This is a genomic window from Streptomyces griseobrunneus (assembly GCF_046713465.1).
GTDB classification, from domain to species: domain Bacteria; phylum Actinomycetota; class Actinomycetes; order Streptomycetales; family Streptomycetaceae; genus Streptomyces; species Streptomyces microflavus.
The window spans coordinates 7,040,329-7,151,521 of the sequence record NZ_CP177080.1; the positions used below are offsets into that span (position 1 = coordinate 7,040,329).

Consider the following 111,193-nt stretch of genomic DNA (forward strand, 5'->3'; position numbering starts at 1 on the left):
CGGCCTGGGCCGTGGCGGCAGCATGGCGTGGCCAGGCGCTGCTGGCGGAAGGAGATGCCGAGGACCTGTTCGTACGTGCCCTGACCGTTCCAGGCGCGGCGCAGCACCCCTTCGCCCACGCACGCACCCGCCTGCTCTACGGCGAATGGCTGCGGCGTGCCCGTAGACGGACCGACGCCCGTGTCCAGCTGGCGGAAGCAGCGGAGGTCTTCCAGCGGCTCGGCGCCGCCCCCCTGCTGGCACGTAGCCTGCACGAACAGGAACTGACGGGCCAGCGCCTGCGCCGAAGCGAACCGGACCGCGACAGCCTGGAACCCCTGCTCACTCCGCAGGAGCTGCGGGTGGCCAAACTCGCCGCCGACGGCCTGACCAACCGTGAGATCGCCGCCCAGCTGCTGATCAGCCCCCGGACGGTGGGCCACCACCTGTCCAACGTCTTCCCCAAGCTCGGCATCGTGGCACGCGCGGAGCTGGCCCGAGTGGACTTCGACAACGGGCTACGGCTGCTGGACCACCACACCGGACCAGCGGCAGGCCGACGACCTGCACAGTGACCGATGCGGTGACCGATTCCGAGCAGGCTGGGACTTCCTAACGTGCTCCTCATGGACAACGAAACGCAGCAGCACGAGACCCGATCCCTGCCCACGCTCGTGGTGGGGGGCGGATCGGCCGGGGCCGTGCTCGCCGCCCGACTCAGCGAGGACCCCGCCCGCCGGGTCCTGCTCCTGGAAGCGGGTCCCGCGTACGATCCGGGCGCCTACCCCGAGGAGGTTGCCAGCAGCAGCCTCCTGGGCGCCTACACCGGCCACGACTGGGGCTACCTCTCGGAGCCGGGCCACATCGGCCGTCGCGTCGCCGCCTACCGGGGCAAGGTCCTGGGCGGCAGCTCGGCGGTCAACGGTTCCGTCGCCGTCCGGGCACTGCCCTCCGACTTCACCCGCTGGTCCCGGCGTGGGCTCAAGGGCTGGTCGTACGAAGATCTGCTGCCCGCGTTCAAGGCGCTGGAGAGCACCGAGGCCGGCCACGACGACCTGCACGGCCGCACCGGTCCGCTCCCGGTCCGCCAGCTCACCCGCGAGGACCTCAGCCCCATGGAACGCGCCTTCGTGGACGCGGCCCTGGCCGACGGCATCCGCCCGGTGGACGACTTCAACGGCACGGACCCGGAGGGCGTGGGCCCCTACCCGATGAACGTCCGCAACGGCGTCCGGGTCAACACCGGCATGGCCTATCTGACCGAGGAGGTGCGGGCCAGGCCCAACCTGACCCTGCGCGCCGACGTCCTCGTCGACCGGGTGACCTTCGACGACGGGCGAGCCACCGGTGTCATCCTCGCGGACGGCACCCGGGTGCCCGCCGGGGAAGTGATCCTCAGCGCGGGCACCTACGGCAGCGCGGCTATCCTGCTGCGCTCCGGCATCGGCCCGGCCGAGGACCTCGACGCTCTCGGCATCCCGGTCGTCGCGGACCTGCCCGTCGGCCTGCGCCTCCAGGACCACCCCTTCTACTACAACGCGTACGCCGCCCACCCCGACCGGATCGGCGACCAGACCCCGGTGATCGGCGCCAAGGTGTGGACCGCCAGCTCCGAGGCCGCCGAAGGCGAACTGGATCTGCACCTCACCGCCACCCACCTCTTCGACCACAGCACCAGCCCCACCGGCGTCGGCTTCGTCATCGCGGTCGCGCTGGTGGACCCCGCATCGCAGGGCACTCTGACCCTGGCCAGCCGGGACCCGCAGGATCCGCCGCGCATCGACCTCAACTTCCTCGCCGAGCCGGGGGACCGCCGACGGCTGACCGAGGGCATCAAGCTCGCCCGCCGGCTCGGCGCCACCCAGCCGCTGGCCTCCCTCGTCGAACGAGAGCTCAACCCGGGTCCGCAGGCGCAGAGCGATGCTGAGATCGAGGCTTCGATGCTCGCCACTCTCGACACCTACCACCACCCCACGTCGACCGCCCCGATGGGACCGGACGACGACCCGACGGCCGTCACCGACCGGCTCGGCGCGGTGCGCGGGGTGCCCGGCCTGCGCGTGGTCGACGCCTCGATCTTCCCGGACGTCCCGTCAGCCGCCACCAACCTGACCGTCATCGCGGCGGCCGAGCACATCGCCCGCCAGATCTGACCCCCCAACCCGCAGCCTTTACTGGCGGGCTCAACTCCGCTTCTCCCAAATCCGGTTAAGGAACATCCGCAATGCAGCACGCCCGCAACTTCATCGACGGCCAGTGGACCGACTCCGCCAAGAAGGCCCAGTCGCTGAACCCGTCCACCGGTAAGGTCCTCGGCACCTTCGCCGACGCCGGAGCCACGGAGGCCGCCGCTGCCATCGCCGCCGCCCGCCGCGCCTTCGACACCACCGACTGGGCGCGCGACCGCAACCTGCGCGCCAGGGCCCTGTTCGAGATGGCCGACCGCCTCGAGGCGCGGCGCGAGGAGTTCGTCACGCTGCTCGCCCGGGAGAACGGCAAGATCCTCAGCGAGGCCGCCTTCGAGATCGACCTCACCGTGCCCAAGCTGCGCTACTACGCCGCACTGGCCCTGAGCGACCACGGCAGTTCGGGCGAGGTCCGCCCGGGCCTCTACTCCATGACGCTCCGCGAGGGCGCCGGCGTCGCCGCCGTCATCGCACCGTGGAACTCACCGGTCGTCCTGGCGGTCCGCTCCTTCGCCCCCGCCCTGGCCGCCGGCTGCACCGTGGCCATGAAGCTGCCGGGGCAGACCGGTCTGGTCAACGGCCTGCTCAGCGAGGTGATCGCGCAGACCGAGAGCCTCCCGGCCGGAGTGATGAACGTCTTCACCGAGTCAGGCAACGACGGCGCGCCCCTGCTCATCACCTCCCCTGACGTCGACGTCATCAGCTACACCGGCTCCACCGTGGTCGGCCGCCTCATCGCGGCGAACGCCGCCCCCACACTCAAGGCGCTCTCCCTGGAACTCGGCGGCAAGAGCCCGATGATCGTCTTCGACGACGCGGACCTCGACCTCGCCGTACCGGTCCTCACCAAGGCCGTCACCACCTTCACCGGCCAGTTCTGCATGACCGGCAGCCGCATCCTGGTGCAGAGCGGCATCGCCGACGAGTTCCGGCGACGGATGACCGCCTCGCTGGCCGCCGTCAAGGTCGGCCCCGGCGACGATCCCACCAGCGAGATGGGTCCGCTGATCGACGAGCGCAACGCCCGTCGCGTCGAGGATGTCGTCGCCGACGCCGCCTCGTACGCGAAACTCCTGGTCCAGGGCCAGCGCGACGGCGCGTTCCTGCACCCGTCGCTGATCGAGGTCGAGGACCTCGCCGCGCCGATCGTGCAGCAGGAGGTCTTTGGCCCCGTCGCCACCTTCGAGGTCTTCGACACTGAGGCCGAGGCTGTCGTACGCGCCAACGCCACCGAGTTCGGCCTGGCTGCGTCCCTGTGGACCCGTGACGTCGACCGCCCGCTGCGCGTCGGACGTGAGATCCAGGCCGGCACGGTGTGGACCAACACGTGGGCCATCGTGCACGACATGTTCGAGGAGGGCGGCTTCAAGCAGTCCGGCATGGGCCGGCTCAACGGCATGCGCGGCCTGGAGGAGTTCCAGGAGACCAAGCACTACGTGCATGCCGCCCCGCGTGCGTGACCGCACCGCACCCGCACCTGTGTCTGACGGTTTCGGCGGTACGGTCCTGGCGGGCCGCGCAGATGTGGCACTTGTTGCCGCGCGTACGGTCGAGCCGGGCCACGAGGACGCCTTCCAGGAGTGGGCACGGGGTGTTCTGGCTGCGGCCTCCACCGCACCCGGCAACCTGGGCGGCGGCCTCTTCCACCCGGCCGAGGACGGTGCTCCGTGGGTCTTCGTACACCGCTTCCGTGACCACGAGGCGCTGCAGCAGTGGATCGATTCCCCGCAGCGCGCCGCGTTTCTCACCCCGTACGAGGGGCACCGCCACACCGAGGTCGCACGACGGGAACTGGGCGGCCTGGAGGGGTGGTTCACCGAACCGGGCCGGGCGGCCGTCGCGCCGCCCCGCTGGAAGACGGCGGTCGCCTCCGCCCTCGGCATCTTCCCGATCTCGCTGCTCGGCAGCGTGTACCTCACGCCTCGTCTGACGGCGTTGCCAGAAGTCGCCCGCACGGCCGTGTTCGTCGCGCTGTTCAGCGTGCTGATGACGTACGTGGCGATGCCCACCGTCACCCGAATCTTGCGCCGGTGGCTCAGCCCCGGCGCCCCACCTCGCAGAAGCAGAAGAAAGAGACTCGCATGACCACCGCAATTATCGGAACTGGCAACATCGGCGGACGGCTCGCGGCCAACCTGGTCGCGGGCGGCGAACAGGTGCTGCTCGCCGCCCGCGACCTCACGAGCGCGCAGAAGCTCGCAGACTCGCTTGGCGATACGGCGACCGCGGTGACAGTCGACCAGGCCGTCGAGCGGGCGGACGTGATCGTTCTCGCCGTGTGGCTCGACGCGGCGAAGGAGCTTCTCGTCCAGTGCGGCGACAGGCTCTCGGGCAAGATCCTTGTCGACCCCTCCAACCCGATCGCCCCGGACGGCAACGGTGGCTTCGTCAAGACGATAGACGCCGAGGAGTCCTCCGGCCTGCTCCTGGCCGGCCTCCTGCCCGCGGGCGCCACCCTCGTCAAGGCATTCGGCACGCTCTCCGCGGACACCCTGGCCACCGCCTCCCGCCGCGTCCCCGAACCCGCGGTCGGCTTCTACGCCGCCGACGACGCCGCGGCGGGCGCGACGGTCGCCCGGCTGATCAGCGCGGCCGGCTTCGACCCCGTCCGCGTCGGCGCCCTCGACCAGTCGATCCGCATCGAGGTCTTCGGGGACCTCCACGAGTTCGGCGCCCTGGGCCAGGCGGTTTCCCGCACGGAGGCGTTCGCCGCACTGCCGCCGCTGACCCCTGCGGACAGGTTCGAGATCTTCGAGCAACTCACCCTCCACCAGCGGCGCATCGACAACGACGCGAGCCGCGCGTCGGTCGACAGCTACGTGGACCTGTACTGGCCGGAGGCCACCTTCACCGTCCACGACCTGCGGACCCAGACCTTCACCGGGCCCGAAGGACTGAAGAGCCTCTACGACTTCGCGCACAGCGTGTTCCCGCTGGAGAAGTGGTTCCACGACGTCGGCTGGTTCGAGATCGACGGCGGGGGCGACACCGCCGCCGTGACATGGCGCTGGCGCGTCAACTGGAAGGAGAGCAACGAGGGAGTGGTGTCGACCGGCACCTACCAAGACCGGTTCGAGCGGCGTGACGGAGTGTGGAAGGTGATCGACCGCATCTCGGATATCGACCCCAACTGGCCCGCCGCCCTGTTCCAGCCGTATTTGGACCGGCAGGACGAACTCTTCGCCTCCTCCTGATCCCGCAGTATCGGGGTACAGACCGGGCCGCTTCCTCCGTTGGCGAGGGAGCGGCCAAGCTCGCCGGCGTACAGCCGTGGGTGGCCTTCCCGTACGGGGTGAGTCGATCCGTGTCGGCTCCGCCCCCCTGCCTCCTTCGTGTCCGCGGACCACGAGACGGTCGTTCGGCCGCCGGGCTCTGGCGCGAGCGCGGTCTGCTGCGGAACCTACGGGCCAACTCAACGTGCGCGCCGACAGTCTCACTCTGGAATCCCGCGGGCCGGCCCGCGCTAACGAAGCCTGTAGGGGGAGAAGGCGACTGCTCCGGGCGGCCTAATACCGCGCACTTCACCGGAGTATCCAAAGGAATGAGGTCCTCGCCGAACTCGGCGAGGACCTCACAGGCAATTGCGCTGATCATGCATACAGCAGATGTACGGCAACAGCACTTGACCTCGTGTCACAGAGGAAGTGCGGTCACAGGCGCAGGCGTTCCGCGATGACGTCCGCCGCCGCCTCGATCACTTCGTCGCCGACCGCGCCGGCCAGGTTGAAGAGGTGCATGGCGCCTTCCAACTGTTGGTGGTGCGCGTCCACACCGGCTGCCCGCAACCGTGCGAGGTACGCCGTCCCTTCGTCGCGGAGCGGATCCAGCTCCGCGGTCACGACCGTTGCCGGTGCGAGGCCGGTGAGGTCGGCGGCGAGCCCGGGATTCAGGAGCGGGTCGCCGTAGTGGGCGGGTGCCGCGTAGTGCTCCAGGAACCAGGAGAGCAAGGCGTCCGTGAGGAGGTATCCGGTGGCGTGCTCGGTGCGGCTGGGCTCGGGAGCGACAGGGGTCAACCAGGGCACCACGAGGATCTGATGGTCCAGGCGGAGGTCCGTGCGGGCCGCGCGCTGGGCTACTCCCGCGGCGAGGTTGGCCCCGGCGCTGTCGCCCGCCACCGCCAGATGAGCGGGGTCGATCCCGAAATCCCGCGCGTGCGCGCCGAGGTGGAGGGTGGCGGCGTGTGCGTCCTCGGCGGCAGCGGGAAAGGGGTGTTCGGGGGCCAGACGGTAGTCGACGGCGACGACGATACGTCCGGTCGCCTCGGCCAGGGCGGCCACCCAGCCGTGATGGCTGTCGAGCCCGCCCACCACGAATCCTCCGCCGTGGAAGTACACGATCCCCGGCAACGGAGGACCGGACTCTCCGGCATCGGACGGACGGTAGACACGGGCGGGCAGCGGGTGCCCCGGGGTGTCCAGGACGTGTTCAGTGATGGTTCCGGTTTCGGGCGCGGCCCCGGCCAGGGCCGCGACGGCCGGGTCCGTGCGGGCCGCTTCGACGCTCGCGGGAACGGCGTCGCTGCCGCCGTGGGCGGCGTACAGGGCCAGGGCGCGGCGAGTGGAGCAGGACCAGTCCGCGGGGCCGGTCGGCTCGTGGGGGCGCTGCCTTTGACGCCCGGGTGCCGTGGTCATGAGCGGTGCGTGAGGACGGCCTTGACGGTGGTGCCCGCCCCGACGTCGGCCATCGCCCGGTCGATGTCCGTCAGCGGGTACGTGGTCACGAGGTGTTCCAGCGGGAAGCGCCCCTGCTGGTGGAGGTCGAGGAGCCGGGGGATGAGGAGGCCGGGGGCCTGGTGGCCCATGACCGATCCGGTGACGGTACGGCCCTTGAGGAGTTCGAAGGCGTTGGCCTGGAGCGTGGCGTCCAGTGCGGCGACCCCGAGGATTGCCGCTGAGCCGAGGGGGGCGAGGACCGCGACGGCAGTGTTCATCACGGGAATGGCGCCGGTCGACTCCACGCTGTGGTCCACCCCGCGCCCGCCGGTCAGGTCCATGACGGCTTCGGCGGTGTTGGCGGTAGTAGCGTCGATCACATCGGTGGCGCCCAACTCCGTTGCCAGAGAAAGCCGTTCGGGGTTTCGGTCGACTGCGATGATGCGGGTCGCGCCGGATGCGGCGGCAGCCATCAGCGCCGCGAGGCCCACAGCTCCGAGGCCGAAGACCACCACCGTGGAGCCGGCCTGTACCCGGAGGGAGTTCAAGACCGCGCCGGCGCCGGTGATGAGGCCGCAGCCCAGCGGGGCGAGCATGCTCAGCGGCAGTCCGGCGGGGACCTTGACCAGGCCGCGGGAGTGGGCGAGGCCGTGTGAGGCGAAGGACGATTGGCCGAAGAAGTGGTCGTGCACGGGGCGGCCGGAAGCATCCCGCAGGCCCACCGAGCCATCCGCGCGGCGGGAGTGGAAGTTGAGCGGGATGTGGTGGTCGCAGTAGGCGGGCTGGCCGGCCAGGCAGTTGCGGCAGGTGCCGCAGGAGTCGAGGCTGAGCACGACGCTGTCGCCGGGCGCGAAGCCGGTCACGGCAGTGCCGACAGCCTCGACTATTCCGGCACCTTCGTGGCCCAGGACCACCGGGTGCGGGGTGGGGAGGTTGCCGGCGGCGGCTTCGAGGTCGGTGTGGCACAGCCCGGCGGCCGTGTAGCGGACCAGGACTTCGTCGGGGCGCGGGTCTTGGAGTAGCAATTCCTCGATCAGGAACTTCTGACCAGCGCCGCGGGAAACAGCGGCGGTAACGGCAGTGGGCATGGTGATCCGGTCGCTTTCTGCAAGGAGGATGGGACCTGGTGGGAGGGGGAGCGGGGTGCCTGGGAAGGGCACCCCGGAGGGCGGTGCCGACCGTGTCGGAACGATGCGCCGCCCTCCGGGCATGCAACCTGCGGGTGGCCGGGGGGAGCCCGGGCCACGAGCGGTGTGTAACGCGTTCTGATCGCGGTGATCGGCGCGGGGCGGTCCGGTGGCCGGCGTACCTGGACGCGCCGGTTGCGGCTGCCCGAGGGCGGCTACCGGGCGGTGCGGCCCAGGACCAGGTCCGCGGCCTTCTCGCCGATCATGATGCTCGGGGCGTTGGTGTTGCCGGTCGTCTCGTGCGGCATGATGGATGCGTCGGCGACCCGCAGGTTCTCGATTCCGTGCACTCGGAGTTCCGGATCGACGACGGACATCGTGTCCAGGCCCATCCTGGCGGTGCCGATCTGGTGGTGGCCGGAGACGACGGTGGCGCGCACGTGGTCGCGCAGTTGCGCCCGGGTCGCTGTGCCCGGCCCGGGTACCGCCTCGCCGGCGTTCCATTCCTTGAGAGCGCCCTGCTCTGCGATGTCGCGGAGCATCTCCAGGTTGTCGACGAGGGTTTCCACGTCGCGCGGGTCGGAGAACACCCGCGGATCGAGAACCGGCGGGGCCGCCGGATCGGCGGACCGCAGCCGCAGTTCGCCGCGGCTGTGCGGGTGCAGCAGCTGACCGACTGCCGAGAAGCCGTGCTCGGGCAGGTCGGCGCCGGGCACCGGGTAAGGGAAGGACAGGAAGAGCGGCTGGATGTCGGGGACCGCCAGGCCCGGGCGAGTGGAGGCGAAGTAGTGGGCTTCGAGGCCCTGCGCCGCCCACACGGGGAGCGGCTGCTGAGACTTCCAGATCAGTGGTGCCGACCAGTGGTCCTGGAGGTTCTGTCCGACGCCCGGCAGGTCCGACCGGACTCGCAGTCCGAACGAGCGCAGGTGGTCGGCCGGTCCGATGCCGGACAGCATCAGGAGCTGCGGGGTGCCGAACACGCCGCCGGAGAGCACCACTTCGTGCGCGGCACGGGCCGTGTACTCCTGCCCGTCGACGAGGTAGGCGATCCCCGTGGCGCGGTTGCCGTCGAGGACGATCCGCGTCACCAGTGCGCCGGTGACCACGGTCAGCAGCGGGTTGTCCTGCACGGCACGCCCGTACGCCACCCAGGTCGACTGGCGGCGCTGGTCCTTGATGGTGTGCTGGGTGTAGCTCACGCCGTGCTGGTCGCCGCTGTTGTAGTCGTCGTTGTACGGCAGACCGTAACTCTGGGCCGCCTCCACCCAGGACCGCACCAGGGCATCGGGGCCGGGATTGCGCTGCACATGCAATGGGCCGCCGGTGCCGCGCCCGCCCTGCGCGCCGCCGTCGAAGTCCTCCATGCGGCGGAAGTACGGTTCCACGTCCTGCCAGCCCCAGCCGGCCGCGCCCTGGTAGGCCCAGGAGTCGAAGTCGGCTGCGGCGCCCCGTACGTAGATCATGCCGTTGAACGCGCTGGAGCCGCCCAGAGTCTTGCCGCGCGGCCAGGGCAGTCGGCGTCCGTCCGCGTGGGTCTGCGGCTCGGTCTGGTAGGCCCAGTCCCATTCGCTGTTCCACAGCTGGACCGACCCCGTCGGGTCGTGGATCGCCTCGGTGTCGTCCACGGGTCCTGCCTCGACGAGGAGGACCTTGCGGCCCGCGTCGACGAGCCGTCGTGCGACGACCGCTCCGGACGACCCGGCGCCCACCACGATGTTGTCGAAGTCCCTGCTGTTCATTGCTTTTCCTTGTCTGCGTTGCTGAGGGTGCGATGCGCAGGGCGTCTCCTTCCTGATGGGGGAGGGGAGGCCCTGCGCACGCGGTCATCACTCTGCTGGGGCCCTCGCGGGACCGCATCGGCCACCGGATCCGTCACTCCGGTATCGCCCTCGGGGCCGGCACACCGGCCCGGTGGGTCAGCGGGTGCCGCGGTCGGCCTGCTGAATGATGCGGGTCACGGCGTCGGGCCGGCTCACCATGACGGCGTGGGAGCCGGCGACCTCGGTGATGTGCGCGCCTGCGCGGCGGGCCATGAACCGCTCCAGACGTGTCCCGATGGCCTGGTCCTGCTGGGCGACCAGAGCCCATGAGGGCAGGGTCTTCCAGGCGGCCTCCTTGCTGGGCTGGCCGAACGCCTCGACGCTGATCGGGCGCTGCGAGGCGGCCATGAGCGCCGCTTCGGACGCCGGGACGTCCGCGGCGAAGGAGGTGCGGAAGCGGGCCGGGTCGATGAACACGTCGGTACCCGCTGTCGCGTCCGGCCGGGTGTACGTGATGTTCTTCAAGGGCAGCGGCTTGACGGCGGGGTCCGTGTGCTTCTCGATGAGGCCGCCGAGCGACTCGCCCTTGTCCGGCACCCATGCCGCGATGTACACGAGCGCCTTGACGTTCGGCACGGAGACAGCGGCGTTGCCGATGACCGCTCCGCCGTAGGAATGCCCGACCAAGATCTTGGGGCCCGCGATGTTCTTGAGGATGCCGGTGAGGTACGCGGTGTCGTAGTCGAGCCCGCGCAGCGGGTTGGCGATGGCCTGTACGGGATAGCCGTCCTTGCGCAGCCGGTCCACCGTGGCGCCCCACCCGGAGGCATCGGCGAATGCGCCGTGCACCAGGACGACGGTCGGCTTGGTGCGGTGGGTCGGGGTGACGTTCTCCTGCGCCTGCTTCTGCTCCGGTACCGCCGAAGCGGTGGTGGCGAGTACGCCCGCTGCCACCACGGTGGCAGCGGCGGTCGCCCCGAGGACGTAGCGGTTACGGGAAGAGGCGGAACGGGAGTGACGTGACTTGTTCATGCGTGATTCCAGGTGAGTGTGAGGAGGCACACCGGCGTTCCGGGACGGTGCCCGGTGACCGGCGGTCAGGGTGAGGGCCGCACGGAGTTCCGGCGGGCACGGCTCGCTCGCCGACCGTCCGAACGGTGTCCCGGGCGGTGCGTCGAGAGGGTGTCGGTCCGTCGCGACGGCAGCCGGACGGACGAGCATGCTCACGAGGCGGCTGAAGGCACTGAAGACGGCCTGTGTCCGCGAACATGTGGTCCATGACCGGCCCGAGACCCCTGTTCCCAGGGGGCGACAGCCGGTCCGTGCGGTGATGACTCTGCCCTGGGCCCCGTACGTGCCGCATCGGTCAGCGGATCCGTCATGACGGCGGGGACCCGCCAACGGGTGCTCCGGCGTGGCCGGGCACGATTCCCCGGCCGCGCCTTCAGGAGGTGACGGTTCCGGGGGCCACGGGGGCAAGCCAGGACTCGGGGAGAGTGCCCCGGTTGTGGGTTTCCGGATCTTCCACGGCAGTGATCCGTCGAAGGAGAAGGGTGGCGTGCAAATTCTCGGCCATCTTCCGCGCCCGGCGCAGCAGCGGCCGGGCGCGCTCGGGTGCGCCCGCTCCGGTCCATGCTTCTGCCAGATCGGTCACCGCTGTGGCGACGTCGATCGGAGATTCCGCCTGTTCCAGAAAGCCAATGGCCTTCTGCAGCAGCGTGATGCGCTCGTGTGCCGGAGAGGTGGCGGCCATCGCCTGCCAGGCCAGACCGATGAAGCGCGGAGCGCCCCAGCGGACAGCCACGTCGAGGGCCTCCTCGGCCAGGTCGCGTGCCTCCTTGTGACGGCCCAGCCGTGCGAGTTCCAGGGCCGCCGAGCATTGCCACGTCTGATGACCCGGGCTGGTCACCCCCCAGAGGGCGATCCGGCGGCCGCTCTCCAGGAAGGACGCCGCTGCGCGCTCCGGGTCCCCCTGGGCGGAGCTGAGCATGCCGCGAACATAGAGGACGACGGTCCAGGACCACGACTCCCGGTCGGCGTAGTGCGAGACACTGTCCAGCCACCACTCTGCCTCGTCGAGCCGACCGAGCCCGAGGAGGGCCCTCGCGTACATGGCCACCAGCTCGATGGGGCGGCGTACGACCTGGTCGAGCGGTACGCCGGCCAGCAGGCGGCACTCGTCCAGCGCCCGCCGGTGGTCACCGCGCCGCAGGGCCATCTCCGTGCGCAGCATCACCCGGTACAGGTCGACGGCCGCGAAGTCCTGATCACTCGGCTGCTCGCACAGCTCCTCGACCAGGGAAATACGGTCACACCACATCGCCATCGATGCCAGCAGGCTGTTGAGCGCCCGGGGCAGCTCCGCACCGTCGACGGTGCGCGCAGTGGGAAACCGGTCGAGCGTCTCCTGCGCGGTGATGCGAAGCCTCGTCGCGTCGTCGCAGACCAGCAGGGCCGTCGCCACCGGGTCGTCGGCGACGCGGTGGGCCGGTGAGGCCCGGATGCCGCGCAGCAGTTCGTGCCAGGTGCCCGGAGTGAGGCAGGCGATCAGCCAACCGGCGCCCCGCAGCGCCAGCGCGGCCCGTGGGTCGATCACGTCGGCCTCGGCCGTGACGGCATTCATCAGTTTGACCGCTGCCTCCGCCTGCCCCTGCGAAACCATCACCCAGGCCAGCGGCACCACGGCGAGGGGCGTCTCCGAGCGGTCGCGCTGAATCTGGAGTGCTTCTTGCAGGTGAAGGCGGGCCGCGTTGGGATTGGTATGCAGTTCGGCCTGGCCCAGCCGCAGGAGAACAGCGGCCCGCTCGGTGGGCGCGGTGATCCGCGCGCCCGCCTCCAGGTAGCGGATGGCCTGAGCACCGGCGCCGTCACGGAGGCAGTCGTTCGCAGCGTCGACGAGCGTGGTCGCCCATGGCGCCCACTGCGTCCCGGAAAGGTCGGCCAGGAGCGCTGCCGTCTCGCGCGCGGGCCGATGCGTCAGCCGACCGTGCCGCGCAGCGGACACATTGATCCTGTCCCGGTCGCCAGGTGTGCAGGAGCGCAGAAGCGCGGCACCGACGAGCGGGTGGCGCAGCCGCGGTGGCTCCGCCGACGCAAGGATGCCCCGGCGGACCATGTCGGCGCAGACCTGGCGGGTGGCGCTGGGAGGCTGTTCACATACGGCCGCCAGTGTCTCCAGGTCCGTTTCGTGCGCGGCGAGGACGGCCAGTGCCTTGAGCAGAAGCGCCTCGGTGGGGTCCTGCCGGTGCAAGAGGTGGCAGAGCGCCCGGGTGAAATGGTTCGCCACGAGATCCGGGGTGATGCCGTCGCGATGACGGACCGGATCGAGATCGGAGAGCAGCGCCACGACCAGGGCGGGAAGCCCCCCAGTGATGTCGTGCACCGACGTGGCCAGCGGAGCCAGGGTTGGTGAAGTGGGCGGAGGTGCGGCTGTGGTGGTGTCCTCCAGACGTGGTGTGTGCAGCCGTCGGAGGGCCAGCGCGGCGATGGCCGCTACGTCGAGCGGTCCGAGGGTGATGACGACGCGGGCGTGCGTCTCCAGCGCTGCGCACCAAGCGGCGCCGGGGTCGTCCAGCGGCACGTCGGACACGGACAGCACCAGCAGGACCGAGCGATGCGACAACCCCCTGGCCATGAGGGCGAGGGCTTCCCGGGACGCCGAGTCGGCCTCCTGAACGTCGTCGGCGAACAGCACCACCGGAGCGCGGGCACCGTCCAGCGTCCGAAGGGCCCAATCGGAAAGTTGGCGGGCGTCGACGCCCACTGGTGGGGAAGGGGCGGACTGCGGGGACAGTTCCAACGCGTCCCGCAGGCCACGGACGAGCGCCGGCTCCGCATCCGCGCCGGACAGCGACATCCACCGCGCGGCGGGCAATCGGCGAACGGCCTCGCCCAGCAGCAGCGACTTTCCCGAACCGGCACCGCCGGAGACGATCACCAGCCCGCCACTGCCGGAAGAGACCCTGGTAGCGAGCGCGGTGATCCTGCCGATCTCGGCCCCTCTCCCCACGCACACAGGAGCGTCGTCCCACCCAGGCATCCCCTCGGGCAGAACTCCCCCCACGGGGGCGGGGCCCCCGAGGGCAGGTACTTCGGGGGCAGGCACCGATACGGCGGCCGACCGCCCCGGCACAACCGCCTGCGTCTGTGTCGGCGAGTACGAGTGTGGATGGGGCAACTCCTTGCCCACCAGGATGCGCGTGTGCAGAGCCCGCAGCTCGCCGCTCGGCTCGACCCCCAATTGCTCCAACAGCATGTGCCTGGTGCGACGGTAGACGTCCAGTGCCTCGGACTGCCTTCCTCCCGCGTAGAGCGCCTGCATCAGCAACCCGTGCAGACGCTCCCGCAGGGGGTGCTCGGAGGCTGCGAGACGAAGCCGGTCGACGACCTGCTCCGCCCGCCCTCCGGTGATCGCGTTCTCCAGGCTGTCCTCAAGGACCACCAGCCGGCGTTCGGTGAGGGAGTCACGCCGACGTTCCGCGTACGGGCCGGGCACGCCCGCCAGGGGTTCACCGCTGAACAAGTCGAGCGCCCGGGCGTAATGATCGTTCGCCTCCTGCCACTGCCGCTGAGCGCGAGCTCGTTCAGCCTCGGCGACGAGTCGTTCGAAGCAGCTCAGGTCGAGCTGCTCGTCCGACACACGGAGCTGGTATCCACCGTGCCCGTACAACAGGACGCCAGGCGGCGTCCTGGCCGGCCGCGGCGGTTCCAGCACCCTGCGCAGCGCCGAGACGTGCGTCTGGATCACCTTGTTCGCGCGGAGCGGGGCGTCCTCGTCGTACAGGGCCTCCAGCAGGCTGTGCACGGAGACCCACTGACGCCGACGCAGGGCCAGAGCGCACAGGAGCGCTCGCCGTTGCGGGGGGCCCAGCGGCACGGCAGACCCGTCGCGCTGGGCCGTCACCCCGTTGAGCAGTGTGAATCTCAGCTTGCCGACCACCTCGTCAGCCGTCATCTGGTGTCCCCGTTCCGACCCGATCATGGGCCGTAAGTTTGTACTTAACATCATATGACCTGTGCGCTTACCGCCTTTTGCGCGATCGTTGACCGTGCCGCCGAGACTTGTGGCCAGAGGGAGCATGAGCTCCTTCCAGGACAGGGGGACGATGTTCTCGTCGCACAAGGCACATGCGAGGACCGCCGCCCGCGGCGCCCGGTCGCGTACGGCCGAAGTCCCGCACTAAAGAAGCGGCACCGCTCCGTAAGGGCTGGACACCATCGGACCGACGACGCCCGGACACCCCTCCTGGGGTGTCGCGCCCCGTGGGCGCCGTCCGCGGTCCCGGCCTGACCGGCGTTCCGGAACTGCCGCGGGTTTGCGCATCACGCCCCGGACAGCGCGCACTCTCCACCCCCGCCCTGCGCCTCAACAGCCCCGACAGTGTGCTCACCGCTGTCAACGAGCACCTCAAGTGCCCGCCGGCACTCTGTCGGCAGCACTCGCAGAACACACAAAGAAGGACCGCACATGACCAGCCTGAAGTTCCTTGCCATTTCCGGAAGCCTGCGCCGCGCATCCCACAACACCGGGCTGCTGCGAATCCTTCCCTCGCTGGCTCCGAGCGGTGTGGCCATTGACCTGTACGAAGGCATCGGGAACCTCCCCCTCTTCAACGAGGACCTGGAGACGCTTCCCGCACCCTCGGCAGTCGCCGAGCTGCGTGCCCGCGTGGCAGCCGCCGACGGGGTGCTGATCGCGACTCCCGAGTACAACTCGTCGATTCCGGGTTCACTGATGAACGCGCTCGACTGGCTCTCCCGACCCGTGGGCGCTTCCGCCCTGCTGGGCAAGCCGGTCGCGGTACTGGGCGCTTCGCCGTCACAGTTCGGCACCGCGCGAGCCCAACTCGTCCTTCGCCAAGTGCTTCACCGCATCCAGGCACAGGTCCTCGACCACCCCGAGGTGACCGTCTTCCGGTCCTACGGGCGCTTCGACTCGGAGGGGGCCTTCCTGCGCGACGCGATGACCGAGCAGCTGCTGGGTGAGCTCCTGACGGGACTGGTGCGCATGAGCCGTACGGATGCCTCTGCTCGGGCCGTCTGAACCATGCCGTGGCCTCCAGTCGGCGGGAGCCAACCGCTGCGCTCGGCGTAGTCGCGAAGCCGGTCTGGATCGACGGCTAATCGTGCCCCGACAGGGATGCGCATGGGTACGTAGCCGCCGTCGGCGCTTGCGGTCACGAGTTCGTCGATCTCGGTGTGCCGTTTCTGCGGGATGCACAGGGGGAACTTCAGATGCCACCTGGCTGTTGCATGCGTTCACTCCTGCCTGCGCAATCCGGAGGCGCAGCCGTGGCCTCCGCCGTTCCGCCGCCCCCGGCCCTCCGGCGACGACGGTGTCCCCACGGCCCAACACCAGCCGACCAGGCGGTCGGGGACGTAGCAAGCAGCACCCCGGCATTACCGCCCCACCGTCGAGAGCGGGCTTCCCTGCGACAGAGCGGCCCGCGCTTGCCGCAGGGTGGCTCCGAGGGCTTCGCCCCCTCCAGACAGACCCAGGATCCGGTGTGTCGGGTCTTCGGACTGCGGCTTCCCCGAGCGGAGCACGTACGTCCCGGGGAAGCCGGGTCGCCAGGCGGTGCGGCAGGCCGCCGCTGGGGGGCCGGTTCAGATTTTCACGGGCGCGCCCGGTCCCATGGGGATGCCGATGAGGTACCAGGCGATGAAGAACAGCAGCCAGCCGATGCCGACGATGAGGGTATAGGGGAGCATCAGCGAGATCACCGTGCCGACGCCTGCCTGTTTCCGGTATTTGTCGCACTGCAGCACGATGAACGGCAGGTAGACCATGAGGGGGGTGATGACGTTGGTGGGGGAGTCGCCCACCCGGTAGGCGGCCAGGACGGTCTGGGGGGCGACGTCGAGGCGGATGAACAGGGGGACGAAGATCGGCGCGAAGATCGCCCACTTGGGGATGATGCCGGGGATGATCAGGTTCAGCAGGTAGGTGACCAGAATGAAGCCGATCAGGAGCCACAGGGCGCTGACGTTCGCGCTCTCCAGCTGGTCGGCCAGTTTCACCGCCGCGACCGTGGCCATGTTGCTGTAATTGAAGTACGCGATGAACTGGGCGATGATCAGCAGGAGGAAGATCAGCCCCCCCAGCCCCGCGAACGTCTTGGTGATGGCCTCCATGGACGCCGCGCTGCCGCGCAAAGTGTTGGCTCCTCTGCCGTAGCACAGGCCCATCACCAAGAACGCGATCATGATGATGACGATGAGGCCGTCCATGAACGGCGCGTCCTCGACCAGGCTCCCGGTGTCGGGATTGCGCAGGGGTGCGGAGGGGATGAACGCCAGCAGCGTCACCGCGACGGCCACCGCGGCCAGCCCCCACCCGGCGAAGCGCAGCCCGCGCGCCTCGGCGGCCTTGTCCAGGCCGTCGTCCTGGGTGCGCGGCTGGTTGGCGGCGGATCCCTGCCAGGGGCCCAGGCGCGGCTCGACGACGCGTTCGGTGATGAAGGTGATGAGCGCGGCCAGGAAGAACGTCGAGGCAATGCCGAAGTAGATGTTCGACGTCAGGTTCAGAGACCTGCCCGGATCGACGAGCTGGATGGAGTTGTTGGTGATCTCGGTGATGATCCCGTCGATCGGGGCGATGATCAGGTTCACCCCGAACGCGGCGCTGACACCCGCGAACGCCGCGGCGATACCGGCCAGCGGATGCCGGCCGACGCTGATGAACGCCACCGCCCCCAGGGGGATCAGCACCAAGTAGCCGGCGTCGGAGGCGATGCTGGAGAGAATGCCCGCGAACACGATGATCGCGGTCAGCGCCCACCGCGGGGCGACGGCGACGAGGTTGCGGATCAGCGCGGCGATCAGGCCCGCCTCCTCCGCGAGACCGACACCGACCATCACCACGAGGATCACGGCGACGACACCGAAGTCGTTGAAGTTGTGCGTGGCGGAGGTGAACAGGAACCGCACCCCGTCGCCGGAGAGCAGGCTCTCGACCTTCGCGGTCTCCGTCACCGTCTCGTAGGTGTGCTCGTACTGCGCCTCGGGCGGCACCTCCATCGAGGGGTACTCGGTGCCGCCCTCGTAGGTCTCGGTGACCGGCACCGGCTCGGGCGCCGCGGTCTCGTAGGTCACCCCCACGTCGAACGCGTTCAGGACCGCGGACAGCACGATCACCACCATGCACAGCAGCAGGAAGATCACTGCCGGGTGCGGGACCTTGTTGCCGATCCTCTCGACCGTGTCGAGCACCTTCTGCGAACGGGTCCTGTCGGCCTTGGTTCCCGCGGCGGGCGACAGGGGTTCCTCAGAGGCATCGTTGCCTCCACGGGGGCTGCTCATGAGGAGGTCACCTCGCTGACGCCGTGATCGGAGGTCGAGGTAGCGTCCTTGGCGGGGGGTTCGAAGTCGAGCGCGAGACGGGTGAGGAGGCGGGCTCCGAAGCCGGTGCAGCCCTTATTCCGCCACGAGGAGGCGGTATCACTCTGGGCGGGGCCAGCGATGTCGATGTGCGCCCAGGGCAGTCCGGCCACGAACTCCTCCAGGAACAGCGAGGCGTGGATCGCCGCGGCGTTCGCCCCGCCCATGTTCGCGATGTCGGCGACGTCGGAGTCCAGATCCGGGCGGTAGCGGCTGGACTGGGGCAGTTGCCACGCCGGCTCGTCGACTTCCCGCGCCGCGTGGAGGACCTGGTCGACCAGCGGCTGGGTGTTGCCGAACACCCCGGCCACCTCCGGACCCAGGGCCCGCAGGCAGGCCCCGGTCAAGGTGGCGATGTCCACGATCGCATCAGGAGTCTCCTCCGCGGCCAGGGCCAGGGCGTCGGCCATGACCAGCCGCCCTTCCGCGTCGGTGTTGAGGACCTCCACTGTCATGCCGCCGCGCATGGTCAGCACATCACCGAGCTTGGTCGCCGAACCGGAGGGCATGTTGTCGGTGCACATCAGGTATCCCGTCACCGCCGTCGGGCAGTCCAAGGCCCGCAGGACGGACATCGCTCCCAGGATGGCGCCCGCACCGGACATGTCGTTCTTCATGGTGGCGTGCACGCTGTCCGAGGGCTTGAGGCTGATGCCGCCGGAGTCGTACATGATGCCCTTGCCCACCAGCGCCAGCCGCGGCGCCGAACCAGCCGCCCTGTCCGGCACGTACGTCAGTTTGATCATGCACGGTTCGTCCGTGCTGCCGGCGTTGACGCCCAGCAGTCCCCCGCACCCCAGCGCCCGCAGCTCCTGCGCCCCGAACACCTCTACGCCCAGGCCGCACTGGGCGCCCAGCAGCCGGGCGGTGATGGCCATAGCCTCGGCATTGAACAGACTCGGGGGACTGCTTGCCAGATCCCTCGCCAGGAGCGTGGCACGCGCCAGCTCCGCACCTTTCACAGCTCCCCTCTCGGCGCCCTCCCGGGCCTCTGGTGGCACCACGACCACCAGAGCCTGAAGCGGTGTCGAGCCCGGTTCCCGGCGCAGGGGGTCGAAGCTGTACCGGGCGAGGAGAACTCCCTCCACGAGAGCCTGTACCACGTCCTCCATCCCCAGCGGCACCTCCGGTGCCACCAGAGCCAGCCGGGCATGACCAGCGGCCGCTGCGGCGAAGGAGGCACCGGCGTGCCGCAGGACGGAACAGTCCACCGCGGACGCCGGGCCGATGCCGTAGACCACGAGGGGAGGCCCGTCCTCCCGAGGGACCGTCAGAGCCTGACGGGCCTTGCCCGTCAGCCCGGCCGCACCCAGAGCGCGCACTGACAGACCGCCTGCCTCTGCCCGCTCGCCCCCTTCGGCGAGAGGCATCCCCAGCACACCGGCCCCGACTCCGGCCCCTTCCGGCTCGCCGACGACGACGCTCACGTCCGGCCGGGAATTCCACGAAGGGATCGGGTCGAACACGGTCCTACGGCTCACAGCTTGACTCCTCCAGCCACTGTCCGCCGTGGAATCCCCAGACGGCCTGTTCTCAGTAGGCGAGATGCCAGGGCCACCCACCACACACGACACGGCTGCTTAGGCTGATCGAGTCGCACTGCGAGAGGAGGGCATCCATGGCTGGCACCGCGCAGGGAGCGGTTGCGCCACGATGTGCGCGCGAACACTGCCGTGAAAGTGAATGACTGGTCCCGTTGCTTTGGGACCTCTGCGGGCGGCGTCCGGGACAGTTCGAGGGCGACGTGGGCGCCGGTGTCCCGTACAAGAAGGGGCCTTGACCTCGAATCCTGAACACGGGTTATGCGGTTGGTGCCAGCGTAGTTGGTGTGAGGTGGAAGGTGTCTTCGAAGGCGATCGGTGATCGTTGTCCGAGGCGGGAGTGTCGGCGCCGGGTGTTGTAGCGGTGGAGCCATCGGAAGGCGTCGAGTCGGGCCTCGCGCTCGGTTGGCCAGCTCTTTCGTCCTTTGCAAGGTCTCGCGTTTGAAGGTTGCGTTGAAGGACTCGGCGAGTGCGTTGTCCGCGCTGGATCCGACCGCGCTCATGCTTCGCCGCGCGCCTGCTGACCTGCAGGCTTCGGCGAATGCTCTGCTCGTGTACTGGGCTCCGTCGTCGGTGTGCATGATCGATCCCGCGAGGCTGCCGCGGGTGCGGAGCGCCCCGGCCAGGGCGTCGGTCACGAGATCCGCGCGCATGTGATCGGCGATCGCCCAGCCGGCCAGACGGCGTGATGCGAGGTCGATGACGGTCGCCAGGTAGCAGAACTTCCCGCCGTCGATGGGCAGGTGGGTGATGTCGCCGACGTACTTCGTGTTCGGCTTGCCCGCGGTGAAGTCTCGGCCGATCAGGTCCGGCGCCTTGGCCGCGGCCGGGTCGGGGACGGTGGTGCGGTGCGCGCGGCGCAACCGGACTCCTTCGGTCCCGGACGCCCGCATGACCCTGGCGACACGCTTGTGGTTGAGCGCCTCTCCGCTCGTCTCGCGGAGCTCGGCGGTGATTCCTGGGGCTCGGCAGGTGCCGTCCGATTCCTGGTGCACCGCCCGTATCCGGGCGGCCAGCCCTCGCGTCGGCCGCCTGCCGGGCGGCCCGGTCCGCGGCTGTCCGGCACCAGTAGTAGAAGCTCGAGCGGCTGACGCCGAGGGATGCTGCAGAGCCGCTTCACGCCGTAGCGGCGCTGATGGTCGGCGACACACTGGAAGCGGTTCACCAGCGCTTCGTGACCCCGGCCCGGTGGCTCGGACACTCCTCGCCGGCAATCACCCTCGGTTACTATGCTCACTTCATGCCGGAAGCTGGCGGCAATGGGGCGCGGCACCATCGACGGTCTGCTTGGGGAGCGGGGAGACCGGCTCGCCGGCCGAAACTCCCCAGATTCTCCCCAGTGCTGTTGACCGGTGATCCCTGCCTCTACGCCTCGGAGAGATCGTCCGTGGATCACAAGGCTGAAGAGATAGGTGGCCTGGGAAAGTGTTGGACGAAGTCGTAGCGACCCGCTATGTCACGCCCCTGCGTGAGGGCGGCTCGCTCCCGGGGATCGTCGAGGCCGACGATCTCGGTACGTATGTCATGAAGTTCACCGGAGCCGGCCAGGGCCGCAAGACGCTCGTCGCGGAGGTCATCTGCGGTGAGCTGGGGCGGCGGCTTGGGCTGCGGGTGCCGGAGCTGGTGACCATCGAGCTCGACCCGGTCATCGGTCTCGCCGAGCCCGACCAGGAGGTGCAGGAGCTGCTCAGGGCGAGCGGCGGACTGAACCTCGGCATGGACTACCTGCCGGGCTCGCTCGGCTTCGACCCGCTCGCCTACGAGGTCGGCGCGGCCGAGGCGGGGCGGGTCGTCTGGTTCGACGCGCTGATCAACAACGTCGACCGCTCGTGGCGCAACCCCAACATGCTGGTCTGGCACGGCGACCTCTGGCTCATCGACCACGGCGCCACCATGATCTGGCACCACAACTGGCCGGGCGCCCAGGCCTCGGCGGCGAAGCCGTACAACGCCTCCGACCATGTGCTGGCCCCCTTCGCCCCGGACATCGCGGCCGCGGCCGCCGAGCTCGCCCCGCTGGTCACCGAGGAGCTGCTCACCGAGGTGGCCGCCGACGTCCCCGACGCCTGGCTGGCCGACGAGCCCGGGTTCTCCTCCACCGACGAGCTGCGCCGGGCCTATGTGGCGCCGCTGCTGGCGCGGGCCGCCACCATCCACGAGCGGATCACCCTGGACGCGCCGGCCGCGAACCGGCCCTCGCAGGCCCCGGGCTGGCTCACCGAACGCCTGCCACCCCGGCCGCAGCCGGCCGGTGAGGACCGTGCCGCGGCAGCCGCCCGTACCGGCCAGGACGGTGGCCGATGACGCGCCGCGACGTCTTCGAGTACGCGCTCCTGCGGGTCGTCCCCCGGGTCGAGCGCGGGGAGTGCTTCAACGCGGGGGTGCTCGTCTACTGCCGGGCCCACTCGTTCGTCGCCGCCCGTACGCACCTGGACGAGGTGAAGCTGAGGGCGCTGGACCCCGACGCCGACGTGGTGGGCGTACGGGCCGCCCTCCGCGCGGTCGAAGGGGTCTGCGGCGGCGGGGAGGGGGCCGGCCAGGCGGCCGGCGACGACGCCGGGCGGCGCTTCCGCTGGCTGATCGCGCCGCGCTCCACAGTCGTCCAGCCCGGCGCCGTGCACAGCGGGCTCACCACCGACCCGGCCGGTGAGGTGGAGCGGCTGTTCGGCCTGCTGGTGCGCTGAGCCCGGTTCGCGGGCGGGGCCGCCGGGTGTGACGTGCGGCCCCCCGGGCCGCGCGCCGTTGACACCGGGTGCCAGGGCTTCTAGCGTCTCGACTGCTGAAGGTACTAAGCGGTTGCTCAGCCATCGGGCCTCTCTGTCAGGGAACGGCCACGACGTCCGCTGGGCCGCTGTCCAAGGGCGAGGAGAACCAAGCATGTCCACCACCGAGCAGCGCGTCGCCATCGTGACGGGAGCGGCGCGGGGCATCGGCGCCGCCACCGCCGTACGCCTGGCGGCCGAGGGCCGCGCCGTCGCCGTACTCGACCTCGACGAGGCGGCCTGCAAGGACACCGTCGAGAAGATCACCGCCGCCGGGGGCACCGCGCTCGCCGTCGGCTGTGACGTGTCGGACAGCGCCCAGGTGGAAGCCGCCGTCGCGCGGGTCGCCGCCGAGCTGGGTGCCCCGACGATCCTCGTGAACAACGCGGGCGTGCTCCGCGACAACCTGCTGTTCAAGATGAGCGAGTCCGACTGGGACATCGTGATGAACGTCCACCTCAAGGGTGCGTTCCTGATGGCGAAGGCCGTCCAGGCGCACATGGTGGAGGCCAAGTTCGGCCGGATCGTCTCGCTGTCCTCCTCCTCGGCCCTCGGCAACCGCGGCCAGGCCAACTACTCCGCCGTCAAGGCGGGGCTCCAGGGCCTCACCAAGACCCTCGCCAAGGAGCTCGGCAAGTTCGGCGTCACCGCCAACGCGGTCGCCCCCGGCTTCATCGTCACCGAGATGACCGCGCAGACCGCCGCCCGCGTCGGCATGGGCTTCGAGGAGTTCCAGGCCGCCGCCGCCACCCAGATCCCGGTCCAGCGCGTCGGCCGCCCCGAGGACGTCGCGAACGCCATCGCCTTCTTCGCCGGTGACGACGCCGGCTTCGTCTCCGGCCAGGTCATCTACGTGGCCGGCGGCCCCCTCAACTGACCCGAAGGGCAGCGAACGACATGACGGTGCAGGACAGCGGAAAAGTCGCCCTCATCACGGGCGCGAGCCGGGGCATCGGCTACGGGATCGCCGAGGCGTTCGTCGCGCGCGGCGACCGGGTGGCCATCACCGGGCGGGGCGAGGACGCCCTCAAGGAGGCCGTGGAGCGGCTCGGCGCCGACCGGGTCATCGCCATCCCGGGCAAGGCCCACGACGAGGCCCACCAGGCGGCAGCGGTCGAGCGGACCATGGAGGCGTTCGGCCGGGTCGACTACCTGGTGAACAACGCGGGGACCAACCCGGTCTTCGGCCCCATGGCCGAGCTCGACCTCAACGTGGCCCGCAAGGTCTACGAGACCAATGTGATCTCGGCGCTCGGCTTCGCCCAGCAGACCTGGAAGGCCTGGCAGAAGGAGAACGGGGGGGCGATCGTCAACATCGCCTCCGTCGCCGGTGTCGCCCCCTCGCCGTTCATCGGTGCGTACGGGATGTCGAAGGCGGCCATGGTCAACCTGACCCTGCAGCTGGCGCACGAGTTCGCGCCGGTCGTCCGGGTCAACGCGATCGCTCCCGCGGTGATCAAGACGAAGTTCGCCGAGGCGCTCTACGAGGGCCGCGAAGCGGAGGCGGCCGCCGCCTATCCGCTCGGCAGGCTCGGTGTGCCCGAGGACATCGGGGGTGCCGCGGCCTTCCTGACCTCGGCACAGTCGGACTGGATCACCGGCCAGACCCTGGTGGTCGACGGAGGAATTTTCCTCAACGCCGGCGTGGGCTGAGAGTGGCCTGAACCGGTTTGGCCCTGATTGACTCAAGTGCCCCGCTGGGCCGACGGATTGTTCCGGCGGGGCGCTGCGGTATGGTCTGCCGACCCATGGCTGATCGAGGAGCGTGCACGTGTTCTACCGGGCCAGTCTGCAGGCCGCTGCAGCCCTAGCATCCCTTTCTCTGCTGGCAGGCTGCGGTCTTCTTTCCGACAGCGGATCGGAAGAGAACCAGAAGATAGCCGTCGGGACGACGAGCTCCCCGTCCACCCTGGACCCCGCGGCGGCCTGGGACGGTTCCTGGGAGCTGATGCGGAACATTTACCAGACCCTGGTGAGCTTCCCCACCGGCAGTACGAGCCCCGAGCCCGACGCGGCCGACACCTGCACGTTCACCGACGCCACGAGCATGGCTTACCGGTGCACGCTCAAGAAGAACCTCAAGTTCTCCAACGGCGAGAAGCTCGACGCCCAGGCCGTGAAGTACTCCATCGACCGGATCGTGGACATCCACTTCAAGGGCGGCCCGGCCGGCATGCTCGGCTCGCTCGACCGGATCGAGACCAAGGGTGACGACACCGTCATCTTCCACCTGAACAAGTCCGACGCCACCTTCCCGTTCATCCTGGCCACGCCCGCCATGTCGCTGGTCGCCCCCGGCGACTACCCCAAGGACAAGATCCGCGACGACGGCAAGGTCACCGGCTCCGGGCCCTACCTCCTGGACTCCTACGAGGCCGGCGTCACCGCCGAGCTGACGAAGAACCCCGACTACAAGGGCTTCGCCAACCGGAAGAACAACGCGGTCACCATCCGGTACTTCGAGAAGTCCAGCGAGGTGGTGAACGCGCTCAAGGCCAAGGAGATCGACGCCATCTACCGCGGTCTGACCGCCGAGGAGGTCGTCGGCCTGGAGGACAAGAAGGAGGGCAACGAGGGCCTCCAGATCATCGAGACCACCGGCGCCGACATCCGCTTCCTCGTCTTCAACCCGAAGGACCCGGCCGCCGCCAAGCCCGCCGTCCGCAAGGCCATCGCCCACATCGTGGACCGGGACGCCCTGGTCGCCAAGGTCTACCGGGGCACCGCCGAACCCCTCTACTCGATGATCCCCAAGGGCATCTCCGGGCACACCACCAGCTTCTTCGACACCTTCGGCGATCCGGACGTGAAGAAGGCGAAGGAGCTCCTCACCGACGCCGGGATCACCGCGCCGGTGAAGATGACCTTCTGGTACACCACCGACCGGTACGGCTCCTCCACGCAGCCCGAGTTCGAAGAGCTGGAGCGGCAGCTGGAGAAGACGGCGCTCTTCGACATCACGCTGGAGAGCGCCCCCTGGAAGACCTTCCAGGAGGGCTTCACCCAGGGCGACTACCCCGTCTTCGGCCGTGGCTGGTTCCCGGACTTCCCGGACCCGGACAACTTCATCGCCCCCTTCGTCGGCGAGGAGAGCGTCACCGGAACCCCGTACCGCAACAAGGAGATCACCCAGCAGCTGATCCCCTCCACGCGGCAGGAGAGCGACCGGGGCGCGGTCAGCAAGCAGTTCGAGCGGGCCCAGCAGATCCTCGTCGAGGACGTCCGGCTGCTGCCGCTCTGGCAGGGCAAGCTGTACGTGGCCTCGGGTGAGGACATCGGCGGCGGCGAGCGCGCACTGGACCCGCAGACCGTGATGCAGATGTGGGAGCTGTACCGCAAGGCCAGCTGGTAGCGGGTGTACGGGCCCGGGGAGTCGGCCTCCCCGGGCCCGTTGTCAGTGGCGGCCGGTAGGTTCTGGGATCAAGAACCTGTTGCTCACCGGAGGTTGTGGACGTGACCGATATCGACCTGCTGCCCGAGTCCTGGCGCGGCGTCCTCGGCGAAGAACTGCAGAAGCCGTACGTCAAGGAGCTGGCGGACTTCGTCGAGGAGGAGCGGACCAAGGGGCCGGTGTATCCGCCCCGCGAGCAGGTCTTCGCCGCCCTGGACGCCACGCCGTACGACAAGGTCAAGGTCCTCGTCCTCGGCCAGGACCCGTATCACGGCGAGGGCCAGGGGCACGGGCTCTGCTTCTCCGTGCGGCCCGGCGTGAAGACGCCGCCCTCCCTGCGCAACATCTACAAGGAGATGCAGCAGGAGCTCGGCCTGCCGATCCCGGACAACGGCTATCTGATGCCCTGGGCCGAACAGGGCGTGCTCCTGCTGAACGCGGTGCTCACCGTGCGCGGCGGCGAGGCCAACTCGCACAAGGGCAAGGGCTGGGAGAAGATCACCGACGCGGTGATCCGCGCCGTCGCCGACCGGCCCGACCCGGCCGTCTTCGTGCTCTGGGGGAACTACGCCCAGAAGAAGCTCCCCCTGATCGACGAGGAGCGCCACATCGTGGTGAAGGGCGCCCACCCCTCCCCGCTCTCCGCGAAGAAGTTCTTCGGCTCCCGGCCCTTCACGCAGATCAACGAGGCCGTCGCGGCCCAGGGCCACCAGCCGATCGACTGGCGCATCCCGGACCTCGGCTGAGGCGGACCGGGCCGCCGCCCGTGCCTGAGCGGTATTGCGGACCACCGGCGCTAGCGTCAAAGGGGACCGTGACCGGGCTGGACGGGCGAAGAGGAGACCGCAGTGGTGGAGCAGCAGGAGGCGTCCGAGGACGCCGTCATGACCAGGATCGGCCAGGCGGTCATGCTGCTCCACGGCGGTGACCGGGAGGAGGCCCGCAACCGCTTCGGCCTCCTCTGGTCGGAGCTCGGCGCCGACGGCGACGCCCTGCACCGCTGCACCCTCGCGCACTACATGGCCGACACCCAGGACGACCCCGGCGACGAGCTCGCCTGGGACCTGCGGGCCCTGACGGCCGCCGAGGGGCTGAGCGACGAGCGGCCCGCCGAGCACCAGGACTCCCTGGCGGTCCGGGCGTTCTACCCCTCGCTGCACCTCAACCTGGCGGCGGACTACCTCAAGCTCCAGCGCCCCGACGCGGCCCGCATCCACCTGCGCCAGGCCCGGGACACGGCGGACGTGCTGGACGACGACGGTTACGGCGGGGGAGTGCGGGCCGCCATCGAGCGGCTGGAGCTGCGGATGCGGGGGCAGTGAGGCGGGGGCGGCGGCCCGGACAGCCTGCCGGCTGTCCAAGGAGGCGCTCAGCGGCCGTACGTCTCCTCGCAGATCCTGGCCTCCTTGCTGCCCGCGTGCCAGCCGCCGTACCCCCGGCCGAGCGCGCACACATCGTGCCCGCCGCCCCGGGTCTGCGGCAGGGACGGCAGGACGCCCGGAGGAATGCGCGGCATCTTCCGGGGCGGTGTCCGTCGCGGTGGTGGCGCGGCCCGCTCGGCCTGCCGGGGCGCCGGGGGAGGTGCGGCTCGCCCCACCTGCGGAGGTGCGGGGGAGGCGGGTCTGCCGGGCGACGGGCTCGGCTCCACGATGGTCTCCAGCGCCTCGCGGCCGGGCGGCTGCACGATCTGCGGGAACACGTCCTGCACCGGTCTGCTGCTCTCGGGAGCCTGCCGGGGGCCCGTCTGAGGCTCGACCGACACGCAACCGGAGACGGCCGTGACGGCTAATCCGACCAGGAGTCTCGTGGTGAATCTGGTTCGCTGCACGCGGCCAACTCTGCGGTGCGGGCAGGCGCCCGGGCAGCCCGAGGACGAGGAATGGCCCGCACGAGTGACCCGGTCAGCACGGCGCCACGGCCCGGCCCCGTGCGGGACCTCCGCGCGAGTGCCCCGCCGGTCCGGTCGGGCCTTCGCCCGTCGAGCAGCGGTCGGCCGTCGAGCAGCGCCCGGCCGGAGCGGTCAGTCGCCGGTCGCGCCGTCGACGCGCTCCCGCACCAGGTCGGCGTGGCCGTTGTGGCGGGCGTACTCCTCGATCATGTGCGTATAGATCCAGCGCAGGTTGAACGGCTTGCCCGCCGAGCCGACGCCCCGGGACAGGTCGTCCAGACCGTACGCGGCGGCGCTCTTCCGGGCCGCCGCTGTCTCCGCCCGCCAGACGGACTCCGTCCCGGCCCAGGTGGCGGACTCCGGCACCTGGAAGTCCCCGTCCGGGTCCTCCTCGGTGGAGTAGAGGTCCGGCAGCTCCTCGCCCGCCAGGATCTCGCGGAACCAGAAGCGCTCCACCTCGGCCAGGTGCTGTACGAGACCGAGCAGGGAGAACGCGGAGGGCGGCACGGACGCCTCGCGCAGCTGGGCGTCCGTGAGGCCCGCGCACTTCATGGCGAGCGTCTCGCGGTGGTAGTCCAGCCAGCCCTCCAGCATGGGGCGTTCGGCGGCGTCGATGGCGGGTTCGGAGCGTTCTGCGGCAGTCATGCCGGTCATCCTGAACCATGATCACGATCCTGGCCAGGCATTTCCTCCCCGGGCGGCCGAGGGCGGGCAGACAGCGGCCCGTATGCTGCCGGGACCGGAACATCAGCACGGCACGGCGATAGGGAGACCCCTGTGAAGGTCGGTTGCATCGGGCTCGGCGACATCGCGCAGAAGGCCTATCTGCCGGTGCTGAGTGCTGTCCCGGGGGTCGAACTGCACCTCCAGACCCGCACGCCCGCCACGCTCGACGCGGTGGGCGACACCCACCGCATCCCGGCCGGCGCCCGCCACACGACCCTGGACTCGCTGCTCGCCGAAGGTCTCGACGCGGCCTTCGTGCACGCCCCGACCGCCGTCCACCCCGAGATCGTGGCACGGCTCGTCGAAGCCGGGGTCGCCACCTATGTCGACAAGCCGATCGCCTACGAGTACGCCGAGTCCGAGCGGCTGGTGAACCTCGCCCAGGAGCGCGGCGTCAGTCTCGCCGTCGGCTTCAACCGCCGCTTCGCCCCCAGTTACGCCCAGTGCGCCGAGCACCCGCGCGAGCTGATCCTGATGCAGAAGAACCGGGTCGGGCTGCCCGAGGACCCCCGCACCCTGGTGCTCGACGACTTCATCCATGTCGTCGACACCCTGCGCTTCCTGGCCCCGGGGCCCGTCGACCACACCACCGTGCGGGCCCGGATCGTGGACGGCCTGATGCACCACGTGGTGCTCCAGCTCTCCGGCGACGGCTTCACCGCGATCGGGATGATGAACCGGCTGAACGGCTCGACCGAGGAGATCCTGGAGGTCTCGGGCCGGGACACCAAGCGCCAGGTCCTCAACCTCGCCGACATCGTCGACCACAAGGGCCAGCCCAGCGTGCGCCGGCGCGGCGACTGGGTGCCGGTGGCCCGGCAGCGCGGGATCGAGGCGTGCGTCCACGCCTTCCTGGACGCGGTCCGCGCGGGCACGGTGCTCAGTGCTCAGGACGCTCTGGCGACCCATGAGCTGTGCGAGCGGATCGTCCGCGAGTCCCTGGAGCAGGCCTCCTCCTGAGCGCCCGCAGCCCTTCGGCGGCGCACAGCGCGGCCAGCGTGGCGAGGGCCCCGTAGACCGCCCAGTCGCCGAAGCGGCCGTAGAGCGTGGTGCCGTGCGCCAGCGGCACGTCGTACACGGCCGCCGTGCTCTCCCCCGTACCGAGCGGCTCACCGACCCGCTCCCCGCGCGGCCCGTACACGGCGCTGATCCCGGTGAGCGTCGCGTGCACCACGGGACGGCCGTTCTCGGCGGCCCGCAGCGCCCCCAGCGACGCGTGCTGGGCCGGCGCCCAGCTCTCCTGGAAGGTGGAGGTGGCGGACTGCGCGACGAGCACCTGGGCGCCGTCCCGGGTCAGCCGCCTGCTCATGTCGGGGAACGCCGACTCGAAGCAGACCAGCGGACCGATCCGCAGCCGTCGGTCGTTCTGCGGCAGGGTCATCACCACCTGCCGGTCGCCGCGCAGCCGGTCCTCGCCCGCCGCCTTGCCCACGGAGGTCGCCCAGCCGAGCAGGGAGCGCGCCGGGATGTACTCACCGAACGGCACCAGGCGCATCTTGTCGTACCGGTCCCCGGTCGGCCCGTCAGGACCCACGAGCACCGCCGACTTGAAGATCCCGCTCCGGCCCGATCCGTCCGTCTGCCGGGCGTCCACATTGACCAGCAGATCCGCCCCGGTCTCCCGGGAGAGCGCCGCGAGCCGCCGCCCGGTCCCCGGGTCCCGCCAGGCGCCCGCCCCGATGCTGCTCTCGCCCCACACCACGAGGTCGACGTCCCGGCCCGCCACCGTACGGGTCAGCTCCTCGCCCCGGGCCAGGCGCCGCTCGACGCTGCCGGGCCCGGCGACGACACCCGGCTGCACGACGGCGATCCTGGCCGTCCCCGTGGTCACCGGCTGCGGCGCCCAGGCCCACACCCCGCCCGCCGCCAGGGCGCACACGACCAGCAGCACCCCGCCGGTCGTCCGGGCAGGGGTGCGCGCGGTCGTCAGCAGGACGAGAGCGGTGTTGACCGCCACCACCAGCAGGCTCACCAGCCACACCCCGCCCACCGACGCCACGCGGAGTGCGGGGGTGACCTCCCACTGGCTCGCACCGAGGAGCCCCCAGGGCCCGCCGAGCCCCTCCCAGGAGCGGACCAGCTCGATCACCAGCCACCCCGAGGGCACCGCCACCAGCGCGGCTGCGGCCCGCAGCGCGGACGGCGTGGCGCCGAGGAGCCGTTGGACCAGCACGCCCCACGGAGCCCACAGCAGACCGACCAGCGCGGCCAGCAGCACGATGAAGACGTGCAGGCTCGGCATCAGCCAGTGGTGCACGGCGACGACGAAGCCGGTGCCGCCGATCCAGCCGTCCAGCGCCGCCCGGCGCGTGGTGCCCGCCGAGCGGATCAGCAGCAGCCAGGGGACGAGCGCGACGTAGCCGAGCCACCAGAGGGAGGGCGCGGGGAACGCGAGCGCGGGCAGTGCCCCGGCGAGGAGCGCCGCGGCCCCCCGGACCCAGCCGGACGCCGGAACCCCTCCGCTCCGCATCCGCATGCCGTGCCCTCCTCGTCCCGCGCCGGGTGGGCAGCCGCGTCACCTGCCGCGTGATCTGCCGGGTCAGCTCTGTGTACCCAGTGTGGGGGAGGTGATCCCCGCCGGACACAGGACGCGGCCGGGGCCCTTGCCGAGGGAGCCTGGTCGCGTGGGATCCCGGCCGCCGGGAACGGTTCAGCCCGTGCCGGGAACGGTTCGGGCCGTGCCGGGGGTGCGGCGCCACTTCTCGTGGACGGTGACGCTCCGGATCCGCCAGCCCGGGTCCGTACGGTGCAGCTCGAAGGTGTACCGCCCGCCGGAGACGAAGTCGGGCGCGGTGTCACCGGCCGGAGAGGCCTCGCCCTCCCGGGCCAGGCGCATCGGGTTGAGGTAGTCGGCCCGCACCTGTGCCCGGTCGCCCGGGTAGCCGCCCAGGTCCTGGAGGTCGATGCGGCGGTTGACGATCAGGTGCTGGCGGATCGGGAAGAGGCGCATCGTCCCGGTGAGCCACCGTGCGATCTCACCCGCCGGGCCCTCCACCCCGCCCGCCTCCGTGTAGTCCGCGCGGCCGTCCGGGGTGAACAGGGCTTCGTACGCGGGCCAGTCGCCGTCGTCCACGGTCACTGCGTATCCGGTGATCACGTCATCGATGGCGAGCCGGTCCATCACGGTCGCGAGTGCCACACGCTGTGTCATCGGTCAAGTCTCGGTCAAGCCGCCCGCCACGCCAAGGGGCCCGCACCGCCGGGAAATCGGCAGGGCGGCCGGTCAGCAGGGCACGACGGCGACCGGACCCAGCGCGTGCGTGACCGTCGTCTGCGCCACGGGGGAGAGGCCCAGACCGAGCGACTCCCCGCCCCTGCGGCGGCCGATCACCGTCAGGGCGGCCGTGGCTGACGCCGTCACCAGGGTGCGCGACGCGGAACCGTTGACCGGCTCCCGTACGACCTCCACCTGCGGGTACCGCTCCTGCCAGCCCGAGGTCAGCTCCGCCAGACCGCGCCGGGCCGAGTCCGCCGCACTGTCCCGGTCGAAGACCGGTCCGCCCGCGAGCATGGAGGAGAACATCGTCCAGCCGTGGACGATCCGCAGCCGAGCCCCGGGCCGGGTGGCCGCGGTGGCGAAGGCGAACTCCAGGACCGCCTCGCTGCTCTCGTCGGCCGCCACCCCCGCCACGACGTCGGAGAATGCCCCGGCGTCCTCGGGCCGGTCGTCCTCGTCCGGGCGGCCGTCCTGCACGATGACGACCGGGCAGCTCGCCATCGATGCGGTGGCCAGGCTGTTGGAGCCGATCATCAGCGACCGGAAGCCGCCGAGCCCCCGCGAGCCGACCACGACCATCGACGCGTCACGGCCGAGCGAGACGAGGGCGGCCGCCGGGAAGTCCAGCGGGGCCAGCGTCGAGGGCCGCATCTCCGGAGCGATCAGTTCGCTCCGGCGTACGGCCTCGGCGAGGAGCTCGTCCGCCTCGCGCAGCCGGGTCTCCTCGTCGACGGTCCGGGTGAGCGGCCTGACGTGGACGATCACCAGCGGCAGGCGGCGCCGCGCGGCCTCCCGCACGGCCCAGTCCAGCGCCTGCCGGCTGTGTGTGGAACCGTCGACGGCGGCGATCACAGGAAGATCATTGGTGGTCATGGACCCGAGCGTACGTCGCCGGGTGCGGCTGCCGGTCAGTCGTGGTTGTGGGTGGAGGAGGTGTCGTCCGGCGGCACGGTCCGCCCGCCGTCACTGCCGCTGACCACCACCACGACCAGCGCCACCATGACCCCCACCACCGCGAGCCGACCGCCCAGGCGCAGCGCCCAGCGCGTCCGGGAGGCGGTGGCACCGGGCGAGAGGGGCAGCTTCTCGGCGCGGCGCGCCGGGCGCAGCAGGCGCAGGAGGAGCAGGGCGGCGATCGGCAGCTGGAGCAGCCAGACGCTGGTGCGGAACCAGCCGTCGTACCAGACGTTCGTTCCGTACAGCAGGGTGTGCCAGACGCTCAGCACGTAGACCACGATCACGAAGCGGTGCAGGACACGCCAGGTCTTCGGGCCGATGCGGTGGCGTACGTAGAAGAGCAGGCCGAGCGGGATCGCGAGGTACAGGGCCGCCTGGCCGACCGGGATGGCGATCTGCCCGGTCCCCGAGTCGTAGCCGCCCGGGACGAACGTCTCGATGAAGGCGGTGCTCAGCGCGGAGTTCCAGGACGCCGTGGAGTGCCGGACCAGCTCGGCGCCGAAGAGCAGCGCGTGGGCCGTGATCAGCGCGATGGTGTTGAGGCTCGTGGTGCGGTGGAGGCGCTCCAGTCGGGAGGCCGAGAGCGGCAGGCGGCCCGGGCGTTGTCCGGAGAGCAGGAGCCCGAGGATGACGGTCCCCCAGGCCCAGAGCAGCGCGGACCAGCCGAACGCCTGGCTGAGGAAGTACATCCAGAAGCCGCCCGCGTCGGCCATGAACGGCATCACGGAGACCGTGGAGGAGGTCTTGTTGCGGATGCGTATGTAGAGCAGGACGAAGACGGCCGCCGTCACCAGGAGTGCCACGAGACCGTCGGGCCAGGAGGCGCGGAGATCGGAGCGGAGGGTGACGCGCCGGTCCGGACGGGGCTGCCGGGGGCCGGGGAGCTGGGTGTCCGCCGATGGGAACTCGCCGGAATCGGTGGGGACTTCGGCGGCCGCTGCCGGTTCGGGTGCGGGGGGCGGGTTCGTCATGCGGCCTCTTCGGGGACGTCGGCTGGCGGGGCGGATGCGTCGGCCCCGGGCCACGAGGCGTGTGCAGGCGCGTTGTTGGAGCAGTCGGCGGGGGAGAGGGGAAAGTTCCACCGAACACTGTGTGACATGAATCACACCTTTGACGCCTGGGGCAAACGGGGTGAACTCCCGTTGTTTCCGCATCTGCTGGTCTTCTCCGCGAGGTGGGTGCGGCTGGCACGATGGCCGCCATGGGAGCCGGAACCGCACTCCGCCTCGCCCGCACCGCGCTGTTCGCGGTCGTGTGCGTCGCCGTGTCCGGGCTCGGCCATGCCCTGATGTCCGACGGGCCCCTGCCCCTGCTGCCCCTGCTCGCGGTCCTCCTGCCGGTCGCCGGCGCCGGCTGGTGGTTCGCCGGACGCGCCGGGAACGCCCCCGTCACCGTCTCGGCCCATGTCCTGGGCCAGTTGGGGCTGCACGCCTACTTCACCGCCTCCGGCACGAGGAGCGCCCGCCACACGCACGGGGCGATGCCCCACGCCGCCCACGCGGGCCCGGCCCGGGACGCCTCGCACTCGACGGAGCTCCCGATGGAGCTTCTGGCGGCCTTCGACGGTTCGGTGTTCACCACCGGCATGGCCGCCGCCCACGCCGTCGCCGGACTGGTCTGCGGCTGGTGGCTGTGGCGCGGCGAGGTGGCCCTCGCCCGGCTGGGCCGCTCCCTGGCCCTCTTCGTACGGGCCCCGCTGCGGACGGCCTGGCGCCTCTGGTCGGCGACCCCGCCCACCGCGGGCCGACCCGTCCGGCGGCGCACCCGCCGCAGGCCTGGCCGCCGCCCCCAGGACCTCCTGGCCCTGCACGCCATCTCCCGGCGCGGTCCACCGCTTCCCGTCCCCTCCCTGTGACCTCCAGCCGCCCACCCGGTTCCGTGTGACCCGGTGGCGGTACGGGTGTGCGCTCGCGCTCACACCCGTAACAGGCATGCCGCTGCCGCCGGACCGCCCCAGGGTGTCCGCGCGGCCGGCCACGCGGAGCCGGGCGACGACCGCATCACGGCTCCGCCAGGACGCGAAGGACTGCTGTGACCCTTACTGCCACCCCCTCACTCTCCGCCCGCCCGCCGGTCACCCCGGTGTCCAGGGGCCAGGTGTACGCCACCCGCCAGAACGACGTACAGATCACCGACTGGGCCCTGGCCGCCGGCGGCGGCGACCGGGAGGCCGCCGACCGCTTCGTCCGCGCGACCTACGAGGACGTCCGCAGGTTCGTCGCCTACCTCAGCGCCGACGTCCCCGGCGCCGACGACCTCGCCCAGGAGACCTACCTGCGGGCGATGAGCGGACTGGCCCGCTTCGCCGGACGCTCCTGCGCCCGCACCTGGCTGCTCTCCATCGCCCGGCGCGTCGTCATCGACCGTCACCGCACGGCCGCCGTACGCCCCCGGACCGCCGACACCGCCGACTGGCAGGGCGCCGCGGAACGGGCCCAGCCCCGCCACCTCCCCGGGTTCGACGAGTCGGTCGCGGTCTTCGACGCCCTGCACCGCCTGGCCCCGGCGCGCCGTCAGGCCTTCGTCCTGACCCAGGTGCTGGGGCTCTCCTACGACGAGGCGGCGGACGCGGCGGGATGCCCCGTCGGTACGGTGCGCTCCCGCGTGGCGCGCGCCCGCCGGGAACTGGCCGGCCAGTGGCTTGCCGAGCCGGGGGGCCGGGTGACGGCGACCGCCGGTTCAGCCACCGCCTAGGCCGGCGGGCGTCTCCGCCCGGGGCTCCGACCGGCCCCGGGCGGTACGCCGGCGCATCAGCAGCACCGGCAGCAACAGGCACTGGAGGCAGACGGCCACCCAGAACGCCCGCGCCGAACCGGCCGACTCCGCCGCCGCGTACAGCTGGCCGCCCACCACTCCACTGGCGAACGCGCCGATACCCGCCGCGAGCCGCTGGCGGCCGAACACGGTGGCCGGAGGCGCGGACGAACGGGCCAGCGCCTCCAGGTCGTTCTTCAGGAAGAGCACGATCTCGCCCAGACAGAGCAGCGCCCCGCCCACCGCGATACCGACGTGCCCGCCCCCGGCGATCGCCGCCATGCCCGCCGCCATGGCCCCGAACCCCCACCGCAGCGCCGCCGGATAGCTCAGGGCGGCGATCCACTCCGCCAGCAGCGGCTGGGCGACGACGAGGAGGGCCGCGTACCCCATCAGGACCACTCCGTAGAAGCCCGCCGATGTCCGGGGGACCGCGTACAGCGCCAGGTAGTGCTGGAAGAACATGAACGCGTAGACGCTCACCACCGTGACGAGGAACGGCGAGAGACCGGACCGTGGTCCATCGGAGCCCGGCGGCCGGTCCGGGACCGTCACCGGGCGAGCTCCGTCACGCGGCATGAACGCGTGCCCCGCCCCGACCAGCGCGAACAGCCCGGCGACACACGTGAAGAGCACGCCGGGGGAGCCCAGTACGAGCGGGGCGGCCGCCGGGGGACCGAGCGCCATCCCGGCGTTGAACGCCGAACTGCTCGCCGACAGCAGCCGCGGCCGGTCCTCGTCGGGCGAACCGGCCATCAGATACGCCTTGTTGGCCGGGAGGTAGAGCGCCGAACCCGCCGACACCAGCAACAGCGCGCCGATCGCCAGTACGGGACTGGTCAGCCCCGGTACGAGCGCGCCGAAGCCGGCCGTCCGCAGTGCCAGCGCCAGCAGCATCGACCGCCGCAGCCCGATCCGCGCGGCGACCGGACCCGCGACCACGCCCCCGGCGAACTGGATCAGCGAGGCCACCGCCAGGACGAAGCCGACCGTGCCGAGTCCGAGGCCGAGCCGCTGGTGGAGCAGGACCGACATGTACGGCAGCACGGCGAAGCTGCCCAGCGTGATCAGGAACGAGCCCGCCAGCAGGAAGCCCTGAGGCCCGGTGAACCGCCGCCGCTTCGAGGTCGGTTCAGCGCTCACCCCGCCCTCACGGCGTGTCCGCGATCACCGGGCGCACCCGGACCGCTGCACTCCACGCCCGGTGCTGGGCCAGCTCCGCCGTCGCCGCCTGGGCCAGCACCATGCCCGTGCACCCCCGCTGGTCGCCCACGTGGGCCAGGGTCTCGCCGGGTTCGCGGACGGGGTACCACTCCACGGACCCGGGGAAGGCGGCGAGTTCGCCGAGGCCGTGCCAGCCCTTCAGGACCCCGGGGCGGTCGGCGTAGACGAGGACGAAGCCGTACGCGGGCCCCTGCCCGTCGTCGAGCGGGGCGTCCAGCAGTCCGGGGCGGCGGCCGAGCGCCTCGTCCATCATCGCCGTGTACACATTGGTGCCCAGTGTCCGGCAGAGCACCTCCCCGACCAGCGCACCCCCGATCCGCCGGTTGATCTCCACCAACTCCGGCCCCTCGGAGGTCAGGATGAACTCCACATGGGCGAACCCCCTGCGGTGCCCGGCCACTTCGAGGACTCGCCCCACCCACGCCTCGATCGCGGCCCGCTCCCCGTCCGGCAGCGCCACCGGGAACGCCGCGACCTCCTCCCGTACCACCGCCGTCCGGGAGGTCTGACGGCTCAGCACCCCCAGCAGCCGGGTGGTCCCCTCCCAGCTCAGCGTCTCCGCGCTGTACAGCGGACCGGCGAGGAAGGACTCCGCGAACAGCGCCCCCTTCAGAGGCTGTCGGGCGGCCTCCGCCAGGGCCTGGTGCAGCGCCTCCTCGTCGTGCACGATCCACACTCCGCGCGAGGAGGTGCCCGCCGAATCCTTCAGTACGGCGGGGAGTCCGACCGTACGCAGTACGGCGTCCGCCCCCTCCGGCCCGGGCGGTACGGCCACGGCTGCCGACCGGCTCAGCCCCTGCGCGTGGAGCGCCTCCCGGACCCGGCGCTTGTCCCGCAGCACCCGGACGGTCGCCGGGTCCGGGCCCGGAAGCCCCAGCTCGGCGGCCAGCTCCGCCGCCGGCACGCTCCAGGTGTCCGTCGTGTTGATCAGCCCGGCCAGTGCAGGGACGGCGGCCAGCGCCCGGCGGACCGCCTCCGGGTCGTCGGTGTCGACATCCACCACGTCCAGCGCACCGGCCGGCAGGGTGGCCAGCTCGTGCCGGTACACCGAGCGGTCACCGGTCAGCAGGCACAGCCGGTGCCCGGTGGACGCAGCGGCCTCGGCCATCCTGCCGAGCCCGAAGGACAGGGACTCCAGGGCGGCGATCGTCATGGCAGCATCTCCACGGTCGGTACGGGGGCGGGGGAGCCCTGCTCGGGCAGGCGGGCGGCCTCGGGGGCTGTGCGCCGCGCCCACTCCATCACCGACCACGGCGGCCGCAGGGCGTCGAGCGAAGCGATCGGCCGGGGCCGCAGCCCTGCCGGGTCCAGCGCCTCCGTGTGGCGGGTGAACACCCGCTCGGCGTAACGGTGTCCGGTGTCGGCGCCGAGCACCAGATGCAGCCGGCCCGGGTCGCGCTCCGCCTCCCAGGAGGCCGCCAGGTGGGCCGCCCCGGTGGAGAGGCCGGCGAACACCGCGTGCCGCCGCAGCAGTCCGACCGCGCCGGCCATCGCATGGCGGAAGTCCAGCCAGTGCACGGTGTCGTACAGCTCGTGGTGGACGTTCCCGAACGGGATCGAGCTGCCGATGCCCGCGATGATGGCCTCCGGGTCGCTGAACTGCTCGCTGCCGAAGGTGACGCTGCCGAAGGGCTGGATCCCCACCAGCCGTACCGCCCGCCCCGACTCCCGCAGCGCGCGGGCCAGTCCACCGGTCGACGCCCCCGTGCCGACCGCGCCCACCACGGTCAGCGGGCCCTCGGGCAGGGACGCGGTGAGCAGATCGGCGAACTCCCGGTACCCCTCGTGGTGGACGGCGTCGTGGTACTGCCGCATCCAGTGGAAGTCCGGCCGCTCCGCGAGGAGCCGGCGCACATGGCGTACCCGCAGCTCCTGGTCCAGGCGCAGGCTCTGCGACGGCGGCATCCTGTCCACGGTCGCGCCGAGGATCTCCAACTGGGCGAGCATCGTGGCGTCGACGGTGGTGGACGCCACGACGTGGCAGCGCAGCCCGTAGCGGTGGCAGGCCATGGCCAGTGCCACCGCGTAGATGCCGCTGGAGCTGTCGACCAGCGTCTGACCGGGCACGACCCGGCCCCGGCGCAGCAGCGAACGGACCGCGCCGAGCGCCGCGTACACCTTCATCGTCTCGAAGCGCGCGAGCACCACGTCACTGTCCAGCCGGATCAGATCCGGGGTCTTCACGGCGTCGGTGATGTGCTCGTGCACGGTCGCGGCGGCGGACTGCCGTGCCCCGGCCCTCACTTGCGCCGCCCGCGGACGATGAGCCGGTCGGAGTGCTGGTCGTAGCCCGATCCGTCGAAGCCGCCGAAGCACTCCACGTCGGCGAAGCCCGCCTGCTCGAAGAGGGCGTGCAGTTCGGCGGCGGAGTAGAGCCAGGAGTGGATCGAGGCCGTACGGGCCGAACTGCCGCGCACCAGAGTCCAGTCGGTGCGCAGCCGCCGCCAGCTGTCGAGGACGGTGTCGCGCTGGACGACGTACGAACCGTCCGGCAGATCCACCGCCTTCGGCCGCCCGATCCACCCCGCGAGCACCTCCTTGCCCATCACGTCCACCAGGAGCTGCCCGCCCGGCGCGAGACTCTCATGGGCGTTGCGGAGCACCTGGAGGTTGTCCTCGGCGTCCTCGAAGTAGCCGAACGAGGTGAAGACGTTCACTACCACGTCGAAGGCGCCGGGCTCCGCGTACGTGAGCATGTCGGCCCGCTCCAGGCGGACATCGGCCCCCGCCGCTTCGCAGACGTTCCGGGCCCGCTCCAGCATCGAGGGCGAGAGGTCGACGCCCGTCACCGTGTACCCGCGCGCCGCGAGCGGCACCACGAACAGGCCCGGTCCGCAGCACAGGTCCAGCACCCGTGAACCCGGTGGGAAGTCCAGCAGGGGAGAGGAGGCGACGAGGGCGGCGGCCGACCCGGCCCGGGCGGGCGGGAACATCGTCGAGGCGAAATCGGACCAGAGCGCGTCGTCCTCGTACCAGTGCATGCCTCTCGGCCTCCTCCCGGCCCTCGTGGGGCCGTCCTGCTGCCGCACCTGTTCGCTGAACTGTCCTCCAGTAGTCGGCGGCCCGGTCCCGGAAGTTCCCGCCACCCGCCGGCGGTGAGCGGTGACCTACGATCGCCGGCGGGGGCGGAGCTGACCGCCCGCGGAGGGAATGGACGACGATGACCTGGACAGAGGTGCCGGTGGACACCGGACCGGCGGCGGGAGCCGTCCTGCTGAGCGGGATCCCGGGCAGCGGCAAGTCCACGGTGGCCGCCGCGCTCGCCGCCCGGTTCGCCGCCTCGGCCCACATCGAGGTGGACGCCCTCCAGGAGCTCATCGTCACCGGCGGTCGGTGGCCCTCCCCGGAGCGGGACGAGGAGGCGGACCGGCAGATCTTCCTGCGGGCCCGCAACGCCTGCCTGCTGGCGGACAGTTTTGTCGCCGCGGGGTTCCTGCCGGTCATCGACGACGTGGTCGTGCGCCGGGCCCACCTCGACTTCTACCGGAGGAGGATCGCCGTCGGACCGCTGCACTGCGTGGTCCTCGCCCCCGGCGCGGCGAAGGCGGGGGAGCGCAATCTCGCCCGGGACAAGACGCTCACGACGGACTGGTCGTTCCTGGACACGGCGATGCGCGCCGAACTGACCGGCGAGGAGATCTGGATCGACAACGGCGAGCTGACGGTGGCGGAGACGGTGGACGCGGTCCTCGCGGCGACCGGACTCCCGGCCCCCTGAGCCGTCGGTGCGGCGGCGTTGTCAGACCCCCGCTCTACGGTGGTGACATCTATCCGCGCTGCTGGCTGCTGCGCTGCTGGATCGCTCCGCCCGGCTGCTCCCGGGCGGAGCGCACATCGGCGTATCAGCCCGCCGACTCACCCGCGTGCGGGCTCACCGCACCGGTCGAGATCAGGATGAAGAGGAGGATGCCGAGGGCGACTCGGTAGATTACGAACGGCATGAAGCTCTTGGTAGTGATGAACTTCATGAACCACGCGATCACGGCATATCCGACGAAGAAGGCCACCAGGGTCGCGAAGATCGTCGGCCCCCAGGAGACATGGCCCTCGTTGACGTCCTTGAGCTCGTAGGCGCCCGAGGCGAGCACGGCGGGGATCGCCAGCAGGAACGAGTAGCGGGCGGCCGACTCACGGGTGTAGCCCATCAGCAGACCACCGCTGATCGTCGCGCCCGAGCGCGAGACACCGGGGATCAGCGCCATCGCCTGGCAGAAGCCGAAGATCAGACCGTCCCGGATGCCGAGGTCCTTGAGGGTCTTGCGTTCCTTCACCGCACGGTGCTTGCCGCCCACCTCGTCGCGCGCTGCCAGCCGGTCGGCGATACCGAGCACGATGCCCATGACGATGAGTGTCGTCGCGATCAGCCGCAGATCGCGGAAGGGACCCTCGATCTGGTCCTTGAGCGTGATACCGAGCACCCCGATGGGGATCGAGCCCACGATGACCAGCCACCCCATCTGGGCGTCGTGGTCGCCACGCATCTGCTTGTCCGTCAGCGAGCGGAACCACGCCGACAGGATCCGCGCGATGTCCTTGCGGAAGTAGATCAGCACCGCCGCTTCCGTGCCGATCTGGCTGATGGCGGTGAAGGCCGCCCCCGGGTCGTGCCAGCCGGCGAACGCGGCGGTCAGCCGCAGGTGGGCGCTGGAGGAGATCGGCAGGAACTCGGTCAGTCCCTGAACGAGTCCCAGGACGAATGATTCGAACCAGCTCATGGGGCTTAAGCCATCCCGGAGGTGATCGTGCATCGGCCAGGGACGACTGGGCCCATCGGCAGAGTGCGGCGTGCGGAGTACGGAGTGCGGTCGCGGACATCAAGGACATCGAGGTCGCGGGCAGCGTATCGCCTGAAGGTGAACGTCAGGATGACCGCAGAGGTCATCCACGTGCCGTCGTCCGCTCAGTTGTCCGGCGTGTCCCCGCCGAGCCGGTGGCGCTTGCGCCAGGCCACCAGCGCGCCGCCGAGACCGGAGACCACGATGAACCCCATCGCCGCCAGGAACAGGGGCGAGGTCGGCGAGGCGGCCTCGCTGCCGGCTATCACGTACGCCGCCGTGTTCGGGATGGAGCCGAGCCCGGTGGCCAGGAGGAAGGGCGGGTAGCCCATCCGGGAGGTCGCCGCACAGTAGTTGGCGGCGGCGAACGGGATCCCGGGGAAGAGCCGCAGCGCCAGCACCGAGCGGAAGCCGTGCCGGCTCAGCACCCCGTCGGCAGCGGTCAGCAGCTTTCCGCGCAGCAGGGTGCGCAGCGCGTCCTGGCCCAGCACCCGGCCCAGCATGAACGAGACGCCCGCGCCGAGCACCGTGCCCGCGAGGGCCGCCGCCAGACCCGTCTGCGCACCGAAGAGCGCCCCCGCGGCGAGGTTGAGGAGCGGGCGCGGCACGAACGCCACGGTCAGCGCCCCGTACGCGAGCCCGAACAGCATCGCCGCACCGCTGCCGGTCAGCTGCTCCGGCCACCCCGACGCCAGCAGCCGCTGCGGTTCGAACAGCAGCATCGTCGACGCGGCGGCCAGCAGCACCGCGACGAGCAGCGAGAACCGGGACCAGGGGGAGAGCAGCGCCTTCGGACCACGAAGGGCCGCAGTCTCGGTGGGCCGGGTGGTGACGGGTGCGGACATTCGGGGAGACTAACCGAAACCGGTGTGTGATCGCCGTAATGTGCGTCGCGTGGACTCCGCAGCAGCCCCTGCCCCCGCCGTCCCGGACAGCCCGCTCGCCGACGCCGTCCTCGCCCGGCTGACCGACCTGTACGCCCCGGCCGCCGACCCCGCCCGGGCCGAGGGCGCCGCCGCGTACATGAAGAACATCGCCCCGTTCCTCGGGATCCCCACCCCGCGCCGCCGCGCCCTCTCCAAAGCCGTGCTGGCGGGCACCGGGCGGCCGGACGAGCGGGACTGCACGGCGATCGCGCTGCGCTGCTGGCGGCTGCCGGAGCGCGAGTACGCGTACTTCGCCGTCGACTACCTCCGCCGGTACGTGTCCTCCTGCTCGTCCGGGTTCCTGCCCGTCCTGCACCACCTCGTCACCACCGTCCCCTGGTGGGACACGGTCGATCTGCTCGCCGCGCATGTCGCGGGGCCGCTCGTCGCCGCCGACCCGGCGCTCGCCCGCGAGATGGACCGGTGGATCGACGACGACCACCTGTGGGTCGCGCGCACCGCCCTGCTGCACCAGCTGCGCTACAAGGGGGCCACCGACGCCGACCGGCTCTTCGGCTACTGCCTGCGCCGCGCGGACCACCCGGACTTCTTCATCCGCAAGGCGATCGGCTGGGTGCTGCGGGAGTACGCCAAGACCGACCCCACCGCCGTACGCGACTTCGTCGACGGCGCCCGGGACCGCCTGTCGCCGCTCTCCGTGCGCGAGGCGCTCAAGAATCTCTGAGGCGCGGGGAAGCCACGGGAAAACCATTCGACTCGGCGGCCCCGCCCGGCCATGATCGGGGCATGTTCCGGTACGCCTTCCTCGCAGCGCGGTCCGCAGTCGCGGACGCGCCGAAGGCTGCCGTGAACGACGCGGTCCTCGCGGCAGCAGCCGCCACCGCCGAAGCAGCGGCGCTCTGCGCGGCAGCGTTCACCGCCGCCGCAGCGCCCACCGGCGGCGCCCGAAGCTGACCCTCCCCCGACAGTCCGGCGGACCCCGCAAGGGGAGGGTCGGCGGGGCCCTGGGGTCTTCTTCTTTCTCAGCTTCGAGTTCTCAAAGGAACGAGCCATGTCCAAGACGGCTTACGTGCGGACCAAGCCGCACCTCAACATCGGCACCATGGGCCACGTCGACCACGGCAAGACCACCCTCACCGCCGCCATCACCAAGGTCCTCAGCGAGCGCGGCGGCAGCAGCACGTCCTATGTGTCGTTCGACCGGATCGACCGGGCCCCCGAGGAGGCCCAGCGCGGCATCACCATCAACATCGCGCACGTCGAGTACGAGACCGACACCCGCCACTACGCCCACGTCGACATGCCCGGCCACGCCGACTACATCAAGAACATGGTCACCGGAGCGGCGCAGCTCGACGGGGCGATCCTCGTCGTCTCCGCGCTCGACGGGATCATGCCGCAGACCGCCGAGCACGTCCTGCTGGCCCGTCAAGTGGGCGTCGACCACATCGTCGTCGCCCTCAACAAGGCCGACGCGGGCGACCCCGAGCTGACCGACCTGGTCGAGCTGGAGGTCCGCGAGCTGCTCTCCGCGCACGGGTACGGCGGTGACACCGTCCCCGTGGTCCGGGTCTCCGGGCTCAGGGCGCTGGAGGGCGACCCGCGGTGGACTGCGGCGATCGATGGGCTGCTGGACGCCGTCGACACGTACGTACCGATCCCGGTGCGCTACACCGACGCGCCGTTCCTGCTCTCCGTCGAGAACGTCCTGACCATCACCGGCCGGGGCACCGTCGTCACCGGCGCGGTCGAGCGCGGCACCGTCCGCGTCGGCGACCGGGTCGCGGTGCTGGGCGCGGACATCGAGACGGTCGTCACCGGCCTGGAGACCTTCGGCAAGCCGATGGAGTCCGCCGAGGCCGGGGACAACGTGGCTCTGCTGCTGCGCGGGGTCGAGCGCGACCGGGTCCGCCGCGGCCATGTCGTGGCCGCGCCCGGCAGCGTGGTGCCCAGCCGCCGCTTCACCGCGCAGGTGTACGTCCTGTCGACGAAGGAGGGCGGCCGGTCCACCCCGGTCGCCACCGGCTACCGCCCGCAGTTCTACATCCGGACGGCGGACGTCGTCGGCGATGTCGACCTCGGTGAGGTGGCGGTCGCGCGCCCCGGCGACACGGTCACGATGACCGTGGAGCTCGGCCGTGACGTCCCGCTGGAGTCCGGCCTCGGCTTCGCGATCCGCGAGGGCGGCCGCACGGTCGGCGCGGGCACGGTCACCGGCCTGCTCTGACGGCCCGCCTGCCCGCCACCCCTTCGGTTCAGGGGCGGCGGGCAGGGAGGCCGCGCGACAATGGAGGGGTGAACGAGCCGATACCCGTCATCCGTGAGGTCGACCACGGCACCGCCCGGCTGCTGCCCGATGTGGACCGCGACCGGGCGTGGCTGCTCACGGTCGATGACGCGCCCCAGTCCTACGTCGACCTCGACGACCCCTCGTACCTGGAGTTCGAGTACGTACGGCGCCTCGCACATGTCGTGGACTGCGCGGCGCCCGAGGACGCCCCGCTGGACGTCCTGCACCTCGGCGGCGGGGCGCTGACCCTGCCCCGGTACGTCGCCGGGACCCGCCCCGGCTCACGGCAGGACGTCGTGGAGGCGGACCGGGCGCTGCTGCGGATGGTCCGGGAACATCTGCCGCTGCCCGACGACTGCGGCATCAGCGTGCACGCCGCCGACGCCCGGGCCCGGCTGGAAGCGGCCCCGCCCGCGTCCGCCGACCTCGTCGTCGCGGACGTCTTCGGCGGCTCCCGGGTCCCGGCCCACCTCACATCGGTGGAGTACGCGCGGGTCGCCGGTCGGGTGCTGCGCCCCGACGGGATCTACGCCGCCAACCTGGCGGACAGCGCGCCGTTCGCGTTCCTCCGGTCCCAACTGGCCAACTTCGCGGCCGTCTTCGCCGAACTGGCGCTGATCGGTGAGCCCGCGGTGCTGCGCGGCAGGCGGTTCGGCAACGTCGTCCTGCTCGCCTCGCACGCCCCGATCGATACGGCGCCGCTCACCCGCCGTTGTGCCGCCGACGCCTTTCCGGCCCGGGTCACCCACGGAGAGGCGCTGGTCCGGTTCATGGGCCGGGCCCGCCCGGTGCCGGACGCGGACGCCGTCGCCTCGCCGGAGCCGCCGGAAGGCGCCTTCAGCATCGGCTGAGGAGGCCACGACGTACGGCCGCCCGCTCTCCGGCCCGGGGGACAGCGTTCCCGGGCCGGAGAGGGGCGACAGCCGTATCAGCCGTCCCTGCCGTGTGAGTCGCGTCGGCCGTGTCAGCCGGTCGGCTTGTCGGCGGAGAGGCGGACCGTGCTCAGGATCTGCTGGATGGTGGTGTCCGGCAGCTCGCCCTCGACGCCCTTGGGGCCGTAGAGGACCCAGGTCGAGAACTCGTCATTGCCGTTCTTGAACGAGAAGGCGATCGACTTGCCGTCGGTGTCGCACTTCTCCTTCTTGGCCAGACCGGTCGCGGTGGCGGTCACGACGCTGCCGGAGAGACCCGACTTCGTGGTGAACGGCTTGGCCGGGGCGACCTTGACCTTGTCCTTCGAGTCGGTCTGGGCGTACGCCGCCCACACCCAGGTTCCGGCCTCGTTGCGCGCCGCCTCGTCGGAGTTCTTCGCCCCGCGTGCGCCCTTCGTGCCGACACCGGCCAGCTCGGTCTCCTCCTCCGTGCCGTCCTTGTCGGAGTCGTCGACGCACCACTTGCTCTTGTAGTAGGCGGGCGCCGAGAAACCGGCGACGGGCGCGCCCGTGGGCTCCTTGGCGTCCTCGAAGCCGGCGAACACACCCGAGCTGGAGACCTCCCAGTCACCGGGGACGTCGAACTGCGTGCCCCACTTCGGGTTGGTGACGACCTTCCAGCCCGGGATGAGGGGCTTGGGGTCGCTGTCGGCGCCGCGCGGGTTCTCCGCCGGCGCGGAGCTCCCACTGTCCGACGCGCTCGGCTTCGTGCTCGGGGAGGCGGACTTCTTGTCGTCGGCGACGGTCGAGCCGCCTTCGTCGTCCTTGTTCATCACGATGACGCCGGTGACGACGGCGGCCACGACGACGGCGGTCGCCGCGACGATGGCGATGACGGTCGTCTTCTTCTTGTCGCCGTCCGGCTTGGGCCCGCCGGGCGGGCCCGGGACCGCGTACTGCGGGACGGTCGGCTGCTGGTACGGGTTGGGCTGCCCGTACCCGGGCTGCTGTCCGTAACCCGGCTGTCCATAGCCCGGCTGACCGGGCTGTCCGGTCTCACCCGGCGGGTATCCGGGCGCCCCGGGCTGCCTCGGCTGCTGCCCCTGCTGCGGATATCCCGGTTGCTGATAGGGATTCGGCTGCTGGTACCCCGGCTGCTGGTACGGGTTCTGATTCGGGTCCTGCGGGTTCTGCTCGCCCCCGGGCGGCTGCTGTCCTGGCCACATGGCTGGTAACCATAGATGGGTGGCGTGTCCACTGCTACGGCCACCCCTGTCCCAAGGCTGTCCCGGTGCTGTCACAGGGGGATGGCCAAACCTGGCTACTAGTGAGTAACCTACGGTCCATGAGCGCTGAACAGATGTCCGTCGGCGAGATGCTCGTCGCGACGGTTCCGATGGCCCGGACCCTCAACCTCGAATTCCTGGAGACGACCGCCGAGCGCGCCGTCGTCCGGCTGCCGGACCAGGCGGAGTACCACAACCACGTCGGCGGACCGCACGCCGGAGCGATGTTCACGCTCGCCGAGTCCGCCAGCGGCGCCATCGTCATCGCCGCCTTCGGCGACCAGATGTCGCGGGCCGTACCGCTCGCAGTCAAGGCCGAGATCGGCTACAAGAAGCTCGCCATGGGCGAGGTCACCGCGACCGCCACGCTCGGCCGCCCGATCGCCGAAGTCGTCGCCCAGCTCGACGCCGGGGAGCGCCCCGAGTTCCCCGTCGCCATCGAGATCCGGCGCGCGGACGGAGCGGTCACCGGCGAGATGACCGTCGTGTGGACCCTGCGCCCCAACAGCTGACGCCCGCGGGCGCGTGTTCCCGGGGCCGCCGCACCCTCCGGTCGGGGAGGGCACGGCGGCTTCGGTATGTCCGGGGCAGGGCAGGGGCCGCCGGGCGCGTCCGGATGGGGCGTGTGGCGTAGGGCGTGCGGGACGGAGTGTCCCGGCGAGTCTCAGCCCTCGTGCGCCGCGCGGTGGGCCTTGGCCAGCTCCACGTAACCGGCCGCGTTGAACCGGATGCCCTCCAGCTCCTCCGCCGTCAGCGGACGCTTCACCTTGGCGGGCACGCCCGCGACCAGCGACCCCGGCGGAACCCGCATCCCCTGCGGTACGAGCGCCTGGGCCGCCACCAGGGACCCGGCGCCGATGTGCGCGCCGTTGAGGACCGTGGCGCCCATCCCCACCAGGACGTCGTCCTCGATGACACAGCCGTGCAGCACCGCGTTGTGGCCGACCGAGACGCGAGCGCCCACCGTGAGCGGGAAGCCGGGGTCGGTGTGGACGCTGCAGTTGTCCTGGATGTTGCTGTCGGGGCCGAGCGTGATCGGGCCGCAGTCGGCGCGCAGGACCGCCTGGTACCAGACGCTGGAACCGGCCGCCAGCGTCACCTCCCCGATCACCACGGAGGTCGGGGCCACGAACGCGTCCGCGTCGATGTCCGGCTCCCTGCCGCCCATGCCCGTGATCAATGCCTGTTCCGCCACGGCCTGCTCCTCGGTGGTCCGGTGTGCTGCTCCTGGGGCCTTCGATCGGGATCGGGCCGACCCACACGGTAGGCGACCGCTCCCCGCGTGCGCCGGGGGTGGGGTGAACATCACAGGTCACGGCACGGATCGCCGCCTGCCGCGCCGACTACCGTGAGCCCGTGCCGAAGAACCGAAACACGTTCTCCTTCCTCGCCCGCCGACGCCGCCGCGCCGCCTCCTGGGTGGTCCACCGCGGCTGGGCGTGGGCGCAGGAGGCGGGTGCCGTCACCGCCGAGCACCCGGGGCGGCTGCGCTTCGGCGCGATCGGGGAGGGCACCCGGCTCGCCTTTCCGCAGGGCACCGTCTTCGGGGAGCCGTGGATCGAGCTCGGCGGGCACTGCGTCATCGGCGAGCAGGTGACCCTGACGGCCGGGATGATGCCCGACCTGGACCTGGGGCCCGAGCCGATCCTGACCCTGGGCGACGGGGTGGTCCTGGGGCGCGGCAGCCATGTCATCGCCGACACGACGGTGAGCATCGGCTCGGACACGTACTGCGGTCCGTACGTCTACATCACCTCGACGAACCACAGCTACGACGACCCGCACGAGCCCGTGGGCAAGCAGTGGCCCCGCATGGAACCGGTCGAGATCGGCCCCGGCTGCTGGATCGGCACCGGCGCGGTGATCCTGCCCGGCGCCCGGCTCGGCCGCAATGTGGTGGTCGCCGCGGGCGCGGTCGTGCGGGGCGAGGTCCCCGACCACGCGGTGGTCGCGGGGGCCCCGGCCCGTGTCGTACGGAGCTGGGACCCGGAGAAGGGCTGGCAGCCGCCCCTGCGCACGCCGGCTCCCGTGCCCATCCCGAAGGGCGTCACGCCCGAGCAGCTGCTTGCTCTGGCCGAGCTGGACCAGGAGCCGGGGGCCCGGTAGGGGACTCTCGCCGGGCCGGGTCCCACCTGCGGTGAGACGGCCAACCGGCCGCCCGCCGAACGCTGTTAGCGTGGCCGTATGCGCGCACCCATCGGCACCTTCGAGGACGCCTCCCCCGCCTCGGAACGGCTCGACCTGCTCCCCGCCCCCGTCGCAGCGGCTCTGGCCGCCGGATGGGGCGACATCACCGCCGACGGGATCATCCACGTCGACACGGACCCGGCCGTGGCCGACACCGCGGTCTTCGTCCAGCACCACGGGGCGGACCTGCTGGACACCTCGGCCAACTGCGTGGTCGTGGCGGGCAAGCGCGGCGGAGAGGTCACCCTCGCTGCCTGCGTGGTGCTCTCCCGCACCCGGGTCGATGTCAACGGTGCGGTGCGCAAGCACCTCGGCGCCCGCAAGGCGTCCTTCTCGGCGATGGACACGGCGGTCGGCGAGACCGGCATGGAGTACGGCGGCATCACCCCGATCGGCCTGCCCGCCCACTGGCCCCTCCTGCTGGACCCCGCCGTCGTGGACGAGGAGTGGGTCCTGATCGGCAGCGGCAGCCGCCGGGGCAAGCTCATCGTGCCCGGCAAGGCGCTCGCCGCCCTCCCGGGCGCGGTGGTCGTGGAGGGCCTGGGGGTCTGACGTCACGCCCGTCACAACAGGGGCGGGTCGGCGCGTCGCGGTGACCGGTCGGCGCCCTCCAGCACGTCGATGACGCGCTCGTGGGTGTCGCCCACCCGGTCCGTGACCCGTAACCGCACATGGACGTCGCGGACCTGAGCCATCGCCGCCTCGGTGAACCAGCCGATCAGCATCATTCCCTGCGCCGGGAGGGGCCTGCCGACCCCTATGAAGTGGAGCGCGAAGTCCGCCCGGTCGACCGCCCCCGCTCCTCGATCACCCGCTGAGCCTCTTCCCGGCGCACCCAGACCGCCTCGTCGTCCGCCGCGTCCTCGTCCCCGGTGAGGACGACCCGGTAGCCGAGCTGTTCGACGACGGCCACGTCCCGGGCGGCGTTGAGGACGCTGCACACCCAGGCGAGCCGGTCGTCGGGGGCCATGCCCTCCTTCACCTGGCCGAAGTAGCCGAGCGCGGGGCGGACCGCCCGCGCGTACTGCGCCCTGGCCGGCGAGGCGCCCAGACTGCCGACCGCCGCCGTGGTGGCGGACTGGACGTCCAGCAGCTGGAGCTTCCAGGGCCAGGAGTCCGTGAGCGTGTCCGGGGCGCTCTCGCGCCACACGCTGTGGGCGAGCAGCAGCAGGGACAGATGGACGAGCCAGGTCAGCAGGCCGGACAGGCCGCTATTTCTCCGCACCACCCGCTGCGATGTGTTCACGCTTCGGACCCCCCCGTCGGCCGCCGTGCGAGCAGCGTCACTCTAGGGACTCCGCAGGACCCGCCACAGAGCGCGTGTTCGAGTGCCCGCTCCTCTCAACTGCCGCTCTGCCGCTCTGCCGGTGGTCCGTGAGCCACTCCGTGGCGAAGTCGACGGCCGCGCGCAGCCGGACGAGCCTGCAGGGTGCGGACCCGATCGGAGCCGTCGTGAAGTCACCGGGCCCGGCGGACTCCTCGAAGGCGGCGCCCAGGGCCGCGAAGTCGCCGTCGTCCAGGGCGACATCCTCGTACTCCCACCACTGCCGTACGCCCCGCGGGGCCACCACACACCGGTAGCGGCGGAACGGGGGGCCGGGCCTGCGGTACTCGCCCAGGTGGAAGGCGGTGCAGGTGTCGAAGCCGGTGCCGAGCAGGAGGATCCCGGCATCGGCCTCGTACAGCCGGGCGAGCGGGGAGTCCTCGCCGAGGTGGCAGTCCGGCCGGTGTCCGGCGAGCAGCTTCGCGGCGCGGGGGCCGAGCGCGGCGAAGGAGGTCTGCGGATGGCCGCTGCGCCGCGCCCCCACCGCCGTCCGCACGGTCTCCGCCAGGGCGCCCATCGAGGGTGCGGGGGTGAGCGCCGGGTCGAACGGTGGCATCGACGAGCGGACCGCCTCACGCGCCCCGGCGTCCAGGCCCCGCACCCGGGCGCGGTAGTGCGGCGAGGTGTCCGAGTTCTCCGGGGTGAACGAGGGGACCACCACCGTCCCCTCCCGCCCCACGGCCCGGCGCAGTGCCGCCAGCACGGCGACGGGCCCGCCGGCGACCGGCCCCACCGACCGCAGGGAGGCATGCACCAGCAGCACATCGCCGTGCCGCACACCGAGCGCGGACAGCGCACCGGCCAGCCGCTCACCGCCCTCGGGGGCGGGCAGGGGCGCGGCCGCACAGTCGCCGTCGGCCCGCGCGGGCAGCCGTGCCCCGGCCAGCCGCTCTCCGTCCAGGGGGTCGCTCACGGCGGGGATCCTTCCCCTCCCCGGGCGCCCCCCACACCCCCGGTCTCAGGCCCGCGGAGGCAGCTTCGGGATCTCGATCGCCGGGCACCGGTCCATCACCATGTCCAGCCCCGCCGCGCGCGTCCGCTCGTACGCCCCCGCATCGATCACGTCGAGCTGGAACCACACCGCCTTCGCCCCCGCGGCCACCGCCTCGTCGGCGACCGGGCCCGCCAGCTCGCTGTTGACGAACACGTCCACCACGTCCACCGGGAACGGGATCTCCGCCAGCGAGGCGTACCCCTGTTCCCCGTGCACCGTCTCGGCCTTCGGATGCACGGGCACCACCCGCTTGCCGAAGCGCTGGAGGACCTGCGCCACCCCGAAGGCGGCACGGGAGCGGTTGTTGGAGAGCCCCACCACCGCCCAGGTGTCGCCCGAGTCCTGAAGAATCCGCCGGATCGTCTCTGTCTCGTTGTCCATGCCGGGACAACCGCTGGTCCCGGCCCCGTCATTCCCGCCGGAACCCGCTGCCGTCGCGGCGCATAGGGTGGACGGATGCAGGAGCAGTACCGGACCGTCGCCCGCGCGGGTGTGCACGAGAGCGAGATCAACCGATCGCGCTTCCTCTGCTCCCTCGCCCCCGCCGCCACCGAACAGGAGGCGCAGGACTTCGTCGCACGCGTCCGCAAGGAGCACCCCACCGCCACCCACAACTGCTTCGCGTACGTGATCGGCGCCGACGCCTCCGTACAGAAGGCCAGTGACGACGGGGAGCCCGGCGGCACCGCCGGCGTACCGATGCTCCAGATGCTGATGCGCCGCGAGGTGCGGTACGTCGCGGCGGTCGTCACCCGCTACTACGGCGGGGTCAAGCTGGGGGCGGGCGGACTGATCCGGGCGTACGGGGGAGTGGTCGGCGAGGCCCTGGACGCACTCGGCACCCTCACCCGGCAGCGCTTCCGGCTGGTCACGATCCGCGTCGACCACCAGCGGGCGGGCAAGCTGGAGAACGACCTGCGGGCCACCGGGCGGGATGTGCGGGAGGTGCGGTACGCCGAGGCCGTGACCATCGAGATCGGGCTGCCGGACGCCGATGTCGCCGCCTTCACCGCCTGGCTGGCCGACGCGACCGCCGGTTCGGCCACGCTGGAGCTGGGCGGCGAGGCGTACGGGGACGTGTGAGCCGACTGCCCCCGGGGGCGCGCGAGGGGCTCGGCGGAGCGGGCGTGAGGGCAATCCCACGCCGGGCAAATCCTTGATCGATGCGGGATCGGCGGCCCGGCGGCGTTAGCGTGGTCGGTGCCGACGGCGGGATCACGGGACGTCCCGGCGCGGCCCAGGGGTGAAGGACGACGTACATGCAGCGCACAACCGGCGGAGCGATCGCGTGAGGATGCTGCACACATCGGACTGGCACCTGGGCCGGTCCTTCCACCGGGTGCCCCTGCACGACGCCCAGGCCGCCTTCCTGGACCACCTGGTGGCCACCGTCCAGGCCCAGGAGGTGGACGTGGTCCTCGTCTCCGGCGACGTCTACGACCGGGCCGTCCCGCCGCTCACCGCCGTCGAGCTCTTCGACCGGGCGCTGCACCGGCTCGCCGCCATCGGCGTCCCCACCGTCATGATCTCCGGGAACCACGACTCGGCCCGCCGGCTAGGCGTCGGCGCCGGGCTCTTCGACCGGGCCGGGATCCACCTGCGGACCGACCCCGAGAGCTGCGCCACCCCCGTCGTGCTCGCCGACGACCACGGCGACGTCGCCCTCTACGGCCTCCCCTACCTGGAACCCGCCCTCGTCAAGGACACCCTCCGCGCCGCCAGGGCCGGACACGAGGCGGTCCTCACCGCCGCGATGGACCGGGTCCGCGCCGACCTCGCCACCCGCCCCGAGGGCACCCGGTCCGTCGTCCTCGCACACGCCTTCGTGGCGGGCGGCGAGCCCAGCGACAGCGAACGCGACATCACCGTCGGCGGGGTCTCCGCCGTCCCGGCCGGAGTCTTCGACGGCGTCGACTACGTCGCCCTCGGTCATCTCCACGGCTCCCAGCGGGTCACGAGCCGCGTCCGCTACTCCGGCTCCCCGCTCGCCTACTCCTTCTCCGAGGCCGACCACCGCAAGACCATGTGGCTGATCGACCTGGACGGCAGCGGGAACATCACCGCCGAGGAACGGATCGACTGCCCCGTCGAGCGCCCCCTCGCCCGGCTCCGGGGCCGACTGGACACCCTCCTGACGGACCCGGCCCTCGACCGCCACGAACACGCCTGGGTCGAGACCACCCTCACCGACCCGGTCCGCCCCGCCGATCCCATGGCCCGCCTCAGCACCCGCTTCCCCCACACCCTCAGCCTCGTCTTCGACCCCGAGCGGCCGCCGGACGACCCGCTCGCCTCCTACGCCCAGCGCCTCAAGGGCCGCGACGACCACCAGATCGCGGAGGACTTCGTGGCCCACGTGCGCGGTGGCAGCGGACCCAGCGACCCCGAACGCAGTGTGCTGCGGGCCGCGTTCGACGACGTACGGGTCGACGAGAGCGTGCGCGAGGTGTCCCGTTGAGACTGCACCGCCTCACCATCACCGCCTTCGGCCCGTTCGGCACCACCCAGGAAGTCGACTTCGACGCGCTCTCCTCGGCCGGCCTCTTCCTGCTCCACGGCCCGACGGGCGCCGGGAAGACGTCCGTCCTGGACGCCGTCTGCTTCGCCCTGTACGGGGCCGTCCCCGGCGCCCGCCAGAGCCCCGGTGCCACCCTCCGCAGCGACCACGCCCCCGCCGGCCTGCCCACCGAGGTCCAGCTGGAGCTGACGGTCGGCGGCCGCCGCCTCGAAGTCACCCGCAGCCCCGCCCAGCCGCGCCCCAAGAAGCGGGGTGACGGTTTCACCCTGGAGAAGGCCCAGAGCCGGCTGCGCGCTTACGACTCCGAGTGCGGCTGGCAGGCCCTGAGCAAGTCGCACCAGGAGATCGGCGAGGAGCTGGCCCAGCTGATCGGCATGAGCCGGGACCAGTTCTGCCAGGTCGTGCTGTTGCCCCAGGGCGACTTCGCCCGCTTCCTGCGCTCCGACGCCGAGGCCCGCGGCAAACTCCTCGGCAAGCTCTTCGACACCCGCCGCTTCGCCGCGGTGGAGGAGCGCCTCGCCGAACTGCGCCGGGGCGCCGAAGCCCGGGTGAAGGCGGGGGACGAGCAGATCCTCGCCCTCGCCCAGCGCATCGCCCAGGCGGGTGGACCCGCGGCGGCCGAGGCGGCGCCGCCCGCCGACCGGCCGGGCGAACCCGGCCTCGCCGAAGCCGTACTGGAGTGGGCCGCGATCGCCCGCTCCACGGCCCGCGAACAGCTCGGCATCGCCCGTTCCGTGCTGTCCGGGGCGGAAGGCCGCCACCTGGCCGCCCGCCACGCACTGGACGCCGAACGCGAACTGGCCCGCCTCCAGCAGCGGTACGAGGAGACCCGGTGGCGCGCCGAGGCGCTGGAGGAGCGGCGCCCCGAACACGACAGCTGCCAGGAGCAGTTGGAGCGTGCCCGCAGGGCGGACCGGGTCGCGCCGGCGCTGGAGTTGCGGGAGGAGGCCGAGCGGGCGTACCGGGCGGCGAGCGACGCTCTCGCCCGGACCCGGGCGCTGCTTTCCCCCGGCCTGGCCGATGCGGGCACCGACCAACTCGCGCAGCTGGAGCGGAGGTTCCAGCAGGAGCTGTACGCACTCGAGGCGGCGCGAGAGGCCGAGGAGCGCAGCGCGCGGATCGACGAGGAGCGCGTCCGGCTGAACCGGGAGGCCCAGGCCGACGACGAGTTGATCCGGGAGGCGGATGCGTGGCTCGCCGACTGGGACACCACCCGTACGGCCCTCAAGGAGCGCATCGACGCCTCGCAGGAGGCCGCCACCCGCGCCGAACAGCTCGCCGGACAACTGGCTCCGGCCCGCCACCGCCTGGACGCGGCGCGCCGCCGTGACGCGCTCGCCACCGACGTACAGCAGGCGGAGGAGCAGCTCACCGTCGCACGTGAACAGGAGCTGGACGCCCGGAGGTTCTGGCTCGACCTGAGGGAGCGCCGACTGCGCGGCATCGCGGCGGAGCTGGCCGCCGGTCTCGTCGCGGGTGAGTCCTGCACGGTCTGCGGCTCGGCCGAACACCCGGACCCCGCCAGCCCCGGCGACGGCCATGTCGACCGGGCCACGGAGGAGAAGGCCCTCGCCGCCCAGCGGTCCGCCGAGGAGGCCCGCGCCCGCGCGGAACAGCAGCTCGGACTCGTACGCGAACGGCACACGACGGCGGAGACGGAGGCCCGGGGCGAGGGAGAGAGTGACGATCCCACTGTCCTCGAACTCCGTTCCCTGGTCGAGCGGTTGACGGACAGGCACGCCGAGGCTCGCGGCCTTGCCGCCAGGATGCACACCGCGCGCGAAGCTCTCGACGCCGCCGAGCGGGAGCACACCCAGCGGATCGGCCGCCGACAGGAGGCTGAACGCAGGGCCGCTGCCCGTAGCTCGCGTCGTGAGGCGCTCGACGAGGAGCAGGCCGTCCTGGCGGGCCAGATCGCCGCCGCCCGCGGCGAGTCGGCGTCCGTCGCCGCGCAGGCGGAGCGGCTGACCCGCCGGGTCGCACGCCTCGCCGACGCCGCCGAGGCCGTACGCGCGGAACAGGACGCGGCCCAGCGGCGCAAGCAGGCCGACGACCGGCTCTCCGACGCGGCCTTCAAAGCCGGGTTCGACACCCCGCAGGCCGCCGCCGCGACGCTCCTCGGCGCCGCCGCACAGCGCGACCTCCAGCACCGCGTCGACGCCTGGCAGGCGGAGGCCGCCGCGGTCGCCGACCGCCGCACCGAACGGGACGCGCGCGAAGCCGCCGAGCTTCCGGCCGCACGGCCCGCAGCGGCCGAAAGTGCCCATGGGACGGCGGAATGGCTGCTGCGCGAGGCCGCCTCGGCACTCGCGGCCGCCCGCGACCGGTGCGCCGAACTCGACCGCCTGTCCGAGCGCACGGCCCAGGAGGTACGGCGGCTGGGACCGGTGCGCCAGGAGTACGAGCGGGTCGCCCGGCTCGCGGGGCTGACCGCGGGGACCTCCGCCGACAACGAACGCAAGATGCGCCTGGAGGCGTACGTCCTCGCCGCCCGCCTCGAACAGGTCGCGGCCGCGGCCACCGCCCGGCTGCAGCGGATGTCCTCCGGCCGCTACACCCTCGTCCACTCCGACGCCCGCACGGGCGGCCGCCGGGCCGGGCTCGGCCTCCATGTCGTGGACGCCTGGACAGGCAGCGAACGGGACACGTCGACCCTCTCCGGCGGCGAGACGTTCTTCGCCTCGCTGGCCCTGGCGCTCGGTCTCGCCGATGTCGTCACCGAGGAGGCGGGGGGCGTACGCCTGGACACCCTCTTCATCGACGAGGGGTTCGGCAGCCTGGACGACCAGACCCTCGACGAGGTGCTCGACGTGCTGGACTCGCTGCGGGAGAGGGACCGCAGCGTCGGCATCGTCAGCCACGTGGCCGATCTGCGCCGCCGTATCCCCGCCCGGCTCGAAGTGGTCAAGGACCGGCACGGATCGACGGTGCACCACCGCATCTGAGGGGACGGTTCAGCGGCCGATCGCGCGCCGGGGGAGCGGCGAGGAGTAGACGACGCTGGTGGTCACCGAACCGAGGGCGCCGATGCGGCCGGTGACCTCCTCCAGGTGCCGCATCGAGCGTGCCGTCACCTTGAGGACGAAGCAGTCGTCACCGGTGACGTGGTGGGCCTCCACGATCTCCGGGGTGGTCTCCAGAAGGTCGTGGAACGGCTTGTAGTTCCCGTTCGGATAGCGCAGCCGTACGAGCGCGAGGACCGGCAGCCCGAGCCGCTCGGCGTCGACCACCGCCGCGTAACCGCTGATCACCCCGGTCTCCTCCAGGCGCCGCACCCGTTCCGTCACGGCGCTCGGGGACATGGCGACGGCGCGGGCGAGCTCGGCGAAAGTGGCGCGGCCGTCGCGCTGGAGGACATCGAGAATGCGCCAGTCGGTGGCGTCCGGGGAATAGTCGGTCACGACCACGAGACAACAGTAATATCACCGGCAGATCAAGAGCAGCGCCGGGGAATTCCACTTCCTGGTCCCGGAAGACGGTCATAGATTCATGGTCATGACCTCCCGGACCACGGCCACCGCCGTCAACTCCGTCCTGCGCGTCCCGCCCGCCTCCCCGGCCGCGGCGGCCGCCCACTTCGGTGCCTCGCTCGCCTTCCACGCCGATGTCTCCGATGTCGCCTCCGCGCTCGCCGCAGACGGCGACCCCGGGTTCGTCGTCGTGGACTCCCGCTCCACCGCCTCCTGGGACCAGGGGCACGTTCCCGGTGCGGTCCACCTGCCGACGGCGCTGATCCCCGAGCAGGCGGCCGCGCTGCTGGACCCGGCCGTCCCCGTGGTCACGTACTGCTGGGGGCCGGGATGCAACGGCGCCACCCGTGCCGCCCTGGCGCTCGCCCAACTCGGCTACCAGGTCAAGGAAATGCTCGGCGGCTTCGAGTACTGGGCGCGCGAGGGGTTCGCCTTCGAGACCTGGGAGGGCGGCGAGCAGCGTGCCGCCGACCCGCTCACCGCGCCGGTCGACGACGCGGACTGCGGCTGCTGAGGGCCACGCCGACACCTTCAGGGCTGCGGCCCGGCGGCGGCCAGCGCGGCGAACAACCCGTCGGCCCCGGCCCCCGCCGGCAGCCCGCTGATCTGGCCGTCCCCGACCTCCACCACCCGCCACACCCCGTCCTCCCGCAACGCCAGATCGGTCGTGACCCAGCGCGGCCCGAGCCGCCGCACCGCCTCACCCACCGGTACACCACGGAAGCAAGATGATCCTGGTCCGTCAGCTCCGGTCCGTCCGGTCACGGCGGGCTGCCTCACTCGGTTGTGTGCGGAACCCGGCCGGTCCCGCTCCGCGAACTGGAGACCGGCCGGGGGCGGAGCGGATCAGAGCCTGGACAGCTCGTCCACCAGATCGTCCAGACCGAGGGACCCCTGGGAGAGCGCCGCCATGTGCCAGGCCTTCAGGTCGAAGGAGTCACCGTGCGCCGCGCGGGCGTTCTCCCGGCCGAGCAGCCAGGCCCGCTCGCCCAGCTTGTAGCCGATGGCCTGGGCCGGCATCGAGAGGTAGCGGGTCAGCTCGCTCTCCACGAAGTCGGCCGGCCGCCCGCTGTGGCTGCCGAAGAACTCCTGCGCCAGATCGGGCGTCCAGCGCTCACCGGGATGGAACGGCGAGTCCGCCGGAATCTCCAGCTCCAGGTGCATGCCGATGTCCACGATCACCCGGCTGGCACGCATCATCTGGGCATCCAGATATCCGAGCCGCCGCTCCGCGTCGGGCAGATAGCCCAGCTCGTCCATCAGCCGCTCCGCGTACAGCGCCCACCCCTCGGCGTTGGCGCTGACCTGCCCCAGCGACGTCTGGTAGCGGGAGAGGCTGTCGGCGACGTGCTTCCACTGCGCGATCTGCAGATGATGGCCGGGAACACCCTCGTGGTACCAGGTCGAGACCAGGTCGTACACCGGGAAGCGGGTCTCGCCCATGGTGGGCAGCCAGGTGCGTCCGGGGCGCGAGAAGTCCTCGGAGGGGCCCGTGTAGTACGGGGCCGCGGCGCCGCCGGGCGGGGCGATGTGGGACTCCACCTTCCGTACCCGCTCGGCCAGGTCGAAGTGGGTGCCGTCCAGTGCCTCGATGGCTTCGTCCATCAGTCCCTGCAGCCACTCGCGGACCTCCTCGACCCCTTCGATGTGCTTGCCGTGCACATCGAGGTGGGCGAGCGCCTCCCAGGGCCCCGCCCCGGGAAGGATCTTCGCGGCCTCGGCCTTCATCTCGGCCAGCAGCCGGTGGTATTCGGACCACCCGTACGCGTACGCCTCGTCGAGATCGAGGTCCGTCCCGTTGAACTGGCGCGACCAGCGGGCGTACCGTTCCCGGCCCACCGTGTCGGGGGCCCCCTCGATCGCCGGCGCGTAGACATCGCGCATCCAGTCCCGCAGGGTGGCGACGGAGCCGGTCGCGAGCCCGGCGGCCTCGGCCAGTTCGGTACGCAGAGCCTCCGGTCCCGCGGCGACGAAGTCCGCGAAGAACGCCGTGCTCCCGCCGCCACCGCTCCACTCCGTGAGCTGCCCGATGAACGTGGCGGTCGCGCGGGGCCCGGCGTACAGCTTGCGCTCAAGACCCAGGGCGAGCGATGCCCGGTACCCCTCGAACGCGGCCGGGACCGCGCGCAGCCGTTCCACGACAGCCGCCCAGTCCTCCTCCGTGTCGGTGGGCGTGACCGTGAAGACCTGGATGATGCTGTGGGCGGGAGAGTGCAGGTTGGAGACGGTCCGCAGCCCCTCCTCCGCCTCGTGCACGGCGAGTTCCGCCGTCAGCCGCTCCCGCAGCAGCCGCCCGCAGCGGCGTTCCTCATCGGTGTCGGCACCTGGCTGCCGCCCCGCCTCGTCCAGCTTCAGCAGCGTGGCGCGGATGAGGTCGGCGGCCGCGTCCTGGCCGGCCGGTGAGAAGTCGGGCAGACGGCGCGAGCTTTCCCGGACACCCAGATAGGTGCCCGTGATGGGGTCGAGTTCGATGACTGCGTCGACGTAGGCGTCGGCGACCTGACGGGGCAGCGCGCTGCTCGAAGTGTCTGACATGCGTACATCCTCCAACGGCGGGCCCCTCCCCGTCACCACCGTCGAACGGGGTCCGTCCGAAAGACGATCACGGGCGTACCGGCTCCGTCGTCAACGGGCGTACCGGGTCTCCTTCGTTCACGGGCGCACCGGCTCGGCGGGCGGCAGCAGGGGGCCGCAGTCCCACTGCTGGAAGATCAGCCGCGTGTCCACCCGGGCCACCTCCCGGCGCGAGGTGAACTCGTCCAGCACCAGCCGCTGGAGATCCGCCGCGTCGGCCACCGCCACCTGGACCAGATAGTCGTCGGGGCCGGTGAGGTGGAAGAGCGCGCGGGACTCCGGCAGGGCCCGGACCCGGTCGACGAACGGGCCGATGAGCTCGCGGCGGTGCGGCCGGACCTGCACCAGGAGCAGCGCCTGAAGCCCCCGGCCGAGCTTCGCCGGATCCAGGCGCAGCTGATCGCCGAGGATGACACCGGAGCGGCGCAGCCGGGTCACCCGGTCCAGACACGTCGACGGAGCCACCCCCACCTCGGCGGCGAGCTCGCGGTACGTGGTCCGCGCATCGTTCTGCAGCAGCCGCAGAATATGCAGATCCACCGGGTCCAGAGCGACAGAATCGACCATGTGGCGAACGTAACACGGTCTTTTGCCGCTACGAACCGGTAACTGTTCAGAGTGCACCCATGGACAACGAAGTCTCGATGACGCCCCCTGCCCCCACCCCGACCAGGGCGCTGGCCACCGAAGCCGTGCATGCCGGACGCGACGATCTCGCCTCCCTCGGCCTGCACGCCCCGCCGCTCGACCTGTCCACCACCTACCCCTCGTACGACTCGCGCGGCGAGGCGGAGCGCATCGACGCCTTCGCCACCACGGGCGCCCGGCCGGACGGCCCGCCCGTCTACGCCCGGCTGGACAACCCGACCACCGCCCGTTTCGAGACGGCGCTCGCCCGGCTGGAGGGGACCGACAGCGCTGTCGCGTTCGCCAGCGGCATGGCGGCTCTCACCGCGGTCCTGCTGGCCCGCGCGAGCATGGGGCTGCGCCATGTCGTCGCGGTCCGGCCCCTCTACGGGTGCAGCGACCATCTGCTGGGCGCCGGACTGCTGGGCACCGAGGTGACCTGGACCGACCCGGCGGGCATAGCCGACGCCATCCGGCCGGACACCGGGCTGGTCATGGTCGAGACCCCGGCCAACCCCACGCTCGCCGAGATCGACATCCGGGCCGTCGCCCACTCCTGCGGATCCGTGCCGCTCCTGGTCGACAACACCTTTGCCACCCCCGTACTCCAGCGTCCCGTCGAACACGGTGCCCGCATCGTCCTGCACAGCGCCACCAAGTACCTCGGCGGGCACGGCGATGTGATGGGCGGAGTCGTGGCCTGCGACGAGGAGTTCGCCGCCCGGCTGCGCCAGGTGCGGTTCGCCACCGGCGGGGTGCTGCACCCGCTGGCCGGCTACCTGCTGCTGCGGGGGCTGTCCACCCTGCCGGTACGCGTACGGGCCGCCTCGGCGAGCGCCGCCGAGCTCTCCCGCAGGCTGACCGCCGATCCGCGGATCGCCCGGGTCCACTACCCGGAGATCGGCGGGGCGATGGTCTCCTTCGAGGTGTACGGGGATCCGCACGACGTGATCGCCGACGTACGGCTCATCACGCCCGCCGTGAGCCTCGGCAGCGTGGACTCGCTGATCCAGCATCCGGCCTCCATCAGCCACCGCATCGTGGATGAGGGAGACCGGCAGGCGTCCGGCGTCGGTGACCGGCTGCTGCGCATGTCGGTCGGTCTTGAGGACGTCGAGGACCTCTGGGCCGACCTGTGTCAGGCGCTCAGCGACGGGCCCGTTCCGCGGGCGCGGGCTCAGCGGTCCTCCCGGACGGCTGAGCGGTCCGCTCCTCCGTCGCACGCGTCAGCCGTGCGGTGATGACCAGGGTGCCTTCCTCGATCTGGTAGTCGAGGGGCAGTTCAAGGGCGCGCATCGCGGCGACCATGCCGGTGTTACGGGACTGGGTGACGGCGTACACGCTGTCGCAGCCCGCCTCCTCGGCGAGCTGCACCAGGCGGCCGAGCAGCTCCGAGCCGATGCCCCGGCGCTGCCAGTCGTCCTCGACGAGGAGGGCCACCTCGGTCTCGTCGCCGTCCCACAGGAGGTGGCCCAGCGCCACCAGCTTGCCGGAGGCGGTCTGGACGGCCAGGGTGCGGCCGAAACGCGGGCTCAGCAGGTGGTCCAGGTAGCGGTCGGCGTCGCCCACGGGACCGTGGTAGCGCAGGCCGAGGGTGCCCGGGGAGCAGCGGTCGTGCATGGCGCGGGCGGCGGCGAGATCGCTGCGGTCCGCGCGGCGCACGGTGATCTCGTTGCCCTCGGGCAGCGTGAGGATGTCCTCGCTGCGGGGCACCCGCGGGCCGAGCCGGGCGTCCAGCTCCACCAGGGCGCGGGCCCGGGCGAACTCGGTCGGGGTGAACGGCAGATAGGGCCGCTCGACGGAGATGACACCGCCGGACGGGTCGCGCAGCCGCATCATCGTTTCCTCCAGCACGCCTTCGACCGGGGCGCTCTCCCCGGTCGGGCGGCCGGTGATGGAGACGGCGGGCAGCGAGTGGATGGTGCACCGGCCGAGCAACTGACGGAGAGCGAGCGGGAGTTCCGCCGCGTCGAGCGCCGTGCGGGTGGCCAGCGAGAGCACCCGGGTCGGGGTGTCGACCAGATCGTGGGCGTCCGCCCGCTCGATCCAGGTGGCGGTGCCGCCCGCCGCCGCGATCTGCCGGGTCAGCTCCTGAGCCGGGAGCGAGGCGGGGGCCCGCAGCAGGAACTCGTCGACCGTCCCCTCCGCCAGCGGGTGGGTCTGCAGTGTCAGGATGTCGATCCGGAACCGGGCGAGCACGAGGCAGAGCGCGGCCAGACTTCCCGGGGCGTCACGCACGGTCGTCCGCATCCGCCACAGAACCGTCTCGCCGCCCCCGGACCCGTCGATCGAGCCGGTCACCTCGTCCGGCGACGGATCGGACCTGCCCGGTTCCTCCGGCGGGGGAGCGTTGCTGTGGCGCCGTGCCCACCAGGTGTGGAACGTCGCCGTGGCCACCAGGGCCACGGCCGACGCCATGAGCAGGTAGGGCCCGTCGGGCTGGTGCCCGATCAGGTTGGCGATCGCGTCGGCCACGGCCACCGCGGTGAACAGCGCGGCCAGCTCGATCAGGTCCCGCCGCCAGTGGTGCGGACGGCGGGCGGTCTTCGAAGACGTCACATCAGTCATATCCTTACTGTGAACGAACGGTGTTGCCTGATCACGAACACCTTGTGACTGATGGGTTAAGTGTGTATCTGATCACCTATCGGCGTTTTTCGGCCGTATTTTTCGACGCCTGATCACCTGATCACCGCGCCTCCTCCGGTACGGGCGGGAACTCCGGTACGGGCGGGAACACGGCCAGCAGGCGGGCGGCCTGCCGGACCGTCTGCGAGGACCCCTTGCGCCCGGCCGTTGCGGCCAGCCCCACGATCGGCTTGATCCCCTCCGTACCGCAGCGCTCGGCGCACTCGGCCGCCACGGCCAGCAGGTCCCCGATCCCGCGGGGCGCCTTCTCGTACGCCAACAGGGTGGGCAGCGCCACGGCCAGCATGCCCAGCACGGTCCGGTACGCCCCGGTGGCGGCCGCCGTCCGGGCGGCGTCGGCCAGCCGGTTGACCTTGACCAGGTCGTGGTCGACAAGGATCCCCAGCTCGCGTCCGAGCAGCACGGTGTCCAGCCTCCCCTGCGCGGCCAGGACGAGCAGCGCGTCCACGGCGGATATCCGGTCCTCGGGATGCCGGGCGCCCAGCCCGTAGGCCAGTGCCAGGTGCAGCGCGACACCGGCCGCGCCGCCGGTCTCCATGAGCGGCGGCAGGAACCAGGCCCCGCCTCTGCGCCCCTCGTCCGCGGTGTGCAGCAGATCCGGCATCAGCCAGGCGGCCAGGGTCTCCCCGTCCTCGGGCAGTGTGGCGGTCCAGTGAGGGCACTGGTCGGCACCCCAGTGGTAGCACTCCCGTGACTGGGGGGCGTGCGGACGCCCCAGCCAGTGGAAGGAACGCGGGAACTCCTGCTGGATCACCAGCCTTTCCCTGGTGGCCAGCAGCACCCGCCGGGCTCCGGCGGCCGACCGCTGCCACCAGTTGCCCGCCGAGGGGAGATCGCTGGTGAGACCGTGCCGCAGCACGGGAGCCACCGGCTCGTCGGCGCGTATCCAGGCGGCCAGCCGGTCCCCCTCCGGCGTGCCGAGGGACGCGGCAGCCTCGGCGGCCGCCGACCCGCCGCTCCGCCGCACCCGCAGCAGGGCCTGGGAGAAGTCGGCCGGACCCGGGTCGGCACCCAGCCGCCGGTACGTCCGCAGCCGCTCGACCAGCTCCGCCGCGTCCAGCGAACCGGTGTGCCAGGTGGGCGTGGCGAGCAGGAAGGGCACCCGGTCGGCCCGCACCGCACCGGCCGCCTCCCACGCACGGGCGAGAAGCACCCCGTTCAGCGCGGCGTGGGCGCAGGTCCCGGTGCCGGTCCAGCGGCTCCTCCCCTCGGCGATGGACCGGTCGGAGAGCCGGCCGAGGAGCGAGCCCACCACCAGCGCGAGCGCGTGGGCCGTGGTCATGTACGCCGGTTCGGGCTCCCGGTCGATTCCGTGCTCGATGAACCACTCCCCGGCCAGGGCCTCCTGCAGTCCCTCCGTCAGCTCGGCCCGGTCGGTGCGGGAGAGACGGACGAGCCCGTCCAGAGTGCGCTCGAAATCGGAGATCCCGGACGCGGCGGCCGAGGCCCCCGGAGTGGAGCCCTGCCAGGAACGGGACTTCACCTGGGCCGCCACCTGCTCGACGAGCTCCGCCACCGTCCCCGGCGCCGGGTCGAGCCGGGACGGCACCGGCACGGGCGGCAGCAGCTCCTCGTACGGGCCGACCGCCGACGCCTCCTCGCCCACCGCCCCGAACAGCGCGGTGACCGCCTCCCGGTGCAGCGGCCCCAACTGCGCGGCGGAGAAGGAGAGATCCTCCCGCAGCAGCGTGTCGTCGGCCGGAAGATGGCGTGCGATCAGCTTGAGCGCCCGCTCCTGGAGGGCGATGTCCTCGTTCCCGAACGCCTCGGCGACCACCGGAAGCAGCTCACCCGCCGCCGTCGCGTCCCGGCTCAGCACCTTCCCCAGCAGGACCAACTGGGCCCGCACCAGCTTCTTCTCCCGGCGGAAGAGCACCGAGCCCGACACTTCGGCCAGGTCCCCGGTGGACAGCTCGCCCCGGGCGTCCAGCCGCGTGAGCACGTCCTGGGCGTGGGAGGCCACCGGGGAGATGCCGTCCGCAGCCATCCCCATCCAGTCGCGGAGATGGTTCTTCTCCTCGTCCTCCGTGACGTTCAGCTGCTGAAGCACCGTGAGGAAGAACCGCTGGTCACCCGTCTTGCCACCGCGCACCAGGCGCGTCACGCACCGTTCGGCCAGGTGCGACCGGTCGAGCACTCCCTCCGCGGCGAGTGCGCAGAGCGCGGCCGGCCACTGGTCGAGCGACTCCGGTGTGTCGTACCAGCCGATCTGGGACGGAAGCTCCGGCATCTCGAAGAGCCGGGGCGCGAGCACGGCGACGTGCGGGTCGGAACGGAGGATGCCGACCAGCGGCACCCGGCCGGACCTGCCGTGCCACCGCGCCGTGCCGATCCGCTCCGACCAGCCCTCGACGAGGCTGTCCGTCGTCGGGATCGGGCACCCGGCCATCCGTACGAGCTCGCTGATGAACGTGTACTCCGCCTCGGAGTTCATCGGGCGTCCCGCCAGCCGGTGGGCGAGATCGCCGAGCCAGGCCGGATCGCGGTCCCCCAGCGCCACGAGGATCAGCGGGTACGGGGACCGCGACCAGCTGCGCAGGTCACGGCCGCCGATCCAGGTGGCGCAGCCCGCCGCCCCGGTGTTGCAGCCGGCCCCGGCCACCAGGAGCGCCTTGCGGATCTTGTCCTGCCGTTGCCACTCCCAGCCCCGGGCCTCCTTGCGCAGCTCCTTCAGCCCGGCCAGCGCCGACCTGCGTCCGGCCCGGTCCAGCCGGAGCACCAGCGCCGGGACATCGCGGTGCTGTCCCGCGCGTACCGCGGTGAGCAGGTCGTTCATCGCACACCTCCGGCGACCGTCGCGCCGCGCCGGACCATCGTCACGGCCAGGGCGTGTTTGCACGGGCCCCGCCTTCCGCGGTAGTCCGCCCACCACTGGCAGGTGCAGGTGAGTGCGCCGTCGCTCTCGCGGACCTGGTAGCGCCGGTCGCCGGAGGACACGGATGCCAGCGTGCCGTCGAGCGTCACCGCCCCCGCACCCGCCAGCTCGCGGGCGGCGACCAGACGCGGGTTGTGACGCTCCACCCGGTCGGCGTCGTAGGGCAGTTCACGGTGGAAATAGGCGGCGTCCGCCAAGTCGTACCCGACCCGGCCCGCCGTGCCGAGGCGGGTGAGCGCGGCCCGTACCCGCTCGGCGCTCAGCCCCGACTGCTCGGCCAGCGAGGCCGGTTCGATCCGGGGCTCCCAGGCCAGCAGGACGGAGACCAGCTCGGCGTCGGCCGCCGCGTCGTCGGTGGCCAGCGCCTCCAGGACGCCGCCCTCGCCCGAGAACCCGCGCGAGGAGTCCGGCGACAGCGTCAGCGTGAGCCGCATCCCCGGCAGCACCACCTCCCAGGCGCTCGCCGCCGCGGCCCCGTCCGCCACCGGAGGCCCGTACACCCGAAGCGCCGTCGCGTGGCGCAGCACCCGCTGCAGGGCCACCAGCCGCTCGGGGCCCGGCAGGCACACCGCGCCCGGCACCGGCCGGGTCGTCGGCCGGAGACCGGAGCCGGACGCCACCACCCATTGCGCGCCCCTCGCCGCGTTGCCCGAGCCGCGCGGCAGGGAGCGCAGGAACGCCACGGCCTGCGCCGCCGTCAGCTCGGCCCGCAGATCGAAACCGGCCGAGGCGACCTGAGCCTCGGCGAACCCCCGCAGCCACCGGTCCGGCAGCGGAACCTTCTTCTCCACCACCGGCCCGTCCAGCGTGGTGACCGCCAACTCATCGGGGCCCACCCGCAGATGCAGCGGATCGTCCGCCGTTATCCGGGACAGGGCGTCCCGCAGCGGATTGTTCACGTCCACGTTGGTCGTACCGTGCCCTGTCCGCTCCCCGCCCAGGCCCTCCTGGAGCACATCGAGGCGTGCGTACACCCCGCAGCAGCCGGAGAACGACTCGAAGCGCAGCCGGTCACCGTTCCCCGTCACCACCGGATCGAGGGAAGCGGGCAGGGCGCGCTGGTAGTAGCGGGCGGCGGCCACATCGGCCACCGCCAGCAGCCCACGGGCGGCGATGCGCGGAGCGGAGAGGAATCCGGCGAAGAACCGCGGATGCGCCTCCGCCCCACGCGGGGTGAGGCCGCCCGCGGTCTCCAGCCCGAGAACGGCTCCCACCTGCGAGGACTCCAGGGCGGACGGGCGTGCGTAGGCCAAGGCCTGAACGGATCGGGTCATGGAAGAAACCGTAGAACCCACCACTGACAACGGGCCCCGGAACAGCCGTACGCCCAGGTCAGCGGCGGTCGTTCACTGACCGGTCCGGCCCGGCCGCAGCACCTTGGTGAACAGCACCGCACCGCCCTCCGCCCGCAGACGTACCGTCAGATCCGCGCTGTCGCCGTCGATCTCGACCTCGCCGAAGAACTGCGGCGACTCCATCGGCGACACATTGGCCCGCTCCGGCGCCCGGACGAAGACACGGTCGGGCCCGAACGTGCCGTCCAGCGCGTTGGCCGGAAATCCCCCTGCGGCCAGCGGGCCCGAGACGAACTCCCAGAACGGTGCGAAATCCTTGAACGCCGCCTGCTCGGGGGCGTAGTGCTGCGCCGAGGTGTAGTGCACGTCGGCCGTCAGCCAGAGGGTGCCGGTGACCTTGCGGTGCTTGATGAACCGCAGCAGCTCGGCGATCTGCAGCTCACGCCCGAGCGGGGCGCCCGGATCGCCCTGGGCCACGGCCTCGAAGTCCGTCGCCCCGTCCGGGACCACCAGGCCGAGCGGCATGTCGGCCGCGATCACCTTCCACACCGCGCGGGATTCGGCGAGGGAGCGTTTGAGCCAACGGAGCTGCTCGGCGCCGAGGATGCCGGTCGTGTCGTCGGCCTGCCGGTTGGGGGAGTTGCGGTTGCGGTGCGACCGCATGTCCAGGACGAAGACGTCCAGCAGCGGCCCGTGGTGGACGACGCGGTACATGCGGGACCGCCGCGCGGAGCCGTGCGGCGTCGACACGGGGAAGTACTCGTGGAAGGCGCGTGCGGAACGGGCCGCGAGAATGTCGACGTTCTTCTCGGTGTAACGCGCGTCGTCGAGTATCTGGCCGGGGTACCAGTTGTTGCGCACCTCGTGGTCGTCCCACTGGACGACGGAAGGGACCTGCGCGTTGAAGCGCCGGAAGTTCCGGTCGAGCAGGTTGTAGCGGAAGTTCCCCCGGTACTCGTCCAGCGTCTCGGCGACCTTGGCCTTCTCCTCGGTCATGACGTTGCGCCAGATCCTGCCGTCGGGCAGGGGCACGCTCGGCTGGAGGGGCCCGTCCGCGTAGACGGTGTCACCGCTGCAGAGGAAGAAGTCCGGGTCGAGGCGGCGCATCTCCTCGTACACCCGGTAGCCGCCGATGTCCGGATTGATGCCCCACCCCTGCCCCGCGATGTCCCCGGACCACAGGAAGCGGACCCCGTCACGACGCCGGGCCGGAGCGGTACGGAACGTTCCGTACACCGGTTTTCCGGTACGGCGCGGATCGCCCGGGTCGGCCAGAGTGACGCGGTAGTGCACCTGCTCACCCGCCGGAAGGCCGTACAGGGGAGTGGTGCCGGTGAAGTCGCTTCCCGGGCCGATCAGCGGCCCGTACCAGCTCCGGGCCCGGCGGAAGGACTCGGTCGCCGAGGTCTCCACCAGCATCCGGGCGGGCCGGTCCGACCGTACCCACACCAGCGCCGAGGAGGCGGTGACGCTCCCCACCTGCACCCCCCACGCCGCCTCCGGCCGCCCCGCCAGGGCCAGGGCAGGAGCCGAAGCGGCAGCCGCGGGAAGGGCCGCCGCAGGGACGAGCAGTGAGCCGCGCAGAACGGTACGACGGCCGGGCGAGGGGATACGCGGACGGTGCGGCATCGAGGCGCCTCCAGGACGGTGGGCGGAACGGGCGGGCGGACACCGGGCCGAGGCGGCCGCAACGCTCCGTCGGGTCGGAGCCGGTCTCCGCCCCCATGCCTAGTGGGCTGTGGAGGCCGGTGCCCCAACACCGGGTGAACAGGGCCGGTCAGGGCGCACTTCCGGCGACGGCCCGTCAGGCGCCGGCGCCGAGACCCTGCGCGGCCGCGAGCAACGCGACACCCCGCGCGATGTCGCCCACCCCCAGATGGGCATAGCCGAGCACGAGCACCACCGAGCCGTCCTCGGGTCCCGCGTCCCCGCAGTCGCTCAGCGGCCGCAGCGCGATTCCGGCCCCGGCCGCGCGGCCCAGGAAGGCGCCCTCGGGGCCGTAACGCCCGGGCAGCCGCGCGATGATGTGGAGCCCTGCGGCGATGCCGCTGACCGCGGTACCGGGGAAGTGCTCGTCGAGTGCGGCCACCATGGCATCCCGGCGCTCCCGGTAGGCGCGCTGACAGCGGCGCAGTTGGCGGTCGTAGGCGCCGTGCGAGACGAAATCGGCCAGAACCGCCTGGTCGATGGACGGATTCCCCAGGTCCATGGTCCGTTTGCGGGCGACGATCCGGCCGGTCAGCGAAGCGGGGGCGATCAGCCACCCCAGCCGCAGGCCCGGAGCCAGCGACTTGCTCACCGATCCGGTGTACACGACACGCTCCGGGTCGAGGCCCTGCAACGCCCCCACCGGAGCCCGGTCGTACCGGAAATCCCCGTCGTAGTCGTCCTCCATGATCACGGCGTCCGCCTCGCGAGCCCAGTCGAGCAGCCGGCGGCGACGCTCCGCGGAGTAGGCGATTCCGGTGGGGAACTGGTGCGCCGGCGTGGTCACCACGGCGCGCACGCCGGAGCGGCGCAGCGGCCCCAGGGCCAGCCCCTCCTCGTCGAGCGGCAGCGGGGTCGCGCCCAGACCCGTCGCCGCGAACAGCGACGCGTGCTCCGGGCTCCCCGGGTCCTCCACCCCGACCGAGGCCAGGCCTTGCTCGCGGAGTACGAAGCCGAGCAGCGTCGTCGCCTGCGCCACCCCCGAGCAGACCACCAGCCGCTCGGGATCGGCCACCACCCCGCGCCGCCGGGCCAGCAGTCCGGCCAGCGCCTCCCGCAGCTCCGGCAGCCCCCGCGGATCGGGATACCCCAGCGAACTGTGCGGCAGCCGGCCGAGCACCGCGCGCTGCGTGGCGGTCCACGCGGCGCGCGGGAAGAGGGAGAGGTCGGGGACGCCGGGCCGGAAGTCCACCCGTGCGCCCGGCGTGCGCGGCGCCAGATCCCGTACGGAACGCGCCGCAGCGCGAACTCCGCCGCTGACCCAGGTTCCCGCGCCCAGCCCGCTGCGCAGATAGCCCTCGGCGGTCAGCTGCTCGTAGGCCTCGGTGACCAGCCCGCGCGACACCCCGAGATCCGCGGCGAGTTCCCGGCTGGACGGCAGCCTCGTGCCGGCGACGAGACGGCCCGAGCGGACGGCCTCCCGCAGGGCGGACTGGAGGGCCCGCCCCCGTCCGCGTACCGGGCCGGCGGCGGGCAGCAGCAACTCCCAGGCCGGAGAAGCGGAATCAAGGCCGCCGCTTTCGCCGCAGCCCTCCCCACCGGTCGAATTGGTCCCCGAAGATGTCATGGAAGTGGACCTTAAACCGGTCCGGTGCCGAACCTAGCGTCACCCTCATGAACGCGAACTCTCTGCGCGGGGCCCTCCTGGCGGCCTTCGCCTGTGTGCTGGTGGGGGCCTCCTTCACCGCCAACAGCGTCCTCGGCGACTACCCGCACGCGGGTGGCCAGGCGCTCCGGTACGGTCTGGCCGCTCTGCTTCTCGCCGCCGTGCTGCGGCGGGGCCCCGGCGCCGTGGCCGCCCCGCTGCGGGCGCTATCCTGGCGCCTGTGGATGCGGCTCGGTCTGCTCGCCGCGGTCGGAATGGTCGGCTTCAACCTGGCGATCCTGGCGGCGGAACGGACCGCGGAACCAGCCGTTCCGGGCGTCTTCGTCGGCTGCGCGCCCATTGTCGTCGGGGTCCTGGTCCCCCTGCTGGCGAGCCACCACCCCTCCCGTGTGACCTTGTACGCGGCCGGGCTCGTCGCCGCCGGAGCGTTCACGGTCCAAGGCTGGGGCCGCACCGACCTGGCAGGCATCTGCTGGTCGGCCGGCGCGCTCGCGGGCGAGGTCGGCTTCGCGGTCCTCGCCGTACCGGTGCTGCGGCCGCTCGGCCCGAAGCTGCTCGCCGCGACGGTCTGCGCCATAGCCGCCGTACAGTCCGCGCTGCTCGGCCTGGTGATGGACGGCGCCGCGTTCCTGCGGGTTCCGACCTCGGCGGAGACGACGGCCCTCCTCTGGCAGGCCGTCGTCGTGACCGTGATCGGCTTCGTCTGCTGGTACATCGGCCTGCAGCGCATCGGGGCCGAACGCGCCACCCTCTTCTCCGGCCTCATCCCGGTCTCCGCCGCGCTGACCGCACCGCTCGTCGGAGCCGGGACGTACGGCATGGCGCAGGGTGCGGGGAGCCTGCTGGTCGGCGTCGGGGTGGCGCTCGGCTCGGGAGTCCTGGGGCGCGGCGGGCCCGCCGAAGCGCGTCCGCGCCCCGCCCTCTCAGCGGCTGGTGTCGAGGATGACGCGCGCCACCAGGGCGGGGTCGTCGTTCATCGGGACGTGCCCGCAACCGGGCAGCCGCACGAGCCTTGCCCCGGGGATCACCTGCTTGGCGCGGATCCCCTGGCGGCGCAACAGGATGCGGTCGCGGGTGCCCCAGGCGACGGTGACGGGGAGGCCCTTCACATCGTCGGTGAAGGAGACGGCCCCGCCGGCGGCGAGCGTCTGGTGGAAGCCGGTCGCGCCCCGCAGGGCCAGGGTCTCGGCGACGACGGCCTCGGGTGAACGCCTGCCCGGCCGGGCGTAGATGGTGCTGGTCAGCGCCGTGCGCCCGGCCGCGCTGCGGGAGAGCCGCTCGATCGCCGGCACCGGGAGGGCCAGCGCGGCGCGGCGCATCGCCCGCAGGGTGGTGAAGGCGTAGCGGCGCTCCGGCTCGCTCCAGAAGCCCGCGGGCGACAGGGCGGTCACCGAGCGGACCAGCTCCCTGCGCCCCAGCTCCAGGGCGAACAGGCCCCCGAGGGAATTGCCGGCCACATGCGGGCGGTCGAGGCCCAGCGCCGCGAAGAAGGCCCCGAGCACCGGAGTGACCGCCTCCAGGGTGTACGGAACTCCGTCCGGCAGAGCGGGAGATGTGCCGAAGCCCGGCAGGTCGACGGCTATCACCTCGCGCTCGGTGGCGAGGATCCGTGTCACCGGGTCCCAGGCCTGGTGGTGGTGGCCGATGCCGTGGAGCAGGACCAGCGGCGCTCCCGCACCGGTCCGTTCGTAGTTCACCGAGACCGGACGGGGGCCGTGCGCCGAATCGACGGTGAAGGAGACCGTGGTGGTCATGGAGCTGCTCCCTGGAGTGGGTAGACATCGCGTCAACAACACTTACCGTTCGGTAGCTTGGAGTTCAAGGGCCCAGCCGATTCCCGCTGGACACCGTCCGGTGGGTCGGCTGGGATGGGCCGGTGACAGCCGATACCGCGACCGCAGTCTTCGAAGAGCACCGGCCCCTCCTCGCCGGCGTCGCCTACCGCATGCTCGGCCGTGTCGCCGACGCCGAGGACGTGGTGCAGGAGGCGTGGCTGAGGTGGTCGTCCGCGACCCGGGAGAGTGTCCGCGAGCCACGGGCCTTTCTGGTGCGGATCACCACACGGCTGGCCATCGACCGGCTGCGCCACCTGCAGTCGCGCCGGGAGTCGTACGTGGGTCCCTGGCTGCCGGAGCCGGTGGTCACCGACTTCGGGCAGGCTGTGCCCGACGCGGCGGAGCGGGCCGTCCTCGCCGACTCGGTCTCCCTCGCCGTACTGGTCGTCCTCGAATCGCTCTCGCCGCTGGAGCGCGCGGTCTTCGTGCTCCGGGAGGCCTTCGGCTTTCCGTACGCCGAGATCGCCACGGCCCTCGACCGCGCCGAGTCGGCCGTCCGGCAGCTCGCCGGGCGTGCCAGGCGGCACGTGGACGAGCGCAAGCCGCGCTACGACGTCGATCCGGCGGAGCGCCGGGACCTCACCGAGCGGTTCCTGGCCGCCGCGTCCGGCGGCTCCATCGAACAGTTGATGGCTCTCCTGGCGCCGGACGTCCGGCTGGTCAGCGACGCCGGCGGCAAGGCGAAGGCGGCGCTGCGGGTCATCGAGACCGCCGACAAGGTCGGCCGGTTCCTCGCCGCGGTGGCTCAGGACGTGGGGCCGGACTGGGACGTGCGCGTCGCGGAGTTCAACGGTGGGCCCGCTGTGGCGTGCTTTGTCGGCGGAAAGCCGGATACCTTCTTCCAGCTTGATGTCCGAGACGGTGTCGTCCAATGCGTCTATATCATTCGTAATCCGGACAAGCTCGCTGGACTGACCACCGTCTAGTCGCCCATCCTTTCCGGCCAAGCGGAATCCCGGTCGGCCCGCTCCGCGGCTGACCGGTCGAAGCCCCAGCACCGGCCCGGTGGTGGGGCTTCATGCAGCGCGCGGCTCACGGCACCACGAACGTCTTGTGAACGCTCTGCGCCAAAGTCCCGTTTCGTTCCGTTACGGAATAAGGATTGGTCTTGACCAAGGGGGTGCGCCGTCCTAGGGTCAACTTAAGACAGGAACCTTTAATAAATAGCGTCGCGGAAAAGCCGCTGGGCGATTGCGGAGGACTTGGTGGGGACCACGCAGCTGGAATCGGTACAGGAGCCGAAGTACTGGCACCTCAAGACCGTGCTCAGTGAGGCACTCGACTCGGACTTTGCGGTGGGTGAGATCCTGCCCAACGAGCGGGACCTCGCGGCACGGTTCGGAGTCGCGCGTGCCACGCTCCGGCAGGCTCTGGAGCAGCTCGAACTCGAAGGCCGACTGCAGCGCCGCCGTGGCGTCGGCACGACCGTCGCCCCGCCCCGCGTGGGCGTGGCCGTCTCCACCGCCCAGCACGAATGGACAGGTGGCGTGGTCGGCGAGGCATGGCAGCCGGTCGACTGTGTCAGCGAAGCGGCCCCGAGCGCCGTGGCCGCCATGCTCGGCACCGGCACGGAGCCCGTGCACGTGGTGCGCCGTATCCGCGACACCCACGGCCAGGCGGTGGCAGCCGAACTTCTCTACGTTCCCGCCTCCTCGGTCCCCGACCTCTCCGCGATCGACGCCCCGTCCGGCACCGTCCGCGGCCGCGCCGTGCTGCGCGAGCTGCACCGGCTGGGCCTGGAGGGGCAGGACCGTTCCGTGGAGCTCGGATCGGCGCGCGCGGACGACGCCAAGGAGCTCGACCGGCTCCCCGGCGCACCCGTGCTCGTCGTCACCACCCGGTACTTCGCCGAGGGCGGCACGGCGGCCGTGTCCATCGCCACCTACCGGGCGGACACCTGCCGGCTCACCTTCGGGGACTCCGGCGCACTGGAGATCAGCGACGACGGGCAGCAGGAGCGCCAGGCGTCCTGACGCCCTCCGCGCAGGCGGCCCGCGAGCCGCCGGTCGGAAGGCCCAGGCCCTCCGCGAGCCTCAGTCCCTCCGCGAACAGCGCCACCTGATGGCGGCCCACCGGGCGACCGGCCGGGCCGCCATTCGCGCGTCACCCGGCCCGTCCGCGCTCAGCGTCGGGCCGTCACCGCACCTTCCACGGCGAACAACTGCTCCTCGACGTGGTCCAGCGCCAGCCGCAGGGCTCCCGTCGCGACCGCCGCCTCGCCGAGCAGTGACAACGTCACCCGTGGCGGGCGCAGACAGTAGCGGGCCAGCTCCTCGCGCAGCGGCTCCAGCACACCGTCCAGACCGGCGGCCCAGCCACCGACCACCACCAGCTCCGGGTCGAGTGCCAGTGCCAGGGCCGCCACGTCGTGCACGAGCCGCTGCAGGAAGCGCTCGACGGCCGCCTGCGCCTCCGCATCGCCCTGCCGGGCCTTGGCGAACACCACGGCCACCGCCTGCTCGTCCAGCGGCTCCAGCGGGGTGCCCGTGGTCGAGAGCAGATGCTCCGGGGTCACGTCCCTGCCCAGCAGGTGCAGAGCGCCGATCTCCCCGGCCGCCCCGCCGAACCCCCGGTGCAGACGCCCGCCGATCAGAGAACCGGCACCCGGGCTCAGCCCCGCCAGGACGAAGACGATGTCGTCGGACTCGGTGGCCGCACCCTTCCAGTGCTCGGCGACCGCGGCGGCGTTGGCGTCGTTCTCCACGAGGACCGGGCAACGGAACGAACGCCGCAACCGCTCCCCGAGCGCGAGCCCCGTCCACCCCGGGAGCGCCGTGCCCAGCCGCACGGTCCCGTCGGCCTCCACGATGCCGGGGCTGCCGACACCGACGGCGCGCAGACTGCTCCGGGCCACCCCTGTGCGGCGCAGCAGGTCCGCGATCACGGCTCTCACCTGGTCGAGCCGCTCGTCCGCATCCGCCGTCTCCGACACCGTGCGGGAACCAGCCCCGGTCACCCGGCCGTCGAGCCCCGACAGCAGTGCCGAAACCCGGTGCGGCCCGATCTCGACGCCCAGCAGATGCCCTGCCTCGGCACGGAAACGGAACCGGCGGGCAGGCCGCCCCTGGCGCCGTGCCTCACTCTCGTCGGGCAGGGCCTCTACCACCAGACCGGCCTCGAACAGCCCCTCGACCACGCCTTCGACCGTCGGCCGGGAGAGACCCGTGATCCGGGTCAGGTCCGTGAGCGTCGGTGAGCCGGCCCCTCGCAGAGCGTGCAGTACCACCGCTGAATTGATCCGCCGCAGCAGCGACGGATCCCCCCCGGTCAGCCGGCTCACGGTGTGTCCTCCCAGCTCGTGCCCATGTCTGCCGGATCGTACTCGCTGCTCGCAGGCCCGGCGAGCGGCTCCGCAAGCCGGTATCGAGCCGCAACCTGCGTCACCTCGGAGCGACGAAACCGGACTCGTACGCCGCGATGACGGCCTGCGTACGGTCCCGTGCCCCCAACTTCGCGAGAATCGAACTGACATGAGACTTCACCGTCTCGACGCCGAGGGTCAGCCCGGCAGCGATCTCCGCGTTCGACAGGCCCCGCGCCATCAACCGGAGCACTTCCGCCTCCCGGTCGGTGAGCGCGGCCCGCTCCAAGGCCGCCCGGGCCGCGTTCGTGCCGTACTCGGCCGCGAGCTGCCGGACCGACGCGGGGAAGAGCAGCGACTCTCCCTCGGCCACCAGACGCACGGCATGCACGATCTCCGCGGGCCTCGCACGCTTGAGCAGGAAGCCGTCGGCCCCGGCCCGCAACGCCTCGTACACGTACTCGTCGTTCTCGAACGTCGTCACCACCAGGATCTTCGGAGGGTCCGGGACCGTCCGCAGGACCAGCCGGGTCGCCTCGATGCCGTCCATCAGCGGCATTCGCACGTCCATGGCCACCACGTCGGGCCGCAGCCGGTTCACGAGAGGGATCACCGCGGCACCGTCGGCCGCCTCACCCACCACCTCTATGTCGGGCTGCGCCTCCAGCACGGCACGCAGGCCCGCCCGGACGAGCGGTTCGTCATCGACCAGAAGAACGGTGAACGGCATCCGACCAGCGTATGCCGTCCAGAGGGAGGCTCACGTGCACCCTCCACTCGTCCTCCCGCGCCTCCATACGCGCCTTCCCGCCCAGCAGCGCGGCCCGCTCGCGTATCCCGCGCAGGCCACTGCCGCTCCTCGGCAGACCCTCCGCCCCCGACAGCGGGTTGCTCACCTCCAGCTCCAGCCGGCCGTCGGCCACCGTGATGGTCACCCGGACGGTGACCGGCCCGGCATGACGGAGCACGTTGGTGAGGCTCTCCTGAAGAATCCGATACCCCTCCCGCGACACCGGCGCCGGGACCAGGGCGAGATCCCCGGACACCCGCGCGTCGACCTTCGCCCCGGAACTCCTCGCGGAGTCGAGCAACCGCCCGGCCTCTCCCAGCGTGGGCCGCCGGCTCACGGGGGTGCCGGATTCGCGCAGCACCCGCAGCACCCGCTCCAGGTCCTCCAGGGCATCGCGCCCGGTCTCCTCGATGGCGGTCAGCGCCCGCTCGGTGAACACGGGATCGTTCGCCGCCCGTGCCGCACCTGCCTGCACCACCGCCACCGTCAGCGCATGGCCGATGGAGTCGTGCAGCTCCCGGGCCATGCGATTGCGCTCCAACAGCTGCTCGGTCAGCTCCTCCAGCACGGTCAGCCGGTCCGTCGGTGACGGCCCCAGCAGCCGACGGGCGGCCGCCGTGCTCAGCCGGCCCCCGAGCACCACCAGAACGAGCAGCGGAACGATCGGCAGCGGTGCCAGCAGCGCGTTCCACCAGTGCGGGCTCAAACCTGCGGCCAGTCCGCCCGGAGGCCTGCCCGCCGTCGACAGGACGAGCTCGATCGAGGCCACGGGGAGCCAGAGCGCCAGGATCGCCGCAGCCGAGACCAGGAGCCGCACCTCCAGCCAGAGCACGGTCCGCCACCGCTCCGCCCAGGTCGACGAGGACGCCACCGCGATGGAGGCGTCGGGTCGCCCTCGCTCGGACGGAGTCAGCAGCAACTGCGCCTGTATGCCTTCCTCCAGCCGCATCGCGGGGATGAGGCCGATCGGTACCGCGAAGAGCAAGGGCATCCAGAAGGCGTCGGAGATGAAGAACCACACGCTGGCCGCGGCAGCCGGGATGAGCATGTGCAGCCAGCGGCTGTACGTGACCGCGCTGGTCAGCGGCGTGAGGATGCGGTGCATGCCCTCATCGTCCCAGCGGCCCGGGCACGGTTGCTCCCCCACGAGAGGGAGACGATTCCCACCGGCGGGGGAAGCAGGGAGCCACGAGCGGCGGCCAGGCTCGAGGACATGACCAGCATCGACGTCCACGAGCTCACCAAGGAGTACGGAACCACCCGCGCGGTGGACCGCCTCAGTTTCCGCGTGCGACCGGGCAGAGTCACCGGCTTCCTCGGCCCGAACGGCGCCGGCAAGTCCACGACCATGCGTCTCGTTCTCGGCCTGGACCGGCCGACCGGCGGCACGGCCACCATCGGCGGGCGGCCCTACACCCAGCTCACCGAACCGCTGCGCACGGTCGGCGCCCTGCTCGACGCCCAGGCCGCCCACGGCTCCCGCACACCGCGCAGCCACCTGTCCATGCTCGCCGCGAGCAACGGGATATCCGTGTCGCGGGTCCAAGTGGTGCTGGAGGAGACCGGGCTCACCGACGTGGGAGGACGGCGGATCAGGACCTTCTCCCTCGGCATGCGCCAGCGCCTCGGCATCGCGGCCGCCCTGCTCGGCGATCCGCACGTAGTGATGCTGGACGAGCCGTCGAACGGGCTGGATCCCGAAGGGATCATCTGGATCCGCGAACTGATGAAAAGGCTCGCGCGCGAGGGACGGACCGTCCTGGTCTCCAGCCACCTCATGAACGAAACCGCCTCCTTCGCCGACCACTTGGTGGTGCTCGGCCGGGGCCGGCTCCTCGCCGACCTGCCGATGCGGGAATTCCTCGACTCCCGCAGCCGCCCCCGCGTACGCCTGCGAACGACCGAACCGGCCAGGCTCCGGTCGGCACTTGCCCCCAAGGGCCTGACCGCGGTGCAGGGAGAGGACGGCCGCTGGTCGATCGACGGCGTCACCGCCGGGGAGATCGGCGCACTCACCGCCGACGCAGGCATTCCCCTGCTCGAACTGGGTGATGAGCGCGCCACGTTGGAACAGGCCTACCTCGCCCTCACGGCGGACGACACCCCCTTCGCCGCAACGACCATCAGCACCCGCCAGGAGGCGCGTCCATGACCCTGACCGCAGTAATCCACTCCGAGTGGATCAAGATCAGATCGGTACGGTCCATCTACGGCTCCCTGACGGCCGTCCTCGCCGTCACCCTTGCTGTCACCGTGCTGGCCCTCGGCACCGTCGGCCGCGAACAGGCGGAGCGGGCCGGGGCCGAACCGGTCTTCGACGCCTTCTACGCCCTGAACTTCGGGCAGATCGCGGCCATCGCGTTCGGTGCGACCGCGATCTCATCGGAGTTCCTCGACGGAGCCCTGCGCATATCGCTCGCCGCGGTGCCCCGCCGCTCCCTCTTCTACGTGGCGAAGATGGCAGCGGTCGGCGGGGCAGCGCTCGTGGTCGGGCTGCTGACCAGCTTCACCGCGTTCCTGGTCGGTCAGCTCTTCCTGGGGGAGTACGCGATCGGCCTGGGGCACCCCGGTGCGCTGCGTGCGGCCTTCGGGGGAGGGATCTACCTCGCACTGATGGCGCTCTTCGCTGCCGGGCTCACCGCACTCCTGCGCAGTGCGGTCGCGGTGCTCAGCCTGCTCATACCGCTCCTCCTGATCGTCCCCTTCGTCTTCGTGGACATCGCTGCCGCGGCGGTGGACTATCTGCCCGACCGTGCCGGGCAGTTGGTGCTCCACCAGAACCCGGAGGGCCCTCTCGGGCCCTGGTCGGGCCTGTCCGTGACGGCGGCCTGGGCGGCTGCCGCGCTCCTCGCGGGCTGGTGGGCGGTGCACAGGCGCGACGCCTGAGGCCGGGGCCAGGGCGCCGGTTGTCAGCGCCGAACGGTTTACTGACGTCATGACGACCGCACACCATCTCCGCCTCATCGACGAGATGCGCACCACGGAATTCCCCGTGGCGTGCATGCCGTCGGTCTCGGGAGTCAGCGGACCCGGCTATCACACGGCATTCCTGCGCACCGACCATGAACCGTGGGGTGATGACGAACCGGCCGGCCCGGAGCACCGGGCCCAGTGCCTGGCGGAGCACGACGCACTGCTGACGCTCCTCACCGCCCGCTGGGGCGAACCGCAGCTGATGAGCCTGTGGAGTGCGCAGGAGCGGATGATGTCGGGCGAAGTGATACCGGCCCCCTGGGCGGATCCGGTGGCCGGATGCGAATTCGTCCGGCTGTGGCGGGTCGAGGGGCGCTGGATCGCGATAGGGCTGGTGCTGGAGGAGGGAGGACCGGGCTGTGAACTGACGGTGCTGGTGACCGTCATCGATCCGCCCTGATCCCGACGGATCCGACGGACAGCGCCGACGGACAGCCCCGACCGATCGACCCGACTGACAGATCCGACCGGAAGATCCTTGCAGTCGGCCCGGGCGTCAGGTCGCGGGGTGTGGCGTCAGGACGGCCTCGCGGAGGCGGGCGTACTCCTCGGCCATCGTCGCGATCGTCCAATGGGCATTGAGGCCACTGGGGTTGGGCAGGGCCCACACCTGGGCACCGCCGATCATGCGTTCCTGCCGGCCGATCCGGGCACGGGGCTCTCCGAAGGCCGTGCGGTAGGCGGTGATGCCGACGACCGCGAGCCACGCCGGAGCGAGCCGCTCGACCCTCGCCGTGAGGGCCGCCCCGCCCTCCCGGAACTCGTCCGCGCCGAGTTCGTCCGCCCGAGCCGTCGCCCGGGCCACCACATTGGTGATGCCGAGGCCGAGGGGCAGCAGCTCGGACTGTTCGGAGGGCAGCAGTTGACGGGGTGTGAAGCCCGAGCGGTGCAGGACCGGCCAGAAGCGGTTGCCGGGGTGGGCGAAGTGGTGGCCCGTGGCCGCGGTCATGAGGCTCGGATTGATACCGCAGAAGAGCACGCGCAGCCCGCCCGCGGCCACATCGGGGACGATGCGGTCGCGGGCGGCGCGGAGCTCCTCGGGGGTCATGCGGTGAGGGCGGTGCCGGTCAGAGGATCGAGCCGGGGGCGTAGGCCGCGGCCTGGGGGTGCTGCTTGGTGATCTCCTCGATCCGGGAGACCAGCGCCGTCACCTGGTCGCCGGCCGCACCCGTGAACGAGAGCTTGTCGGCCATCAGCGCGTCCAGTTCCGCACGGTCCAGCGGGATGCGCTCGTCGGCGGCCAGCTTGTCGAGCAGCTCGTTGCGCTCGGCACCCTGCTCCCGCATCGCCAGTGCGGAGGCGACGGCGTTCTCCTTGATCGCCTCGTGGGCCAGCTCGCGGCCCACCCCGGCCCGCACGGCCCCCATGAGGACCTTGGTGGTCGCGAGGAAGGGAAGGTAGCGGTCCAGCTCGCGAGCCACGACGGCAGGGAAGGCGCCGAACTCGTCGAGCACCGTGAGGAAGGTCTCCAGAAGACCGTCGAACGCGAAGAACGCGTCCGGCAGCGCCACCCGGCGGACCACGGAACAGGACACGTCGCCCTCGTTCCACTGATCACCCGCGAGCTCACCCGTCATCGAGGCGTAGCCCCGCAGGATCACCATCAGGCCGTTGACCCGCTCGCAGGAGCGCGTGTTCATCTTGTGCGGCATCGCGGACGAGCCGACCTGGCCCGGCTTGAAGCCCTCGGTCACCAGCTCGTGGCCGGCCATCAGCCGGATGGTCTTCGCCACCGACGAGGGCGCCGCGGCGAGCTGCACCAGAGCGGTCACCACGTCGTAGTCCAGCGAACGGGGGTAGACCTGACCGACCGAGGTGAACACCTCGGCGAAACCGAGGTGCCCGGCGATGCGCCGTTCCAGGTCGGCGAGCTTGTCCCCGTCGCCGCCCAGCAGGTCCAGCATGTCCTGAGCCGTACCGACCGGTCCCTTGATCCCGCGCAGCGGGTAGCGCGAGAGGAGGTCCTCCAGCCGTCCGTAGGCCACCAACAGCTCGTCGGCCGCCGTCGCGAAGCGCTTGCCGAGCGTCGTCGCCTGCGCGGCGACATTGTGCGAGCGTCCGGCGATCACGAGCTCGCGGTACTCCGCCGCCAGCTTGCCGAGCCGGGCGAGGACGGCCACGGTGCGGTCGCGCATCAGCTCCAGCGACAGCCGGATCTGCAGCTGCTCGACGTTCTCCGTCAGATCCCGGGAGGTCATGCCCTTGTGGACCTGCTCATGACCCGCGAGGGCGTTGAACTCCTCGATCCGGGCCTTCACGTCATGCCGGGTGATCTTCTCGCGCTCGGCGATCGACGCCAGGTCGACCTGGTCGAGCACACGCTCGTAATCGGCCACCGCTCCGTCCGGCACCTCGATCCCGAGGTCCTTCTGAGCGCGCAGCACCGCCAGCCACAGCTGACGCTCCAGCTTCACCTTCTGCTCGGGGGACCAGAGGACGGCCAGCTCCGTGGAGGCGTAGCGGCCGGCCAGGACATTGGGGATGCGAGGCTTCGCAGACACAGCAGTCACGTGGAGGGATTCTACTGTGGGTTTCTGCAGGCCAGCGCCGCGGGCCGGTTTGTGGATTGCTACGAAGGCCGGCTACGAGAGTCGGCTGCGACGGCCCGCCACGGAGGCCGGCTACGAGGACGCCGGCGCCGCGCCCTCCGGGGGAAGGCCGGTGGGCCCGTCCAGCGGTCCCGGCTGGGGGAGGTTCTCCGCCCGGCGCCATCCCGTCACCGGACCGGGGGCCGCGGCGTCGGTGGGCGTGATCCAGAAGGCCGAGGCCGTCCCCGTGTCGAACTGGGCGCCCGACCGGCCGTCGCCGGAGGACCGGCCGGTGAGCCGTCGGCCGATCCAGGGCCCCAGGTGGCGGCGGGCGAAGCGGATGTCGTCGGCCCGCCGGTTCGCCCAGCGCGGGGGCAAGGAGGCGGGGACCGCCGCCTGCCAGTCGAGCTCGGGCGGGAGGCCCAGCGTCTGCCAGACCCCCTCCGCCACCCGACGGTGCCCTTCGGCGGCGAGGTGCAGCCGGTCGAAGTCCCACATGCGGGGGTCGCTGAGCGAGGGTGCGGAGTAGAGGTCGACCACCGAGGCGCCGTGCCGGTCGGCCAGGTCGTCGATCAGGGCGAACAGCGCCTCCATCCGAGGACGGAACCGGTCGAACACCGGACCGTTGCGCCCGGGGCTGCGCATCAGCACCAGCTTCTTGCAGGACGGGGCCAGCAGCTCCACGGCCTCTTCGAGCCGCCCCCTGACCATGCCCATGTCGCACTTCGGGCGCAGCGTGTCATTGAGCCCGCCGACGAGGGTCACCACATCGGCCTGCATCGCGACCGCCGGGCGCACCTGCTCGGTGACGATCTGGCTGATGAGCTTGCCCCGGACGGCGAGGTTGGCGTACCGGAAGCCGGGGGACCGGGCCGCGAGGCGGGAGGCCAGAACGTCGGCCCAACCCCGGTATGTGCCGTCGGGAAGCAGATCCGACATGCCCTCGGTGAACGAGTCGCCGACCGCGACGAGACTGGTGTAGGTGGCATTCAATTCCATGGCCCACTGATGCTACCGCGGCGGCTCCCGTGCCGTCCGGCCGGTACGGGAGCCGCCACGGCAGGCGTTCAGCGGGTCTGGGCCCTGCCGACCAGCTCGCGCAGGACGTCCTCCATCGTGACCATGCCGACCAGCCGGTCACCCTCGTCGAGGACGGCCGCGAGATGGGTCCGGCTGCGCCGCAGCGCGGTCAGCACGTCGTCCAGCGGGGTCGCCGCCCGGACCCGGGCGATCGGCCGCAGAGCGGTCACGGGGAAGGGGGCGTCCCGGGGCGTGGCGTCCAGGGCGTCCTTCACATGGAGGTAGCCCAGGATGCGGCCCTCGCTGTCCATCACCGGGAAGCGGGAGAACCCGGACTCGTGCGAGAGCCGCTCCAGCTCCTCGGGGGTGGTGCCGACCCGGGTGTACAGCACCCGGTCCACCGGCATGACCACATCCCGTACCGGACGGCGGCCCAGCTCCAGGGCGTGCCGCAGCCGCTCCGCCGAGCGGTCGTCGACCAGCCCCGCGTCCCCGGCGTCCTTCACCAGCCGCGCCAGTTCGTCGTCCGAGAACGTGGCGGAGACCTCGTCCTTCGTCTCCACCCGCAGAAGCTTGAGGAGAGCGTTGGCGAAGGCGTTGATCGCGAAGATCACCGGACGCAGCGCACGGGCCACCGCGACCAGCGGAGGGCCGAGGAGGAGTGCGCTGCGGGCCGGTTCGGCCAGCGCGATGTTCTTCGGCACCATCTCGCCCAGCAGCATGTGCAGATAGGTCGCCACACTCAGCGCGATCACGAACGAGATCGGGTGCACCAGCGGGTGCGGCACCCCCACCGCGTCGAAGACCGGCTCCAGCAGATGGGCGATGGCGGGCTCGGCCACGATGCCCAGCACCAGAGTGCAGAGCGTGATGCCGAGCTGCGCGGCGGCCAGCAGCGCCGAGACGTGCTCCAGCCCCCAGATGACACTGCGGGCCCGCCGGTCGCCGGCCTCGGCCTGCGGCTCGATCTGGCTCCGGCGTACGGAGATCAGGGCGAACTCGGCGCCCACGAAGAAGGCGTTGACCACCAGGGTCAGCAGACCGATGAAGAGCTGCAGAACGATCACCGGCCCTCCTCCGCCCGCTCCTCGGCGCCGGGCAGCGGCGCGTGCAGCAGCGCCCTCGCTGCCCGGCGGCCCGTGGCGTCCACCACGTCGATCCGCCAGCCCGCCAGCTCGACGGTGTCGTCCACCGTCGGGATCCGTCCGAGCTCCGCGGCGATCAGACCGGCGAGCGTCTCGTAGGGCCCCTCGGGCACCCGCAGGCCGATCCGGCTCAGCTGGTCGGTGCGGGCCGCGCCGTCGGCCGACCACAGGGTGCGGCCGTCGGCGTCCTCACCGGCGGCCGCCAGGTCGGGCGTCTCGTGCGGATCGTGTTCGTCGCGGACCTCGCCGACGACCTCCTCCACGATGTCCTCCAACGTCACGACGCCCGCCGTACCGCCGTACTCGTCGATCACCACAGCCATGGCGAGCTTCCCCGACAACTGGTCCAGCAGCCGGTCGACGGTGAGCGTCTCCGGTACGAGCAGGGGTTCACGCAGCATCTCCGAGACCCGTTTACGGGGGCGCTGGTCGGCCGGGATCGCCAGCACATCCTTGATGTGCGCCACGCCGACCACCGAGTCCAGGCTCCCGCGGTAGACGGGGAAGCGGGAAAGGCCGGTGGCCCGGGTCGCATTGGCCACGTCCTCCGCCGTCGCCCGCACCTCCAGGGCAGTCACCTGCACCCGGGGTGTCATCACGTTCTCCGCCGTCAGCTGCGCCAGATTCAGGGTGCGTACGAAGAGTTCGGCGGTGTCCGCCTCCAGCGCGCCCTCCTTCGCGGAGTGCCGCGCCAGCGCGACCAGCTCCTGCGGGCTGCGGGCGGAGGCCAGCTCCTCGGTCGGCTCAAGGCCGAAGCGGCGCACGATCCGGTTCGCCGTGTTGTTGAGGTGGCTGATGAAGGGGCGGAACAGGGCGGTGAACACCCGCTGCGGGGTGGCGACAGCCTTGGCCACGGCGAGCGGCGAGGAGATCGCCCAGTTCTTCGGCACCAGCTCGCCGACCACCATCAGGACCACCGTGGACAGGGCCGTACCGATGACGAGGGCCAGCGTGGACGCCGCGGCGGGGGGCAGGCCGGCCGCCTCGACCGGGCCCCGGATGAGCTTGGCGATCGACGGCTCGGAGAGCATGCCGATCACCAGGTTGGTGACGGTGATCCCGAGCTGCGCGCCCGAGAGCTGGAAGGTCAGGCTGCGGACGGCCTTCAGGGCGCTCGCGGAACCCCGCTCACCCCGCTCGACGGCCCGCTCCAGCTCCCCGCGCTCCACCGTGGTCAGGGAGAACTCCGCCGCGACGAAGGCGCCGCACGCGACACAGAGCAGCAGGGCGACGAGCAGCAGAAGCACTTCGATCATCGGTTCACCTCCGTCCCATGATCAGGCAGGGGCGGAAGGATCGCGCGATGTCGGCTACTGGGAGGCTCGCCCATGGGCGGACGCTCACACCTTTCGGCAGATGCGGTGGGTTGGCGGGCAAGGGATTTCATCGTAGAGCGTCTGCCCAGCCGCCCCCGGCCGTACCGAGTCAGTCCGTGAGGGGCTTCACCCAGCGGCTCCACTGCGGTTGCGGCCCGTACCCCGCCGCCCGCCAGGTGTGCTGTGCCGGCTCGTTGCGGTCCAGCACCATGGCGTCGGCGCGGCGCCCGCCGAGGGCGGCGAACCGTTCCTCCGCCGCCGCGAGCAGGGCCCCGCCCACGCCCCGGCGGCGCCGCTCCGGATGGACCGCGAGCCGGTAGAGATGGCAGCGCCAGCCGTCGAAGCCCGCGATCACGGTGCCCACCAGCGTTCCGTCCCGCTCCGCGAGGATCAGGGTGTCCGGGTCCCGTTCCACCAGGCGTGCGACCCCGTCGGCGTCGTCGCTGATGCTGGTGCCTTCCGCGGCCACCTTCCAGAACGCGAGCACCCGGTCCAGGTCGGCCGCGGTCGCGGGCCGTATCGAAAGATCGTTCATGGCGGCCATCCCACCACCCGCCCGCTCCGGAAGTCGATCGCTTTCCCGGCTGCCGGACCCGGGGCCCCCGGCCCTCCTCTTGCCGGTGCTAGCGCGGCCGCGCTAGCGTGGGAGGGTGCCCAAGACTCAGCTGAACGTTCGAGTGGACGAGGCCACCGCCGAGGCCGCGCGGCAGCGCGCGCTCCAGAGGGGGATGAGCGTGAACCGCTACATAGAGGAGCTCGTCAAACAGGACGCCGGCGAGGTGGGACACACCTTCGTCGAGGCCGCCGCCGACTTCATGAAGCAGTACGAGTCGGTCTTCGCCGAAGAGTTCGGCCCGGAGCGCGAAGGCACCCGTTGAACCTGCGGATCGACCTTTCCTGGCTGCTCATGGTCGCCGAGCACAAGACCCCCGGTGACCCCCAGGTCGTCGACTGGGGTGCGCTCGTCGCCGCGGTCGCCCGGCACGAGGCGGAGATCTTCGGGAGCGCCGTCTACAGCGACCCGCACACCCGGGCGGCCGCCCTGTTGCAGCTGCTCCTGCACGTCCCCGCGCTCGAACGCTCCAACGCGATGTTCGCCTCGGCCGTCGCGTACGGCTATCTGGTCGCCTCCGGGCTGAAGGTCATCACCTCGCCCGAGCAGGTGCGCGATCTCGCCCTCCTCGTCAAGCAGGGCAAGGCGGATGTACGGGCCATCGCGGACGAGCTGCGCCGGTGGAGCGTGTGAGGCGCGCCCTCAGCTCGAAGACGGCTCGGTGAACGGCTTGCGGGCCACGCCCAGGACGCAGGGGGATGAGGGGAACTGCATCCCCTTCTCCGGGATCCGCAGCCTGCGGTACGTCCCCATCTCGAAGCCCGCCGCCTCGATCGCGGCCAGCGGGTCCCGGGCCGTGTGACAGCCGCCGAAGAGGAGGGGCCACACCGTCCGGTCCGCCGTGCGCTGTGCGGCGGCCAGGGCCCTACCGGGTGCCAGACCGTGTTCGAAGAACCGCAGTTCGCCGCCCGGCCGCAGGACCCGTCTGATCTCGGAGAGCGCCTTCGGGAGGTCCCGTACCGTGCACAGGACCAGTGAGGCCACCGCGCCGTCGAAGGCCTCGCTCTTGACCGGGAGGGCCTCGGCCGCCCCCGGCACCACGTCCACCGGCACCTCGGCGCGCAGCCCGGAACGGACGGCGAGCTGCCGCAGCGAGCGCTCCGGCTCCAGCGCCACGACCTCCGAGACCGCCCCCGGGTAGTGGGCGAAGTTGAGCCCGTTCCCCGCACCGATCTCGATGACCCGGCCGGAGAGCCCCGCCAGCAGCTCCTCGCGGTACGCGGCGACGCCGCCCTTGAGGTCGGCCGTCACACTCATCCGGGCGTAGAAGCGGGCGAAGACCGGGTGGTGCACGGCGTCCCGCGGGAGCTTCCTGCTGCGCAGTTGCATGACGGACCTCCGGGAGGAGAGGGCGTACGGCTCTCCTCATCGATTCTCCCCCGTAGGGGCCGGTACAGGCATGTCCGTACGGGCCCGATGCGGGCCCCCGCCTCACAGCGAAGGCACGGTCCAGGTACCCCCCAGCTCCGGGGCCAGCCAGCCCGCCGCCCCCGCCGCGAACTCGGCGCCCGGCAGGGCCCCCGCACCGGCCGGGACGGCTCCCAGGAGCGGGGCCCCCGCCGCCACCGGCAGGTCCTCGATGTTGCACCGGGCGGCCAGGTCCGGCCGCCGGGGCATGCTCCCCACCACGACGCCCAGGCACTCAAGACCCCGCGCCCGCAGCGCCTCGGCCGTGAGCGCGGTGGCATTGAGGGTGCCCAGGCCCGCGGGCGCCACGACCAGCACCGGAGCGGACAGCAGTCGGGCGGCGTCCGCGAGCGTGCCGCCCTCGTCGTCGAACCGGACGAGCAGCCCGCCCGCCCCCTCGACCAGCACCAGATCGTGCTCGGTGGCCAGCTTCTCGGCCGCCTCGGCGACCTCGTGCGGCCGCACCGGGGCGAGCCCGGCCCGCCGGGCGGCCGTGGCCGGGGCCAACGGCTCGGGGAACCGGGCCAGTTCGACCGCGGTCACATGGCCGCCCGCCAGCCGCGCCACCTCGGCCGCGTCCCCCGGCTCCCCGGGCGCGAGCCCGGTCTGCGCGGGCTTGAGCACCGCGACCCGGCGGCCCCGCGCGGCGGCCGCCACCGCGGCGGTCACCACCGTCTTGCCGATCTCCGTGCCCGTACCGGACACCACCAGGATCGTCATGTCAGCCCTCCCGCGCCGCGGCACACACGGCCCGGCAGATCCGTTGTACGTCGTCGTCCCCGGTGACGTACGGCGGCATGGTGTACACGAGGTCGCGGAACGGCCGCAGCCACACGCCCTCGCGCACGGCCGCCCGCGTCGCCGCTGCCATGTCCACCTCGTGGTCGAGCTGGACGACGCCGATCGCCCCCAGGACACGTACGTCCGTGACCCCGGGCAGCTCCGACGCGGGTGCCAGACCGGCGCGCAGTCCCGCGCCGATCCGCGCCACCTCGCCCTCCCAGTCCTGCCCGAGCAGCAGGTCCACCGAGGCCGAGGCCACCGAAGCGGCCAGCGGGTTACCCATGAACGTCGGGCCGTGCGCCAGCACCGGTACCTCGCCGCGCGAGATCCCCTCGGCCACCCGCGAGGTGCACAGGGTCGCCGCCATCGTGAGATAGCCGCCGGTCAGCGCCTTGCCGACGCACATGACGTCCGGCGAGACTCCGGCGTGCGCGGCGGCGAACAGCTTTCCCGTACGCCCGAAGCCGGTCGCGATCTCGTCGAACACCAGCAGGACGCCCGACTCGTCGCACGCCTCGCGCAGCACCCGCAGATAGGCGGGGGAGTGGAACCGCATCCCGCCGGCCCCCTGCACCACCGGCTCCACGATCACGGCGGCCAGCTCGTCGGCGTGGTGCGCGATCAGCTCCCGCAGATGCGTGACGTAGGCGGGGTCCGGCTCCGCGTCGAAGCCGTCCGGCGGGGCGTCGGCGAAGACCTGGCGGGGCAGCGACCCCGACCACAGCTCGTGCATCCCGCCCTCCGGGTCGCACACCGACATCGGCTGCCAGGTGTCGCCGTGGTAGCCGCCGCGCCAGGTCAGCAGCCGGCGCTTGTCCGGGCGACCGGCCGAACGCCAGTACTGCAGGCACATCTTGACCGCGACCTCGACGGAGACGGACCCCGAGTCGGCGAGGAAGACGTGCTGGAGCGGCTCCGGGGTGATCTCCACCAGCCGGGTGGCCAGCCGGACGGCGGGCTCATGGGTGAGCCCGCCGAACATCACATGGCTCATCCGGTCCAGCTGGCCGCGCGCGGCCTCGTTGAGGACCGGATGGTTGTAGCCGTGCACCGCCGACCACCAGGACGACATGCCGTCCACCAACTCCCGCTGCCCATCGACGGGTTCGGCGAGCCGGAGCCGTACACCGGAGGCGGACTCCACGATCAGCGGCTCCTGCCGGCCCGGCATCGGGCCGTAGGGGTGCCACACGTGCGCGCGGTCCAGAGCCCGCAGTTCGTCGGGGGAGTACGGCTTCGGCGCGGCGGGTCCGAGGCGCGTGCCGGCCCCGGGGACGTACGGCTCAGGCATTGGGCGCTAGATCCGTCCCCGCACCCCGGCGGCGGACCGTCACCAGATCCGTACGCGCCCCGCCGCCCGCATCCGTACGCGCCGCATCCGCACGCCCGGCCGGGACGCTCTCCCCGGCATCCGCGACGACCGAGGGCTCCGGCTCCGCGTGACCGCCGCACGGCCCGCAGCCACCGCCACCACCGTGCGAACCGCAGCCGGTGGCACCGGCGGCCGCCTCATGCGAGCCGCAGCCGGCCGTCTCCGGGGCGCCCTGCGAACCGCAGCCGCCGCCGTTCAGCGCGTCGGCCCGGTGGCGGGGGAGCGTCGTCGTGCCCGCGCCCTCCACCTCGAAACCGGCATCGGCGATCATGTCCAGGTCGGTCTGCCCCGCCTGGCCCTCGCTGGTCAGGTAGTCACCGAGGAAGATCGAGTTGACCAGGTGCAGCGCCAGCGGCTGCATCGAGCGCAGATGCACCTCGCGGCCGCCCGCGAGCCGGACCTCCACATCGGGGCAGACGAAGCGGACCATCGCCAGAATGCGCAGGCAGCGCTGAGGGGTGAGGTTCCACTCCTTGGCCAGCGGCGTTCCCTCGAACGGGATCAGGAAGTTCACCGGCACCGAGTCCGGGTCCAGGTCCCGCAGCGCGAAGACGACGTCGACCAGGTCCTTGTCGCTCTCACCCATCCCGGCGATCAGCCCGGAACACGCCGAGAGCCCGGCGGCCTGAGCCTGCTGCACGGTCTCCACCCGGTCCGCGTAGGTGTGGGTGGTCGTGATCGCCCCGTACGTCTCCTCGGACGTGTTGAGGTTGTGGTTGTACGCGTCGGCGCCCGCCGAGCGCAGCCGGTCGGCCTGTCCGTCGGAGAGCAGACCGAGGCAGGCGCAGACCTCGACGCCCTCGTTCTGTTCCTTGATCGCCTCGATGGTCTTGGTGACCCGGTCGACGTCCCGGTCCGTCGGCCCGCGCCCGCTCGCCACCAGGCAGACCCGCTTGGCCCCGCCCGCGACCCCGGCGGCGGCGGCCTTGGACGCCTCGTCCGGCTTCAGCCACGTGTACTTGAGGATCCCGGCCTTGGAGCCGAGCCGCTGCGAGCAGTACGAGCAGTCCTCGGGGCAGAGCCCCGATTTGAGGTTGACCAGGTAGTTGAGTTTGACGCGCCGCCCGAACCACTGGCGGCGTACCTTGCCCGCGGCGGCCACCACGTCGAGCAGGTCGTCGTCGGAGGTCGCCAGCACGGCGAGCGCTTCTTCGCGGGTCGGCAGTTCGCGCCGCAGCCCCTTGTCCACCAGCGTGTTCAGCAGGTCCATGAAAGATGATCCTGGCTTACGGCACCGCCTCCAGCCAAGGAGGAACCAGACAGGAGACGTCGCCGAGGGTGTGTGTATTGCCACACCCTGACCTGCTGCGCACCCCGCTAGGGTCTGTGAGCTGCCTACAAAAGGGACCGTCCTATGTCCTTCGCCCCGTTCGACTGGATCGACGACGAGGCCCGCCGCCGGGCCGAGGCCGGACTCGTGCGGGCCCTGCGCCCGAGAAGCGCGGAAGCCGAGCTCCTGGACCTCGCGAGCAACGACTACCTGGGCCTCACCCGGCACCCGGAGGTCATCGCCGCAGCGGCCGGTGCCGCCCACCGCTGGGGTGCGGGCGCGACGGGATCGCGGCTGGTCACCGGATCCACGGCGCTGCACGCCGAACTCGAACGGGAACTCGCCGACTTCTGCGGTTTCGAGGCGGCCCTCGTCCTCTCCTCCGGCTACGCGGCCAATCTCGCGGCGCTGACCGCGCTTTCCGGGCGCGGCTCGCTCATCGTCTCCGACGCCGGTAACCACGCGTCCATCGTGGACGGCTGCCGGCTCTCGCGCGCGGAGACCGCGGTCGTCCCGCACGCCGATCCGGACGCGGTCGCCAAGGCGCTCCAGGCCCACGAAGGGCGGGCGCTCGCCGTCACCGACTCGGTCTTCTCGGTCGACGGGGACGCGGCACCGCTGCCCGCACTGGCCGAGGTCTGCCGCGCCGCGAACGCCGCCCTCCTCGTCGACGACGCCCACGGCCTCGGCGTCCTCGGCGACGGCGGACGCGGCGCACTCGCCGCCGCCGGACTGGCGGGCGGCGCGGGGACCGTCGCCACGCTCACCCTCTCCAAGTCGCTGGGCAGCCAGGGCGGTGCCGTCCTCGGACCGGCCCGGGTCATCGACCACCTGGTCAACACGGCCCGTACGTTCATCTTCGACACCGGCCTCGCCCCGGCCGCGGCGGGCGGCGCACTGGGCGCGCTCCGGCTGCTGCGCCGGGAACCGGAACGGGCGGCCAGGGCTCGGGCGGTCGCCACCGCGCTGTACGTGCGGCTCACCGCCGCAGGGCTGACCGCGGTCCGGCCCGACGCGGCGGTCGTCTCCGTCCGGGCACCCTCCGCGGACGCGGCGGTGCGGTGGGCGGCCGACTGCCGCGCGGCCGGGGTGGCGGTGGGCTGCTTCCGCCCGCCGTCGGTGCCGGACGGCATCTCCCGGCTGCGGCTGACCGCACGGGCGGACCTGACCGAGGAGCAGATCGGAGCCGCGGTGGCCACGGTCGTCTCCACCGCTCCCCGGCAGGCTGTGGCTCCCGTCAGCTGAGCCGGTCCGGCTCCAGCCCGGCCACGAAGGTGGTCCAGGCCGTCGCGGAGAAGCGCAGCGGCGGCCGCTCCACATCCTTGGAGTCGCGTACGGCGAGGAGCGCGCCGCCGGAGCCGGGGCGGCCGAGGAGCGCGGTCTCCACGCAGTTGTTCATTCCGGTGGAGCGGCTGCTGCGGTGCCACAGCGGTGGCCCGGCGGTGGGAGGTGACGGGTGCGGTGCGAGACGGTCGGACATGATGCCCCCCTCGGGCAGAGTCGGACGTCCTGGCGGGTGGTCGGGCTAACGGATGCCGCGGCGGATCGCGGCGACGAGATCCAGCGATCGGTCCGGCGTCAGTGCGTGCGCCTGCAAGGTGCGGAAGGCCGAGCTGTACGCCTCAAGGTCTTCTTTCCGCTCCAGATAGAGGCTACTCGTCAAGTGGTCAAGAACGACCACATCCAGATCAGAAATATTCGGAAAGGAGAAGATAACGAAAGGGCAAGTGAGTCCGACATACCCGCCGACCGAGAACGGCAGCAACTGGAGTTCCACATGCGGGAGTTGGGCCACCTGGGTCAGATGGTACAGCTGGTCCCGCATCACCTCGGGCCCGCCCACCTCCCGGTGCAGCACCGCCTCGTCCAGTACGGCGGTGAACCGCAGCGGCGGATCGGCGCGCAGCACCCTCTGACGGGTCAGCCGCACCTCGACCAGGGAGTCGAGATGGTCCGCCGGTAACCCGTCGAGCGAGGCACGGGTCACCGCCCGCGCGTATCCGGCGGTCTGGAGGAGCCCCGGCACCACCGAGGTCTCCAGGGTCCGCACCGTACCGGCCTGGGACTCCAGACTGATGAAGTCGCGGTACTGGGGCGGGATCAGCCCCCGGTACGCGTGCCACCACCCCGAGCCGCCGCCGCCCGCCGACCCCGCGAGCACTTCGAGCAGGGCGCGCAGCTGAGTGTCGCGGACCGCGTAGATGTCGAGCAGACGCGTCACATCGCCGGGGCTGACGCCGCTGGCGCCGGTCTCGATGCGGCTCACCTTCGACTGGTGCCAGCCGAGCAGGCGCGCCGTGTCCCGGCTGGTCAGTCCGGAGGCGTGCCGCAGACTCCGTAACTCCTCGCCGAGCTTCCGTCGTCGGACGACGGGGCCGTGCAGCATCCAGGTCTCCTCGCGCTGTGCGGAACGGGCTGTGCGGAATGCGCTTTGCGGAACGGGACGGGGCCGACGCACACCGCAAGGTTGGGGCCCGCAGAGGGGCCAGTGTGCCCTTCGTCCCCGTTGTCCGGGACCCGAATTCACCGCTTCGAGCGACAGATATATGCATATCTTGGTCGAACGTCGTTACAGCGAGCTTCAACAGTGGCAGTCTGGCGCGAAGCACAATCCGGGCCGACTGCCGGTCGGCCGGGGCGCGAAAGGGACGGCGTCGCCATGGCAGACCATCAGGAAGCAACCGTCACTCTGCCGAGCGATCCGGTCTCGGTCTCATCGGCCCGCAGATATGTGGCCAGGACCTTGGCCGAATGGGGCCTCTCCGAGGACACGGAACTCGCCGACACCGTCCGGCTGATCATCTCCGAACTCGCCACCAACGCCGTCCAGCACACCTTCGGCCAGTCACCCACCTTCACCGTGGATCTGCGCCTCGAACGGGACGAGGAACTGCGCCTCGGGGTGACGGACAGTCACCCCCGTTGGCCCCAGAAGCTGCCCGCCGCCGTACGGCAGGACAACGGCCGGGGCATGGTGATCATCCGGGCACTGGCCAAGGAGTACGGCGGGCGGCTCACCGTCGTCCCGACGGCCGAGGGTGGCAAGACGGTCTGGATCGCGCTGCCCTGGGCGGTGCCGGTCCAGGGCTGACTTCACGGGGCGGGCCACCACGGGTCAGGCCATGGATCAGGACGCCGCTGCCCGCCCGAACCCGCTCCGCAGCAGGGCGAGCAGCGTCGCCGCCGCGGCGGTCGCCCGGTCTCCGCGGTGCACCACGGAGATCGTCCGGCGGAAGTCCGCGGGCTCCAGCCGCCGCACCGCCAGCGGTGTGGACGACAGCGACGCCACCATCTCCGGCACCACCGCCACCCCGAGCCCCGCGCTGACGAGCGCGCACACCAGCGCGTAGCCGGGCGACTCGCACACCACCGCCGGGGTGGCGCCCGCCTCCGCCAGCGCGCTCTCCACCCCGCGCCGGGGCGGATGCGCCGGAGCACTGCTGATCAGCGGCCGCCCCGCCAGCTCGGCGACCGCCAGCCGTCCGGACCCCTCGGAGAGCCGGTGCCCGACCGAGGTCGCCAGCACCAGCTCCTCGACCAGCAGGGGCTCGACCGTGACGCCCGGGGGTGGCGGGTCCGCCACCGCCGGTTCGTACGTGTGGGTCAGCGCCAGGTCCACCTCGCCCGCGGTGACCGCGGCGATCCCGCCCGGCGGCTCGTACTCGGTGACGGCCAGCTCGACATCCGGATGGGCCCGCCGGAACGCGCTCAGGACCGGCGGCAGCAGATGCACCCCGGCCGTCGTGAACGTCCCCACCCGCAGTCTGCCGCCGGAGAGCCCGGCCAGCCGAGCCAGCTCGTGCCGGGCCTGGTCCAGCTCGTCCAGGACCCGCCGGGCCCGGCCCGCCAGCAGCTCACCGGCGGCCGTCAGCCGCGCCCCGCGGTGGTGGCGCACCAGCAGCGTCGCCCCGGCCTCCCGCTCCAGCTTGGCCAGCTGCTGGGAGAGCGCGGGCGCGGTGTAGCCCAGGTGGGCGGCGGCCCGGGTGATCGATCCGGTCTCGGCGACCGCCACCAGAGCGGCGAGCCGTGTCGGGTCGTACATGAAGCGTTCCTTTAGGCAGACCCAGAAGATTGCAAGTACACGCTAAAGGCTCCGGCGGTCCAGGCTGGACCCCATGGACGCACAACTGATCGCCTTCACCGGGGTCGCCGCCGGGATGGTCGCGCTGCCCGGCGCAGACTTCACCGTCGTCGTACGCAACGCCCTGGCCTCGCGCACCGCCGGCCTGGCCACCGCGCTCGGCGTCGCCGGGGGACTGCTCGTGCACACCGCGCTCGCCGTGGCGGGGCTCGCCGCGGTGCTGGTGACGATGCCCGTGCTCTTCCGCACGGTCCAGCTGCTGGGCGGCGCATACGTGCTCTACCTGGGGATCAGTGCGCTGTACGTGGTCCGGCGCCGGGTCTCCGAGGAGAGCCGGGCACCGGACCACGTACCGCCGGCTCCACCCCAGGAGCTCGGGCGCTCACTGCGGCAGGGGTTCCTGACCAACGCGCTCAACCCGAAGGCGCCGGTCCTCTTCCTCAGCCTGCTGCCGCAGTTCGTCCCCGAAGGTCAGCCGCCGCTGCCCCGGACGCTGCTGCTCGCCGCCCTCGTGGTCGCCCTGGCCCTCATCTGGTTCCCGGCCGTCGCCCTCCTCGTGGACCGGCTGGGCCGCTGGCTGCGCCGGCCGCGTACCGCCCGGGCGATCGAGGGCGGCAGCGGCGTGGCGCTCACCGGACTGGGGCTGGCCCTGGTGGCCGGGCCCCTCCTGCGCTGAGGTGCGCCGGGAGACCTGCGGGCGGCGCCGAGGGGGGCCCGAGCCGCCCGCAGGGGAAGCCCGAGCCGCCCGCAAGGGAAGAGCGTCCGGCCGGTGGGTCAGCGGACCCGTCCGTACCAGACGCCCTTGGACCAGATTTTCGCCTTTCGCACCACATCCCCGGATTTGGGGGAGTGCCAGATCTTCCCGTCCCCGGCGTAGATGCCCACGTGGTAGACACTGCGCCCCGAATGGAAGAAGACGAGGTCGCCGCGTTTGCGCTGCGACTTCGAGATGTGGCGGGTCTTGTTGTACTGCTGCTGTGCCGTGCGGGGCAGCTTCTTCCCGGCCTTCTTGAACGAGTAGACCGTCAGCCCCGAGCAGTCGAAGCGACTGGGACCTGCGGCCCCGTACTTGTAAGGAGCGCCCTTCTTCGACGCGGCGACCTTGAGCGCCTTCGTCGAATGGGTGGCGGCCTCGGCATCGTTGACCAGACCTGGCGCCAGCATCGAGGACGTCACGGCCAGGGTGAGTACGGAAGCCGTACCGACCCGGGCGAACAGAGACGGGACATGAACCTGCGCAGACATGCGCAACCCTTCGTCAGCCGCCTGTGAAGGATGACCTGTCGGGTTCGGGCTGGCGAAGTTGCCCGGCCGCTTGTCACGGCTTCACCCCGAGGGCTTCCCGGTCTCCCGGTCGGCCCGTACTGCTCGGGTCCTCCACTCCTGCCGATCCACTCCTGTCGACCAGTCATCCGGGAAGCGGCAGGACTCGGCGTCCACCCGGACCGCCCCGCCGCGGCGGCGGGGGCTTGTCGTCCCAGGGATCTTGACTCACGAAGTGCCGGATTTCCGAGTCGAAACAGTGATTTGTGAGTCTCCTCACCACTGATCCATTCAGGTGGACAGGGGAGATTCGCCCCCGCCGACGCGCCGGGCGCACACCCTCGTACCAGCGACGAAAGGGGACATTTCGAGTAGGGGCCGCGTGCTGAGCGCAAGTTGAGCCGTCGCTCGCGCGGGTGATCGCCTACGCCGAACGAGCGAGAGGAATTGATCGCCGGGCCGGGCGTGTCGTGCGGCGCGGTGACCGGCCCGCTCCCGTAGTGCGCTCCCGGCGCGCGGGGCGGCTCAGTTCGGCGTCGGCGGACGGACCGGCTCGGTTCGCCGACGGACGGAGCGGCTCAGTTCGCCGGCGGAGGCATGGCGACCCGGCCCGCCCGGCGCTCGCCGTCCAGCACCCGCAGGGCCCGCGCCAGCGTCGCCGCGTGGATCTGCCGCTCGCCGCGCTCATGCATCAGGGCCAGTGCGTCGCGCAGGGCCGCCGCCCGGGAGGCCAGGGCCTGCGCGGCCTTGAGGGCGCTGTAGGTGTCGTTGCCGCGCGCCGGGTTGATACGGCCCACCTGGTCGAGCACCGCCAGGTAACAGTCGATGAACTCGCCCTCGGCGCGGGTCAGTGCGGGCAGCGGCGGGAACTCCGGTGGTTCCATGGGCGGTTCACCTCGCGTCGTGCGGCGGCTGGTAGAGCTTGCGGTTCTCCACGACGTGGTCCACCAGCCCGTAGGCGAGGGCGGCCGGCGCGTCGAGGACGGTGTCGCGCTCGATGTCGGCGGCGACCCGCTCGGCGGTCCGGCCCGTGTGCCGGACCAGCATGGCCGTGAACTGCTCGCGGGTGCGAGCCAGTTCGCGCGCGTGGATCTCCAGGTCGGACGGCTGGCCCCGCAGCGGCTCCTCCAGTGCGGGTTGCTGAATGACTACCCGCGCACCGGGCAGGGCATGTCGGCGTCCCGGGGCGCCGGCCGCCAGCAGGGCCGCCGCGCAGGAGCCGGCCTGCCCCAGGCAGAAGGTCTCCACGTCGCACGTCAGGAACCGCATCGTGTCGTAGACCGCGGCCATCGCCCCGAACGAGCCGCCGGGGCAGTTGATGTAGAGCGACAGCGGCCGGTCCGGGTCGGCGTGCTCCAGGTACATGAACTGCGCGATCAGATCGCCGGCGCCGGTGTCGTCGATGGGGCTCCCGAGGAAGACGATCCGCTCGGACAGGAGCTTGGAGTACGGGTCCTGGGTCCGGGTTCCGGTCGCGGTGCGCTCGGTGAACTCGGGCAGTACGTGACGGGCGGCGGGTCGGGTCATGGCGGAGCCCCTCTCCTCGGTGCGCAACGGAACGCCGGGGCGGCGCAGACCGGTGCTGCTCGTACGCCCCGTCAGAAATGTACAGGACGTACAGAATGAGGGGAGGGGGTTCTGTGCCGGTGGGTGGTGGGGGAGGGGCGGCGGGCGCCCCTACTCGCAGGCGACTCCGTCACCGTCGCGGTCGAGGTGGGAGCCGTAACCGGGGTCGCCCCTTCTGATGGGGGCGGCGCCCGCGGCACGTACGGCGGTGCAGTTCTTGTAGTACGCGGACCCGCCTCCCGAGTCGTCGTCGTAGACCGGGTCGGGCTCCTCGGCGGCGGGCTCCGGATCCGGCTCCGGCGGGGCCGCGGTGACCGTCACCCGCACCTTCTTGATCTTCGTGACGGTCGGAGCCGGCTCCGGAGAGGCCGTCACCGTGACCTTCGCCGTCTCCGTCACGGTGACGGTCACCGTCGGCCCGGGCTCCGCCTTCGCCGCCGCCGTCCGCACGTTCTCCGGCTGCTCGCCGGTGGTGCCGATTCCGACGCCGAGCAGGAACAGCACGCCGGCGGCGGGGAGTACGACACGCTTACGAGCCCACCCGGGGCCGGTGGTCGGGCTCGGCGGCGGGACGTTGACGCCCTGGCCCCAGTCCGCCTGCCGGGACGGGTGCTGCGGGTCGTTCCAATTCATGTGTCCCCCAAGGCGGTTCGTGGAGGCATGACGTTAGTGAGCCGGGTGCACCCACAGGAGCAGGATGTTCCGGTGGTGATGGAGTTGTGACCAAAAGGCGGGGGAGTGGTGGTCCTTCCTTTCTGTGGCCGGCCTCTCGGCGGCTGGGCATGCGAGGTGCCGCAAGGCTCCGTGGCGGTTGCGCGCGCGCCTTAAGCTGGGGCCATGGCTTACGAGATTCCGGTGACGCAAGCACGGGCGGAGCTCGCCGACCTGATCAACCGCGTCGTCTACGGCGGAGAGCGGGTGGTCGTGACGCGGCACGGCAAGCCGCTCGTCGCGCTGGTGTCCGCCGCCGACCTGGAACAGCTCGAAGGGGAGGAGGCCGCGGCCGAGGAGCAGGTGATCAGCTCGGTCTCCTCGATCGGCTCCGCGCCCTCGGCCCACGGCGACCTGCAGCGGTTCGGCATCGCCGCCGTGCACCGCGGCCACGGAGACCCGGACGCCTGACGTCCGGACACCTGACGTCCGGACGTCCGGGCGGGGCGGCCGGAGAGATCCGGCCCGCTCACAACGCCCGCCCGCAACGCCCGCCCCCAGAGGGCAGCCCCCGCGTCCTCAGCCCGTCATCGCCGTCTCCCGCGTAACCGGTGCCGGTCCGGCCGGGGTGGCCGGTCCGGCCGGGGCTGCCGCCACGCGTCGGCCCGCGACCAGCACCGCCGCCAGGCCGAGCGCCGACCAGAGGGCGAGTATCAGGGCGGGGCCGCCCGCCGCGCCGCCGTCGAAGAACGCCACCGAGCGCAGCAGCGATCCGCCCGCGCCCGGCGGCAGCCACTGGCCGATCACGCCGACCGGATCGGGGAGCAGCTGGGGAGCGCTGGTGACCCCTGAGAAGGAGTTGCCCAGCAGGATCATCAGCAGCCCGCCGATGCCGAGCCCGCGTGGGCCCAGCAGGGCCGCGAGCCCCGCCACCGCCGCGCTGATCGCCAGGACGGTCAGGGCGAGCACGCCCGCCTCGGCCCACCAGCCGCCCGTGATCACCCCGAGCCAGCTGTGCGCGACGGCCGTGGCGGCGAGGCCCACCAGGGCGGCCGATCCGGTCAGTGTCAGCGCTGCCCGCGCCCCGCGCAGCCCCAGCATGGTGACGGCGGCTCCGGCTCCCATCCCCGCCAGGGCCAGCGGCAGCACGCTCGCGCCGAGCGCGCTGCCGCGCGGGTCCCCGGAGGGGGCGGCCACCACATCGGTGACCTGGACCCGCGCACCCTCCGGTGAAGCCGCCGTCACCGCCTCGCGCAGCAGCTGGGCGACCACGGGGCTCGCGGCCGAGGCGGTGAGCACGTGCGGGCCTTCCGGTCCGGCGACGACGGCTCCGTATACGACCCGGTCCTCGATCGCCTCCCGTGCCGCCGCCTCGTCGTCGAAGCGGTGCACCTCGAAGGCGCCCTCCCGCTGCTCGAACTGCTGCTGCAGCTGACCGGCCGCCGGTGCCGCACCGGCCACCCCCACCGGGAGGTCGCGGGGCGCGATCCGGGCGGCGGGCCAGGCGAAGGCCCAGAGGGCGAGCGTGACCACCAGCGGGATCAGCAGGACGACCGCCACCGCGCGGCGATCGGGTGGAGTGGACATGGGGGCCTCGATTCGGGCGGCGATCAAAAAGAAGGATCGTTCGTTTTGCGGATACCCCCCACTGTCCGGACGGGGTGCTCCCTTGTCAAGAAGGAACGTTCGTTTTAGGTTGGGCCCATGGCTCGTGTATCCCAGGAACACCTCGACGCCCGGCGCCGCCAGATCCTCGACGGCGCGGCGTGCTGCTTCGCCCGTAGCGGATTCCACGGCACGTCCATGCAGGACGTCCTCAAGGAGGTGGGCCTGTCGGCCGGTGCGGTCTACCGCTACTTCCCCGGCAAGGAGGACATCATCGCGGCCATCACCGAGGAGACCTTCGCCACGATCCGTGGCGCGTTCTCGGAGGCGAGCCGCATGTCTCCGCCGCCCACCCCGGACGTCCTGCTGAGCCGGGTGCTCGGCCGGGTGCTCGCCGGGGAGCTGCACGGGCTGGAGCGCCGGACCTTCGCCGCGCTCGCCGTACAGCTCTGGTCCGAGACACTGCGCGACGAGCGACTCGCCGTACAGCTCGACGAGGGTTACGCCACGATGCGGGCCGCGTGGACGAAACTGGTCGAGGCCTACCGCGACGCCGGGATCCTGAGCGGTGACGTGGCGGCCGATCATGTGGCGCGAACGATGATCGCCACCGCCCAGGGCTTCATCGTGCAGGAGGCCCTGTTCGGGGACGTACGCCCCGAGGTGCTGGCGGACGGCTTGCGCGGGCTGATGTCCATGGGTCCGCAAAAGGCCAGTTAACGCAACGGAAAAACTTCCGCCCTAACGTGCAATACCTGGTCGCGAGGGCCGGGTTCCCCGTTCGACGAACTGTTGAACGGGGATAGGGTCCCGCTGCGCCCGGAGGCCGGTACCGGGCGAAGACGATGAGGTGGAAGCGTGCAACTGACCCCGCACGAGCAGGAACGCCTGCTCATCCATGTGGCCGCCGATGTGGCCGAGAAGCGCCGGGCACGCGGGCTGAAGCTCAATCACCCCGAGACCGTCGCCCTGATCACCGCCCATCTGCTGGAAGGTGCCCGCGACGGCCGCACGGTCGCCGAACTCATGGCGTCCGGCCGCAAGGTGCTCACCCGCGACGAGGTCATGGACGGCATCCCCGAGATGCTCCACGACGTCCAGGTCGAGGCCACCTTCCCGGACGGCACCAAGCTCGTCACCGTCCACGACCCGATCGTCTGACGGGGCCACGCCGATGATTCCCGGAGAGATCCTGTACGGGGACGGGGGCATCGCCCTCAACGAGGGGCGTCCCGTCACCCGCCTCACCGTCCTCAACGCCGCCGACCGCCCCGTCCAGGTCGGCTCCCACTACCACTTCGCCGAGGCCAACCCCGGGCTCCGGTTCGACCGGGCGGCCGCCCGCGGGCTGCGGCTGCACATCGCGGCCGGTACGGCGGTCCGCTTCGAACCCGGCATCCCCGTCGACGTCGAACTCGTCCCCCTCGCCGGCCGCCGCATCGTCCCCGGCCTGCGCGGCGAAACCGGAGGTGCTCTCGATGCCTGACCTCAGCAGGGCCGTGTACGTGGACCTCTTCGGGCCCACCACCGGCGACCGGATCCGGCTCGCCGACACCGACCTCTTCGTCGAGATCGAGGAGGACCGTTCCGGCGGCCCGGGCCACGCGGGCGACGAGGCGGTCTTCGGCGGCGGCAAGGTGATCCGCGAGTCCATGGGCCAGGCCCGCACCACCCGCGCCGAGGGCGCACCCGACACCGTCATCACCGGCGCGGTCGTGATCGACCACTGGGGCATCGTCAAGGCCGACATCGGCATCCGCGACGGCCGGATCACCGGCATCGGCAAGGCAGGGAACCCGGACACCATGGACGGCGTCCACCCCGACCTGGTGATCGGCCCCGAGACCGAGATCATCGCGGGCAACGGCAAGTTCCTGACGGCCGGAGCGGTCGACGCGCACGTCCACTTCATCTCGCCGACCCTCGTCGGCCAGGCGCTCTCCAGCGGCATCACCACCCTCGTCGGCGGCGGCACCGGACCCGCCGAAGGCACCAAGGCCACCACCATCACCCCGGGGCCATGGCACCTTGCCCGGATGTTCGAGGCGCTGGAGACCTTCCCCGTCAACATCGGGCTGCTCGGCAAGGGCAACACCACCTCCCGCGACGCCATGTACTCCCAACTGCGCGGCGGAGCGCTGGGGTTCAAGATCCATGAGGACTGGGGTGCCACCCCGGCCGCCATCGACGCCTGCCTCACCGTCTGCGAGGAGACGGGCGCCCAGCTCGCCATCCACACCGACACGCTCAACGAGGCCGGGTTCGTCGCCGACACCCTCGCCGCCATCGCCGGGCGCTCCATCCACGCGTACCACACCGAGGGCGCGGGCGGCGGGCACGCGCCCGACATCATCACCGTCGTCTCGGAGCCCTACGTCCTGCCGAGCTCGACCAACCCGACCCGGCCGCACACCGTCAACACCATCGAGGAACATCTCGACATGCTGATGGTCTGCCACCACCTCAACCCTGCCGTTCCCGAGGACCTGGCCTTCGCGGAGTCCCGTATCCGACCCTCCACCATCGCCGCCGAGGACATCCTCCACGACCTCGGGGCCATCTCGATCATCTCCTCGGACTCGCAGGCGATGGGCCGTATCGGCGAGGTGATCCTGCGGACCTGGCAGACCGCCCACGTCATGAAGAAGCGGCGCGGCGCGCTCGCCGGGGACGGGGCGGCCGACAACCACCGCGTCCGTCGCTATGTCGCCAAATACACCATCAACCCGGCCGTCGCCCAGGGCCTGGACCGGGAGATCGGCTCGGTGGAGACCGGCAAGCTCGCCGACCTCGTGCTGTGGGACCCGGCCTTCTTCGGCGTGAAGCCGCAGACCGTCATCAAGGGCGGCCAGATCGCCTACGCGCAGATGGGCGACGCCAACGCCTCCATCCCGACGCCCCAACCGATCCTGCCCCGGCCGATGTTCGGCGCACTGGGCCGGGCCGCCGCGCGCGGCTCCTTCAACTTCGTCACCGAAACGGCGATCGAGGACGGACTGCCCGAACGGCTCGGCCTCGAAAAGCAGTTCGTACCGATCACCAGCACCCGGGGGGTCACCAAGGCGGACATGCGGGAGAACGACGCGATGCCGCACGTCCACGTCGACCCCGACAGCTTCGCCGTCACCATCGACGGCGAACCGGTCGAGCCCGCACCGGCGGCGGAACTGCCCATGGCCCAGCGCTACTTCCTCTTCTGAGCCGGGACCGGTCATGTCACGCGCAGCCCTGCTCGTCCTCGCCGACGGCCGCTTCCCCGCCGGTGGCCACGCCCACTCCGGCGGCGCCGAACCGGCCGTCACCCAGGGGCGCATTCGTAACGCCGACGACCTCGCCGCCTTCTGCCGGGGCCGTCTGCACACGGCCGGGCTCACCGCCGCCGCCCTCGCGGCGGCGGCCGCCCACGGCCTCGGCCCGCTCGCGCTGGACGAGGCCGCCGACGCCCGTACGCCCTCGCCCGCCCTGCGGGCCACCGCCCGCAAGCTGGGCCGGCAGATGATGCGGGCCGCCCGCGCCACCTGGCCGAGCCCCGAACTCGACGCGCTCGCCACGGCCCGGCCGCGCGGCGCCCACCAGCCCGTCGTCCTCGGCCTCACCGCCCGGGCGGCGGGGCTCGGGCCCGAGGACGCGGCGCACTGTGTCGCGTACGAGACGGTCAGCGGCCCGGCCACCGCCGTGGTCCGGCTGCTCTCCCTCGACCCCTTCCATGCCACCGCCGTACTCGCCCGGCTCGCCCCCGAGCTCGACGACGTGGCCGCACAGGCTGCCGAGGCCGCCCGGCGGGGCATCGACGCCCTGCCCGCCGCCTCCGCCCCGCTCCTCGACATCGCCGCCGAGACGCACGCCGCCTGGCCGGTCCGCCTCTTCGCCTCCTGACCCTCACCTTCAAAAGAAAGCAGGAGCAGCACCATGCACCTCGGCCACACCCACGACGGCCCCGCCGCAGTCAGCGCCGACGCCACCCGGCCCGACGGGACCCGGCGCGCCCTGCGCATCGGACTCGGCGGCCCCGTCGGCTCCGGCAAGACGGCCACCGTCGCCGCCCTCTGCCGCGAGCTGCGCGACCGGATCTCCATCGCCGTCGTCACCAACGACATCTACACCCAGGAGGACGCCGCCTTCCTGCTGCGCAACGCGGTCCTGCCGCCGGAGCGGATCCAGGCCGTCGAGACCGGCGCCTGCCCGCACACCGCGATCCGCGACGACATCTCCGCCAACCTCGAAGCCGTCGAGGACCTGGAGGACGCGGTGGGCCCGCTCGACCTGATCCTGGTGGAGTCCGGCGGCGACAACCTCACCGCCACCTTCTCCAAGGGGCTCGTCGACGCCCAGGTCTTCGTCATCGACGTGGCGGGCGGCGACGACATCCCGCGCAAGGGCGGCCCCGGCGTCACCACCGCCGACCTCCTCGTCATCAACAAGACCGACCTCGCCCCCTACGTCGGCTCCGACCTCCAGCGGATGGCCCGCGACGCCAAGGAGCAGCGCGGCGAACTCCCCGTACTCTTCACCTCGTTGACCTCCGCCGAGGGCGTCGGGCCGGTCGCCGACTGGGTGCGGGCGCAGCTCGCCGCCTGGACCGCATGAGCGTCCGCGCCACCGCCCGCCTCCGCGCCGAGCCCGACGGCCGGGGTGGCACCGCTCTGCCCGTCCTGGAGAGCGACGGGCCGCTCGCGCTGCGCCGCACCCGCTCTCCGCTCCCCGGATACGCCCGGGTCACCGTCGTCGGCGCCATGAGCGCCCCGCTCAACGGGGACCGGCTCGCCCTGGAGGCCGAGGTCGCCGACGGCGGGCGCCTCACCGTCGGCGCGGCGGCGGCCACCGTCGCGCTGCCGGGCGCGCGGGCGGACGGCGAGCCGTCCACGTACGCCGTGCGCCTGAGGGTGGGGGAGGGGGCCGCCCTGCGCTGGCTGCCCGAACAGCTCGTCTCCGCCCACGGCAGCGACCTGCACCAGACCACCCGCGTCGAACTCGCCCCCACCGCCCGGCTGCTGCTGCGCGAGGAACAGATCCTCGGCCGCCACGGCGAACCCACCGGCGCCCTCACCACCCGGCTCACCGTCCACCGGGGAGGCCGCCCGCTCCTGGACCAGCAACTGGCCTACGGGCCCGGCGCACCCGGCGGCTGGGACGGCCCCGCGGTCCTCGGCGGCCACCGTGCGGTCGGCCAACTCCTCCTGGCCGACCCGTCCTTCGAGGACACCCCGCTGCCCGCCCGCCTCCTCGGCCCCACCGCCGCTCTCACCCCGCTCGCCGGTCCCGCCGTCCTCGTCACGGCGGTGGCCGCCGACGCCCGCCTGCTGCGCGCCGTCCTGGACGACGCCCTGCACGAGCTGCTGGACGGTCTGAAGGCGGATCACTGCCAGGGAGTCCGCTGAGCGGATTCTCTTCACCGGTTATGGGTTCGGTAAAGAAACAGGTGTACGCCCTGGCCCCAGGAACCCCACAGACGAAAGGATCCCCGGAACGCTCCGATGAGACCACGCCGCCACCGGCGGCGCATCGGACGACGATGGGGGAGGTTCCACGTGGGACGCACAGCAGTACTCGGCACGGCCGGGGCGCTGATCGCGGGCACGCTCGTCGCGGGAGCGATAACCGCGCCCGCCGCCAGCGCCGATGGCCGCCACGACCGGGTGGGCTCCGAGGCGCGCGGAGTCAGGATCGCCGCCGAACGGTCGGCCAGGACCGGGATCGACTGGAAGAGCTGCCCGGAGGACTGGGGTCTGACCGCCCCCATCCAGTGCGGCTGGGTGACCGTACCGCTCGACTACGCCAAGCCGAACGGCAAGAAGATCAAGCTCGCCGTCGACCGTCACGTCAGCACCGGCACCAAGGGCGAGCGCCAGGGCGCCCTGATCTACAACCCCGGCGGACCCGGCGGTTCGGGGATGCGCTTCCCCACCCGTGTCACCGCCAAGAACCCGCTCTGGACGAAGACCGCGAAGGCGTACGACTTCGTCGGCTTCGACCCGCGCGGGGTGGGCCGCTCGGCGCCGATCTCCTGCGTCGACCCGCAGGAGTTCGTCAAGGCTCCCAAGGCCGACCCCGTTCCCGACAGCGAGGCCGACAAGCGCGCCCAGCGCAAGCTGGCCCGCGAGTACGCCGAGGGGTGCGCCGAGCGCAGCGGCTGGATGCTGCCGCACATGACCACGCCCAACACCGCACGCGACCTCGATGTCATCCGGGCCGCGCTCGGGGAGAAGAAGCTCAACTTCCTCGGCGTCTCCTACGGCACCTACCTGGGCGCCGTCTACGGCACGCTCTTCCCCACCCACGTACGGCGCATGGTCGTCGACAGCGTGGTCAACCCCTCACGGGAGAGCATCTGGTACCGGGCCAACCTGAACCAGGACATCGCCTTCCAGACGCGCTGGGACGACTGGAAGGCGTGGGTCGCCAAGCACGACTCCGTCTACGGCATCGGCAACACCCCGCAGAAGGTCGAGAAGGAGTGGCTGAAGCTCCGCGCGGCCGCCAAGAAGAAGCCCATCGGCGGCGTCGTCGGACCCGCCGAGCTCATCGGCTTCTTCCAGAGCGCCCCGTACTACGACTCCGCCTGGGCGTCCACCGCCAAGACCTGGAGCGCCTACCGGGCCGGTGACACCCAGGCGCTGATCGACGCCGCCGCCCCCGACATGAGCGACCTCGCGGGCAACGCCTCCGCCGAGAACGGCAACGCGGTCTACACCGCCGTGGAGTGCGCGGACGCCAAGTGGCCCACCAGCTGGCGCACCTGGGACCGGGACAACACCCGGCTGCACAAGAAGTACCCGTTCATGACGTGGGCCAACGCCTGGATGAACCTGCCGTGCGCCACCTGGCCGGCCAAGCAGCAGACCCCGCTGAACGTGAAGACCGGCAAGGGCCTGCCGCCGGTCCTCATCGTGCAGGCCACACGGGACGCCGCCACCCCGTACGAGGGCGCCGTCGAGCTGCACAAGCGGTTCAAGGGCTCGCGGCTCATCACCGAGAAGGGCGCCGGGTCCCACGGCGTCACCGGGCTGGTCAACCCCTGCGTCAACGAGCGGGTGGACACCTACCTGCTCACCGGGAAGACCGACCGGCGCGACGTGACGTGCACCCCGCACGCCACGCCGAAGCCGTAGGAATCCTGTGAGGCGTACGGCCGGGGCCCCGCATCCTTCAGTGGCGGCCCCGGTCGTACGCCTCCAGCCACGCGTCCTCCGCCTCGTAGTCGAAGAGCGCCTCCCCGTAGTTGCGCGCCATCTTCGGGAATGCCTCCCGCCAGTCCCGCCCCGCCAGCTCCCCGGCGAGCCACTCGACCGTCTCCGGCAGCGACTCCACGTAGCCCGTCACCGGCCGGTACCCGAGCTCCCGCTCCGCCGCCGTCATGTCGTACAGCACGGGATGGGCCCCGCTCCACGGTGTCTCGCCCACATGCCCCTCGGGCGCCGGGCCGTCGACCAGGACCGTCTCCGTCTCCCGGCCCAGCACCTCGTCGATCGCCGCCCCGATCGCGGCGACCGTGGGCGCCTGCGGATCCGCCGCGTTGAGCACCCGCGAACCGGGGAGGCGGGCGGCCAGCCGGATCAGCTCGGCCGCGTTCGAGACGTGGACCGGGTGGAAGCGGCTCTCGCCGCCGTACGCGAGCACCCGCCGCTCCCGCCCGTCCAGCAGCCGCTTCACGAAGTACAGCTCGCGCGGTGTGCGGCAGTACGGGCCGTGGACCGCGCCCGCCCGCAGCAGGGTCACCGGCAGCTTGTCGCCCGCCGCCAGCAACTCACGCTCCAGCAGCACCTTCCGGGTCCCGTAGGTCGCCCCGCCCGGCTCCACCGTGCGCTGGGTCTCCGGCAGCGGCACGGGGTAGCGGGGGAAGCCGTCGGGCTGTTCCTGGGTGTCGAAGCTGCGGCCCCGGTCGTCCTCGTACACCGCACCGCTGGAGATCACGACCGCCGAGCCGACCCTCCCGGCGAGCCCTGTCAGCTGCTGTGCGTGCTGCGCGCCGAAGGCGACCATGTCGACCAGGACGTCACAGCCCTCGCCGAGCGCCTTCTCCAGCGCGCCCTCCTCGTCCCGGTCGAGCGCCAGGGTCCGTACCCCGCCGTCCCACCGCCCGTCCCGGCCGCCGCCGCGCGAGACGGCGGTCACCTCCCAGCCGTCCCCGGCGAGCGCACCCACCGCCGCCCGCCCGATCTGTCCCGTCGCTCCCAGCACCCACGCGTGTCCCTGACTCATACGGACGACGCCAGGGGAGCGGTCCCGGCCGGACCAGCCCGCTCTGCCGGTGGCGAATCCGCCGTCAGCGTCGCAGCTTGGGGAACTTCCTCGGCGGGGCGGCCTCCTGCTCGGCGGCCTTCACCTTCGCCGCGTACTCGTCGACGTACTCCTGGCCGGAGAGTTCGAGGATCGCGTACATGATCTCGTCCGTCACGGCCCGGATCGCGGCCTTCTGGTTCTCCAGGCCCGCGTAGCGCGAGAAGTCCAGCGGCTCACCGAACCGGATGGCCACCTGCTTGATCTTCGGGAGTTTCTGGCCGGGCGGCTGGATCTCGAACGTGCCGAGCATGGCGCACGGGATCACCGGCACCCCCGCGGTGATCGCCATGACCGCCACCCCGACCTTCCCCTTGTAGAGCCGGCCGTCGTGCGAGCGGGTGCCCTCCGGGTAGATCCCCAGCAGCTCGCCCTTGCTCAGCACGCCCAGGCCCTCGCGGATCGCCGCCTGGCCCGCGTCCTTGCCCGAGCGGTCCACCGGGATCTGGCCCGCGCTGTGGAAGAACGCGGCGGTCAGCTTGCCCTTGATCCCCGGGCCGGTGAAGTACTCCGCCTTCGCGAGGAACGTGATGCGCCGCTTGATGATGGCGGGCATGAGGAAGTGGTCGGAGAAGGAGAGATGGTTCCCGGCGACGATCGCCGCGCCCTCCTCCGGAATGTTCTCCAGCCCTTCGATACGGGGCCGGAACAGCACCCTCAGCAGGGGGCCCAGCACGACATACTTCAGGACGTAATAAAACACCTTGTGGGTGCACCTCGCTCTGCCGGGCCGGCGTCAGGGCTGCGTTCTGCCAGGTCGCTGCGTACTACCAGGTCATGGTCGTGCCGGGGCCGTCAGTGTAGGTCCCCGGCATCACCGTGCGACCGTAGCGAACCGGTCACCCGGCTCGTACCCGCCGCCGGGCCCGTCAGGCGTGTCGGGCCGGAACGGTCAGGTGTCCTGGGTGGCCAGCATGCCGAGGGTGCAGAGCCCCAGCACCACCCAGCCGAACCAGAGCCAGCCGCTGCTTCCCAGTGCCACTGTGTACGCGGTCACCGTGACCAGCGCCCCGACGGTCAGGTATCCCATGGTTTTCGTCGATCCGGACATGCGCGCACGCTCCTCGTCGGCCGCGCGGCCGTTGTCCCCATGGTCACCCCGAACGCGCCCCCCGCGCTACTGTCGCGCCTGCAATGACGCGAGATAGGCGTTGTACGCCGCCAGCTCCTTGTCGCCGTCCCGGTCGGCGGCCCGGTCCGAGCGCTTGGCCGTGCGCTGCTCGGAGCGGTACCACTGGTACACCAGCGCGATCAGCACCAGCACGGACGGGATCTCGCTGAACGCCCACGCGATACCGCCCGCCCAGTTCTGGTCGGTGAGGGCGTCGATACCGAGGGAGGCGGGCGGGTTCTCGTACGTCTTGACCATCGGCGTGCTCGCCATCATCAGCGCGATCCCGAAGAACGCGTGGAACGGCATCCCGGCGAACAGCTCCAGCATCCGCATCACATAGCCGGGCCGGTGCGGGCCCGGGTCGACGCCCATGATCGGCCAGAAGAAGACCAGGCCGACGGCGAGGAAGTGCACCATCATCCCGATGTGGCCGGGCTTGGAGCTCATCAGGAAGTCGAAGACCGGCGTGAAGTACAGCGCGTAGAGGCTCGCGATGAAGAGCGGGATCGTGAACGCCGGATGCGTGACGATCTTCATGTACCGGCTGTGCAGCAGCTTCAGGAGCAGCTCGCGCGGCCCGGTCCGGCCCCGCGCGGCGGGCGGCAGCGCGCGCAGCGCCAGCGTCACCGGAGCGCCCAGCAGCAGCAGGATCGGCGACAGCATGCTGATCACCATGTGCTGCACCATGTGCACGCTGAACATGACCATGCCGTAGTCGTTGAGCTTGGTGCACATCACCAGGGCGATGCTCAGCACACCTACGGTGAAGAAGACGATCCGGTTGACCGGCCAGCCGTCCCCGCGCCTGCGCAGCCGCACCACGCCGTACCCGTACAGGGCGAGCGCCAGGACGCAGCCGGTCAGGAAGAACGGGTCGGCGGAGAGCTCCAGCCCCCGTCCCAGCGTGAACGGCGGCAGATCCATGTTCATGCCGTGCCCGCTGTGATCCATCTGTTCACTCCCGATGGGGACACGTCCCCGTTTCGTGCCGGTTGTCCGGTACAGCGTAGAACTGCCCCCGGCCGCGGTTGCGGCCGGGGGCAGTTCTACGGGAGCGACGACTAGAGCACGCACTCCGCTTCGGCGTACCGCTCGGCCGGGACCGTCTTCAGCGTCTCGACGGCTTCCGCGAGCGGGACCATCACGATGTCGGTGCCGCGCAGCGCGGTCAGCATCCCGAACTCGCCCCGGTGCGCCGCCTCCACCGCGTGCCAGCCGAACCGGGTCGCCAGGACGCGGTCGTACGCGGTCGGCGTGCCGCCGCGCTGGACATGGCCGAGGATGACCGGGCGGGCCTCCTTGCCGAGCCGCTGCTCCAGCTCCCCGGAGAGCTGCGTGGCCACCCCGGCGAACCGCTCGTGGCCGTAGATGTCCTTGACGCCCTGCTCGAACTGCATGGAGCCCGTGCGGGGCTTGGCGCCCTCGGCGACCACCACGATGGCGAACTTCTTGCCCGCCGAGAAGCGCTTGCCGACCAGCTCGGTCAGCTCGTCGATGTCGAAGGGGCGCTCGGGCACGACGATGGCGTGGGCGCCGGCCGCCATCCCGGAGTGCAGGGCGATCCAGCCGGTGTGACGCCCCATGACCTCGACGATCAGCACCCGCTGGTGGGACTCGGCGGTGGTCTTCAGCCGGTCCAGCGCCTCGGTCGCGACACCGACGGCGGTGTCGAAGCCGAAGGTGACGTCGGTGGAGGCGATGTCGTTGTCGATGGTCTTGGGGACCCCGACGATGGGCAGTCCCGCCTCGGAGAGCAGGTTGGCCGCCTTCAGCGTGCCTTCGCCGCCGATCGGGATGATGGCGT

At 71.9% G+C, this 111,193-nt stretch carries 109 protein-coding genes and 2 pseudogenes (2 of these 111 running past the window's edge); 49 read left to right on the plus strand and 62 right to left on the minus strand.

Translation table 11 applies throughout. The annotated features are described in order from the left end of the window. The 5 genes from ACK8N7_RS32100 to ACK8N7_RS32120 all read left to right on the plus strand — a co-directional run. A protein-coding gene (locus tag ACK8N7_RS32100) for an AAA family ATPase (protein WP_500444682.1) crosses the window boundary here: on the plus strand, nt 1-554 show its 3' end. 2,227 nt of this gene lie to the left of the window's left edge; only the last 554 of its 2,781 coding nucleotides appear in the window; its start codon lies off the left edge, out of view; it ends in the stop codon at nt 552-554. Nucleotides 555-605: 51 nt separating this feature from the next. After that, complete coding sequence (locus ACK8N7_RS32105; protein WP_500444683.1) at nt 606-2,132, plus strand: GMC family oxidoreductase; 1,527 nt, start codon at nt 606-608, stop codon at nt 2,130-2,132. 71 nt (nt 2,133-2,203) lie between these two features. Beyond that, nucleotides 2,204-3,625 (plus strand): aldehyde dehydrogenase family protein, encoded by a 1,422-nt coding sequence (locus ACK8N7_RS32110; protein WP_403215874.1) that lies wholly within the window; start codon nt 2,204-2,206, stop codon nt 3,623-3,625. Nucleotides 3,626-3,644: 19 nt separating this feature from the next. Then, on the plus strand, nt 3,645-4,250 hold the full coding sequence (locus ACK8N7_RS32115) for an antibiotic biosynthesis monooxygenase (RefSeq protein ID WP_500444684.1): 606 nt from the start codon (nt 3,645-3,647) through the stop codon (nt 4,248-4,250). Beyond that, nucleotides 4,247-5,359, plus strand: a complete 1,113-nt coding sequence (locus tag ACK8N7_RS32120; protein ID WP_500444685.1) for an NAD(P)-binding domain-containing protein — start codon at nt 4,247-4,249, stop codon at nt 5,357-5,359. The genes ACK8N7_RS32115 and ACK8N7_RS32120 overlap by 4 nt, the downstream gene beginning before the upstream one ends. Before the next feature lie 456 nt (nt 5,360-5,815). On the opposite strand, the gene ACK8N7_RS32125 is transcribed toward ACK8N7_RS32120, so the two are convergent. The 5 genes from ACK8N7_RS32125 to ACK8N7_RS32145 form a co-directional block, all read right to left on the minus strand. Next, on the minus strand, nt 5,816-6,796 hold the full coding sequence (locus ACK8N7_RS32125; RefSeq protein ID WP_500444686.1) for an alpha/beta hydrolase: 981 nt from the start codon (nt 6,794-6,796) through the stop codon (nt 5,816-5,818). Beyond that, nucleotides 6,793-7,905, minus strand: a complete 1,113-nt coding sequence (locus ACK8N7_RS32130) for an NAD(P)-dependent alcohol dehydrogenase (RefSeq protein WP_500444687.1) — start codon at nt 7,903-7,905, stop codon at nt 6,793-6,795. The genes ACK8N7_RS32125 and ACK8N7_RS32130 overlap by 4 nt, the downstream gene beginning before the upstream one ends. 254 nt (nt 7,906-8,159) lie before the next feature. Beyond that, a complete protein-coding gene (locus ACK8N7_RS32135) occupies nt 8,160-9,683 on the minus strand; it encodes a GMC family oxidoreductase (protein WP_500444688.1) in 1,524 nt (507 codons plus the stop codon). 177 nt (nt 9,684-9,860) lie between these two features. Next, nucleotides 9,861-10,736, minus strand: a complete 876-nt coding sequence (locus tag ACK8N7_RS32140; protein ID WP_403215885.1) for an alpha/beta fold hydrolase — start codon at nt 10,734-10,736, stop codon at nt 9,861-9,863. 412 nt (nt 10,737-11,148) lie between these two features. After that, nucleotides 11,149-14,784 (minus strand): ATP-binding protein, encoded by a 3,636-nt coding sequence (locus tag ACK8N7_RS32145; protein ID WP_500444689.1) that lies wholly within the window; start codon nt 14,782-14,784, stop codon nt 11,149-11,151. 387 nt (nt 14,785-15,171) lie between these two features. On the opposite strand from ACK8N7_RS32145, the gene ACK8N7_RS32150 reads away from it, so the two are divergent. Next, nucleotides 15,172-15,747 (plus strand): NADPH-dependent FMN reductase, encoded by a 576-nt coding sequence (locus ACK8N7_RS32150; RefSeq protein ID WP_403215888.1) that lies wholly within the window; start codon nt 15,172-15,174, stop codon nt 15,745-15,747. Between the two features lie 563 nt (nt 15,748-16,310). Here the strand turns inward: ACK8N7_RS32150 and ACK8N7_RS32155 are convergent. The 3 genes from ACK8N7_RS32155 to ACK8N7_RS32165 are packed head-to-tail and all read right to left on the minus strand — an operon-like array spanning nt 16,311 to nt 20,775. After that, nucleotides 16,311-18,005 carry an AbgT family transporter gene (locus ACK8N7_RS32155; RefSeq protein WP_500444690.1) on the minus strand — a complete coding sequence of 565 codons (1,695 nt, stop codon included), beginning with the start codon at nt 18,003-18,005 and terminating at the stop codon, nt 16,311-16,313. Then, a complete protein-coding gene (locus ACK8N7_RS32160; RefSeq protein ID WP_500444691.1) occupies nt 18,002-19,564 on the minus strand; it encodes a leucyl aminopeptidase family protein in 1,563 nt (520 codons plus the stop codon). The genes ACK8N7_RS32155 and ACK8N7_RS32160 overlap by 4 nt, the downstream gene beginning before the upstream one ends. Then, nucleotides 19,561-20,775: an IS3 family transposase gene (locus ACK8N7_RS32165; protein ID WP_500444692.1), complete on the minus strand. Its 1,215-nt coding sequence runs from the start codon at nt 20,773-20,775 to the stop codon at nt 19,561-19,563. Before ACK8N7_RS32165 ends, ACK8N7_RS32160 begins: the two co-directional genes overlap by 4 nt. Nucleotides 20,776-21,049: 274 nt before the next feature. On the opposite strand from ACK8N7_RS32165, the gene ACK8N7_RS32170 reads away from it, so the two are divergent. The 7 genes from ACK8N7_RS32170 to ACK8N7_RS32200 all read left to right on the plus strand — a co-directional run bounded on the left by ACK8N7_RS32170 (nt 21,050) and on the right by ACK8N7_RS32200 (nt 27,099). Then, a complete protein-coding gene (locus ACK8N7_RS32170; protein ID WP_500444693.1) occupies nt 21,050-21,928 on the plus strand; it encodes a HipA family kinase in 879 nt (292 codons plus the stop codon). Further along, a complete protein-coding gene (locus tag ACK8N7_RS32175) occupies nt 21,925-22,308 on the plus strand; it encodes a DUF3037 domain-containing protein (RefSeq protein ID WP_015607235.1) in 384 nt (127 codons plus the stop codon). The genes ACK8N7_RS32170 and ACK8N7_RS32175 overlap by 4 nt, the downstream gene beginning before the upstream one ends. Before the next feature lie 193 nt (nt 22,309-22,501). Then, complete coding sequence (gene fabG / locus ACK8N7_RS32180; RefSeq protein WP_015607234.1) at nt 22,502-23,263, plus strand: 3-oxoacyl-ACP reductase FabG; 762 nt, start codon at nt 22,502-22,504, stop codon at nt 23,261-23,263. Nucleotides 23,264-23,283: 20 nt separating this feature from the next. After that, on the plus strand, nt 23,284-24,039 hold the full coding sequence (locus ACK8N7_RS32185) for an SDR family oxidoreductase (protein WP_403215900.1): 756 nt from the start codon (nt 23,284-23,286) through the stop codon (nt 24,037-24,039). Between the two features lie 118 nt (nt 24,040-24,157). Then, nucleotides 24,158-25,738: an ABC transporter substrate-binding protein gene (locus ACK8N7_RS32190; protein WP_403215902.1), complete on the plus strand. Its 1,581-nt coding sequence runs from the start codon at nt 24,158-24,160 to the stop codon at nt 25,736-25,738. A gap of 101 nt (nt 25,739-25,839) precedes the next feature. Continuing rightward, entirely contained in the window at nt 25,840-26,523 is a 684-nt protein-coding gene (locus ACK8N7_RS32195; protein ID WP_403215904.1) for a uracil-DNA glycosylase, read from the plus strand. Nucleotides 26,524-26,625: 102 nt separating this feature from the next. Continuing rightward, complete coding sequence (locus ACK8N7_RS32200; RefSeq protein WP_403215906.1) at nt 26,626-27,099, plus strand: hypothetical protein; 474 nt, start codon at nt 26,626-26,628, stop codon at nt 27,097-27,099. 47 nt (nt 27,100-27,146) lie between these two features. On the opposite strand, the gene ACK8N7_RS32205 is transcribed toward ACK8N7_RS32200, so the two are convergent. Both ACK8N7_RS32205 and ACK8N7_RS32210 read right to left on the minus strand, forming a co-directional pair. After that, on the minus strand, nt 27,147-27,485 hold the full coding sequence (locus tag ACK8N7_RS32205) for a hypothetical protein (protein ID WP_500444694.1): 339 nt from the start codon (nt 27,483-27,485) through the stop codon (nt 27,147-27,149). A gap of 312 nt (nt 27,486-27,797) precedes the next feature. Beyond that, the gene (locus ACK8N7_RS32210) at nt 27,798-28,319 is read right to left on the minus strand and encodes a DinB family protein (RefSeq protein WP_500444695.1); all 522 of its coding nucleotides are present in this window, start codon (nt 28,317-28,319) and stop codon (nt 27,798-27,800) included. A 123-nt stretch (nt 28,320-28,442) separates the two neighbouring features. Between ACK8N7_RS32210 and ACK8N7_RS32215 the strand changes: the two genes are divergently transcribed. After that, nucleotides 28,443-29,351, plus strand: a complete 909-nt coding sequence (locus ACK8N7_RS32215; protein WP_403215910.1) for a Gfo/Idh/MocA family protein — start codon at nt 28,443-28,445, stop codon at nt 29,349-29,351. Here ACK8N7_RS32215 and lnt read toward each other — a convergent pair. The 4 genes from lnt to ACK8N7_RS32235 all read right to left on the minus strand — a co-directional run bounded on the left by lnt (nt 29,272) and on the right by ACK8N7_RS32235 (nt 33,536). Further along, on the minus strand, nt 29,272-30,867 hold the full coding sequence (gene lnt, locus ACK8N7_RS32220; RefSeq protein WP_500444696.1) for an apolipoprotein N-acyltransferase: 1,596 nt from the start codon (nt 30,865-30,867) through the stop codon (nt 29,272-29,274). The two genes, ACK8N7_RS32215 and lnt, sit on opposite strands and share 80 nt — an antisense overlap. A gap of 174 nt (nt 30,868-31,041) precedes the next feature. Further along, the gene (locus ACK8N7_RS32225; protein ID WP_403215914.1) at nt 31,042-31,542 is read right to left on the minus strand and encodes a nuclear transport factor 2 family protein; all 501 of its coding nucleotides are present in this window, start codon (nt 31,540-31,542) and stop codon (nt 31,042-31,044) included. Nucleotides 31,543-31,614: 72 nt separating this feature from the next. Further along, the gene (locus ACK8N7_RS32230; protein WP_500444697.1) at nt 31,615-32,481 is read right to left on the minus strand and encodes a universal stress protein; all 867 of its coding nucleotides are present in this window, start codon (nt 32,479-32,481) and stop codon (nt 31,615-31,617) included. Between the two features lie 35 nt (nt 32,482-32,516). Continuing rightward, complete coding sequence (locus ACK8N7_RS32235; protein WP_403215917.1) at nt 32,517-33,536, minus strand: ferric reductase-like transmembrane domain-containing protein; 1,020 nt, start codon at nt 33,534-33,536, stop codon at nt 32,517-32,519. Between the two features lie 221 nt (nt 33,537-33,757). Between ACK8N7_RS32235 and ACK8N7_RS32240 the strand changes: the two genes are divergently transcribed. Continuing rightward, complete coding sequence (locus tag ACK8N7_RS32240; protein WP_403215919.1) at nt 33,758-34,420, plus strand: hypothetical protein; 663 nt, start codon at nt 33,758-33,760, stop codon at nt 34,418-34,420. 227 nt (nt 34,421-34,647) lie between these two features. Beyond that, nucleotides 34,648-35,259: a sigma-70 family RNA polymerase sigma factor gene (locus ACK8N7_RS32245; protein WP_403216129.1), complete on the plus strand. Its 612-nt coding sequence runs from the start codon at nt 34,648-34,650 to the stop codon at nt 35,257-35,259. Here the strand turns inward: ACK8N7_RS32245 and ACK8N7_RS32250 are convergent. Genes ACK8N7_RS32250 through ACK8N7_RS32265 form a run of 4 tightly spaced genes read right to left on the minus strand, consistent with a single transcriptional unit; the run spans nt 35,245 to nt 39,524 of the window. Further along, nucleotides 35,245-36,462, minus strand: coding sequence for an MFS transporter (locus tag ACK8N7_RS32250; RefSeq protein ID WP_500444698.1), 1,218 nt, complete (start codon nt 36,460-36,462; stop codon nt 35,245-35,247). The genes ACK8N7_RS32245 and ACK8N7_RS32250 overlap by 15 nt on opposite strands. A 7-nt stretch (nt 36,463-36,469) precedes the next feature. Beyond that, entirely contained in the window at nt 36,470-37,696 is a 1,227-nt protein-coding gene (locus tag ACK8N7_RS32255; protein ID WP_500444699.1) for an ATP-grasp domain-containing protein, read from the minus strand. Beyond that, on the minus strand, nt 37,693-38,787 hold the full coding sequence (locus ACK8N7_RS32260; RefSeq protein WP_403215925.1) for a pyridoxal-phosphate dependent enzyme: 1,095 nt from the start codon (nt 38,785-38,787) through the stop codon (nt 37,693-37,695). Before ACK8N7_RS32260 ends, ACK8N7_RS32255 begins: the two co-directional genes overlap by 4 nt. After that, nucleotides 38,784-39,524, minus strand: coding sequence for a class I SAM-dependent methyltransferase (locus tag ACK8N7_RS32265; protein WP_500444700.1), 741 nt, complete (start codon nt 39,522-39,524; stop codon nt 38,784-38,786). The genes ACK8N7_RS32260 and ACK8N7_RS32265 overlap by 4 nt, the downstream gene beginning before the upstream one ends. Nucleotides 39,525-39,703: 179 nt before the next feature. On the opposite strand from ACK8N7_RS32265, the gene ACK8N7_RS32270 reads away from it, so the two are divergent. Further along, nucleotides 39,704-40,261 carry an AAA family ATPase gene (locus tag ACK8N7_RS32270; protein WP_403215929.1) on the plus strand — a complete coding sequence of 186 codons (558 nt, stop codon included), beginning with the start codon at nt 39,704-39,706 and terminating at the stop codon, nt 40,259-40,261. A 124-nt stretch (nt 40,262-40,385) separates the two neighbouring features. Here ACK8N7_RS32270 and ACK8N7_RS32275 read toward each other — a convergent pair whose 3' ends face one another. Both ACK8N7_RS32275 and ACK8N7_RS32280 read right to left on the minus strand, forming a co-directional pair. Then, nucleotides 40,386-41,258 (minus strand): undecaprenyl-diphosphate phosphatase, encoded by an 873-nt coding sequence (locus tag ACK8N7_RS32275; RefSeq protein ID WP_403215930.1) that lies wholly within the window; start codon nt 41,256-41,258, stop codon nt 40,386-40,388. A 185-nt stretch (nt 41,259-41,443) separates the two neighbouring features. Next, entirely contained in the window at nt 41,444-42,163 is a 720-nt protein-coding gene (locus ACK8N7_RS32280; protein ID WP_403215932.1) for a TVP38/TMEM64 family protein, read from the minus strand. 49 nt (nt 42,164-42,212) lie between these two features. Between ACK8N7_RS32280 and ACK8N7_RS32285 the strand changes: the two genes are divergently transcribed. From ACK8N7_RS32285 to ACK8N7_RS32300, 4 genes are all read left to right on the plus strand, one after another. Then, complete coding sequence (locus ACK8N7_RS32285; protein WP_403215934.1) at nt 42,213-42,929, plus strand: DNA alkylation repair protein; 717 nt, start codon at nt 42,213-42,215, stop codon at nt 42,927-42,929. Between the two features lie 62 nt (nt 42,930-42,991). Continuing rightward, a complete protein-coding gene (locus tag ACK8N7_RS32290; protein WP_403215936.1) occupies nt 42,992-43,159 on the plus strand; it encodes a hypothetical protein in 168 nt (55 codons plus the stop codon). 97 nt (nt 43,160-43,256) lie between these two features. After that, nucleotides 43,257-44,432 carry an elongation factor Tu gene (gene tuf / locus ACK8N7_RS32295; protein WP_500444701.1) on the plus strand — a complete coding sequence of 392 codons (1,176 nt, stop codon included), beginning with the start codon at nt 43,257-43,259 and terminating at the stop codon, nt 44,430-44,432. A gap of 68 nt (nt 44,433-44,500) precedes the next feature. After that, the gene (locus ACK8N7_RS32300) at nt 44,501-45,346 is read left to right on the plus strand and encodes a spermidine synthase (RefSeq protein ID WP_403215940.1); all 846 of its coding nucleotides are present in this window, start codon (nt 44,501-44,503) and stop codon (nt 45,344-45,346) included. A 113-nt stretch (nt 45,347-45,459) separates the two neighbouring features. Here the strand turns inward: ACK8N7_RS32300 and ACK8N7_RS32305 are convergent, their stop codons facing one another. Further along, the gene (locus tag ACK8N7_RS32305; protein WP_500444702.1) at nt 45,460-46,593 is read right to left on the minus strand and encodes a DUF8017 domain-containing protein; all 1,134 of its coding nucleotides are present in this window, start codon (nt 46,591-46,593) and stop codon (nt 45,460-45,462) included. A gap of 134 nt (nt 46,594-46,727) precedes the next feature. On the opposite strand from ACK8N7_RS32305, the gene ACK8N7_RS32310 reads away from it, so the two are divergent. Further along, nucleotides 46,728-47,165 (plus strand): DUF4442 domain-containing protein, encoded by a 438-nt coding sequence (locus ACK8N7_RS32310; RefSeq protein WP_403216131.1) that lies wholly within the window; start codon nt 46,728-46,730, stop codon nt 47,163-47,165. A gap of 152 nt (nt 47,166-47,317) precedes the next feature. Here ACK8N7_RS32310 and ACK8N7_RS32315 read toward each other — a convergent pair whose 3' ends face one another. Continuing rightward, on the minus strand, nt 47,318-47,848 hold the full coding sequence (locus ACK8N7_RS32315) for a gamma carbonic anhydrase family protein (protein WP_500444703.1): 531 nt from the start codon (nt 47,846-47,848) through the stop codon (nt 47,318-47,320). A 161-nt stretch (nt 47,849-48,009) separates the two neighbouring features. Here ACK8N7_RS32315 and ACK8N7_RS32320 point away from each other — a divergent pair, with 161 nt between their 5' ends. Together ACK8N7_RS32320 and ACK8N7_RS32325 are read left to right on the plus strand one after the other, a co-directional pair. After that, entirely contained in the window at nt 48,010-48,759 is a 750-nt protein-coding gene (locus ACK8N7_RS32320; protein ID WP_500444704.1) for an acyltransferase, read from the plus strand. Between the two features lie 78 nt (nt 48,760-48,837). Then, the gene (locus ACK8N7_RS32325) at nt 48,838-49,392 is read left to right on the plus strand and encodes a YbaK/EbsC family protein (protein ID WP_500444705.1); all 555 of its coding nucleotides are present in this window, start codon (nt 48,838-48,840) and stop codon (nt 49,390-49,392) included. A gap of 11 nt (nt 49,393-49,403) precedes the next feature. On the opposite strand, the gene ACK8N7_RS32330 is transcribed toward ACK8N7_RS32325, so the two are convergent. The 4 genes from ACK8N7_RS32330 to ACK8N7_RS32345 form a co-directional block, all read right to left on the minus strand. Then, the gene (locus ACK8N7_RS32330; RefSeq protein WP_500444706.1) at nt 49,404-49,565 is read right to left on the minus strand and encodes a hypothetical protein; all 162 of its coding nucleotides are present in this window, start codon (nt 49,563-49,565) and stop codon (nt 49,404-49,406) included. A gap of 32 nt (nt 49,566-49,597) precedes the next feature. After that, nucleotides 49,598-50,086, minus strand: a complete 489-nt coding sequence (locus tag ACK8N7_RS32335; protein ID WP_500444707.1) for a hypothetical protein — start codon at nt 50,084-50,086, stop codon at nt 49,598-49,600. Between the two features lie 37 nt (nt 50,087-50,123). Further along, nucleotides 50,124-50,996: an AAC(3) family N-acetyltransferase gene (locus tag ACK8N7_RS32340; RefSeq protein WP_500445887.1), complete on the minus strand. Its 873-nt coding sequence runs from the start codon at nt 50,994-50,996 to the stop codon at nt 50,124-50,126. 126 nt (nt 50,997-51,122) lie between these two features. Continuing rightward, the gene (locus tag ACK8N7_RS32345) at nt 51,123-51,539 is read right to left on the minus strand and encodes a CoA-binding protein (RefSeq protein ID WP_403215954.1); all 417 of its coding nucleotides are present in this window, start codon (nt 51,537-51,539) and stop codon (nt 51,123-51,125) included. 75 nt (nt 51,540-51,614) lie between these two features. Between ACK8N7_RS32345 and ACK8N7_RS32350 the strand changes: the two genes are divergently transcribed. From ACK8N7_RS32350 to ACK8N7_RS32360, 3 genes are all read left to right on the plus strand, one after another. Next, nucleotides 51,615-52,241 (plus strand): YigZ family protein, encoded by a 627-nt coding sequence (locus ACK8N7_RS32350; RefSeq protein WP_403215956.1) that lies wholly within the window; start codon nt 51,615-51,617, stop codon nt 52,239-52,241. Between the two features lie 205 nt (nt 52,242-52,446). Then, nucleotides 52,447-53,616 (plus strand): exonuclease SbcCD subunit D, encoded by a 1,170-nt coding sequence (locus tag ACK8N7_RS32355; RefSeq protein WP_500444708.1) that lies wholly within the window; start codon nt 52,447-52,449, stop codon nt 53,614-53,616. Then, nucleotides 53,613-56,621, plus strand: coding sequence for an AAA family ATPase (locus ACK8N7_RS32360; RefSeq protein ID WP_500444709.1), 3,009 nt, complete (start codon nt 53,613-53,615; stop codon nt 56,619-56,621). Before ACK8N7_RS32355 ends, ACK8N7_RS32360 begins: the two co-directional genes overlap by 4 nt. Nucleotides 56,622-56,630: 9 nt before the next feature. Here the strand turns inward: ACK8N7_RS32360 and ACK8N7_RS32365 are convergent, their stop codons facing one another. Beyond that, a complete protein-coding gene (locus ACK8N7_RS32365; RefSeq protein WP_031121764.1) occupies nt 56,631-57,077 on the minus strand; it encodes an Lrp/AsnC family transcriptional regulator in 447 nt (148 codons plus the stop codon). An 88-nt stretch (nt 57,078-57,165) separates the two neighbouring features. Here ACK8N7_RS32365 and ACK8N7_RS32370 point away from each other — a divergent pair, with 88 nt between their 5' ends. Beyond that, nucleotides 57,166-57,660, plus strand: coding sequence for a rhodanese-like domain-containing protein (locus ACK8N7_RS32370; RefSeq protein WP_403215962.1), 495 nt, complete (start codon nt 57,166-57,168; stop codon nt 57,658-57,660). A 17-nt stretch (nt 57,661-57,677) separates the two neighbouring features. Here ACK8N7_RS32370 and ACK8N7_RS32375 read toward each other — a convergent pair. The 3 genes and pseudogenes from ACK8N7_RS32375 to ACK8N7_RS32385 all read right to left on the minus strand — a co-directional run. Further along, a pseudogene (locus ACK8N7_RS32375) lies at nt 57,678-57,854 on the minus strand (ATP-grasp domain-containing protein); the annotation flags it as partial. 138 nt (nt 57,855-57,992) lie between these two features. Continuing rightward, nucleotides 57,993-59,681 (minus strand): DUF885 domain-containing protein, encoded by a 1,689-nt coding sequence (locus ACK8N7_RS32380; RefSeq protein WP_500444710.1) that lies wholly within the window; start codon nt 59,679-59,681, stop codon nt 57,993-57,995. Between the two features lie 117 nt (nt 59,682-59,798). After that, entirely contained in the window at nt 59,799-60,287 is a 489-nt protein-coding gene (locus ACK8N7_RS32385) for an Lrp/AsnC family transcriptional regulator (protein ID WP_403215966.1), read from the minus strand. A gap of 59 nt (nt 60,288-60,346) precedes the next feature. Between ACK8N7_RS32385 and ACK8N7_RS32390 the strand changes: the two genes are divergently transcribed. After that, nucleotides 60,347-61,588 (plus strand): trans-sulfuration enzyme family protein, encoded by a 1,242-nt coding sequence (locus ACK8N7_RS32390; protein ID WP_403215968.1) that lies wholly within the window; start codon nt 60,347-60,349, stop codon nt 61,586-61,588. Here ACK8N7_RS32390 and ACK8N7_RS32395 read toward each other — a convergent pair. The 5 genes from ACK8N7_RS32395 to pdxR form a co-directional block, all read right to left on the minus strand. Continuing rightward, nucleotides 61,494-62,906, minus strand: a complete 1,413-nt coding sequence (locus tag ACK8N7_RS32395; RefSeq protein ID WP_403215970.1) for a GNAT family N-acetyltransferase — start codon at nt 62,904-62,906, stop codon at nt 61,494-61,496. The two genes, ACK8N7_RS32390 and ACK8N7_RS32395, sit on opposite strands and share 95 nt — an antisense overlap. Nucleotides 62,907-63,036: 130 nt before the next feature. Next, a complete protein-coding gene (locus tag ACK8N7_RS32400; RefSeq protein ID WP_500444711.1) occupies nt 63,037-65,772 on the minus strand; it encodes a DUF6493 family protein in 2,736 nt (911 codons plus the stop codon). Next, nucleotides 65,769-67,145, minus strand: a complete 1,377-nt coding sequence (locus ACK8N7_RS32405) for an SWIM zinc finger family protein (protein ID WP_500444712.1) — start codon at nt 67,143-67,145, stop codon at nt 65,769-65,771. Before ACK8N7_RS32405 ends, ACK8N7_RS32400 begins: the two co-directional genes overlap by 4 nt. Nucleotides 67,146-67,217: 72 nt before the next feature. After that, nucleotides 67,218-68,795 (minus strand): alkaline phosphatase D family protein, encoded by a 1,578-nt coding sequence (locus tag ACK8N7_RS32410; RefSeq protein WP_403215975.1) that lies wholly within the window; start codon nt 68,793-68,795, stop codon nt 67,218-67,220. A gap of 175 nt (nt 68,796-68,970) precedes the next feature. Next, nucleotides 68,971-70,440 (minus strand): MocR-like pyridoxine biosynthesis transcription factor PdxR, encoded by a 1,470-nt coding sequence (gene pdxR, locus ACK8N7_RS32415; protein ID WP_500444713.1) that lies wholly within the window; start codon nt 70,438-70,440, stop codon nt 68,971-68,973. 293 nt (nt 70,441-70,733) lie between these two features. Here pdxR and ACK8N7_RS32420 point away from each other — a divergent pair. Next, nucleotides 70,734-71,333, plus strand: a pseudogene (locus ACK8N7_RS32420) (EamA family transporter); the annotation flags it as partial. A gap of 69 nt (nt 71,334-71,402) precedes the next feature. Here ACK8N7_RS32420 and ACK8N7_RS32425 read toward each other — a convergent pair. Continuing rightward, nucleotides 71,403-72,233, minus strand: coding sequence for an alpha/beta fold hydrolase (locus tag ACK8N7_RS32425; protein ID WP_500444714.1), 831 nt, complete (start codon nt 72,231-72,233; stop codon nt 71,403-71,405). A gap of 122 nt (nt 72,234-72,355) precedes the next feature. Between ACK8N7_RS32425 and ACK8N7_RS32430 the strand changes: the two genes are divergently transcribed. Next, nucleotides 72,356-73,240 carry an RNA polymerase sigma-70 factor gene (locus ACK8N7_RS32430; RefSeq protein WP_403215981.1) on the plus strand — a complete coding sequence of 295 codons (885 nt, stop codon included), beginning with the start codon at nt 72,356-72,358 and terminating at the stop codon, nt 73,238-73,240. Between the two features lie 279 nt (nt 73,241-73,519). After that, nucleotides 73,520-74,287, plus strand: coding sequence for a GntR family transcriptional regulator (locus ACK8N7_RS32435; protein WP_403215983.1), 768 nt, complete (start codon nt 73,520-73,522; stop codon nt 74,285-74,287). A 149-nt stretch (nt 74,288-74,436) separates the two neighbouring features. On the opposite strand, the gene ACK8N7_RS32440 is transcribed toward ACK8N7_RS32435, so the two are convergent. The 3 genes from ACK8N7_RS32440 to ACK8N7_RS32450 form a co-directional block, all read right to left on the minus strand. Next, entirely contained in the window at nt 74,437-75,594 is a 1,158-nt protein-coding gene (locus ACK8N7_RS32440; protein WP_403215984.1) for an ROK family protein, read from the minus strand. 100 nt (nt 75,595-75,694) lie between these two features. Continuing rightward, entirely contained in the window at nt 75,695-76,345 is a 651-nt protein-coding gene (locus ACK8N7_RS32445; protein WP_403215986.1) for a response regulator transcription factor, read from the minus strand. Continuing rightward, nucleotides 76,317-77,510, minus strand: coding sequence for a sensor histidine kinase (locus ACK8N7_RS32450; protein ID WP_500444715.1), 1,194 nt, complete (start codon nt 77,508-77,510; stop codon nt 76,317-76,319). The genes ACK8N7_RS32445 and ACK8N7_RS32450 overlap by 29 nt, the downstream gene beginning before the upstream one ends. A gap of 108 nt (nt 77,511-77,618) precedes the next feature. Here ACK8N7_RS32450 and ACK8N7_RS32455 point away from each other — a divergent pair, with 108 nt between their 5' ends. Genes ACK8N7_RS32455 through ACK8N7_RS32465 form a run of 3 tightly spaced genes read left to right on the plus strand, consistent with a single transcriptional unit; the run spans nt 77,619 to nt 79,778 of the window. Then, nucleotides 77,619-78,557, plus strand: coding sequence for an ABC transporter ATP-binding protein (locus ACK8N7_RS32455; protein ID WP_500444716.1), 939 nt, complete (start codon nt 77,619-77,621; stop codon nt 78,555-78,557). Further along, the gene (locus ACK8N7_RS32460) at nt 78,554-79,291 is read left to right on the plus strand and encodes an ABC transporter permease (RefSeq protein WP_403215992.1); all 738 of its coding nucleotides are present in this window, start codon (nt 78,554-78,556) and stop codon (nt 79,289-79,291) included. Before ACK8N7_RS32455 ends, ACK8N7_RS32460 begins: the two co-directional genes overlap by 4 nt. A 49-nt stretch (nt 79,292-79,340) precedes the next feature. Then, nucleotides 79,341-79,778 (plus strand): hypothetical protein, encoded by a 438-nt coding sequence (locus tag ACK8N7_RS32465; protein WP_403215994.1) that lies wholly within the window; start codon nt 79,341-79,343, stop codon nt 79,776-79,778. A 96-nt stretch (nt 79,779-79,874) separates the two neighbouring features. On the opposite strand, the gene mug is transcribed toward ACK8N7_RS32465, so the two are convergent. From mug to ACK8N7_RS32495, 6 genes are all read right to left on the minus strand, one after another. Then, complete coding sequence (gene mug, locus ACK8N7_RS32470; RefSeq protein WP_403215996.1) at nt 79,875-80,426, minus strand: G/U mismatch-specific DNA glycosylase; 552 nt, start codon at nt 80,424-80,426, stop codon at nt 79,875-79,877. Between the two features lie 19 nt (nt 80,427-80,445). Then, the gene (gene purB, locus ACK8N7_RS32475; protein ID WP_055560771.1) at nt 80,446-81,879 is read right to left on the minus strand and encodes an adenylosuccinate lyase; all 1,434 of its coding nucleotides are present in this window, start codon (nt 81,877-81,879) and stop codon (nt 80,446-80,448) included. A 120-nt stretch (nt 81,880-81,999) separates the two neighbouring features. Further along, nucleotides 82,000-82,905 (minus strand): SGNH/GDSL hydrolase family protein, encoded by a 906-nt coding sequence (locus ACK8N7_RS32480; protein WP_500444717.1) that lies wholly within the window; start codon nt 82,903-82,905, stop codon nt 82,000-82,002. Between the two features lie 68 nt (nt 82,906-82,973). Next, a complete protein-coding gene (locus ACK8N7_RS32485) occupies nt 82,974-83,993 on the minus strand; it encodes a hemolysin family protein (protein WP_403216000.1) in 1,020 nt (339 codons plus the stop codon). Next, nucleotides 83,990-85,327 carry a hemolysin family protein gene (locus ACK8N7_RS32490; protein WP_403216002.1) on the minus strand — a complete coding sequence of 446 codons (1,338 nt, stop codon included), beginning with the start codon at nt 85,325-85,327 and terminating at the stop codon, nt 83,990-83,992. The genes ACK8N7_RS32485 and ACK8N7_RS32490 overlap by 4 nt, the downstream gene beginning before the upstream one ends. 169 nt (nt 85,328-85,496) lie before the next feature. Next, nucleotides 85,497-85,931: a GNAT family N-acetyltransferase gene (locus ACK8N7_RS32495; protein WP_403216003.1), complete on the minus strand. Its 435-nt coding sequence runs from the start codon at nt 85,929-85,931 to the stop codon at nt 85,497-85,499. A gap of 106 nt (nt 85,932-86,037) precedes the next feature. Between ACK8N7_RS32495 and ACK8N7_RS32500 the strand changes: the two genes are divergently transcribed. Then, on the plus strand, nt 86,038-86,265 hold the full coding sequence (locus ACK8N7_RS32500) for a hypothetical protein (protein WP_014157595.1): 228 nt from the start codon (nt 86,038-86,040) through the stop codon (nt 86,263-86,265). After that, entirely contained in the window at nt 86,262-86,633 is a 372-nt protein-coding gene (locus ACK8N7_RS32505) for a fic family toxin-antitoxin system, toxin component (RefSeq protein WP_356751123.1), read from the plus strand. The genes ACK8N7_RS32500 and ACK8N7_RS32505 overlap by 4 nt, the downstream gene beginning before the upstream one ends. Nucleotides 86,634-86,642: 9 nt before the next feature. Here the strand turns inward: ACK8N7_RS32505 and ACK8N7_RS32510 are convergent, their stop codons facing one another. The 4 genes from ACK8N7_RS32510 to bioB form a co-directional block, all read right to left on the minus strand. Further along, the gene (locus ACK8N7_RS32510; protein WP_403216006.1) at nt 86,643-87,329 is read right to left on the minus strand and encodes a class I SAM-dependent methyltransferase; all 687 of its coding nucleotides are present in this window, start codon (nt 87,327-87,329) and stop codon (nt 86,643-86,645) included. 102 nt (nt 87,330-87,431) lie between these two features. After that, the gene (bioD, locus tag ACK8N7_RS32515; RefSeq protein ID WP_500444718.1) at nt 87,432-88,127 is read right to left on the minus strand and encodes a dethiobiotin synthase; all 696 of its coding nucleotides are present in this window, start codon (nt 88,125-88,127) and stop codon (nt 87,432-87,434) included. Between the two features lies 1 nt (nt 88,128). Then, nucleotides 88,129-89,481, minus strand: a complete 1,353-nt coding sequence (locus ACK8N7_RS32520) for an adenosylmethionine--8-amino-7-oxononanoate transaminase (RefSeq protein WP_403216009.1) — start codon at nt 89,479-89,481, stop codon at nt 88,129-88,131. Beyond that, nucleotides 89,474-90,772 (minus strand): biotin synthase BioB, encoded by a 1,299-nt coding sequence (gene bioB, locus ACK8N7_RS32525; RefSeq protein WP_500444719.1) that lies wholly within the window; start codon nt 90,770-90,772, stop codon nt 89,474-89,476. Before bioB ends, ACK8N7_RS32520 begins: the two co-directional genes overlap by 8 nt. A 144-nt stretch (nt 90,773-90,916) precedes the next feature. Between bioB and ACK8N7_RS32530 the strand changes: the two genes are divergently transcribed. Further along, a complete protein-coding gene (locus tag ACK8N7_RS32530; RefSeq protein ID WP_403216013.1) occupies nt 90,917-92,077 on the plus strand; it encodes an 8-amino-7-oxononanoate synthase in 1,161 nt (386 codons plus the stop codon). Here ACK8N7_RS32530 and ACK8N7_RS32535 read toward each other — a convergent pair. Together ACK8N7_RS32535 and ACK8N7_RS32540 are read right to left on the minus strand one after the other, a co-directional pair. Then, a complete protein-coding gene (locus ACK8N7_RS32535) occupies nt 92,070-92,312 on the minus strand; it encodes a DUF397 domain-containing protein (protein ID WP_403216015.1) in 243 nt (80 codons plus the stop codon). The two genes, ACK8N7_RS32530 and ACK8N7_RS32535, sit on opposite strands and share 8 nt — an antisense overlap. A 45-nt stretch (nt 92,313-92,357) precedes the next feature. Beyond that, nucleotides 92,358-93,218 carry a helix-turn-helix domain-containing protein gene (locus ACK8N7_RS32540; RefSeq protein ID WP_500444720.1) on the minus strand — a complete coding sequence of 287 codons (861 nt, stop codon included), beginning with the start codon at nt 93,216-93,218 and terminating at the stop codon, nt 92,358-92,360. Nucleotides 93,219-93,491: 273 nt separating this feature from the next. Here ACK8N7_RS32540 and ACK8N7_RS32545 point away from each other — a divergent pair, with 273 nt between their 5' ends. Further along, a complete protein-coding gene (locus tag ACK8N7_RS32545; RefSeq protein ID WP_403216018.1) occupies nt 93,492-93,923 on the plus strand; it encodes an ATP-binding protein in 432 nt (143 codons plus the stop codon). Between the two features lie 36 nt (nt 93,924-93,959). Here ACK8N7_RS32545 and ACK8N7_RS32550 read toward each other — a convergent pair whose 3' ends face one another. Beyond that, the gene (locus ACK8N7_RS32550; RefSeq protein ID WP_403216020.1) at nt 93,960-94,874 is read right to left on the minus strand and encodes a LysR family transcriptional regulator; all 915 of its coding nucleotides are present in this window, start codon (nt 94,872-94,874) and stop codon (nt 93,960-93,962) included. A gap of 73 nt (nt 94,875-94,947) precedes the next feature. Here ACK8N7_RS32550 and ACK8N7_RS32555 point away from each other — a divergent pair, with 73 nt between their 5' ends. Next, on the plus strand, nt 94,948-95,589 hold the full coding sequence (locus tag ACK8N7_RS32555; RefSeq protein WP_403216022.1) for a LysE family translocator: 642 nt from the start codon (nt 94,948-94,950) through the stop codon (nt 95,587-95,589). 98 nt (nt 95,590-95,687) lie between these two features. Here the strand turns inward: ACK8N7_RS32555 and ACK8N7_RS32560 are convergent, their stop codons facing one another. The 4 genes from ACK8N7_RS32560 to ACK8N7_RS32575 form a co-directional block, all read right to left on the minus strand. Beyond that, nucleotides 95,688-96,158, minus strand: coding sequence for a C40 family peptidase (locus tag ACK8N7_RS32560; protein ID WP_403216024.1), 471 nt, complete (start codon nt 96,156-96,158; stop codon nt 95,688-95,690). A 596-nt stretch (nt 96,159-96,754) separates the two neighbouring features. After that, nucleotides 96,755-97,060: a hypothetical protein gene (locus tag ACK8N7_RS32565; RefSeq protein ID WP_031121825.1), complete on the minus strand. Its 306-nt coding sequence runs from the start codon at nt 97,058-97,060 to the stop codon at nt 96,755-96,757. Nucleotides 97,061-97,067: 7 nt separating this feature from the next. After that, a complete protein-coding gene (locus ACK8N7_RS32570; protein ID WP_500444721.1) occupies nt 97,068-97,703 on the minus strand; it encodes an ATP-dependent Clp protease proteolytic subunit in 636 nt (211 codons plus the stop codon). Between the two features lie 150 nt (nt 97,704-97,853). Continuing rightward, nucleotides 97,854-98,375, minus strand: a complete 522-nt coding sequence (locus tag ACK8N7_RS32575; protein ID WP_403216028.1) for an excalibur calcium-binding domain-containing protein — start codon at nt 98,373-98,375, stop codon at nt 97,854-97,856. A gap of 204 nt (nt 98,376-98,579) precedes the next feature. On the opposite strand from ACK8N7_RS32575, the gene ACK8N7_RS32580 reads away from it, so the two are divergent. Beyond that, nucleotides 98,580-98,864: a type II toxin-antitoxin system Phd/YefM family antitoxin gene (locus tag ACK8N7_RS32580; RefSeq protein ID WP_500444722.1), complete on the plus strand. Its 285-nt coding sequence runs from the start codon at nt 98,580-98,582 to the stop codon at nt 98,862-98,864. A 108-nt stretch (nt 98,865-98,972) separates the two neighbouring features. Here ACK8N7_RS32580 and ACK8N7_RS32585 read toward each other — a convergent pair whose 3' ends face one another. Continuing rightward, a complete protein-coding gene (locus tag ACK8N7_RS32585) occupies nt 98,973-99,980 on the minus strand; it encodes an ABC transporter permease (RefSeq protein ID WP_500444723.1) in 1,008 nt (335 codons plus the stop codon). 117 nt (nt 99,981-100,097) lie between these two features. Here ACK8N7_RS32585 and ACK8N7_RS32590 point away from each other — a divergent pair, with 117 nt between their 5' ends. From ACK8N7_RS32590 to ACK8N7_RS32625, 8 genes are all read left to right on the plus strand, one after another. Then, nucleotides 100,098-100,718: a TetR/AcrR family transcriptional regulator gene (locus tag ACK8N7_RS32590; protein ID WP_500444724.1), complete on the plus strand. Its 621-nt coding sequence runs from the start codon at nt 100,098-100,100 to the stop codon at nt 100,716-100,718. Nucleotides 100,719-100,856: 138 nt separating this feature from the next. Then, nucleotides 100,857-101,159: an urease subunit gamma gene (locus ACK8N7_RS32595; RefSeq protein ID WP_031121830.1), complete on the plus strand. Its 303-nt coding sequence runs from the start codon at nt 100,857-100,859 to the stop codon at nt 101,157-101,159. A gap of 13 nt (nt 101,160-101,172) precedes the next feature. Beyond that, complete coding sequence (locus tag ACK8N7_RS32600; RefSeq protein ID WP_015607157.1) at nt 101,173-101,484, plus strand: urease subunit beta; 312 nt, start codon at nt 101,173-101,175, stop codon at nt 101,482-101,484. Further along, on the plus strand, nt 101,477-103,198 hold the full coding sequence (locus tag ACK8N7_RS32605) for an urease subunit alpha (RefSeq protein ID WP_500444725.1): 1,722 nt from the start codon (nt 101,477-101,479) through the stop codon (nt 103,196-103,198). Before ACK8N7_RS32600 ends, ACK8N7_RS32605 begins: the two co-directional genes overlap by 8 nt. 13 nt (nt 103,199-103,211) lie before the next feature. Beyond that, on the plus strand, nt 103,212-103,874 hold the full coding sequence (locus tag ACK8N7_RS32610; protein WP_403216038.1) for an urease accessory protein UreF: 663 nt from the start codon (nt 103,212-103,214) through the stop codon (nt 103,872-103,874). A 33-nt stretch (nt 103,875-103,907) separates the two neighbouring features. Beyond that, complete coding sequence (gene ureG / locus ACK8N7_RS32615; RefSeq protein ID WP_032755391.1) at nt 103,908-104,585, plus strand: urease accessory protein UreG; 678 nt, start codon at nt 103,908-103,910, stop codon at nt 104,583-104,585. Then, nucleotides 104,582-105,376, plus strand: coding sequence for an urease accessory protein UreD (locus tag ACK8N7_RS32620; RefSeq protein ID WP_500444726.1), 795 nt, complete (start codon nt 104,582-104,584; stop codon nt 105,374-105,376). The genes ureG and ACK8N7_RS32620 overlap by 4 nt, the downstream gene beginning before the upstream one ends. A 150-nt stretch (nt 105,377-105,526) precedes the next feature. Continuing rightward, complete coding sequence (locus tag ACK8N7_RS32625; protein ID WP_403216042.1) at nt 105,527-107,107, plus strand: alpha/beta hydrolase; 1,581 nt, start codon at nt 105,527-105,529, stop codon at nt 107,105-107,107. A gap of 37 nt (nt 107,108-107,144) precedes the next feature. Here ACK8N7_RS32625 and ACK8N7_RS32630 read toward each other — a convergent pair whose 3' ends face one another. The 5 genes from ACK8N7_RS32630 to ACK8N7_RS32650 all read right to left on the minus strand — a co-directional run. Continuing rightward, nucleotides 107,145-108,176, minus strand: coding sequence for an NAD-dependent epimerase/dehydratase family protein (locus ACK8N7_RS32630; protein WP_500445889.1), 1,032 nt, complete (start codon nt 108,174-108,176; stop codon nt 107,145-107,147). A gap of 85 nt (nt 108,177-108,261) precedes the next feature. After that, nucleotides 108,262-108,978 (minus strand): lysophospholipid acyltransferase family protein, encoded by a 717-nt coding sequence (locus ACK8N7_RS32635; protein WP_403216044.1) that lies wholly within the window; start codon nt 108,976-108,978, stop codon nt 108,262-108,264. A gap of 189 nt (nt 108,979-109,167) precedes the next feature. Further along, nucleotides 109,168-109,326, minus strand: coding sequence for a hypothetical protein (locus tag ACK8N7_RS32640; protein ID WP_015607149.1), 159 nt, complete (start codon nt 109,324-109,326; stop codon nt 109,168-109,170). Nucleotides 109,327-109,392: 66 nt separating this feature from the next. Then, on the minus strand, nt 109,393-110,340 hold the full coding sequence (locus ACK8N7_RS32645; protein ID WP_403216046.1) for a cytochrome c oxidase assembly protein: 948 nt from the start codon (nt 110,338-110,340) through the stop codon (nt 109,393-109,395). A 110-nt stretch (nt 110,341-110,450) separates the two neighbouring features. Next, nucleotides 110,451-111,193 carry the 3' portion of a 6-phosphofructokinase gene (locus ACK8N7_RS32650; protein ID WP_015607147.1) on the minus strand. It continues 283 nt past the right edge of the window, so 743 of the gene's 1,026 nt are visible here — the last part of the coding sequence; its start codon lies beyond the right edge, outside the window — the gene reads right to left on this strand; the stop codon is at nt 110,451-110,453.

Excerpts from the sequence above, each read along its gene's own strand:
- ACK8N7_RS32105 (WP_500444683.1), top strand. The coding sequence starts at position 606 with ATGGACAACGAAACGCAGCAGCACGAGACCCGATCCCTGCCCACGCTC.
- ACK8N7_RS32110 (WP_403215874.1), top strand. The coding sequence starts at position 2,204 with ATGCAGCACGCCCGCAACTTCATCGACGGCCAGTGGACCGACTCCGCC.
- ACK8N7_RS32120 (WP_500444685.1), top strand. The coding sequence starts at position 4,247 with ATGACCACCGCAATTATCGGAACTGGCAACATCGGCGGACGGCTCGCG.
- ACK8N7_RS32125 (WP_500444686.1), bottom strand. The coding sequence starts at position 6,796 with ATGACCACGGCACCCGGGCGTCAAAGGCAGCGCCCCCACGAGCCGACC.
- ACK8N7_RS32130 (WP_500444687.1), bottom strand. The coding sequence starts at position 7,905 with ATGCCCACTGCCGTTACCGCCGCTGTTTCCCGCGGCGCTGGTCAGAAG.
- ACK8N7_RS32135 (WP_500444688.1), bottom strand. The coding sequence starts at position 9,683 with ATGAACAGCAGGGACTTCGACAACATCGTGGTGGGCGCCGGGTCGTCC.
- ACK8N7_RS32140 (WP_403215885.1), bottom strand. The coding sequence starts at position 10,736 with ATGAACAAGTCACGTCACTCCCGTTCCGCCTCTTCCCGTAACCGCTAC.
- ACK8N7_RS32145 (WP_500444689.1), bottom strand. The coding sequence starts at position 14,784 with ATGCTCCCTCTGGCCACAAGTCTCGGCGGCACGGTCAACGATCGCGCA.
- ACK8N7_RS32150 (WP_403215888.1), top strand. The coding sequence starts at position 15,172 with ATGACCAGCCTGAAGTTCCTTGCCATTTCCGGAAGCCTGCGCCGCGCA.
- ACK8N7_RS32155 (WP_500444690.1), bottom strand. The coding sequence starts at position 18,005 with ATGAGCAGCCCCCGTGGAGGCAACGATGCCTCTGAGGAACCCCTGTCG.
- ACK8N7_RS32175 (WP_015607235.1), top strand. The coding sequence starts at position 21,925 with ATGACGCGCCGCGACGTCTTCGAGTACGCGCTCCTGCGGGTCGTCCCC.
- fabG (WP_015607234.1), top strand. The coding sequence starts at position 22,502 with ATGTCCACCACCGAGCAGCGCGTCGCCATCGTGACGGGAGCGGCGCGG.
- ACK8N7_RS32185 (WP_403215900.1), top strand. The coding sequence starts at position 23,284 with ATGACGGTGCAGGACAGCGGAAAAGTCGCCCTCATCACGGGCGCGAGC.
- ACK8N7_RS32210 (WP_500444695.1), bottom strand. The coding sequence starts at position 28,319 with ATGACCGGCATGACTGCCGCAGAACGCTCCGAACCCGCCATCGACGCC.
- lnt (WP_500444696.1), bottom strand. The coding sequence starts at position 30,867 with ATGCGGATGCGGAGCGGAGGGGTTCCGGCGTCCGGCTGGGTCCGGGGG.
- ACK8N7_RS32225 (WP_403215914.1), bottom strand. The coding sequence starts at position 31,542 with ATGACACAGCGTGTGGCACTCGCGACCGTGATGGACCGGCTCGCCATC.
- ACK8N7_RS32230 (WP_500444697.1), bottom strand. The coding sequence starts at position 32,481 with ATGACCACCAATGATCTTCCTGTGATCGCCGCCGTCGACGGTTCCACA.
- ACK8N7_RS32235 (WP_403215917.1), bottom strand. The coding sequence starts at position 33,536 with ATGACGAACCCGCCCCCCGCACCCGAACCGGCAGCGGCCGCCGAAGTC.
- ACK8N7_RS32240 (WP_403215919.1), top strand. The coding sequence starts at position 33,758 with ATGGCCGCCATGGGAGCCGGAACCGCACTCCGCCTCGCCCGCACCGCG.
- ACK8N7_RS32255 (WP_500444699.1), bottom strand. The coding sequence starts at position 37,696 with ATGACGATCGCCGCCCTGGAGTCCCTGTCCTTCGGGCTCGGCAGGATG.
- ACK8N7_RS32265 (WP_500444700.1), bottom strand. The coding sequence starts at position 39,524 with ATGCACTGGTACGAGGACGACGCGCTCTGGTCCGATTTCGCCTCGACG.
- ACK8N7_RS32270 (WP_403215929.1), top strand. The coding sequence starts at position 39,704 with ATGACCTGGACAGAGGTGCCGGTGGACACCGGACCGGCGGCGGGAGCC.
- ACK8N7_RS32275 (WP_403215930.1), bottom strand. The coding sequence starts at position 41,258 with ATGAGCTGGTTCGAATCATTCGTCCTGGGACTCGTTCAGGGACTGACC.
- ACK8N7_RS32280 (WP_403215932.1), bottom strand. The coding sequence starts at position 42,163 with ATGTCCGCACCCGTCACCACCCGGCCCACCGAGACTGCGGCCCTTCGT.
- ACK8N7_RS32290 (WP_403215936.1), top strand. The coding sequence starts at position 42,992 with ATGTTCCGGTACGCCTTCCTCGCAGCGCGGTCCGCAGTCGCGGACGCG.
- tuf (WP_500444701.1), top strand. The coding sequence starts at position 43,257 with ATGTCCAAGACGGCTTACGTGCGGACCAAGCCGCACCTCAACATCGGC.
- ACK8N7_RS32305 (WP_500444702.1), bottom strand. The coding sequence starts at position 46,593 with ATGTGGCCAGGACAGCAGCCGCCCGGGGGCGAGCAGAACCCGCAGGAC.
- ACK8N7_RS32310 (WP_403216131.1), top strand. The coding sequence starts at position 46,728 with ATGTCCGTCGGCGAGATGCTCGTCGCGACGGTTCCGATGGCCCGGACC.
- ACK8N7_RS32325 (WP_500444705.1), top strand. The coding sequence starts at position 48,838 with ATGCGCGCACCCATCGGCACCTTCGAGGACGCCTCCCCCGCCTCGGAA.
- ACK8N7_RS32330 (WP_500444706.1), bottom strand. The coding sequence starts at position 49,565 with ATGCTGATCGGCTGGTTCACCGAGGCGGCGATGGCTCAGGTCCGCGAC.
- ACK8N7_RS32345 (WP_403215954.1), bottom strand. The coding sequence starts at position 51,539 with ATGGACAACGAGACAGAGACGATCCGGCGGATTCTTCAGGACTCGGGC.
- ACK8N7_RS32350 (WP_403215956.1), top strand. The coding sequence starts at position 51,615 with ATGCAGGAGCAGTACCGGACCGTCGCCCGCGCGGGTGTGCACGAGAGC.
- ACK8N7_RS32370 (WP_403215962.1), top strand. The coding sequence starts at position 57,166 with ATGGTCATGACCTCCCGGACCACGGCCACCGCCGTCAACTCCGTCCTG.
- ACK8N7_RS32380 (WP_500444710.1), bottom strand. The coding sequence starts at position 59,681 with ATGTCAGACACTTCGAGCAGCGCGCTGCCCCGTCAGGTCGCCGACGCC.
- ACK8N7_RS32385 (WP_403215966.1), bottom strand. The coding sequence starts at position 60,287 with ATGGTCGATTCTGTCGCTCTGGACCCGGTGGATCTGCATATTCTGCGG.
- ACK8N7_RS32390 (WP_403215968.1), top strand. The coding sequence starts at position 60,347 with ATGGACAACGAAGTCTCGATGACGCCCCCTGCCCCCACCCCGACCAGG.
- ACK8N7_RS32400 (WP_500444711.1), bottom strand. The coding sequence starts at position 65,772 with ATGAACGACCTGCTCACCGCGGTACGCGCGGGACAGCACCGCGATGTC.
- ACK8N7_RS32405 (WP_500444712.1), bottom strand. The coding sequence starts at position 67,145 with ATGACCCGATCCGTTCAGGCCTTGGCCTACGCACGCCCGTCCGCCCTG.
- ACK8N7_RS32410 (WP_403215975.1), bottom strand. The coding sequence starts at position 68,795 with ATGCCGCACCGTCCGCGTATCCCCTCGCCCGGCCGTCGTACCGTTCTG.
- pdxR (WP_500444713.1), bottom strand. The coding sequence starts at position 70,440 with ATGACATCTTCGGGGACCAATTCGACCGGTGGGGAGGGCTGCGGCGAA.
- ACK8N7_RS32425 (WP_500444714.1), bottom strand. The coding sequence starts at position 72,233 with ATGACCACCACGGTCTCCTTCACCGTCGATTCGGCGCACGGCCCCCGT.
- ACK8N7_RS32445 (WP_403215986.1), bottom strand. The coding sequence starts at position 76,345 with ATGCCGTTCACCGTTCTTCTGGTCGATGACGAACCGCTCGTCCGGGCG.
- ACK8N7_RS32450 (WP_500444715.1), bottom strand. The coding sequence starts at position 77,510 with ATGCACCGCATCCTCACGCCGCTGACCAGCGCGGTCACGTACAGCCGC.
- ACK8N7_RS32455 (WP_500444716.1), top strand. The coding sequence starts at position 77,619 with ATGACCAGCATCGACGTCCACGAGCTCACCAAGGAGTACGGAACCACC.
- ACK8N7_RS32460 (WP_403215992.1), top strand. The coding sequence starts at position 78,554 with ATGACCCTGACCGCAGTAATCCACTCCGAGTGGATCAAGATCAGATCG.
- ACK8N7_RS32465 (WP_403215994.1), top strand. The coding sequence starts at position 79,341 with ATGACGACCGCACACCATCTCCGCCTCATCGACGAGATGCGCACCACG.
- mug (WP_403215996.1), bottom strand. The coding sequence starts at position 80,426 with ATGACCCCCGAGGAGCTCCGCGCCGCCCGCGACCGCATCGTCCCCGAT.
- ACK8N7_RS32480 (WP_500444717.1), bottom strand. The coding sequence starts at position 82,905 with ATGGAATTGAATGCCACCTACACCAGTCTCGTCGCGGTCGGCGACTCG.
- ACK8N7_RS32490 (WP_403216002.1), bottom strand. The coding sequence starts at position 85,327 with ATGATCGAAGTGCTTCTGCTGCTCGTCGCCCTGCTGCTCTGTGTCGCG.
- ACK8N7_RS32495 (WP_403216003.1), bottom strand. The coding sequence starts at position 85,931 with ATGGCCGCCATGAACGATCTTTCGATACGGCCCGCGACCGCGGCCGAC.
- ACK8N7_RS32510 (WP_403216006.1), bottom strand. The coding sequence starts at position 87,329 with ATGCAACTGCGCAGCAGGAAGCTCCCGCGGGACGCCGTGCACCACCCG.
- bioD (WP_500444718.1), bottom strand. The coding sequence starts at position 88,127 with ATGACGATCCTGGTGGTGTCCGGTACGGGCACGGAGATCGGCAAGACG.
- ACK8N7_RS32520 (WP_403216009.1), bottom strand. The coding sequence starts at position 89,481 with ATGCCTGAGCCGTACGTCCCCGGGGCCGGCACGCGCCTCGGACCCGCC.
- bioB (WP_500444719.1), bottom strand. The coding sequence starts at position 90,772 with ATGGACCTGCTGAACACGCTGGTGGACAAGGGGCTGCGGCGCGAACTG.
- ACK8N7_RS32530 (WP_403216013.1), top strand. The coding sequence starts at position 90,917 with ATGTCCTTCGCCCCGTTCGACTGGATCGACGACGAGGCCCGCCGCCGG.
- ACK8N7_RS32535 (WP_403216015.1), bottom strand. The coding sequence starts at position 92,312 with ATGTCCGACCGTCTCGCACCGCACCCGTCACCTCCCACCGCCGGGCCA.
- ACK8N7_RS32540 (WP_500444720.1), bottom strand. The coding sequence starts at position 93,218 with ATGCTGCACGGCCCCGTCGTCCGACGACGGAAGCTCGGCGAGGAGTTA.
- ACK8N7_RS32545 (WP_403216018.1), top strand. The coding sequence starts at position 93,492 with ATGGCAGACCATCAGGAAGCAACCGTCACTCTGCCGAGCGATCCGGTC.
- ACK8N7_RS32550 (WP_403216020.1), bottom strand. The coding sequence starts at position 94,874 with ATGTACGACCCGACACGGCTCGCCGCTCTGGTGGCGGTCGCCGAGACC.
- ACK8N7_RS32555 (WP_403216022.1), top strand. The coding sequence starts at position 94,948 with ATGGACGCACAACTGATCGCCTTCACCGGGGTCGCCGCCGGGATGGTC.
- ACK8N7_RS32560 (WP_403216024.1), bottom strand. The coding sequence starts at position 96,158 with ATGTCTGCGCAGGTTCATGTCCCGTCTCTGTTCGCCCGGGTCGGTACG.
- ACK8N7_RS32565 (WP_031121825.1), bottom strand. The coding sequence starts at position 97,060 with ATGGAACCACCGGAGTTCCCGCCGCTGCCCGCACTGACCCGCGCCGAG.
- ACK8N7_RS32570 (WP_500444721.1), bottom strand. The coding sequence starts at position 97,703 with ATGACCCGACCCGCCGCCCGTCACGTACTGCCCGAGTTCACCGAGCGC.
- ACK8N7_RS32575 (WP_403216028.1), bottom strand. The coding sequence starts at position 98,375 with ATGAATTGGAACGACCCGCAGCACCCGTCCCGGCAGGCGGACTGGGGC.
- ACK8N7_RS32580 (WP_500444722.1), top strand. The coding sequence starts at position 98,580 with ATGGCTTACGAGATTCCGGTGACGCAAGCACGGGCGGAGCTCGCCGAC.
- ACK8N7_RS32585 (WP_500444723.1), bottom strand. The coding sequence starts at position 99,980 with ATGTCCACTCCACCCGATCGCCGCGCGGTGGCGGTCGTCCTGCTGATC.
- ACK8N7_RS32590 (WP_500444724.1), top strand. The coding sequence starts at position 100,098 with ATGGCTCGTGTATCCCAGGAACACCTCGACGCCCGGCGCCGCCAGATC.
- ACK8N7_RS32600 (WP_015607157.1), top strand. The coding sequence starts at position 101,173 with ATGATTCCCGGAGAGATCCTGTACGGGGACGGGGGCATCGCCCTCAAC.
- ACK8N7_RS32605 (WP_500444725.1), top strand. The coding sequence starts at position 101,477 with ATGCCTGACCTCAGCAGGGCCGTGTACGTGGACCTCTTCGGGCCCACC.
- ACK8N7_RS32610 (WP_403216038.1), top strand. The coding sequence starts at position 103,212 with ATGTCACGCGCAGCCCTGCTCGTCCTCGCCGACGGCCGCTTCCCCGCC.
- ureG (WP_032755391.1), top strand. The coding sequence starts at position 103,908 with ATGCACCTCGGCCACACCCACGACGGCCCCGCCGCAGTCAGCGCCGAC.
- ACK8N7_RS32620 (WP_500444726.1), top strand. The coding sequence starts at position 104,582 with ATGAGCGTCCGCGCCACCGCCCGCCTCCGCGCCGAGCCCGACGGCCGG.
- ACK8N7_RS32640 (WP_015607149.1), bottom strand. The coding sequence starts at position 109,326 with ATGTCCGGATCGACGAAAACCATGGGATACCTGACCGTCGGGGCGCTG.
- ACK8N7_RS32645 (WP_403216046.1), bottom strand. The coding sequence starts at position 110,340 with ATGGATCACAGCGGGCACGGCATGAACATGGATCTGCCGCCGTTCACG.